Below are 115,343 nucleotides of genomic sequence, written 5' to 3' on the forward strand. Positions count from 1 at the left end.
CTGCTTCACGCAACCGACCACAACACCGACGCATTGGAGTGCCTGGAGAACGCGGTCACACTGAGCCCCAATCACGCGGAATACCTTAGCAACCTTGGCTTGGTATACAGCAGTGTGCAACAGAACGACCGAGCACTGGAAACGCTTCGGCGGGCCGTCGCGATTGCGCCCAAGATGGTTGCGGCGCGAAACAATCTGGGCACGCTGTTGTTGAAAACACAACAGATCGAAGCGGCAGAAACACAATTCCAGGCAGCTCTCCAGATCGATCCGGATTTCACCGTCGCAGCGGTGAACTTAGGGAATACGTGGCAACAACTTGGCCGCGTACAAGATGCCGAAACAATCTACCGACGATGCTTGTCCAGAGAACCTAGCAATACTCTAGCACTGACCAATCTGGGCGAGTCGCTTCGCAGCCAATGCCGCTGGTCCGATGCCGTTGACGCGCTGCAGCAAGCGATCGCAATCAACCCGGACCTTGTCGACACGCGGATCACCTTAGGCCGAACCCTGCTGAATCTGGCCATGCACGATGAAGCCAAACAACAGTTTGCTTTGCTAATTGAGCAATGGCCTGATCATCCCAAAGTGCATCAATACATGGGCACCACGCTGCACGAACTGCACGACAATCAGGCAGCAGCGAAAACACTGAGCACGGCATTGCAGCTGGCTCCCAAGGATCCGTACATCCACGTGGCACTTGGCTTTGTGCATTTGGATGAAGGTCAGCGAGATCTAGCAGCGGACCGTTTCCGCAAAGCGATCGAGCTAAATCCGGCCATTTCGGACGCACACAGTTGCCTGCTCTTCATCATGAGTGGCGATTCAGCAGTGTCGCCTGATCGATTGTTGGACGAAAGTCGACGATGGGGCGAACGCCACGGAAACGTTGAACCCATCATCAACCATTGCGACGCCGCCCGCAAATCTCGAAACGCCAACCGCCGCTTGCGAATTGGCTACGTTTCGCCTGATTTTTGCAGTCATCCGGTGGCCCGATTTATTGAACCGATCCTGCAGGCTCATGATCGCCAGCAAGTCGAAGTGTACTGCTACGCAGAAGTCCCCGTGCCAGACGCGCGGACTGAATCCCTTCGTCAATTGTCCGATCACTGGCAGTTTACAACCGGACGTTCGAACCGACAGGTCGCGCAGCTGATCGCAAACGACAACATCGACATCCTTGTCGATCTTGCCGGACACACGTCGCGAAATCGGCTGGAAGCGTTCGCCTTCAAACCTGCCCCCGTTCAAATGACTTGGATGGGATATCCCAACACCACTGGCCTTGCAGCGATCGACTACCGGCTAACGTGCGAGACACAGAACCCGATTGACGAACCCTCCTATCACGTAGAGGGACTCATTCGCATGCAGGGCGGCGCGATCTGTTTTGCCGCTCCCCGAAAAGCACCCGCGCTACAGCCACCGCCGATGGTAGACAGCGCCTGCGTGACATTTGGATCGTTGCACCGTCCGTTCAAGATCACGCCCGAAGTTCAGCAACTGTGGGCAAAGGTCCTCCATGCGTTTCCGAGATCACGGCTATTGGCGCTCAGCACGTACTTTTCCGACGAAACGAAATCAAACCTGATCCAATCGTTGATCGATTTAGGCATCGACGCAGCCCGCATCGAGATCCGTGACGAATTTGGCGACACAAGTTATCTGAACACCTATCACGAAATTGATATCGCACTGGACGTGTTTCCCTGGGCTGGCGGGACAACGACTCTGGAAGCACTGTGGATGGGCGTCCCCGTGGTTGCCCGATATGGAGACCGCCGCAGTGCTCGAAGCACCGCTGCGATCGTCGATGCCATCGGCCAGCCTAACTGGATCGCTCGCAGCGACGATGAGTACATCAGCATCATCGACACGCTTCTGAAAGAAGCTCCGGGAATGTCCAGCATCAGAGCCAACCTGCGCAGCCAAACACAACGCACGATTGCAAATGCCGATCGATTTACGCGAGAGCTAGAAAACGTCTATCAACAAGCTTGGGATCGCTGGTGCAACTCCATCGATGAAGTCCACTAGGCTTTCTTGTGCAAGAAAGGTTTCTTTCGCCGCGGATACAGTTCGCGGCAGAGCGGGCAAATGGTTCCGTCACAACCTCTCGCCGTGCAGTACTCACGGCCGTAAAAGATGATTTGCAAATGCAGACGGTTCCAGGAATCTTTGGGAAACAACTTCTTTAAGTCGGCTTCGGTTTGGACGACACTCTTGCCATTGGTCAGCCCCCAGCGCTGCGACAAGCGATGAATGTGCGTGTCGACAGGAAAAGCGGGAAAACCAAACGCCTGCGACATCACCACACTAGCTGTTTTGTGGCCCACTCCCGGCAGCGACTCGAGCTCTTCAAACGTCTGCGGAACAACGCTGTCGTAATCATCGACCAAAATCTGCGATAGTTTCGCCAAATGCTTTGCCTTGGTCTTCGATAGACCCAGCGGACGAATGATGCTCAGAATTTCCGACTCGCCCAGTTGACTCATTTTCGATGGAGTCGAACCCCGTTCAAACAACGCGGGCGTAATCTCGTTGACTTTCTTGTCCGTGCATTGCGCGCTGAGCAACACGGCAACAAGCAACGTAAACTCGTCCTGATGATCCAGGGGAATCCGTGTCTGGGGATAAAGATCGTCCAATCGGATCTGGACTCGGTCGGCGCGTTCCTGTTTCTTCACCCTTGGATTATCCTCTCAGCTTGATCCGCCGTTTCGGCCGCTACGATCAGTTTCATTGAACCTTGCTCCGTTAGCCAAAGCGAATCCAATTGATGTTTCGAACGCATTGGTTTCAAACGTTCTGTTTGCTGTCTGTCGTGATGATCATGACGCCTCGCGCCGTCGCCGTCGACTGGTTGGTTTCCCGCGACCGCAACAACGATGTGGTGATTGGTTCATTACCGGCTACGACGCCGGCCACCAGCGAAGTTAACATACGGACAACCGGTTCGGACCCTTTTGTCGTGGGACGATTGTCGGCTCCGATGACTGCTGATGAGCCAGTTTTGCAGTTCGACTATTTTTCGACCTCCGGGATCAGGCATTTCTCCGTAGTGCTGGGTCCACCGCTGAACGAATCCCGCAGAATTGATCTCCCGTCCTTGATAATTGCCGAAGGTTGGCAAACTTACACGGTCGATTTGGCCAGCGTGAAAGGCAGTGCTTTACCGACTGACGTCACAGAGCTTCGATTCGATTTTGGCAGCACGAAAAACTGTGACATCCAACTGCGTGATGTTCAGCTACGTCGACTGACCGAACAAGAGGCTCGTGCCAACGAAGCGGCACTCGCGCGACAAGCTAGCCAACGACGTCAGGTCAACGCCATCGACGACTATCTGAAGGCTCAGCCGCCCAAGATGATCGAGTCCATTGCGGTGCAAAATGATCAAATTGCGATCACTTTGAAACCCGAGTTTGCCAGCTTGCAAGACGACCTTGAATTGCTGGAATATCGCACGTGTGAAAGTGTTGACGATTCAGGCAAGGCAGCCGTTTTTCGGCAGGTCGGACAGCGACTGTTAGTCCCGCGCCGACAAGGAGGGCAAGACCGAATCGGAAGTTCCTGGAGAATTCGATCCACGAAGACCGACCAAGTCACTGCGAGACAGTTTCCGACGACCATTGCAACGCTCCGTCGTGATCACGCTGCATCGCGGCTGATTCCTTCGAATCAGAAAGGACTGACGGGTCTCAGTCAACGCGGACTCGAACAAGACTTCGTCGACTTGGGGGTCAAAAGTGTGACAATCAACTTTCAGCTCAGTCGGTTTGTCTCCGACCGCCCCGGCCCAAATCGTGTCAAAATGGATGTGCCCGGCGAGCCCGTTTTTTTCGATACTGCGGGCTTCAGTGCGTACGATCAACAGATGCATTTTGCTCAAATCCACGAGATGGTCGTCAGCGCGATCATCTTGGTCCCTCAGTCAAAGAAACCCTCCGCTCGTTCCGTACTGGCCCATCCCCAAGCAGACGGAGGCGCCTACGCGATGCCCGATTTGACGACCCCACGCGGCGCTGCCGTCTATCAATTCGTCATCGATAAGATTGCCGGTCGCTATCGCAATCACGAGCGCGACCGAGGCGAGATCACCAACTGGATCGCGCACAATGAAATCGACTTCCACGCGGTCTGGACGAACATGGGAAAGCAACCGCGAGAGTTGGTCGCCGAAACGTATTACCGGAGCATGCGACTGATTGACTGCGTCGCTAAACAACACAATCCGCACGCAAGAGTGTTTGCCTCGCTTACACACCATTGGAACGATGCGTCACCGGATGATTGGCAGCGTTTTTCTGCGCGTTGGTTACTAGAGACGTTGCAGCAATTTTCACGAATCGAAGGCGACTTTGACTGGGGCGTGGCCTACCATCCCTATCCCCAAAGTCTGCTTGCCAAGGTTCCTTGGAACGACAAACGCATTACCGATCAGTTCGACACGCCACTGATGACGATGCAAAATCTGGACGTGCTGGGTCGCTTCCTGCAGCAACCGTCGATGTTGCAGTCCAATGGCCAGATGCGTGGCGTGATACTGAGCGAGCAAGGATTTCATTCGCACTCCTACGAAACGGAAGACCAGGACGCCCAGGCTGCCGCTCTTTATTGGGCGATGCAGCAAGTCCAGAAAATGCCGTGGATCGAATCGTTCATCTACCATCGCTGGATCGATCATCCCCAAGAAGGTGGCCTGCGATTAGGGCTACGTACGCTTCCCGACCAAGCCAACCGGCATGGCAAGAAGAAACGGTCCTGGCAGATTTTCCAAACCATCGGCACGTCCTACGAAACCGAAGCGGCAAAGGGTCTCACCCTTCCAAAGGACTAGCGGAGTCACGTCGAATTCATCGACCAAGCCCATTGTCGCAAACAGGGAAACGACAACGAATTGCCAATCTGCGTACCGATAACCCCGTAATCACCGCCATTTCCCAATTTGATCCTTGCTGGTCATACTGGGGCGATGATGTCAACAAAGCCCAACGATCCCAGTCGCACAATTGAACTACTTTCTCCCGCGGGGGATTGGGAGTGCGCGCACGCGGCAATCGAAAATGGCGCCGATGCGATCTACTTTGGTTTGGACTGTGGATTCAACGCTCGCTATCGCGCCAAGAACTTTGGGCTCGACGAACTCCCGGATTTGATGGCCACACTTCGCCGACGCGGTGTCCGTGGCTACGCGACCATGAACACGTTGGCATTTCCATCGGAGTTACCCAAGCTGATTGACGTCATTGAGCAAGTGGCATCATCAGGCGTCGATGCCGTTCTGGTCCAAGATTTTGGCGTGGCAAGAATCGTGCGTTCGATTTGCAAAGAACTAGAAATCCACGCGTCGACGCAGATGAGCTTGACCAGCGCTGAGACAATCGCAGTTGCACAGGAGTTGGGCTTATCGCGTGCCGTCCTGGCTCGGGAACTCTCAGTCGATGAAATCCGCAAGATCGCTTCAGCGTCTGAAATGCCTCTGGAAGTGTTTATCCACGGCGCGCTGTGTGTGGCGTATTCTGGTCAATGCTTGACAAGCGAGTCGTTGGGCGGTCGAAGCGCCAACCGCGGGCAATGCGCCCAGGCCTGCCGTCTGCCTTACGAACTCATTGTCGATGGTGATGATCGCGACTTGGGCGACATAAAGTACCTGCTCAGTCCTCAGGATCTGGCAGGCTACGCGGCGATCCCGGATTTAATCGATGCAGGTGTTTCGTCGCTCAAAATCGAAGGGCGACTGAAGACTTCCGAGTATGTCGCTAACATCACCTCACACTATCGACGGGCAATCGACCAAGCAATCCGCGATGGAGAGGTCACTGTCAGCGACCAAGCCAAACGCGAAATGGAACTGTCCTTTTCAAGAGGATTTTCTCCCGGCTGGATCGAAGGCAACGATCACAAACGATTGGTGCCCGGAATTCATTCATCCAAACGAGGGATCGAACTGGGAACGGTCATCGAAATCGATGCTCCGCGGGTCAAACTTTGGCTTGATGCCCCCGTGGCTTTGGGCGACGGACTGGCGATTCATTCGTCGGACTCCGCGCCACAGGGAGGACGAATCTACGAGATCAACGATGCCGATGGTCAACCTTGCAAAGAACTGCAGCAAGGCCAAAACGCTTGGATCGGATTCGGACGTGATGAGATCGACTGGAATGATGTGGAACTGGATGCGAAGGTCTTTAAAAATGACGACCCAAAGCTAAACCGCAGACTGCGAAGAAGTTTTAGTGGCGAGGATGCCGAGGCGCGACAAGGGATTCGCATCGAAGCAACGGCCATTGTCGGCGAACCGCTAAAATTGGTTGGCCGTGTGGGAAACACAATCATCGAGACAGTCGTAGCAGGCCAGACGCTTGAGGTAGCCCGCAAGCATCCCGCATCGATCGACGATCTACGAGACAAACTTTCGCGACTTGGCAGCACTCCGTTTGAATTAGAGGTTCTGACTGCTGACATCCAAGGCGGCCCCATGGTGCCAGCCAGCATGTTGAATCAGTTGCGGCGTGATTTAACAGACGCGTTGCTCAATCGGTTGCAAAAACCGCCGCAGCGAATGATCGATGCATCCGCCGGCCGCGAACTGTTGAACGTCATTCGCAACGAATCGACTGAAACCACGCAGCCAAAGCTGAGCGTTCTTTGCCGCCAGATGCCCCATTTAGAAGCAGCGTGCGAAACGGATGCGGATTTAATCTACGTCGATTTTCATGACGTGCGGCTGTATAGCGATGCCGTCAAACTGGCTCATGCGGCAGGCAAGAAGATTGGCGTTGCGACCGTGCGAATGCAAAAACCCGGTGAGATGGGCCTTTGCCGAGTGCTACGCCGCAACCCGATGGACTTTGTTTTGGCCAGAAACCTTGCCGCCCTTCGCTACTTCCGTGACAACGACATACCGACGATCGCTGATTTCTCGCTCAACGTCGCTAACCATCGCTCGGCAGAGTGGGTTCGTTCGCTTGGTGCACAGCGAATCACAGCGTCGTACGATTTGAATCGCGAACAGTTGTCGGAATTGATCGGGAGCGTTCCATCACAATGGATGGAGGTCGTAATTCACCAACACATGCCCATGTTCCACATGGAGCACTGCGTGTTCTGCGCAGTCATTTCGTCTGGCACTAACAAAACCAATTGCGGACGTCCTTGCGACACGCACGTGGTCCAACTGAAAGATCGCGTGGGCGCGGAGCATCCGCTGCACGCTGACGTGGCTTGCCGCAATACTCTTTACAACCAGACGCCCCAAAGCGGAGCCGAAACCGTTGGTGAACTTCGCCATGCAGGCGTGGAGTGGTTTCGCATTGAGCTGCTGGAGCAAGCACCTGCGGAATGCCGTTCGACGATCAATCTGTACCGTCAACTGCTTCAGGACGAATGCACGGCTCAGGAAGTATGGCAGCAACTGCGAGCGACGAACCGTGTCGGTGTGACGCGTGGGACCCTGGAATCCAAACGCAATCCCCTGGCGATTCTGTAGGCTGCAGAGCGAGCACCACGCCGTCAAATGCGTTGGCTTCTATGTCAGCTGAATCGATATGCCCTGCGTTGCTGGAAGGTTTAACATCGGCATAGGCGTTTTCTTGATCAAACGGACGCCTTCGCAATCGACGGCACTTCGCAAATACCCATTCAACTCTTCTAAACTCAGGGCGGGCGCGAACAAGTATCCTTGCGCCGCGTCACACCCCCATCGCCGCAACAGTTCCAGTTGGCACTCTGATTCGACGCCTTCGCAAACGATCTTTGCCCCCAGTTGATGAGCCAGTTGCACGATCGCTTGCGTGATCACGGCGTGACCGTGGTCGGTCGCGATCGAAGCCGTAAAGCTGCGATCAATCTTGACGGTTTCAATGGGATAGGCATTGAAACACATCAGCGATGACTTGCCTTTGCCAAAATCGTCAATGTGCAGCCCCACACCTGAATCATGTAGATGCAACATTGTATCGAGCGAACGATTATCGTGACGCGGATCGCCGGCCTCGTTCATTTCGATTTTGACCAGATGACGAGGAAAGCTAGTGCGTTCAATAATCGCGTTGAGCCGTTCTAAAAAGAACGGATCGCCTAGTTGCCGGCGTGAAGTGTTGACGCCCAAGTACATTTCACGATCGATCCCCTCGGGTAGCGACCGTACCATTTCTCCGAACTCTCTCATGGCCGTCTCGAACACCCACTCGCCCAGGTGTGTAATCAAACCAATTTCTTCGGCAACGGGAATGAACTCCATTGGCGAGACAAAAGTCCCGTCAGAACGTTGCCAACGCAACAAAGCTTCGACGCCTTTGACGGTTCCCTCATTCAGGTCGACGATGGGTTGGTAGTAGATGTCAAACGAATCATTGTCCAACGCATTGCGGAGATCGTTTTCCATTTCGTGACGTGCAACCATGGCTTGGTGCATGGTTTGATCAAAGACCGAGATCTGGCCTTTTCCCGAATTCTTGGCGCGGTACATCGCCGTATCGGCGTTTCGCAGCGCCTCGTGCCCATCCCGGACATGTTCGTCAATGAATGCGACACCGACACTGGTGCCGACATTCACTAGCCGCCCACCGAGATCAAACGGTTCGGCGATCCGCTGAACAATTCGGCGGGCCACGACAAACGCATCTTCTTTCTGGGCCATTTTTTCCAGTACTACCACAAACTCATCGCCACCCAAGCGAACGGTTTTGTCACGCGAACTCGCGACTCCGTCTTCGTCGCGGTACCGGACGCATTCCTTCAGACGCCTCGCGACCTGGTTTAACAGTTCGTCACCCGCGTCATGCCCCAATGAATCATTGATGATTTTGAAGTTGTCCAGATCCAGGAACAGCAACGCGTTGTGTTTGTCGCAAGCGCCGACACTGGCCAGCAACCGTTCTAAGTGGTCCAGCAAGAAAGGGCGATTCGGTAGTGATGTCAGTGCATCTCGATGCGCCATCACACGCAGTTCGTTTTCCGCATGTCGGCGCAGTCCGACTTCGCTTTCCAGGGAAGTGACTTGGGTTCGCTGCGCTTGAGCGAGACGACTTTTCTCGCTCATCGTCATTGCCATCTGCCTAGCTTCGTCACGCTCAAATGGCTTCTTCAACAGCAAAAGTCGATCGTTGCAGCCCAAACGCTGCAATACATCATCCCAAGTGTGGTCGCTGTACGCGGTGCAGATGATAACCTGCAAATCGGGGTCAATCTTCCAGATCTGCTCTGTAGTTTCTAGTCCATCCAAACCATTGGGCATGCGCATATCGACGAATGCCACCGAGTAGCGTTTGTCTTCAGCGATCGCATCGCGAACAGCCGTCAGTGCCGATTCACCATCGTTGACATGAGTCAAACAATACGCAGGTGGCTGAACTGCTGCTGCTGGCTTGTCGCTGTCATCCGCATCAAGAAACATCGCTTCAAATTCACTTAGCGCACCATCTTTGCTAGGCGTGCGATCGGCGAATACACGGCCGAAGGTATCGTGAATATGCTGTTGATCGTCGACGATCAAAATGCGGCGGGCTTTCTTTTGTTCGTTGCTCATGTGTTCGACTGAGTAATAGCGTTATCGAAATGGGCGTTGGTTGTGATCGTGGGAAAACTGATGCTTGCGTCGCTTTGACGATCCGTTTTGCGATGGGATTCGGGCTGCATCAACGGAAACTCAACCGAGAACGTCGATCCTTTGCCGAGCCCTTCGCTTTGAGCACTGATAGTTCCACCGAGTCGCTTGAGGGTGATCGCACAGAAATGCAGGCCGAGCCCTGTGCCCGATTCACGAGTTGTGAAATGAGCATCAAAGACTTTTGCGATTGTCTCCGCTGTCATACCGCAACCATGATCACGCACATAGAGGCGGACATACGCAGCATTTCCCGCCAATTCGATTTCCAAAAGTGGATTGACGCAGGCGTTCTCTGACATCGCATTGCCTGCGTTGCCAATCAAGTTGATGATGATTTGCAGCAAGAGCGATCGATCCGAAAACACTTCATAGTCATCACCGCTTGAAAACTGAACTTGTATTTGATCTTGGCTCAGCTTGGCTTGGCAACAACCGATCGCTTCGTCAACGATCCCACGCATCATCAAACGTTTCTTGTCAAGCGACTTCACAGTGTGTCGCCGCTGGTCGCGAATGATCGAGTGGATGTGTTGGACATTGTCATTGAGCGTTGCCAATAATTCGGACAACTTGACTTGGTCATTCCCCAGCTCAGCAGCTAGTCGCTGGAGGTAGTCCGGCGTTGCTTCGAAGAGTGCTTCGCGGTTTTTGTCTTGTCGTAGTCGCGTGGCAAGTTTGTCCAACGGAGTGATGCGAAGTCCGTTGACTCGGTCGACCGACGTTTCGATCAAACTGTTGACGTTAGTCAAGACGTTTCCAACGTTATGAATGACGGTGTCAGCGACTTGGCTCATGCCAGCCGCGTGCGAAGCGTCGGCCAGTCGATTTTGCGTGTCGGTCAATCGCAGTTTCATGTGATCAAACGCGTTTGCCAAAGCACCAATTTCGTCGTTGCCGGTTACTTCCAAAGGCGCGGCGTCCAAACCATTTTCTGCTATCCGCTCGGTGTATTCACGAATCCGCGTCAAAGGCCCAACAACAATTCGTTGCAGTTGCAACAGCATCAGGACTAGGGCGGCAGCAGCACCGCACACAAACACGTTCCGTGCCAACGAAGTCGTATGGGCTGCTTGTTGAACAACGTCGCGTGGCACCTGCACAAATAGGTTTGCCAACGTTTGTTTGTCGCTTTGAACCAAAGGAACCTCCACTACCAGTGTGGACTGGTCGGCTTCCCAAGTGCGAATCGTCTGACCGGCTTTTCGATCGTGATAGACCTGAATGGAGAAAGTGACTTGAGTTCGTCGACGCAGTTCAGCGATCAAAGCATCATCAAGCTCTTTGCCGACAACAATCCGATATTCAATCGAACGCTCTGGCAGTCCCAACCCAATTCCTGCCGACGATCCATCGAACTTGATCGGCGCCGTGGCGAAGGCGTGAATGACGCGGTCGGTCGCACAAATCAGTCCATCGGTCGATGTTGATGTCGCCGCTGAGATGCGGTCCAAAACGGCTTCGGAAATTCCATCGTTTCCGCCTGGACTTTCCTGGGAAGGAAGATCGACATTTTTTAGGCGGACCCATCGCCACGAGTTGTCAGATCCCGTGATCGCTGCCCATTGGACGCCTTCGAGGTGCCAGGATTGCTCTCTCCAGAGTGTTTCCTGAATCGTGGATTGTGTGATCCTGTCGATGTCATTGGGCTTCAGTCGCGACGCCCCTTGCTCGGCAATGGTTTGTAAGTGCTCTGATTCAACCTTAATCGCAGACATCACACGATTGGTGTCACGTAGCGCGCTGGCGTGCTCCAGATCTTTGAAAGCAGGCTGAATTACGATTCGTCGAACGGCTTCGTCGATGACCAAAAACACAGCGCACATCGCGGCTAGCGAAAGCACCAACTTGCTTCGCAGCGATCGTTGGTGGCCTTCGGCAGTCCCCGCCCATGGCGCAGCGGAATCCCATGAACCCTTGCGGGGCGTTGATTCGCTTGCTTGTGAGACGGACATAAATTTGTCGTTTCAGGAACTGTCGAGAATGATTCGTCAAACACTAGGTTCCGGCCATCTGAGCGCAGGCAATGGCGCATCAGAAGTCGGTTTTCCCACATTCGATCTCCCATCTGGCCCCGAATACGATGACTGTCCCGCTTGTATCGGTTACGTCGTGATGTGCCGCGTCTATCGACTAGACGTTTGCTCACCCAGTGATTCACTGAGTTTGATTGCGTTGGAAGTAGCGACGAGCAACAGGATGAAACGACAGACCTTGCCATTCAGCAGCGTTGGATCGCGAGATCAACGAAGGAAACAGAGTCGGTTGTTCGTACAGAACTTTCAGCGCAGCGCTGACAAGATCGCCAGGCGTGTCTTGGCGAGCAGCCAAGAACGCCGTGGTTCCGATCGTGGCGATGCCAGCGGCAGGCAAATTTGCATCAGGATATTCATCAGCGTGAATGCTCATTGGTCGCAGCGTCGGATGCTGCAAAGAAATCTGGATCGCATCGGGAATCGGCACCAGTTTCCAATCACCGCTGGTCAACAAATTCGACACCAACGTGCTGCGTTTGCCGATACAAATCACAGCCGCACGCGGTGCATTGGGTTGATACATTTCCGACCATCCGCTGACTTCGCGGGGTCGAATCGCAGGTTCCAGCTGAATTGAATCAAACACCAGCTCAGCAGTCCGTCGCGATCCGCTTAACGGCGGGCCGACGGCAACATCGTATCCGGCAAGATCCTCAATCGATTCCACAGGCAGCTCATGATGAACGACAACGTGAACCGCTTCGTAGAAAAGCGGCGCAACGACGCACAATTGATCGCCACTAATCGCCGACGCTTGCATGGGCGCCAAATGAACGTCTCCGGCCAACAGGCGGGCGCGATTGTCAAATGATCCCGCGGTGGGAATCAACTGAACTTGCACGCCATAGTCGTCAACCAATCGATCAGAGATGCGTTTGGTTACATCGTTGTAGACGCCGCCATCCAAGCCGCCGGCAAGTTGAATCGATTGCGGCAGCACGTTGTTGTAGTGGTGCCAAACCTGCAGCAGCGCAACACCTGCCAGGGGCGTCAGCAAGAATAAAAACAAGATGCATGCTTGAAAACGGCGATGACTTACCGACGTCTCGACGACATGACGTCCTGTCAGCGCTCCGACCACCGGCACGCGTTCCAACCAATGCCAGGTCTTCATCATCGCCGATCGGGGTCTCGCAGCGATCGGTCGGCCTTGCAAAAACGCATCCAATTCGTCAGCCAACTCTTCGGCTGACTGATAGCGTTTTAGTGGATTCTTTTCTAAACATTTCGCGACGATGGTATCCAAGTCGACCGGCGTCTCCGGCCGGACACTCCGCAAAGGCGGTGCCGGTTCGTGGACCACTTGCAGCAGCGTCTGCATCACTGTGTCACCGACCAACGGTGGTCGGCCCGCGACACAAGCAAACAGAATTGCGCCCAGCGAGTAGACGTCGCTTTGTTTGCTGGCCCGATCGCTGTGACCACCGGCTTGCTCGGGAGCCATGTAATGAGGTGTCCCGACCGCCGCTCCGCTGCCTGTGACACTGCTATCGGCGTCTAGATTTTTTGCCAACCCAAAGTCGGTAACATGAACTCGGTCGCTCTTGTCGATCAATACATTGGCGGGTTTCAGATCACGATGAAGGACTTCGTTTTGGTGAGCGTGCTGAATCGCGTTGGCAACATCTCGGACATAGCGAGCAGCAACACGCGGTTCCAAAATCGAACCATTGATTCTCTTTTGCAAATCGGTGCCGGCGACGTACTCCATCGAGAAGAAATGGTGCCCCGCGCGATGCCCAAATTGGTGAACCGACACGATGCCGGGATGATGCAAGCGAGCCGCAGCTTGAGCTTCTGTATAGAAACGACGAACCTCATCGGCGCCCGCCAACATTCCACTGCGAATCATTTTCACTGCGACCATGCGGTCCAGATGATTTTGTTTGGCTAGATAAACGACCCCCATGCCGCCACGACCGAGGACTTCCAGCAGTTGGTAGTCGCCTAGGTCAAATGGTAGCGTCGGACCGGGATCACCCTTGGGGCGATTGGCCATGGGCAACGTCGCGGCGGGATCCAATCCCGAATCATCCGCTCCGGCAGCCGCAGAAACCGAGATGGTTTCCGCCCCAGTGTCCGTTGGCGCGGGTGTATCAATCGATGCTTCGGCCTGAGTCAATCCGCCGATCATGTCGGCGGCATCCATCAGCTCCTTCAGATCATCCGCCAAATCAGGAAACTGAGCTAAGAATTCTTCCCGACTACCGACTTCTCCCGTGTCACAACTGTGCAGGTACGCCGCAAATGCTTCGTCCAGTTGATCGTCTGGAGCGGGTAAATCGGCCATCAAATATCCATGCGCCCAGTTCAGGAATTGCACAACAGTAAGAGCGAATGTTCATGTTCGCTGTACTCTTCAGGCACAACACACGCCCGAAGGGGGCGCGATTGTACCGAGAATCGACTGGCGGAACTTGAAACCTCCCGCTTGTTCTTAACCAGAAAGCCAGGGGCTGCGCTGGGTGTCCATAATTGTTCGCAATTTTTGCAGTCCTCGCTTCAGCAGACCGGCGACCGCCGTATCGCTCTTGCCCATGCGGTCGACGATATCTGCCAATGGCAATCCTTCCATGTATCGCAGCCGGATCGCTTCGGCCTGCGTTTCGGGCAACTCGTGCAGGGCCGCCATCAAAGCCACGACCGCTTCCCCGCGTATTGCCACTCCGCTGGGACTGGTTGTGCTGCCAGGAAGTTGCTGGATCCAGCCACCAGGATTGGTGTCATTTTGATTTCCGCCGCCCGCATTAACTTCGCGTTTGATCGAACGTTTCTGTGTCGTCACGTGCCGCGTCACAGCGGTGGCCACGTTGTTTTTCAGAATCCCTCGCAACCAACCGGCAAATTCTGCTGGCGTCGCGCCGCGAAAACCGTTTAAGTCACGCTTGGCCTCTAAAAACGTCAGCTGGACAATATCCGCAGGATCAACACGCCGACGAAGCGGTTCGGATAGGTACCGGTGGGCCAACATCAACAGGTAGCCGCGATACTGTTCTAACAGTCGACCAAACGCTTCGTTGTCGCCTTCTTTCGAGGCGATTACCAATTGGGCTGTCGACATGTCGCCGTCCACGATTTTTTTAACCCGCTCTATTTTTGGAAACGTCACTCTGCCGACCCACTGTCGATCACGATACAATCCTACTTGATCGTCTGGCGACGCGATCCAGCCAAGCGGTCAAAGAAGAGAAAATGCAGGTAAAAACAGACACTTTTCCTGCGATTCACCAGCCGAGTGAATCACTCCAACTCTCGCCACAGGGAATTGCCTTGACCATTCGACAATCCATCTGCCCTCGGGCTCTAAACGTGAACAAATTCACGCTCGTTTTTCTAACCGGATGTCTCTCGTTCAGCCTGGTTGGCTGCCAGAGCAAAACGGACGAGTCCACCGCCACTGCGACCTCTACAGATCAAGCGATCGATGCATCTGATCAGTCGTCGGACATCGCTACCACCGATTCGACGACCGAATCAGCGTCTGACTCTGAAACCGTAAAAATGCCCGCCGCCGATTCGCAGTCAGTTACAGTTGCACTGACAAGCTGGGAAGACGTTCAGAAAACGGCCGCTTCGACCAACAAGATTACCGTGCTGGATGTTTGGTCAACCGTTTGCATGCCTTGCATCAAAGAGCTTCCCGGTCTGGTCGATCTGCACAAAGAACTCGGCGACAAAGTTCAGTGCATGACAATCGACGTTGATTTTGATGGACGCAAATCCAAACCGCCTACCACCTACGAAAAAGACGTGATGGCGATTCTGAAATCTATCGACGCAAAATTCCCCAACTACATTTGCACCACACCCAGCGACGACGTTTACGCGGCCGCAGACATCGACTCGATTCCCGCCGTCTTGATTTTTGACGCAAGTGGTAAACTGGTAAAGAAGTTCGTCGACGCGGGCGAAGGAGTGGGATTCGGGTACCACAAAGACGTGATACCCTACGTCAAATCACTGTTGGAAAAATAGCGTTGCTTGCTGCGAGATCGTTTGACATTGGTAGCCGCAACTAGCCGTCGCCAGCTCACTGTTGGTCGTGAACTTCACCCCGTTTTGATTCCGCGTTTAATAGTTCACGGCATCGTGCTGCGATTTCGCCCATCGCAAGCTTGGCGTCGTCAAACGGCTTGGAAAAATGCACGAAACCGTGCAGCATTCCGTCGTACTGCTTGGTCGTCAGCTCGACGCCCGCAGCAGCCAAACGAAGTGCAAAGCCGTCCGCCTCGGACTTCAAAACATCGTATTCCGCTGCGACCAGATGAGTCGGTGGCAGACCGGAGAGGTCTGTTTCACGTGTCGGCGATGCCAAGGGATTGCCTCGGACGGCGGTGGTTTCGTCACCGGTATACATCTGCCAAAACCACCCCATTGTCCTGGCTGTCAGCCCAACGCCCGACGCAAAATCGCTGTAACTTTGGCCAGACATCGTGCCATCCAAGACCGGGTAGATCAGGACTTGGCCGGCTATCTGGGGACCGCCACGGTCCCGTGCCATCAAGCAAACTGCGGCGGCAAGGTTTCCGCCGGCACTGTCGCCTGCAACCAGCATGGGACCGCCGATACCCAGCGCCGGATGGTCCATGGCAATCACATCACATACTGTGAAGCAGTCTTCGATCGCAGCGGGAAACGGATCCTCGGGTGGACGGCGATAGTCGACGCTCACCACGGCGGCACCTGACTGGAGTGCCAATCGCCGACACAACACATCGTGACTTTTGATGCTGCCAAGCACCCAACCACCCCCGTGAAAAAAAACGATCATGCCCGCGGACTGACAATCATCGACAGGTTTATAAATCCGAACCGGCACACCTGCGACGGTGTGATCAGAAACTTCCGCTACGTCGGGCGGATCGCCGTAAAAAGGCAACGTGTCAAAAACCGTCCGAGCCTCGGACAACTCTCGTTCGTACCATTCTGGCCCGTTGGCTTCAGCGACCGCATCGAGAAAAGTCTGGGCTTGAGGATGAAGCGTCATGAGCGGGAATCAAAGGTGGAGCTTGATTGGACTGGGGCGGTCTGTGTCGAGCGTTTGTTATTAAGTGCGTTCGGCCAAAACGATTGTGTTTATTCAAACAGGCGTTCGATTCGCCTAATCGTTAATCGCACATCGTGGTGTTCTTGGATCAACCGGGTCGCCGCCTTAGCATAGTTGGTCATGCTCTCGCGATCGGTCGCGAATTTTAAAATCGCGTCAGCCAGTGACAATGAGTTCATCGGATCGGCCCACAAGACCGTCTGCTCGTCACGCTGGAGTTCCACCGTGCCACCGGATCGAGTCGCGATCACCGGCGTTCCAATTGCCATTGATTCCAAAACGACGTTGGGCATGCCTTCAAAATGCGAAGGCAAAATCAACGCATCGGCCGTCACTATGTACGGCGCTGGGTTTGCAACAGCCCCTAGAAACTGAACTTCGTGCAACTGCAAAACCGCGGAAGCATGGGCCTGCAATTCCGATCGCAACGGACCGTCACCCACCAAACCGACGCGCAGCGGATCGACGTTGGCCGGCCATCGGGACTGAGTCAATGCGAGTGCATCGATCAAATCACGATGGCCTTTTTCTGCTGTCATCCGTCCGACGCAAATCAACGATCTCTTAGCGTCGTTCTGATCAGGAACGTATTGTTTAGCAGCTCGCTGTATCGCTTGAATGTCGACCGGGTTGACGATCACTTCGATTGAACTGGCTGGCAAACCGTAGTAGCTCTCCGCCGATTTTCCCGCTTGCTGGCTAACGGCAACGATGTGCTTGGATTGCCGGTACGCTTTGGCCAACCGACGACGTTTCAACCCAACAAATCGTGATTCCACCAGCGGTACCGCTCGGTGTGGCGGGCTGACGATGGTTGATACTCGCGGAACACCTTCAGCAGCCGCGGCCGCCCCCGCGATCATCGACATGTGAAATGTTCGATCGTAGATCACATCGATCTGCGCGACTGAGAGTGCCTTGCGAAGATGCGCGACTTGCTGAGCCAAAATGCGCCCCGGAAAATAAAACCCACTCGCCGGGTCCTGGTCGTCAAAGGCATGGATGACCACGTCTTCGGGGATTTCCTGAAGTAGATCGCCGGCCCGCTGGCTTAAGTACAAATGCGGCGTGAAACGCGCGCGATCCAGGTGTTTTAGCAACAACAATGTTTGCCGCTCGCTCCCGCCGCCGCGCATCGAACTGATCATGAAGAGCACGCGACGGGGCATCAAGTTGGCCGAATGGGATAACGGGGAGTGAGCAACGATCGATGGCAACAGCTGAACACTGATAGAATAACAGGCAACGGCCAGTGAAGTACCGCAGGCGATTTGATCCCAAGCCCGCCTTCGTCGCATCCATTGTTTCCTGCATTCCTCCCTGATTTCCTTGCATCAACTTACTAATGAATCGAATTGCAATCATCGCGATCGCGTTGCTGACTGTCACCCATCACGCTGACGCACAAGTCCGCGTGTTCATTCTCGCGGGCCAATCGAATATGCAAGGCAAAGGTTCGATCAAACATTTGGAACAGCTCGCCAGCGACGAAGCAACTAAAGCACAGTACCAACATCTTCGCGATGGCGACCAATGGGCCGAGCGGGACGACGTTTTCATTCGCTACCTAGATCGACATGGCAGACTCACCACTGGATACGCATCACCAACTGATCGGTTCGGACCGGAATTGCAGTTCGGCAATGCGATGGGAGACCGGTTCGACGAACCGGTGCTGATCATCAAATGCGCGTGGGGTGGTAGAGCCTTGGCGGTGCGGTTTCGTCCACCCAGTCGCGGTTTGGGAGACTACACACAGCGAAATCGCGAAACGAAAGAACTGGAACCGCTGGCCAAGGAGGTCTACGGCGAAGCGTACCGTGACACGATCAGGATTGTAAAAGAAACGCTGGCAGACATCGCTCAATATGTTCCCGAGAGCGATGGAACCTATCAGTTGGAAGGCTTCGTTTTCTTTCAAGGTTTTAACGACGTGATCGATGACAAAAAGGTTTCTGAATACGGTGAAAACCTGGCCCACTTGATCCGTGACGTGCGAAAAGACCTCGATGCTCCCAAACTACCTTTCGTCATCGGCGAACTGGGGCAGCAAGGTGCCGTGCCGGAAAAACGCTACGCTGAAAAACACTTCGGCTTTCGCAAGATCCAATCGGACGTTGCCAAGCGACCTGAATTTGTCGGCAATGTGGCCTACGCGGAAACAGCCGTTCACGTCGTCCCCAAAGGCGATAGCTTTGACGGCGGCTACCACTACTACGGACGGGCCGACACGTTCTTTCACATCGGGCAATCATTCGCTGACGCTTTTAACCGACTCAGCCCCTAGGCTTTGCCGGATCTATTCGCGACCACAACAGCGCGTCGCGTGGTCACTGCAATTCAACGTCGACCCATACCATTCGGTGGTCGCTAGCGGTGATCATTTCGTAGTCGGGATCCGTTTTCTCAGGCCAAACCACCCCTGCGTCTTTGCGTTTGAGCGTGCGACTGGGCAAGACATAGTCGACTCGCAAATTCCCGCCGAACTTGGCCGTGTCCAACGCTGGGTCGGCTTTTTGCCGTGCCGCAGATTTCTTGCCTGCTGAGTCCGCGACCGCGCCTTTGCTTTTGGGCTGCGGATCGTACAAACGATCGTTCGCCAGCAGATCGACGATTGCCTGACGTTTACCGTCTCCATCAACGCTATCCGAATTTAGATCGCCCATGATCACAAATGATTCGCCAACGGCCAATCCACCCGAGTTGCCTTGGTCATCGACCAACCAGTCGGCTGCCGGATTACTCAAGTAGTGATCCCAAAACTTGATCTCGTCATGATTGCGACATCCGTTGCGATCTTCGGGGCCATCGAACACGGGCGGCGTGGGGTGACAGGCCAGAACGTGCAAAACGGTTTCGCCAATTTGGATCGCCACGTCGACGTGATTTTTGCTGGAGAGCCGAAGCTGATTCCAAAGTTCGTCATCGTGGTATGGCAGTGCAGTTTTTGGATCCACCGGCCGTTTCGCGTCTGGCAAGTCTTTCCAAAGTAGTTTTTGAAAACTCCGAATTGACGAGTAATTGATCGGATAGCGACTGTAAATCGCCATCGAGTATTGGCCGGGATAGACACCAAAACCCCAGGCATCAGCAGGTCCATTGGTGCGACCGTTTTGATCTAAGTCCAACTGAGAATCGACACCGGTATTGCTGGAAACGGAATAGACGTACGGGTAGTCGATTGGAGAAAGCTTTCGCTGCGGTTTTGCAAAATACAACTCGGCAAGCGTCTTGGCTGTCGCACCGTCCGCGTCGTAGTCAATTTCGTTGATCAACAACACGTCAGGTCGGATCGTCTGTACGACGCGAGCGACTTTTTCGGCCTGCTGATCTCGCCCATCACGCAGTCGCTCCAGAATCTGCCCTGACTTTTTGCCGTACAGAGAAGCGTTATAGGTTGCGATGCGGATCGTTGATGGTGATTGCGCCGCCACAAATGAATTCAGCAAAACAGTTCCAATTAGGACAAGAACAAGTCTCAAGGTTGTATTCCGTAGAAAGAAAGTGAGTGCGAAACAGCGACCATCAGTCTAGCAAGTCGCCCGAGTCCATCGTCGGGGCAAATCCCGTGGGGGGAAGCCGCTCAGGAAGCACTGTTCACGTAAAGTCGTTGATCGTTTCAACTAGCAAACAGTAATCCACTAACAAACAGTCAACCTCGGCCCTGCGACTCCGCTCGCAGGACATTCCACGGCGACACCGCGAATCCAGCTTGTTTTCTTGCGATGCGAGAAACGTCCTGCAAGCGGCGTCTCAGGACTACAGAGCCATGATCCCTGAAACCATCCGTCAAACAGAACTGCACCGAGTGCTTGGTGCTGCCCCGTTAGCAGACTGCCAGACAAGGTTTGTCGTCTGGTCACCAGACCATGCGCAAGTCACCGTCGTGCTGCCGCGCGGAAAACGTGAAATTTCGCTCGAAAAGACACCGGGCGGTTATCACGTCGGCGTGGTCGATGATTGTGTTGCCGGCGAACACTATTTCTACCGAGTTGATGGTGGCCCACCGCGTCCGGATCCAGCGTCCCGCTTTCAGCCTCAGGGTGTGCACGGACCGAGCGAAGTGGTCGCGCGCGATTTCGATTGGACAGACGGTGCATGGCAAGGCGTCGATCGCAAAGATTTAGTCGTGTACGAATTGCACATCGGCACGTTCACTCAAGCCGGCACTTTTGCTTCGGCAATCGATCGGCTGGATGAATTGGCCCAACTGGGCGTGACCGCGATCGAGTTGATGCCCGTATCGGCATCAGCTGGCCGCTGGAACTGGGGCTACGACGGCGTGAACTGGTTTGCGCCGCTTTCGGCCTATGGAACGCCCGATGATCTACGACGCCTGATCGATGCAGCACATGCCAAAGGTTTGGCTGTGATTTTGGACGTTGTCTACAACCACTTGGGCCCCGAAGGAAACTACCTAAGCGAGTTCGGGCCGTATCTTTCGGACCGGCACAACACGGTTTGGGGCGCGGCGCCTAATTTTGACCACCCGACGTTTGGAACCGAAGTCCGTCGATTCGTGATTGCCAATGCCCTGTATTGGTACGACGAATTTCATTTCGATGGTCTGCGCGTCGACGCGATTCATTGCATGCGTGATGACAGCGAAACGCACATTGCCGCCGACATCAGCCGTGCTGCCAAAGACTGGTCCGCCGCAGCAGGGCGACCTGCGATGCTGATTGCCGAATCCAATGTCTACGATCCAGAGATGATCACGCCGCTTGGCGATGGCGGCATCGGGTTCGACGCCCAGTGGTGCGACGATTTTTTGCACAGCTTGTTTGCATTCGTTCGGCCCGGAGATCATTTGTGCCACCGGACCTACGAAACATCGGATCTAAAGCAAACGTTGGAGATGGGCTACGTCTACGAAGGCACACTGCGAAACGAACGAGGGCGGTGTGCACCGGGCGACCGAGTCAGCACAGAAGGCTTGGTCTATTCGATCCAACACCATGATTTCATCGGCAATCATCCTTTAGGAAAACGGCTGCATCAATTGACCAGCAAGAAAGTGCAACGCGCCGCAGCGGCACTCCTGCTATTGTCGCCGGGAATTCCGATGCTATTCATGGGGGAAGAGTTTTGCTGCGAACGTCCGTTTCAGTTCTTTGTTGATTTCGGCGACGAACACCTTCGCACCGCTGTCGTCGAAGGTCGCAAACGGGAGTACCCGCAGCATGACTGGGAACACGGAGTTTTACCGACCGACCCTGCGGCATTTCACACTTCACAGATCGGCACGTTGGAAGATCACGACGTCGAAATGCGAGACTGGTACGCGTCGCTGATCAAGCTTCGCAAGCAATGGAAAGCTAGTGGCCTCCTGTGCGACGCTAACTTACGTGTAAACACAGATCAGGATCGCGGACTGTTCGTCTTATCGTATCAGTCGCCCCATGAAAGCGTCGATATCGCGGTGCGATTAAGCGAGACCACCGATGCTTCAATCGAGACGCCGTTCATTGATCAACCCATATCGGCCAAGGGCAAATTAGTTCTCGATTCACTGGGTCAAATCGACGGCGATACGTTGGCCCCCAATCACGCCAAGGTGTTTCATCGGTCATCGCAATGACCAGTGAATTACCACCTGCGCGCAATGAATGACCACTTCACTCTCGGGAGCAAAATCGCCTACCGAGCCGAAAGTCGTTTGGCAACTATTCCAAAAAAATCCGAAAAACGCCCCATCAAAACGCTCTCTGAGTCGTCGTGACTAGTAGAGATCTAATTTCGATTCAATTGGGAGAAAGCGTGATGAGTGACTTTGCAAAGGGTGTCTTCTTGATCGTGTGCTTCGCCGTGGCTGGCTGCGGTCCCCATGAGTACCAGGACGCGACAGCTTCGATCAGCTCCGACGAGAGCTTTGCAACGCATGAGTTTCGATCATCGACCGAGACCGCAGCTGACTCCGCTGTGATGGCTGAACTGGTCACACTCTCCGAATCAGACGCGCCGCAAGTTCGGTTCGCGACTGCCCAAAATCGCAAGATCATCTACAACACTTCCATTGGCTTGGTCGTTACCAGCTATCGCGATTTTGAGTCTCGGCTCCCGATTCTTGTTGCTGAATTTGGTGGTTATGTTGCTAACAACCAGACCAACCGAACGTTTCGCGACCAGCAAGCGGGAACTTGGACGGTGCGCGTTCCGGTCGATCGATACACTGCATTTCTAAACGGCGTCAGTGCTCTGGGGTTTGCCGAACAGCGAAACGAAAACGCTCAAGACGTGACCGAAGAGTTCGTCGACATTGAAGCGAGAATCAAGAACAAGAAACAACTGGAAGAAAGAGTCCTATCGATCCTAAATGATCGCGCCGGCAAGTTAGCGGACATCTTGGAAGTAGAACGCGAACTATCACGTGTTCGCGAAGCAATTGAACGCATGGAGGGACGCATGCGATATTTGGCCGATCGAACTTCGCTGGCAACGGTAACGATCAATTGCCGCGAAGAACAAGAGTATCAGCCCGCGTCCGCCCCCACTTTGGCAAAACGTATCTCGCAAGCCTGGAGCGAATCGATCGGAGCCATGCAACTGGCGGGATCGAATTTGCTGGTCGCGTTGATCGCGTTGTTTCCATGGGCGGTTCTGTTCCTAATTGGCGGGTGGATGCTGCTGCGTATCGGCAAACGATGGTGGCCGTGGCTTGAAATTCGGCGGGCTGTCTAGGCTGCGTGAACTCGCTTCAGCGTGGGGTTTGAGCAACGAACTTGCCAACTGACTCTGTTAGCTCGGTCATTCCCGGACTTTGCCTAGAGTTATCCGCATCCGCGGCTCCCAGATGCTTGATTGGGATGATGGGTATAATTCGCCGTTGATTTGCGAGACAATAAAAACCTGCTGCCTTCTTCTCCTGCGCTGACATTTACGAGTGGCCGTCTTTTGAACTCTCCCAACGCTGTCCACACGCCCGAACTATTACGTTTAGGGAACCGCATTTCGGTACTGCCCATCATTCACGGCAGCGGTCAGTTTGCATTGACGGTGCGTCGTTGGATGCTGGAACAATCGTTCGATTGCGTCGCCGTGCCACTACCAGAATCGTTTCGTGAGGAAGTCGAAGCTGGCGTTGTGCAATTGCCACGGCCTTCCATTGTGATCCAACGTCCTACGCCTACTTTTGAACAAACGCCCGACTGGCAAGCGAGCGAGTGGACACCCGATCGCGACGAATTGGACGGAGCCGGCGAAGACGATGATGATGCCCAGCTGCATAGTTACGTGCCGATCGATCCGTGCCAGGGTGTGATCATGGCGATCCGAGCTGCGATGGGCGAACACATTCCCCGAGCTTACGTGGATTTGGAAACGGATACGTTCCTACCGTTTTCGACCGTGATGCCCGATCCTTTTGCCGTTCGCCAAGTCGCCCCGGACAAGTTTGCTGCCGCGGTGCTGCCCAGTATTCCACGGCCACCCGACGAACAGACTCGCAGTCGGATAGTCCACACCGCGTGGCGATTGTCACAACTGGAGAAGCGTCATGAACACGTCCTGTTTGTCTGTAGCGTGCTGCACTGGCCGTGGGTCCGCGAAGCGTACAGCGAGTTGTTTCATGACGACGAAAGTACTCGCAGCGAATCGGCGGCAGAGATTGATCTTCCGCTGCACGACGAAACGCTCGCGCCAACTCGCTACGCCATCGAAAATCGAACGGCGATGTTCTTGTTCGGCGAACTGCCTTTCATCACAGGACTGTACGAACGAGCGCGGAGCGAACTGGAAGAAGACGAGAACTTGCAGATCGATGGCGTCAAAGAGCTTCTAATTGCGTCGCGAGAGTCGTACCGAAAAGAATTTCGCCGACGCGCACGACGGGTCACGCCACTGCACTTGGCGAAGTGCTTGCAGTACGTTCGCAATCTTTCCTTGATTCATCGCCGGATGACTCCGGATTTGATCACGATCATCACGGCTGCAAAACAGATTCTGGGGGATCAGTTCGCGCTGCATGTCGCCGAACGCGCTAACGAGTATCCGCATCGCAGCGGTGACGTGAAACAAGTCGATCTGGAGACTGTCTCACTGGGGATCGACCAGGCTCGACTCCCAGGTGGTGGTGTCGTGCCGCTGGTTAGCCGGTTGCCGGGACCGCCGATGACGTGGAGCACTTTGAAACTTCAGCGTCGACCAAGTGAGAGCGAAAAGACGCAGTGGGAGTATCGCTGGAATCCGCACACCCAGTGCAGTTATCCGCCGGAAGACGACCGAATTGAAAATTTCCGGACGCGTGTGTTTGATCGAGCCAAAGCGATCATGGGCAACGATTTGGCGCGCACGGAAAAGTTCACCACCAGCGTCAAAGACGGCATCGATATTCGAGATACGCTGCGACATTGGTACGAAAAACAGATCTACGTCAAAGTCGTTCCGCCCAGTCGTGGCAAACTGGATGCGTGCGTAATGCTGTTTGATTCGCCGGCGGACCCTCGCGAGTATCCTTGGCGAACGACTTGGTTTGCTGAGCACAAAGATGAATCGACGCTGGCGTTTTTTGCGACCAATTACGAAAAAGAAATGGTCGGTCCTGGAATCGGCATGGGCGTCTATGGCGGCGCGATGTTTTTGTTTCCGCCGGTACCGATTCGTGACGTTTGGACCGATCGACGATTGGATTTTACAACGACGCTGGAAGAACGTTTGATCGCGGGCGCTTGCGTGCACGCCAAGGGACGGCAAATCGCGATTTTGTCAGCACTGCCACCCGGCAGCGGACTGAAACGACTGGCGCGGCGGCACAAGAAGCAGTTGGTGCACGTGCCGCTGGGTTCGTTTAGCGATGAACAGGTGCAACAACTAAGAATGGTGCACGTGCTGAACGGACAAGAAGTGCGAAGCTATGCCGAAGAGTTCATTCGCAAGGTGTAAATTTTGTACGGCGCTGGATAAGTGCCCGTGGCTAGCGCCAGCGGCTAACTTTAGTGGTACTGCTAGGGCAGTTCTCTTAGGGCTTCGGTGGTGTGTTCGATGGATTCCGGAGCGATGGTGTGCGGCCCGCGGAAGGAATGGAACGTCGCGTCTACCTCTCCTTCTTCGAGCAGCGCGTGCAACCGCTGAGCACTCGTGAATGGCAGAATCGGATCTTCGGTGCCGTGTGCCTGATAGACATGCGTATTGGCCAAGCGATTCATGGCGGCTTGCCACTGGGGTTCGCAGATGACGGTCCCCGAAAACTGCATCAAAAACTGCGGTGGATCAATCGTGCCGCGCAGCGCCGTATCCATCGTCAACATTGCTCCTTGCGAAAAACCGCCCAAGGCTAGCGGTGTTGCATCGCCGCCAAGCTCTTTCTTAGCCAACTTGATCGTTTCGCAAAGTTGACTGCGCGCCTCTTCGATCCCCGGCGGTTCGTGCGCGTGTAGTTCATCGAATGCGTTCGCTTCGATGGCCTCCATAAGTCGAGCCATGTTCAATGGCCACCACGCTCGGCCGTCAGGCATTCCTAGCTCGGCAAGTGTGCCCGGCGCGGCAGGAAAAATGAAACGGAATCGATCGGCGTCGTCACCAAGGCCTTCGATCCACGGCTGGCAAAGGCCCGCCAAATCGTGGCCGGGTGCGCCATATCCGTGGCAAACGACCACAGCGACGGATGGGCTATCACCGCCATCGACGACGATGCAATCGAGCGAACCGTAGCGAATGTGTTGGGGTTGGATCATGGTTTGTTGTGACCTAGCGTGAAATTTTTCGCTTTGTGTTGATGTCCCGCGACGACTTGCCTATCTCATTCTTCGTCGGCGTTCATGTCTAGCTGACGCATTTTGCGATAGAGATTGGATCGGTGTAAGCCCAAGCTGGCGGCGGCGTCGGTCATGTTGCCACCTGAGCGTGCAATCGCATTTTCGATGTGCGTGACTTGAAAGACCCTAGTCGCGTCGGTCAATTCGTCCGGAAATTGGCTGGCGTCCACGGACGTAGACGCCGCATTGATACGACTCGCCGCGGAGGTATTCAACGTCAAATCGGCTGCCGTGATCACGTCTTCGCTGGTCAAATAGCACAGGCGTTCGATTGTGTTTCGCAACTCGCGAACATTTCCCGGCCACGGATGCGACAGCATGGCTTTGCGAGCCGATGCGTCCAATGTTGGCACTTGCCGGCCAATGTGATAGCAGAAATGCTGCATGAAATGCTCGGCTAGCAACAACACGTCGTCGCCGCGCTGGTGCAGCGACGGCAGTGTGAGTGACACGACGTTCAGCCGAAAGAAAAGATCTTCGCGAAAACGGCGTTCGGCGATCAGCTGTTCCAGCGGTTGATTCGTCGCCGCAATCACCCGCACGTCGACGGGGATCGTTTGCGAACCGCCGACACGTACCACCACCTTTTCTTCCAAGACACGCAGCAGCTTGGCTTGCCCGCCAGGACTCATGTCGCCGACTTCATCCAGAAACAGCGTGCCGCCGTTGGCCAGTTCGAACTTGCCGACACGAGTTTGATTGGCGTCCGTGAAAGCGCCTTTTTCGTGCCCGAACAATTCGCTTTCCAACAGCGATTCGACCAAAGCGGCGCAGTTCACCGCGATAAACGGTCCATTGCGGCGATTGCTTTCGTAGTGAACGTGCTGTGCCAAGACTTCCTTGCCGGTTCCGTTTCGGCCCAGGATCAGCAGCGACAAATCCGTCTTGGCGACTTTGCCTGCGCTGGTGCGAACCGATTGAATCGACGGATGATCGCCGATCAATTTGGTTGCCGACGCCGCGTCATCGACAAGACGGTCACGCGATTGCGCAAGCGTACGACGAGCCCGCAGCCCTTCGATTGCGACCGATGCGTGCGTTGCCAAATCGGACAACACGGCGGCGTCAAACGCACCAAAGGATCCGTTGTTGTGATTGATGGCCTCAAACACGCCGATCACATCGCCGCGATGGCCACCTTGCATCGGGACAGCAAGCAGTGAATCGGTTTGAAATTCGGTCTTCTTGTCGACTTTGCGGTTGATGCGTGCTTCATCGTCGGCGTCGGCACTCCAGAGCTTGGGTTCACCGCTGAGAAGCACTTCGCCGACAATGCCCACGCTGTCGGCGACTTCGAGTACTCCGCCATCGATTCCCAAAGCCGGACGACCGATCAATTTTTTGCGGCGTTTGTCCCAAAGAAAGATGCTGGCTCGCTGGCAGTCCAGCAACTCCGTCGCGGTATCGGCGATGGCATGAAGTAGCTTTTCGTCGTCATCGAGACGCTGCCAATCGATGGAAGCATTTAAGACAGCGGTCAATTGTTCGATGCGAAGTTTGCGTCGGTCGCGTTGATCGATTCGCGACAAGACGCTGGACGTAATCTGTGTGGTCCGCTGGATGTGTGACTGGGCGGCTGGCTGACCATCTAGGCGAACGACCAAAGCGGAAGCGGTTGCAATCGAAAGCGGAAGATCGTCGTCAGTGGTTAGACTTGGTAACGGCGCAACGCACCACTGGTCGGTCAGCGAAATGGCAGAACGATCGATCGCGTCGCTAATTTCATCTTCGGGCAGCGTCGTCGATTTGCCGACCCACAGGTCGGTCTGCCACTGCGACTGGACTTGGCGGACGATCCCGCCGCAGGGAGTCGCTCCGTCGCCGGGCGTTTGACCAGTGATTTGGCTCAGCAGGAGGGGCAGGGCAGTGGCACGAAACTGCTCGCGTGAGAGTTCCTGCTGCAAGATTTCAAATATTTCGGCTGTCACGGCAGAGTTAACGTCATTTGCTTCGGCCATCACTTTGTAAGTTCCACTTAGAACTTATCCCAGAATCGCCCCCTACTAGAACCGCCCAACAATCGCGTCCGTTCGATTCCCAGCCCCACTGATCAGACGCGTCGACCTTCGTACGTCCGGCAGGTTGTTGGGATTCGTCCGGCAGGTTGTTAGGCAAATAGACGCGGCGGGCAGTTTGGCGGTATGTTGTCCGACCGACAGTGTGACACGAATCTTGATGCCATGATCCCGCGAGGAATTAGTTCAGATGCAATTTGAAGGAAAAAAAGGGCTTATCCTAGGAGTAGCCAACGATCACTCGATCGCTTGGGCCATCGCCAAACAGATCATGGATGCCGGTGGTGAGTGCGGATTCACCCACCTTCCCGATCGCCCCGATGACGAACGCCAACGCAATCGTCGCCGCGTTTCACAACTGACAGACAAATACGAAAACGCCAAGTTCTTGATCCCGATGGACGCGTCCAAGGACGAAGACATCAAGTCGGCGTTTGACCATACCGCAAAAGAATTCGGCAAGATCGATTTCATGCTGCATTCGATGGCTTTCGCTGACCGCGAAGACCTCAAAGGCGACACCGTCGACACCAGCCGCGACGGTTTCAAACTGGCCATGGATATCAGTGTCTACACGCTACTGGCCTGCACGGCGGCGGCCAAACCGCTGATGAATCCGGGCGGAGCGATCGCCACGATGACGTACTTTGGCGGCGAAAAATGCGTTCCTGGCTACAACGTGATGGGGATTTGCAAAGCTGCTTTGGACGCAACGGTTAGGTACCTGGCATACGACATGGGTCCGCACGGAGTCCGCGTCAACGCCTTGTCCGCTGGTCCTATCCGGACACTTGCTGGTCGCGCCGCGGGCGTCGAAGAAATGCTGTCGATGTACGAACACATGGCTCCGATGGGTCGCAATGTGACCCACGAAGAAGTGGGCCGCACAGGCGCGTTCTTGTTGAGCTCGATGAGTGACGGCATCAGCGGCGACATTTTGCACGTCGATGGTGGCTACCACGCAATGGGCAGCCCCGGCCGCTTGTTGGATCAGTTGAAAAAGTAGTCCGAACGTTCTCGCATTTGATACTCGCTTAGGTTTTTTGATTCGATGGTTCGCACTGTAAGTACGATGTTGCCGCTTGGCACCCAAGCTCCCGATTTTTCGCTGCCCAACCCGGAAGGCAAAACCGTTGCATTAAGCGACTATGCCGGCAAGAAAGCAGTCTTGGTGATGTTTGTTTGCAACCACTGTCCGTACGTCAAACATGTTGCCGATCAGCTAAAAGTTTTGGCAGACGACTACATGGCGCAGGGCGTCGGCGTGGTCGCGATCAGCAGCAATGACGCGGACAAGTATCCAGACGATTCGCCCGAAGCAATGGCGAAGGAAAAAGCTGAACGAGGCTATGCGTTTGAGTACTTGTTCGATGGCGACCAGAGCGTCGCGCAAGCCTACGCGGCCGCCTGTACTCCGGACTTCTTTTTGTTCGACGGCGATATGAAACTGGCTTACCGAGGACAATTAGATTCAAGCCGCCCGAAGATGGACCCGCCCAAACCGGTTACCGGTGAAGACTTGCGTGCCGCAATCGATGCCGTATTAGCCGGTGATTCGCCCACCGAAAATCAAATCGCATCGCTAGGCTGCAACATCAAGTGGAAAGAAGGCAACGAGCCGAAGTACTTCAATCCTAACGGCACTGCGTAGTCGGGCTGATCGATTACTTGTGAGCCGCTGGCGCTAGCCAGCGGGCCTTTAGCCGGCATCCCAATTAAATACGACACCCTACCGGAATCTCTGCACCAAAAAAGCAGTCACCGTAATAGTGCCCGTGGCTAGCGCCAGCGGCTGACAAAACGAACAGCCACCATCATCGGACCACCATCATCGGACCACCATGCCCTACCTTCAAGATCTCACTTTGCGACTTGCGATGGGTGCTTCGCAAATCGATCGCGAAGTCCGGGATCGGCATGCGAACTGGTTGCTTTCGCAACAACGGGACGACGGTGGGTTTGCGGGCCGAGAAGGCGACAGCGATCCGTACTACACGGCGTTTGGTCTGCGAGCACTTTGGATTTTGGACGCGTTGGACCAATCGATCGGTGATCGCGCGGCAGCGTTTTTGCGTTCGCGGCTGACAGCAAAAGAATCCATCATCGACATGATCTCGTTGATCTTTGGGGCGGCGATTTGCGAACTATCCGTCGGCAGCGTTGTGATCGACGATGACGATCTGGTTTGGCGACAAAACATTGCCAATCTGTTGGGCACGCTGCGAACCGATGACGGTGGATTTGCAAAAACCCCCGAAGGTCGCGCGGGCAGCACGTACCAAACGTTTCTGTCGTTGCTTTGCCACGAACTGATCGAGATCGAACCTGCCGAACCAAACAGGTTAATTGATTTCATCGGTTCGCAGGCGCATCCCGATGGCGGCTACTTGGAAATTCGCGCGGCCAAACGCGCGGGCGTGAACCCGACGGCCGCCGCGATTGGGACGTTGAAAACGCTAGGTCAATTAAATCGCGTCGACCACACTGACACCATCGACTTCCTTGGCGAAATGCAGAGCGATGAAGGTGGATTGTCAGCCAACACGCGGATCCCCTTCGCCGATTTGCTAAGCACTTGCACCGGACTGATCACGCTGACGGACTTGGACGCTGCGGGCGAAGTCGACGTGCGTGCTGCGGAGCGTTACGCGATGTCGATGCAGTCACCTGATGGCGGGTTTGTTGGTTTTGCGTTAGACCAAACGGCCGATGTGGAGTATTCGTTTTATGGCGTGGCGACGCTTGCGTTGTGTAAATTGGCGACGTCGTAAATCCTGCAAACTCAAACACGTTTTTGAATCATGGCCACACTAAAAGTCGATCATCTGGCAAAGTCGTATCCCATGGCGGGCGAGAGTTTGCATGTTCTGACCGACGTTTCGATGGAACTGAGCGGCGGCGATTCACTGGCGATCGTCGGCCCAAGTGGATGCGGCAAGAGCACGTTGCTGCAAATCTTGGGGACTTTGGATCAGCCCGACAGCGGCAGTGTGTTGATCGACAACGCGAATCCGTTTGAGCTGAACGAATCGCAGCTGGCAGCTTTTCGTGGCAAACAGATCGGATTCATTTTCCAGGATCATCATTTGCTGCCCCAGCTGAGTGTCATGGAAAATGTCCTGGTGCCGACTTTAGCGGTAGGAAAACCGTCCGCCGAAGACCTTTCGCGGGCCGGCGAATTGCTCGAAGCGGTTGGATTGGCCAGTCGAACCGGGCACTTGCCAAGCGAATTGTCCGGCGGCGAACGGGAGCGGGTCGCGATTGCTCGGGCGCTCCTGATGCAGCCGACTTTGATTTTGGCGGACGAACCGACCGGAAACCTGGACCGCACAACGGCTGATTCGGTGACTCAGCTGCTGCTGGAACTGCAGAAATCCTCGGGAGCGATTCTGATTACGGTGACTCACAGCGACACTCTGGCCGCTGCAATGGACAGCCAACGTGTGCTGGAGGACGGAAAACTAGTGTAGCCAGCGAGTGTGGCCAGTCCGCAGCTTGCTCCCGCAGATCAGCCCGGGCATCGGTGAAAGACGCTGAAACCCGACAAAACCGCCTATTTCCCCTTGTCGCGATCGCCTCTCTGGGCCACACTCTGGCCCTGTTGAAAATCCCTGAGCGGGACCGGTCTGCTTTGATTGTCAAAGCGGGCCTGCATTGCGTTTGCGATGCACTGGATCTCGCCGGCTGTGGTCGCCAAATCTTGGCGTCGACGCCCACCCCCATCACGCCGAATTGGCGTTGCAAAGGAATACTTGAATGGCACGTTACACAGGCCCTAAAGCTCGCGTTAACCGCCGTCTAGGCACGCTCATTTACGAAACAGCTGGTGCCGCTCGCGCCCTGGATCGCCGCAACACGCCTCCTGGTATGCACGTCCGCGGACGTCGCCCGAGCAACTACGGCATGGCGTTGATGGAAAAGCAAAAGATCAAACACTATTACGGGTTGGGCGAACGTCAATTGCGTCGTTATTTTGACGCAGTGGGCCGCAAAGCTGGTAACACCGGTGAACTGTTGCTTTTGATGTGTGAGCGTCGATTGGACAACGTGGTTCGCCGAGTGGGATTCACAAAGACTCGTCCTCAAGCACGTCAGGGTGTGGCTCATGGTCACTTCCGCGTCAACGGCGTCAAAGTCACCAAGCCAAGCTACATGCTTCGCCCAGGCGACATCGTCGAAGTTCGCGATCGTGAAAACCTGAAAAACGTCTACCGCGGTGTGATCGCCAACGCGGCTCCAGACGCCTTGGATTGGGTCACTTTCGACAGCGAAAACCTGAAAGCCACCATCCTGGGCCTGCCAGGACCAAGCGACATCAGCTTGCCAGTGGACGCGAACGCTGTGGTCGAATTCTTGTCGCGATAATTTTCGCGGCACGCAAGACAAAACACTCAATGGCAAGCGATATTCTCGCTTGCCATTTTTTTTGGTCTGCAACACTTCACGCTGCCCCCGGGGAGAGTCGGGTCTGAGACACACCGGTGCAAAAAAAACGCCGCCGAATTAAGATGCACTCTTCAAATCAGCGCGGCCAATCGCTTCGCGGTCGTAAGACGACAAACTCGCTTGCGACAGCGAAGCATTTGGCCACGATTTAATCAACGAACTATCAGACAAAACCAATCCTGCGAAGGCAAACAATTCGATGCATTCTTCCGTTGTCGTTCTTGGTGGTGGTCCCGGCGGATACGCCGCAGCTTTTCTGGCCGCCGACGAAGGTCTTGAGGTCACAATCGTCGAAGCCGAACCGCGTCTGGGTGGAACCTGCCTGCTGCGTGGCTGCATCCCCAGCAAAGCACTGCTGCACGTCGCCAAAGTGATTCACGAAGTCGACGAATTGGGCAAGGAATGGGGCGTCGAATATTCCGGCAAACCCAAGATTGACATCGATAAAGTACGTGCCCGCAAAGACAAAGTGATCGACACGCTGACTGGCGGGCTGGGCAACTTGGCCAAACGTCGCAAAGTAAAGGTCATTCGAGCACGCGGTTCATTCGTTAATTCGACGACGCTGAAACTAGAAGGCGATCACGAGTCGATCCCCGAAGGCGGCCAGATCACCTTCGATCACTGCGTCTTGGCGACGGGCAGTGTGCCTGCGATGCCGCCTGTTTTTGACATCGGCAGTGACCGTGTGATGGACAGCACCGGAGCGCTGAACCTGGTCGACATTCCCGAAACCATGCTGGTCATCGGCGGCGGCTACATCGGCTTGGAAATGGGCAGCGTCTACGCCCAACTTGGGTCCAAAGTCACGGTCGTCGAATTGGCCGAAAACTTGTTGCCAGGCGCCGACAAGGACTTGGTCAAACCGCTCGCCAAACGCATCAAAGCACTCTGCGAAGATCGCGTGCTGCTGAACACTAAAGTCGGCTCGCTGGCCGAAAACGGCAACAAAGTCGACGTCACATTCGAAGGCCCCGGCAAATTCGGCACCGAGTCCTTTGACCGCGTACTGGTCAGTATCGGCCGCCGCCCGGTGACACGCGGACTGGGTTTAGAAAACACACAAGTCGAAGTCAACGATCGTGGTTTTGTGGTTTGCGACAAGCAACAGAAAACTGCCGACCCGCATATCTTGGCAATCGGCGATGTTGCGGGCGACCCAATGCTCGCACACAAAGCGACTCACGAAGGCCGCGTCGCTGCCGAAGTGATCGCGGGCAAGAACTCCGCATTCGACGCCGTCGCGATTCCTGCGGTTGTCTTTACTGACCCCGAAATCGCATGGGCCGGACTGACCGAAGAAGAAGCCAAGCAGGCTGGACGCAAGGTCGACGTCGAAGTTTACCCGTGGGCCGCTAGCGGTCGCGCTCAAGCACTGGGCATCACCGACGGGCTGACAAAATGGTTGGTCGATCCTGAAACGCATCGCGTCTTGGGCTGCGGCATCGTCGGCAGTGGGGCAGGGGAGTTGATCGCCGAAGCCGTGCTAGCGATCGAAATGGGCTGCGAAGTCCACGACATCACCGACAGCGTCCACCCGCATCCTACGCTGAGCGAAACGCTGATGAACGCCGGTGAAGTTCACTTTGGAACCGCAACCGAAATCTACAAGCCAAAGAAAAAGTAAGCAGCTCGCAAAGCAACTCGCACGCGTCAGCCGCTGGCGCTTGCCACGGGCATTCACCAACCGACGCAATCCGCTCCAGCGAAAGAAAAGCGAATTTCCCAGCGCAAATCGCTGCGGACTGCGAGCCCGAACGAGTGATACCGCAAACGGCCCGTGGCTAGCGCCAGCGGCTCATATTGCTCGGGCGCATCATGGCCAGTAATGCTGGCCAGCCAGTCCCCGAGACGGACGTGGCGATCAAGATCAGCAGCGAAGTTCACTTCAAAACAGCAACGTCACTCGCACGCGTCAGCCGCTGGCGCTAGCCACGGGCATTCACCAACAGACGCAATCCGCTCCAGCGAAAGAAAAGCGAATTTCACAGACCAAATCGCTGCGAACTGCGAGCCCGATCGAGTGATACCGCAAACGGCCCGTGGCTAGCGCCAGCGGCTCATATTGCTCGGGCATCATGGCCAGTAGTGCTGGCCAGCCAATCCCGAAGCGGACGTGGCAATCAAGATCAGCAGCGAAGTTCACTTCAAAACAGCAACGTCACTCGCACGCGTCAGCCGCTGGCGCTAGCCACGGGCATTCACCAACAGACGCAATCCGCTCCAGCGAAAAAAAAGGCGAGTTTCACAGCGCAAATCGCTGCGGACTGCGAGCCCGATCGAGTGATACCGCAAACGGCCCGTGGCTAGCGCCAGCGGCTCATATTGCTCGGGCATCATGGCCAGTAGTGCTGGCCAGCCAGTCCCCGAGACGGACGTGGCAATCAAGATCAGCAGCGAAGTGCACTTCAAAACAGCAACGTCACTCGCACGCGTCAACCGCTGGCGCTAGCCACGGGCATTCACCAACAGACGCAATCCGCTCCAGCGAAAAAAAAGCGAATTTCACAGACCAAATCGCTGCGAACTGCGAGCCCGATCGAGTGATACCGCAAACGGCCGTGGCTAGCGCCAGCGGCTCATATTGCTCGGGCGCATCATGGCCAGTAGTGCTGGCCAGCCAGTCCCCGAGACGGACGTGGCAATCAAGATCAGCAGCGAAGTTCACTTCAAAACAGCAACGTCACTCGCACGCGTCAGCCGCTGGCGCTGGCGCTAGCCACGGGCATTCACCAGCAGGCGCAATCCGCTCCAGCGAAAAAAAGCGAATTTCACAGACCAAATCGCTGCGAACTGCGAGCCCGATCGAGTGATACCGCAAACGGCCGTGGCTAGCGCCAGCGGCTCACGTTGCTCGGGCAGCGTTATTGACTACGCGACGTCCATGCCCCAACGTTTGACTTGGCTGTGCCAGTCTTTGCATAGCGCCTTGACCAGGAACCAAGCGTTTGACGCGTAACGGGGAATCATGCGGCCGGGATCGTTCACCATGCGGTAGAACCATTCCATGCCGATTTTTTGCCACATCTTGGGCGCTCGAATCGCGGTTCCCGCGACGAAGTCGAACGACGCGCCTAGCTGAATGCTAACGGGCACGCCCAGACGCTGGTAATTGTCATAGATCCACCGCTCGCCTTTGGGTTGACCAAAGGCGACCAGCAGAATGTCGGCACCCGACTCCTGGATACGAGCGTCTTGCGCGGCTTGCTCTTGATCATTCAGATTGCGAAACGGCGGTGATTCGACACCGGCAATTTGTAGCCCTGGATACTTTGCGACCAGCCGTTTGGCACATTCCGCCGCGACGCCTTCTTCGCCACCGAGGAAGTAAATCTTCCAACCCTTTTGACTTGCTGCTTCTGCCAAGTCGTAGATCATCTCACTACCGGCGACTCGTTCGGGCAATTGCGTTTCGGCCAAACGGCTACGCCAAACAATCGGCTGACCATCTGCGACTATCAAATCCGCCTGCTCGGTGATCGGGCGCATGCTGGGGTCGTTTGCATGCAGCATGACGTAGTTCAGATTCGCAGTGATCGCGTAACTTGGCTGCCGACGTTCGATCAACTCGCCAATTCGCTGGATCGACTGCGTCAAAGAGACGACGTCAAACGGAACATCCCACACGACGACTTGATCACGATTGATCGATGGCGCTGTCGTAGGTGACGCGGAATCCGACGTGGGTGCTGGATGAACCACTGGTACGACGACAGGCGTCGACGGGCCGACAACGGCCTCACTTGAAAATTGATTCGGAGGAAAAGGTTGCATGTTGCTGAATTGGATTGCGTTGATTTTGGCTGAACCGAACTTTCGCGGTAAACACTCCGTCTCGGCACAATCTCGGGGGAGAAGTCCATGGAGTGACTACTGCGTTGAAACCTAGCTCGCTGATAGACTGGGTGTTCACCAATGAAGAGGTCGGCGTCCGCCGACCCGCGCAGGATTGACGATACGACCGAATTTGACGGTCATGACGAGCTTGGGAGCCGCATGAGCAAAACAAACCAGAGCAAAACCAAACTAATCGTGCTGACCCTCGATGCATTTGCACCATCTGCACTGGGGTGCTACGGATCGTCCTGGAACTCCACACCGGCGATCGATGCTCTGGCCGCGGGCGGTTGCGTTTGGGACCGGCTGATTACCAACAACACCGATGCGACCGCCACGCTTGAGCAGTGGATGCAGCAAGACGATTGGATGGAGTCATGGAAACCCATGGGCAGCATCGAACTGCTAAGTGATTCGCAAAAGGCAATCTCGCTCGCCGCAAAAACGAACTTTGACCAGCTATTTCTGATCGATCCGGTGGATCAGTCACAGGAAAACGGAGTGGCCGAAGATCTGGAATCGACGCAATTCGCACAGCTGATTGCCGCCGCCGTCGAACGTTTGGGCGAAGACGATGACTGGAGCGTTCTGTGGTTGCACAGTGATTTTCTGCGAACTTGCTGGGACGCACCTCGATGGCTGGTGGACGCCGAACCACTTGCTGAATGGGACGATGAACCACTTGATGCCGCCGAAACCTTAGAAGCAGAAATGCTGGAATCGAACCAGGAGTCGACAGACTCTCTGGATGACCTTCCTTACGTTTTCGATCAAACGTCACCGCCCGAAATCCAGCTCAAGGCTGACGAACACCCTGACCTGATCGCCACGTGGATGAGGACGTATGGCTGTCAGGTTCGGCTGGTTGATGAACTACTCAGAGTGCTGGTGACCGCCACGGCGGACGATGACGTCACGATCGTCTTGGCCGGCACCAGTGGAATCAGCTTGGGACAAAACGGCTGGATCGGTTATCAAGCCGGACCGCTGCGCAGTTGTCATATCGGAGTGCCAATGATCGTCGCTGGCGTCGGGCCGACTCGGATTCCGCAAGTCCGCGATGCCAGCATCGTTCCGGATACGATTGCCAAACTGAGCCAAGCGGAGTGCCAATTGACGGACGTGGATCAATGGAGCCACCACGAAGATGTTTACCAGCCGCGTGTCGTAAGCCGTCGCGGAAGCACGGAGCATGCGATTACGACACCGAAGTGGTTCTTCGTTGAACAAAAGAACGACAGCCACCGCCTGTATCTGAAACCCGATGACATCAACGATTTCAACGACATCAGCCGTCTTCGCAGCGATGTGGTCGACGAACTAAGCCAAAACGCCGACTCGGATGGCGCATAAAAAAACCTCGTCGATCAGTGATGATCGACGAGGCAAAGTTCTTTCTTAAGCTGAGCGACAGAATCGCTCAATCAAGATTAGATGTCAGTGTTGGCATCTGGTTTTGGAGCTGGAGGAGCATCGGTTGCTTCTGCAGCAGGTGCTTCAGCAGCTTCGGCAGGAGCAGCAGCGTCGCTGCTGCTGGTTGCTTCGCCAGTGCTGATTGTTTGAACGCTACCAGGAACCAAAGTTTCGCCGGGCTGAAGGTCGTAGCCAGCGTCGCTGGAAACAACAGCCGACTCGTAGCTCACAGGAGCAACTTCGTTGTACACAGGTGCAGCTTCAACACTTGTTGCAACTTCACCGTAGCTGATGCTTTGCTCGCCAGCACAGCTGCTGCAAGCTGGAGCAGCTTCAACGAAGCTGACTGGTGCAGCAACAGGTGCGCTGCAACCACAAGGCTCAGCAACAGGAGCTTCACAGCCACAAGCGACAGGCTCAGGAGCACAGCAAGGCTCTGGTGCAGGAGCACAACAAGGCTCTGGTGCAGGAGCACAGCAAGGCTCTGGTGCAGGAGCACAGCAAGGCTCTGGTGCAGGAGCACAGCAAGGCTCTGGTGCAGGAGCACAGCAAGGCTCTGGTGCAGGAGCACAACAAGGCTCTGGTGCAGGAGCACAACAAGGCTCTGGCTCAGGAGCACAGCAAGGCTCTGGCTCAGGAGTGCAACATACTGGCTCTGGAGCACAGCAAGCTGACTTGCGTGCTTTCAGTTTGCTCAGCAGTCCACCGCCGCAGCCTTTTGACTTCAGCTTGGCGAGCAATCCACCACCACCACAAGTTGGTGCTGGAGCGCTGCAACCACGGGACTTCAAGCTTGCGAACAACCCACCGCCACCACAACCACGTGGCTCAGGAGCGCTGCAACCGCGAGCTTTCAGCTTGGCGAACAATCCGCCACCGCTGCAAGTCGCTGGTTCTGGAGTGCTGCATCCGCGTGCTTTTAGCTTGGCGAACAGTCCGCCACCGCTACAAGTCGTTGGTTCTGGAGCACAGCAACCGCCGCCCTGCAACTTGGCGAAAAGCCCAGCTTCAGCAGTCGTAGGGTTCATTGTAAGTGACGCACTGATCAAAAGTGCGAATGCGGCGATGCCGCTAACCACAGTCCGATTCATCGATTTCTCCCAAGAATATTCGGAGTCTGAGTGCGATCCAATTTCGCACATCTTCAAATGTCGAGGGCAATTTCCGGTTCCCTCCTTAGATCAAGCGTCGATGACACCACCGACTACTGCTCGATCAACTCAACGTGTCTCGCATGTGCCGCATTGGATATAGCGGCACTGGGCGAAAGCCAACAAACAAGCAGAATAGGAAACCTGCATCAAGTTTGCGGCTCACGCAATTTCGTCGCTAAAGTAACGTTACCGTTTGCCCTGTCAATCGGCCCGACATGGAATTCAACGAATCCGCCGACCCGGGATGCACGGAGAACTCGCTGAGGGAATATTCCCGAGCACTGGCAATACCTAACGGCAAATTGGTGATCGATGCACTAAACGCAAAAAACCCCGTCAAAGACGGGGTTTTTCGGTTCTATTCGGTGCAGCACACCCGCTTCGAGGCGGCCATGTATGAGTCGCCAACTAGCGATTCAGCCCATCAGAGGGGGCAGCAGCCTGCGACTGATTGTCCGTGCCCGCTGCAGGCTCGTCGGACAATAGCTGCGCCATGAGGGTACCATTCTCGAAATCGACGACTTCGGGTGCTTCGCTGCCTTCCTGCAGAATCGCTAGGCCCGAAATGCGCCAGTCCGTCGATTCTTTTTCGACTGACCAGACGACCTGAAATTTCAGCTTCGTGCCATCTGCGTTGGGTTCGGTCCAAAGGCTTTCGACCAGCATCGCGTTTTCTTCGTCGGGGACTTCCACTGCCTGGATGACGTCAAAATGAGCGTCAGGCGAACCAATCGGCTGAACCGAGCGACCAATTCGCTGCAGCTCGGATTGAGCTTTCTTGGTCAAAAACTGGCCAGCATTGGAGTTGGCTCCTCCGCGGCGAACTTGATCAAGGAACTGGCTGACCACATCCGTCGGCGAAGTCGTCGTGACCCCAGCGGAAACCAAACCGGAGCTGCCGGACGTCGTAGCGGCCGGTGTCTGAGCCACTTCAGCTTTGCCACAGCCCATCACGAACAGGCAAAACGTCGCCAACACGGGTGTTTTCCAGGCTTTGATGACTGCCGATAGACCCGTTGCCGAGCTGAATCGTGATGTTGAACCAGTGGAAATTGCGGGACGGGCCATCATTTTTGCCATGTTTGAAGTGTGAGAATGCATCAGTTGATCGGGAGGGAACGCTAGCTCGTCCGATGAGAGAGCGACGGCAACGGCCGCCCGCGAGCCCCTGGATTATTCTTGGTTTAGAAAATCTGCGGCCGGCAAGTCAAGAGAAAACCACTGTAAACCACAGAAGGCCGAGCCGGCCGGCGCAATGGAAATCACGACGCGATGGGGCCAAAAAGATGAAAATCGCAGCGTCTGTATCTCACCCGTTGCCTCCCGTTTTCCCCCTCAACATCTCTGCCACGCCAAGATTCCAATTCGCAAATCGAATAGCCCAACCTGCCGCTGCCGTACCGCCGAAATACTCGTTCCAGCTTCGCCATCATCCGCGGTGATGAAGTCCGTGTTCAGTACTCAAAACAATTCGGACTCGCTTTTTCACGTGCTGATCCGGCTATCATCGCAAACTGCTTTGTTTCACAATGGTCGCTTAGCAGTCTTGACGTTTTCGCTACCAAATCGTTCCCCAGCGGCTCATGCAACTCGAAGATAATTTCATTGAAGTCGACAACATCGAGATCGATTTGCGCAACCGCAAACTCGCTGCCTTGCTAGCGTGGCTGATTCCCGGTGCCGGTCACTTTTACCAGGGGCGACATACCAAGGGCAGCTTTTTCTTAGTTTGCATCCTGACGACGTGGATCATCGGTTTTGCCTTGGGCGGCGGACATGTCGTGTACGCTTCGTGGCAACCAGGCGATCGCCGCTGGCATTATGCATTGCAGGCCGGCGTCGGCGCCGTCGCACTGCCGGCGTTGGTGCAAGGCCAGCGAATGAAACACAAAACTGACGCCGATGGTCGGACGATGCCAAGCTATCGACCACTTTGGGGCGGGTTCATGGCTCCACCGTATCGCCCGGTTTTCGAGGACCGCGCCGACGAAGTTTCCGCCTGGTATGCCGTTCACGGTGCCGGCTACGAGATGGGGACTTGGTACACCATGATCGCAGGTCTCTTAAATATTCTCGTCATCTACGACGCCTTTGCCGGTCCGTTGGCCATTCCTATTAGTGGTCGCAAAAAAGAAGACGCCGATGCCAAACCAAGTGCATCGGACGATGACACAAACGCAGAATCGTCTGCTCAAACCAGCGACGACCCAAACTAGATCGGCACCGAGTTTCTGCTCCCTGCCAGCCGCACCTACCCGTTTCGATACCTAGCCAACGTGATGCCAAGCCAGCTAATCAACATGCCAATCGCTGACATGCTTTCGATATCGCCGACGTACTTGCTGCACTACTTGCCGCTGATCGTGGCGATTTCGTTGGTGTTTGGCGCCACTCGTCACGAGGACACCGCGCTGATTCTGAAACACTCGTTCCACACGGCACGATGGATCACAGGATTCATGGCGTTCATCTTTGTTGTACTCGCATTCATCAGCTGGCTGATTTAATGCGAGTCCTAATGCTTGGCGGAGGCACGGTGGGTCATTGGCTGGCCGACATGCTGTGCCGCAAACGCCACGATGTTACGGTGATCGACATCGACCCCAATATTGTTCGGCGCATCAACAGCGAATTAGACGTCAAAGCCATCGTCGGCAGCGCCGCACAGAGCACCGTGCTCTTCCAAGGCGACGTGCTTAGCACCGACATCTGTTTGGCAGTCACCGGTGTCGACGAAGTCAATATCGTTGCCGCCAGCATGGCCAAGGCTCTGGGTGCGCGCCGCAGCATCGCTCGTGTCTACGCGCCGGCCTTTAGCGATCTCAGCACGTTTGACTATCGACAGCACTTCAACATCGACAGCCTACTGAGTTTGGAACAGCTGTCCGCCGTGACTTTGGCTCGCGCGATTCGCAACCCTGACGCCATACCGCTAGAACACTTCGCGCGCGGCCAATTGGAAGTCTACGAAATGGACGTTTGCCCTAGCAGCGATGCGGTGGGCAAAAAGCTGCGCGAGCTCAAATTGAGCGGCGGCATGCGAGTCGGATCGATTCAGCGCGAAGGTCGCAAATGGCTGGCCAGCGCCGAAGACGAACTTCACGTCGGCGATCGCATCAGCTTGATCGGCATGCCCGAAGCCGTCGAAGCTGCACGGTCCAACTTTTCGACCACTTCGGATCGGCGCAAGCAGCAACGCATCATGATCGCTGGCGGTGGTGAGACCGGCTTTCACCTGGCGCGTTTGCTTTCTTCGCCCGATTACCGACTGACCTTGCTGGAACGTGATCTGGATCGCTGCGAACTGCTTGCCAAACTCTTGCCCGATGCCACCATCGTTCATGCCAATGCCAATCGCCGCAGTGTTTTGGAAGACGAAGGTGGCGGGACGGCCGACTTTTTCGTTGCCTGCACCGGCAGCGACGAAAGCAACATCATGGCGGGCGTCGAAGCACGCGAACTAGGTGCTTCGCGAGTCATGGCTGTTGTCGAACGCCCCGACTATGCCAATGTGGTTGGCAAACTGGGCATCGACCGTGTCGTCAGCGAACGCGAAGTCGTCGCCCGACAGATCCTGGGGTTCCTCAATGAAGGTGCCGTCATCAGCCAGACTCGGCTGCCCAATGGCAAGATTGGCGTTTACGAACTGGAAGTCAGCGATCGAACCAAAGTCACTTGCGCCACATTGGCGGATCTGCCTCTGTCAGGACGTTGTTTGATCATGGGCATTCAACGCGAAGGATTCATTCGCGTGCCCAATGCCGACGACATTCTGCACGCGGGAGACATCATCGTCGCCCTGATCGACTTGGATCACGTCGACGAAATCCTGTCGCTGTTTAACTCGAAGTCGTCTTAGCAAATTTGAAATGAAACCGCCGCAAGAATCCTCTCTGGCCAGCCGCCGTCCTGCCGACAGCGAATTCACCGAACCGTACCATCGTGACTTGGTCAATCGCCTCGACGGCCCATGTGCGACCACTGTCTTAACCGACCAAATGTACTGGCTTTGCGAATTGGCCAGCAGCATCAGCACACTGCAAATCGACACCGTCCATGCACCGTACAGCTGGACGGTGCGACAAGTATTTGAACACTGCGCCGATGCCGAACGCGTATTCGGATACCGCATGCTGCGGATCGCAGCGGGTGATCAAACCAATCTGCCTAGTTGGGACGAAAACGCGTACGCGGAAAGCCGTTTCGGCCTTGGCAATTTCACCCACATCGTTACCGAGCTTGGCGCATTGCGCAAGGCAAACGTGATGCTCCTGCGCCGCATCATTCCCGGCTGCTGGGACAAAACCGGATTCGTCGATGAGAAAGAAATTTCGCTCCGCGCCATCGCCTGGATCACCGCCGGTCACTTGCATCATCATCTAGAGATCGTCGAAAAACGCTGCGAGATCACAGTTGATCGCAAAATGCCGGTTGAGAAGCCGACCGGCCAACCTGCCGGCTAGCCGGCAGGAATGGTCCAGCATCGAATTGGTGAATTCGATGCGGCAGTGCTGTGCTGACAAGTCGTTCAGCTAAACTGGTACGACTGAAACGCCGCCGCCGTGCTGACACGACAACATGATCCGCTCTCCAAGTCACCCTTGATCTGTCCGTCGCTCGCGCTGCGCACGACGTACACGACGCGAATCTCGCCGGTCGATGCATCAAGCACTTCATCGGCCCATCCGTCTTGAACGGCTCGAAACACGCGATCTACTAGCCGGCCCCGACAGCGGCTTTGATTCCTCCCTGGCCGTTCCACTGCCGTTCGAACAAGCCATCGAAGGACGCGATTTTGCCATCGCGACATTGCAGTCCAATGCCAGTCACCAAGGACCGCTACTCTATTCGTTTTCCACCGATCCCAACACGTCGATTGGGATACTGGACGACGCACCGGATGATGGAATTGACTTTCGATTCCTCAATAGCAACGGGGATCCCCTCTACGGTTCAGCCTATTCCCGAAACATCAGTTTTGAATCATTCACAGAGTATGTCTTTGCCGACGCAGGAGACTACTACCTGCAAATCGATAACGCGGCAGACCAAACGGACGTCGATGGCAAAGTACAACTGATCAACCACGCTGGTTTTCCCGTCGCGGTGGACCCGATCGTCACCGATGGAGCCATCGCGCCCATATTCGCTGTGGCCCGCGACTACGCTGGCAACTATTCCGCATTGGATTTGCCCACCAACACCCTTGCCGATGTCACGTTCGATTCGGCGACCTTGGGACTAGCGGCCGGGCTGGAGATAAACGACATCGCTTTGCCCGACCAAATCGATGTCGACTCAGCTGGTTCACTGCACTGGGCCGGCGACTGGATTGTCCTGCCGTCAATTCAGCGCGATCAAAATCAGCTGCGACGAATTCAAACCGGCGACCAAACGATCGAACTAATCGGTGGCCACCCCGACCAGAATCCGATCGACCGTTACGACGTTGACGGCAGCGGGCAAGTCACACCGGCCGATGCGCTGCGCGTAATCAATCACTTGGCTCAATACGGTGACCAAGAACTGAGCCTTATTGTGGAGTCGGCAGCCTACTTTGTAGACGTCTCTGGCGACGATGTAGCGACACCACTGGATATCCTGAAAGTACTAGGGCGACTGAGCGAACAAACTGCATTTTCAGCCAGTGGTGAATCCTTGCAAATTGAAGCCGACAATCTTGAAGCGTCCCCTACCGCATCAGCGCTGAGCCAACTTCCCAGAACGGTTGCCGTCGGCGGAGATCGTTCGCCAGAATTCACGGAACCCGATGAACCAAAGTTCGACGACCTCTCCTGGAAATCTCGCGCATCTGATTCCGCGTTTGCAGGGTCTCCCAATCCTTCATCGACAACACGCTCGCGGCAAGATTCAATTCGCGATGCGGAAAGCGAAGGTTACATCGAATCAATCGGGACGGCGGCCGTCGACGAAGTTTTGCGAAACGATGGTTTTGAACCGCTGGGTTTCCAGTTTCGGCCGAACGGTATTCCGCCTACACAGGGTCCTGGTTGAGCACGAAAAAACGGCGACAAGCTTAACGCTCGCCGCCGTTGGACGTCTTTTCAGTCTTCGCGTGGACCTCGCCAGGCCCTACTGATTCAGCTGCTCGGAGATGACTTCGCCGGAGGCTCGTGTTGCCATGGCTCCCCACAGGCCATAGGGACTTTGTGAACCGGGTGCACTGTGCCCCGTGCCACCGAGCCAAACGTTTTCGTGGTGAATGTCGCCCGCTTCGATCGAATCGGTTATGAAGATCACCGCGCCATCACCCATCAAAATGTGGGCTCCGCCTTGGTGGCGACTGCCAACCGATACGGTGCCGGGACCCGCAGCGGAATCGCCCATGCATAGTTCGCGGTTGGGTGGCAAAATGTTATTCACGCTACTGTAGACCGATCCGGCGTCCGCCCATCGAAAACCGCGACCTTCATCGGCTCCGGCCAGCGTTGGTGCATTTCCACCATCGGATCCATTGGACCAAAATCTCGGTCGTTCGGGGCTGACTAGCCCATCGTGCTGGCAGTGATCCGATTCTTCGCGAATGTTGTCGGACCCGTTGTTGATCGACGCAGCGGATCGATTATCGTTGTCGCCCAAATCAGTAACGATTTCACCTGCGATCATAGTGTTGGACAACCCATCCAGGATGTCGCGAAATCGCATGTCTTGTCGAGCAACAAAAGCGCCGCGGCACCCTGCACGAGCGCGACTAGCCAAGGTCGCGTTGTTACGAACCAATTGATTATTCGCATCGATCCCAACAGCACCGCTGCTCATCAACTCCGTCGAATCACCCAAGCTGGCTGCGTAGTTGGTTCGCCCAAACGCTGGCAATCCAACGCCTGGATCGCTGGGGCATCGCAGCGTTGGCACTTCCGTCATCCAAGGCACATATTCGTCTTGCCAAGGCTCCGGCCCCATCGACGGCCATTGGCCTGTTGGCGTGGGGATCGCCGCGCCAGAATTGACGACGGAAACGCTAGGATTTTTGATCTGCTCCCACAGGCCTTGCTGTTCCATAAACGGTGACAGCCCAACGAAAATTGACAAACGCATCGCGTTGTGCTGGTTGGCCGGTGCACCATCGACCCACGTTCCAGCGTGATGGCGTGGCAATCGTTTGTACGCAGAGTGGTAGTTGTGGATCGCCAATCCGATCTGCTTAAAATTGTTACTGCAGCTCATTCGACGAGCGGCTTCGCGCGCGGCTTGAACGGCTGGCAATAGCAAGCCGACCAGGATACCGATGATCGCAATGACCACCAACAATTCAACCAAAGTAAAACCGCTTTGACGGCGTGGGGGTGATTTCCAGTTCATATGATTTTCAGATTCAATAATAGGGGCGTCAATAAAGGAAGCGTGGTGAAACGACGACACCATGCAGTGATCACTGCTGGGTCGATCTTCAAAAACAATCATTCGCAATGAAAGCCAGACGTGAGCGGGAACACACACTTGCTTTCAAGAGAAACTCGCTGCCAGAAGGCGAGCAAATTCCCTTAGCCGATTGCTGGAGGACCACGCGGACCATTGCCGCACGAAAGAACTGAAAGTGGACTCGCTACTGAAGCAAGTCGCGGCAGGAAAACAACACAATCCGAGAATGCTGAATGCGGCGCCGAGGCTGGGTTGGACGAACTAAGCGTCCGAGCCACACACAACGCACACAGACCCTGCGTAGGCGACGATGCACCCTCGCGAAGGACTTGTTTACCGCCAGCGGCACGCAAAATCTTGATGATCGATTCGGCAGACGCACACGGATGCGAATGATCGTGAGAACACCCGTGATGGGTGTGCGAATCGCCGCTCGGAGAGCTGTCCGGGGCATGTTGATGCCCAGCAAGGTGCCACGCCTGCGTGGCAGTAATTTCAGCGAACCAATGACCAGCATGGCCGCATCCATCGCCATGTTGATGAGTCATTGGCAAGAGCCAACCACCCATCAAATAGGCAATCAAAGCGATACGAGCTGTCAAACGATTCAACGATGCGTCCCATAAAAGAGAGTGTTTCGAGCTATCCTGATCATCCACTTAACCGCACTCAGGACAATGTTTCAAGGCGAAAATACACAAAAGCCCATCAACGCCCCGTACCTCATTACGCGTCAACCATGGATCTGTTCCGCCTGAAATCGCTGGGACGATGGTTTCAGCCTGTGAACGGCCCGTCAGCGTCCGTTGCAGAAAAAGCCAGCATCGATTGCCATTTCCACCACAATAGAATGCCAGAGACTTAGCGGTGACCCCCAATATTGTGTGAAAAACGTCGATGCCCGAAGGACACAAAACGCACTTCTTTGCCCGCGAACACTCGCAACTGCTGGCCGGGCAAGTCCTGAAAGTGACCAGCCCCCAAGGTCGATTTCGCGGCGATGCACGCAAAGTCAGCGGCAAAATCCTGGCTCAGGTCACGGCGTTGGGCAAACACATGTTCTATGAATTTGACAGCGGACAAATCATTCACATCCACCTGGGACGCTACGGCAAATTTCGCAACCTGGCCTGCCCGCCCCCCGCACCGGTCGGGCAAGTTCGCCTGCGAATGATCGGCGACGAAAACACAATTGATCTCAATGGCCCGACCACGTGCCGCGTCATCGACGACGAACTGCGTCAGCAAGTGGCAAACAAACTGGGGCCCGATCCTCTCGCGGGAGGACGCAAAGCCGACGCTTGGGAAAAGATCCAGAAGAGCAAAAAACCGATCGGCGCGATCCTGTTGGATCAAAGTGTGATCGCCGGCATCGGCAACATTTTTCGGGCCGAAATCTTGCACGACGTTGGACTGTCGCCTGACATACGTGGCTGCGACTTACCGCGTGCCAAGTTTGACCAGCTTTGGCGATCGACTCGACGGTTGATGAAAGTCGGCCTGAAGTACGGCAAGATTGTCACGGTGACGGCCAAGCAAGCAGGCATGCCGATTGCCAAAGTCCAAGGCAAGGAACGCTTCTGTGTCTACGGGCGAAAAAACTGTGCCGTGTGCGATCACCCGGTCGATACGATCGAGCTCGCCTCGCGAAAGCTCTATCGATGCCCGAGTTGCCAAAAAGTCCGTTGAAATTTCCGGACGTCTCTCGGTTCGCATTCGACCGCACCAGAAATCTCGTTATCATCGGCGACTTACTCCCCGGGCAACGCGGTTACCCGTTACTTCACTTCGCTTTTTGATCAGCACACAGCGTGAACGTCTCGCAATTCTTGGAACGCCATTTCCGTCACTTCAACGCACGCGAAACACTAGCAGCCGCCAAGGCCTACAAAGACTTTTTCGAAGGCGACAACCCTGGCACGATGATGGTGACCCTGGCGGGAGCAATGAGTACTGGCGAACTTGGATTGTCGCTGGCCGAAATGATTCGCCAAGGCAAGGTCCACGCGATCACGTGCACCGCTGCCAATCTGGAAGAAGACATTTTTAACTTGATCGCGCACGACGAATATCGGATCGTCGAAAATTGGCGTGCCCTATCAGCCGACGACGAACAGTCATTGCTAGATGCCGGTTTCAACCGCGTGACCGACACGTGCATTCCCGAAACGGTGATGCGTCACATCGAAAGCAAACTGCTGGGCTACTGGCAAACGCACGCTGCATCGGGCGACTCGCTGATGCCGTGCGAGTACATGTTCATGCTGTTAGATGACGAAGAACTGAAACAACACTATCAGATTCCTCGCGAAGACAGCTGGGTCGCGGCGGCCAAAGACGTGGGCATTCCAATCTTCACTCCCGGTTTTGAAGATTCAACCTTGGGCAACATTTTTGCTGCCCGCGTTTACGAAGGTGTCGTCGACAATCATGGCGCGGTCGTGACCGGCACCGCTCAGATGGAACGGTTGATCGGCTGGTACCTCGAGCAATCCGCAATCGGGCCGATCGGTTTCTTTCAAATCGGTGGCGGCATCGCAGGCGATTTTCCGATCTGTGTTGTCCCGCTGATTCGGCAAGACTTGCAAAAAGACATTCCGCTGTGGGCTTATTTTTGCCAAATCAGCGATGCCGTGACCAGCTACGGTGGCTATAGCGGCGCCGTTCCCAATGAAAAGATCACCTGGGAAAAACTGTCGGTCGAATGCCCGAAGTTCATGATCCAAAGCGACGCATCGATCGTCGCGCCACTGGTATTTGCCTACGTCCTGGGCTGGTAAATCGCCCTGCAATCCCAGGCTGCGGGATCTTGGCGCTGGCACCTACTTGGCACTGCCCCTCCTCGGCACGCCGTCCTCGGGCGCGATTCATGGGCAATCTTCATGGGCAAAACGCGCGGTCATGACGGCTGTGCCAGCCGTGCGAGTTATCCTGCCAGCGTGACGCTGTCTTTCGGTTCAGTTCCGTCCCGCACGAAGGGCTTCCGAGACCTAGATTTGCAGTAATAGACGCCGTCGTTGTCCATGGCGTTGCCTGCGATTCCCTAGGTCTGACTCAGTTGGCCGCCACCCCCTGCGTGCGTCATGCGCCACCATCGCTCCGCCGTCACGCTCTTGGAAGTGTCGATCGTTCTGTTGATCGTTGGCCTGACCGCTGCCGTCGCCGTGCCACGATTCAACCTGACCATGCGCGGCATCCACAGCCGCGCGGCCGCGATTCAGATTGCCGCTGACATCGACTACGTACGACGAACCGCCATCAATCGAGGACGCAGCGCAACACTGACATTCAGCCCCAACGGGCAGGGCTACGCAAGCGATGACGTCGATTTTCCCGACCGCGTGGGAAGGAAGCTCCGTGTCGATCTTGCCGAAACCTTCGATTCAGCCGTATTCGCCAACGCTCAGTTTGACGGCATCGTCGTGCTCGATTCGCAAAGCATCACGTTCGACTTGGAAGGCACTCCCCATGTCGGGTCATCCAAGCTGCAAACCGGTTTGATCGTGATCAGTTCCGCTGGGACTGCCACTGAGTACATCCAGATCGATGCGGGTACGGGCACCGTTCACATCTACTCCGAAGGCGACGATTTGGCCAATGCCACCGGCGGAGGAGCAGGCAGTTGAATCGCACCCACCGCCCCATCCGACGCGCCTACACACTGATCGAATTGATCGCGGCGATGATCGCAACGACTGTGCTGCTCAGTTCGCTGGCTGCAACAATCGTCCTATCCACCAACATGCTGGAAACACCAACGGCACAAAGTGAGGCTTGGCATGATCGCGAGATCGCCGACCGGATCGTCGCCGACTTGCGTTATAGCCATTCCGTCGATGAAACATCCCTGGCGGGCTTCACCGTCACCAAACCCAGTGTCACCACCGCCGCGACGGAATCAGTCAGCTACCAGTTTGGGCAGGATGGTTTGACCCGAAACATTGACTCCCAGTCGCCTTACGTTTTGGACCAGCAATCGCCCAGTCACACGTTTACCGTTGACGGCTTTACCGCCCCCACTTACATCGCTGCCAACACACCCGTTCGTGTTCGATCCAGTGCCACGGCAGTGACGACCAACTGGGCCAACAGCATTTCGGTTGACCTACCCGCCGGCTGCCAAGACGGCGACGTGCTGTTCATGGCAATCTCGGCGCGATCGCCCAACAGCATCTCGATTTCACCCTGGGGATGGAATCTGCTGTACTTTCTGGGCAGCAACAACTTGCGATTGATTGTCGCGTACCGCCTGCACGACGCGTCACAAAGCAGCACCACTCAAATCAACTTCAACAGTGGTGCAGCAACAGCGGCGGTCACGATCCTGGCCATCGAAAACGCATCGCTGAACAATCCCGACAACTGGTCCAGTTCCGACAGCGGATACGCATGGAGCTTCTTATCCGGGACGCACCCTGGCGTCTTGGAACCGAGCACGGGCACCCTGCCGCAGCACTTGAACCTGCAGATTTATGCCGCCGACGGTGATCCTTGGTCGTTGTACGGAGACACCCTCGGCGTGGCTTCTTACGCTGACGTGGCACAATCCACGACCGGCAGCAGTTCCATCGGAATCGTGGTCAGAAACGGAACGCAGCCCAATCTTGCCAACCCGCCGTCTGCTTGGCAACGCTCGTCGGGAAGATGGCTGCAAGCAGGCATTCGACTGGGAGGCCCAACCGAATGAGCACGTTATTTCCTCGCGGTATTGATAGAGATCGGTCCACTGCCCGAGCCCACCGCATCGACCGAGCAGGGCTTTCGCTAATCGAAGTGGCGGTGTCGTTGATTCTTGTTTCGACGATTCTGCTGGTGTCGATCACCGCATCGGCCAACCTGATGCGAAATTCAAATGCCAGCCAGTCGGCATTGCGAGCCCATGAACTGGCCGGAATCTTGCTGGATGAAATTTCGACTCGCGCTCTCTCGGACGGCGACTCGGACGCTGTCTTCGGCGTCGAAAGCGACGAAGACGCGGCCAACCGCCAGACGTTTGACGACGTCGACGACTACAGCGGGTACACCCAGACTTCGCCGACGTACCTGAACGGACAGTCGATCGACGGATTCGATACGTGGACCATCCAAATCAATGTGTCCCCCGCCATTACGACCGCCAGCGGCATCACGACGACCAATGACCCCGATGATCCACTAAGACTTGTCACCGTGGTTTGTTCATCGCCAGGTCACCAACAAACAGGAATGCCATTGGTCACCCGTCAATCCATCCTGCTCTCCGCAGCGGGCGACAGCCACCCAGCCGATCTCTCTTACGAAAAATCGCGACAACTGGAACTGACTTTCTCACCCGACCGCAAAATCACCGTCGTCTCGCCGCTTCGCAACCATCCTTCACCAACGACCAACTAGTGCGACAACGAACAGTATTGAATCGTTTGTACCGCCCGAAAGCTGCCGGCAATGTTGCGCGCCGTTCGAATCGCCGCGCTGGACGCAGAGCTGCCCGGAGGGCTGGCTACCTGTATGTCGCTGTGTTATTCACCAGTTTGATCATTGTCGCCGTCGTCACCGCTAGCCTGTCGCTATCGACCAGCAGCACGCGCAGCGAACTTGATCGCATCAATCGCCAGAGCGCCCTCCGATTGGCCGAAAGCGAACTGCATCGGATTGCAACCGTCTTGTCCACCGATGATCAGTGGCGTGACAGCCATTCCAACAGCGTCTATTCGGACTGGCTGTCGTTGGCAACGCTATCCGGCAGCACCGACACAGGTGTCGTCAGCAGTGATCGCGGCAATGCCCGAGTGCGCTACCAGCTATTCGATGTCGACGGCGACTTGGCCAACGACGCACAGGACGAAGTAGTGGTGACCGCTCACGCGCGTGTAGGACGATCGCACGTTGCGGTCACGGCAACCTTGCAGAACGCGTACCCTCCGCTGCCGATCCTGGACTACAGCGTCACCACAACGGACGATCTGGAAATCGATTCGCCGGGCACGCTATCGACCAACGGCATTGTGCAAGTAGCCGACGATTGCAAAACCGGTACGGTGGGCGTATTGGTCGCACCCGAACTGCAGTGTTCGGGACTCAACTTGCTATCCGTCCGCGGCGACATCGCCAGCGCTGACGTTCAACTGCCGTCGCACGACGTTGTCGACGTGTACGCACAAGCCGCCACAACGATCCCCACCAACGCGATTCCGCAAAACGCGGGCGTCCTACAACTGCAGGACATTTTGCTCTCGTCGAACACCAATCCGTACGGAGCAGTCGACGCCACGGGCCTTTACCGAATCAATGCTCAAGGCAACGTTCTCCGCATTTCTCACTGCCGAATCGATGCCACGCTGGTGGTCGAAGATTGCCCGCGAATCGATCTGTCCGGCGGACTGACATGGAGTTTTCCTCAGCAAGCCGACGCGATCTTGGTCACCGATGGAACAATTCGACTTCAAAATGTCGAACCCGTATTGGATGAATCCGCTCGCGGCATCAACTTCAATCCGGCATCAACCCCTTACCGCGGTACATCATCCAACTCGAATCAAACCGATAGTTTTCCCTCGGAACTTCGTGGCATCATTTACGCGCAGAACCACATCGAATGTGATGCCTTGACCGACAACTCGCGGCTGAATATTACAGGTGCTCTGATTTGTCGCGACCTGCGCATCTACGGCAACGTCAGCATTACGAGCCTACCCGAGTTGATCGACTGGCCGCCCGTTGCCTTTGCGGACTGGCGACCCAAGCGATTCGTTCGCGGCAGTTTTCGACGCGTCGCGACTCCCTAGCGCAATCGATCAAACATTTGCGTTATCCTGCTGCGATGCACGTTACGAAACAAATCTGGCAACAAATCGCGGACGGCCGCCAACCCTATCACGGCGATGTCTCGGAGCAACCGATTCTGTTTCCAGGCAGTTTCAATCCCGTTCACCAAGGCCATCGGCAGATGGCAGCGATCGCCAGCGAATTGTTCGATCGCCCTGTCTATCCGGAAATTTCCCTGGTGAATGTCGACAAGCCTGATCTGGATTTCGAATCGCTCGGGGACCGGGTTCGCCAAACTCAGCCGCTGGGCCGCGTACTGGTCACTCGCGCGCCGCGGTTTATCGACAAAGCCAAACTATTCCCAGGATCGACCTTCGTCATCGGTGCGGACACCGCCATTCGGCTTGATCAGCCGGGCTACTACGACAATAGCCTATCGTCGCGGGATGACGCGATCGATCAGCTGGCATCGCTGGGATCGACATTCCTGGTGTTCGGCCGCAAAGTCGAACAGACCCTCCACGATGCCGGTGAACTGAACCTGTCGGCTTCGCTGACCCGCCTGTGCCGATGTGTTCCCAAGACCAGATTTCGCAATGACATCAGCAGCACCCAAATACGCGGCGCGCAACAGCGCCACGCCCAAATACGCAACACTCAAATTTAGTGCCCCGAAAGGACAGCGACTAGTCTTGCGACATCACCTCAGCCAGCTGCTCGTAGGTTCGTTGACTGTCGACCTTGCTGCCTCGATTGTCCAACGCAATTTGGTACAGATGCTGTCCGATGTCAGTGGGATACTTTCCAGTCACGCACGCACGACAAAGATGATCAGCCGGTTTTCCAATGGCACGCGCGATTGCTTCGACGGGCAAATACCTTAGCGTATCGGCCCCTAAGTCATCGGCCAATTTTTGCTGCGATTCGTCCGTTAATTCGCCATCAATCCCGAAATACTTCGGGGCAATCAGCTGATCAATTGTACTCATGTCGATGCCGTAAAAACACGGCGCCACAATCGGCGGACATGCGACCCGAACATGGATCTCTTTGGCGCCGCCCACATCACGAATTCGATCCAACAAGACATTCATCGTCGTGCTGCGGACGATCGAATCTTCGACCAAGATGATGCGTTTGCCTTCCAGCACTTCGCGCAAAGGCGTGTACTTGGTCGCGGCCTTGGCTTTTCGTGCGCGACCGCCTTCGATAAAGGTTCGGCCTGCGTAACGATTGCGAATCAATCCTTCGCGACAGGGGATCGATAATTCGTAGGCCATCGCATCGGCAGCCGCTTTACTGGTATCCGGAACCGGCACGATGATTGTGTCGGGATCGTCGAGCGGCACCATATCCAGCTTTCTTTCCGCCCGCGCCAATTCTTCGCCCAAGTGCGTACGGCTCATGTACACACTGCGATCATCAAGCGTACTGGCCACATTGGCGAAATAAATCCACTCAAAGAAACAGTGTGCCGGGGTCCGTTCAGGCGCAAAACGCTCCATCCGAAAACCCGTCTTCGGGTCGATGATGATCGCATGTCCGGGCGGCAGTGATTTGATCTGTTCGTTTTCAAAGCCCAGATTCAGCAGCGCCACACTTTCGCTGGCTGCGGCAAACAATGGTCCTTCATGCACGTAGCACATCGGTTTGACGCCCAACGGATCGCGAGCGACGATCATCTCGCCTTCGGCCGTCAGTAAAGCCAGCGAATACGCGCCGTCGAAACCTTCGGTCGTTTGCTTCAACACATCGATCCAGTCCATGCGTCCATCCGCGTTGGACAGAATGCGACCAAATTCGTGCAACATGATTTCGGTGTCGGTGTCCAACGACAAGTGATGGTCGCCGTCAGCCAGTAGCCGCTCGCGCAACAATCCATAATTGGACAGTTGACCGTTAAAACAAAAACTAAACCACTTGCGTTTGTGGATGTGCTTTCGTTCGAACGGCTGAGCATAGTTGCGATCATCTTGGCCGCACGTCGCATAACGCACGTGCCCGATCGCCGCCGAACCGGCGTAGGTTTTCATCAACGCTTCTACCTTGGCGCGATGATTCAGACGAAAAACTTCCGTCACCGTACCGACATCTTTGCGAGTCCGGAGCAAATTAGGCCGGTCGCTGCTGTAAGTGGTCATGCCAGCGGCCAGCTGACCGCGATTTTGGATATCCAGCAGCATTCGAGGCAGGAGACGCGAAATTTGCCGCGGGCCTTCGTCGGTACACATCGGACTGCGGCCGCAGCCAGACATGTGATAAATGGCTGCCACACCACACTCGTGATGGATTTCACTCATATTGAGAGATTCGTCCGATTTGGATGAACGCATTGAATCAACACGACAGGCAGATGTGCGTATCGCGTTTCGGTTAGCCTCGAATGTAAGACGCCCTTCCAAGGCCGTCGATTCCCCCTGACAATGACGCCAAACGAAAGGGAACTCGAAGCAGCGACATCGTACCATCGCTGCCTCGAAAAACTATCGCTTGCTCGTCCTTTTGTGACCCAATTTTGATAACGTTCGTACTGTGCCCGCTCCCAACACACATGTTTCTCGCACTCAAGTGATTCAAAACGCTCAGAGCGTGATTGTAAAAGTCGGCACGCGCGTGCTGACAACTGCTGAAGGAAAACTGGATCGAAACCGAGTCAACCTGCTGGCCGCCGGTCTTTGCCGCATCGCCCAAACGGGCCGGCAAACCATCATGGTCAGCAGCGGTGCGGTGGGCGCTGGAATCGGAAAACTCGGGCTCGATGCACGCCCCAGCGGGTTATCACAGCTGCAAGCCGTCGCGGCAGTCGGCCAAACCGACCTGATCCAAGCCTACGAATCAGCGATTTCGGCAAGCGGTCGCCATGCCGCCCAGGTCCTGCTGACACGCGCGGACCTGCGTCGCCGGACGGGCTATTTGCACGTTCGTAATGCCCTATCCCAAATCCACAGCTTCGGCGCGATCGCTGTCGTCAACGAAAACGACTCGGTCGCGGTGGGGGAGTTGATGACCACGTTTGGCGACAATGATCGTTTGGCGGCCGAGCTTTCGGGACTGCTCAACAACGCGTTGTTGATCATCCTTTCGGATATCGACGGGCTCTATGACGGTTCGCCCAGTGATCCCGACAGCAAGTGCATCGATGTTGTCGACTCGCTCGACGACAGCATTTTTGCTCTCGCACAGGATCGCACCAGCACGGTTAGCAAAGGAGGGATGGCAAGCAAACTGGCTGCCGCCCAGATCGCGACCTCGTACGGACACTCCGCCATCATCGGTCCCGGACGCGACGACACAGTGCTGGACAAAATCATGGCCGGCGAAAAGATCGGCACTTTGTTTGTCGCCAATGACAAATCGATCCGCGGACGGCGCCGCTGGATCGGAAATGCCGCCGCGGTGGCAGGTACGCTGCACTTGGACGCAGGCGCCGCGCGTGCAGTCAGGCAAACCGGCAGCAGCCTGCTGGCCATCGGCATCAAGCAAGTCGACGGCACGTTCAAACGAGGAAGTGTCGTCGCCATCGTCGATGACCAAGGCAACGAATTGGCACGCGGTCTGTGCAACTACCCGTCCGACGAAGTCGAAAAGATCCTAGGACAAGCAAGCGATCAGATCGCCGAAATCCTAGGACACTGCCCCTACGAAAATGTCGTTCACCGAGACAACTTAACGCTCAACCCCTAATCACCCAGCCGAACTGACAAACGACCAGGATTTAGACTCAACAACGGTCGCTCCAACGAGGCCGCGTTCGGATGAACGCGGAAAGCCAATGATTCTGGCTGGCTTCTTGCACTGGACTCATGGCTTCAATGAGGCCGCGTTCGGATGAACGCGGAAAGCCAGGCGTGACGCTGATCACTTCGCGAGGGATTTGCAGCTTCAATGAGGCCGCGTTCGGATGAACGCGGAAAGCTGCACTCCTGTTGCGATGCTCACACGCCGGGACCACGCTTCAATGAGGCCGCGTTCGGATGAACGCGGAAAGGCCGCCGCGATTGTCTTGATTCACTTCGCCAAACGTGCTTCAATGAGGCCGCGTTCGGATGAACGCGGAAAGCGTATCATGATCAAATCCAACGAAGCCGCAGTGGGTAGGCTTCAATGAGGCCGCGTTCGGATGAACGCGGAAAGATGGCCCTTCGTAGCCTGATACACCGTTGCTGATGATGCTTCAATGAGGCCGCGTTCGGATGAACGCGGAAAGACTTGGGACACTGGATCAATCACGCTTGACGCCGCCGCTTCAATGAGGCCGCGTTCGGATGAACGCGGAAAGGCCTCTGGCGATCCGTTTGCATCGACGCACTTGCCGACGCTTCAATGAGGCCGCGTTCGGATGAACGCGGAAAGCTGTGTGGTAGTAGCCGCAACAGACTTGCTTTGTGTTGCTTCAATGAGGCCGCGTTCGGATGAACGCGGAAAGCCGCGGCTTTCCGTTTTGATTCGCTGACGGCCTCTGGCTTCAATGAGGCCGCGTTCGGATGAACGCGGAAAGAGAAGGGCTGTTGATGCACCCGAAAGGCATACCACGGCTTCAATGAGGCCGCGTTCGGATGAACGCGGAAAGATCACCACCACCGCGGGCGAACCGGTCAAAGGCGTAGCTTCAATGAGGCCGCGTTCGGATGAACGCGGAAAGAAGAAGGGCGGCTGGGACTTGATTTTATGTGACGTGCTTCAATGAGGCCGCGTTCGGATGAACGCGGAAAGTTGTCGTTGGTTTGTACTGCTCGCGATCGAAAGTCAAATCGCTTCAATGAGGCCGCGTTCGGATGAACGCGGAAAGAGCTCTTGCGAGCGGCGCGGCAATTTACTGGTTTTTTCACTGATTTGCGAGTGGGTCCGTTTTGGTTCATGTCCCTGCCTGCCGAATCCCCGCTTCAACGTGCGTTTCGGATCGTCTTTCGCTGGACTTCGAGCGGTGGCGGGAAATACGACGCCACCCAGCCGCTCGCAGGATTGATTCGGCAAAGAAAGCTATCGCGTTTCGAATACAGGATACGTCGGAATTTCGCCCGTCAGTAGTCTGGCAACCAACCTTGTTTGAATCTCCAGCAAGCGGCGATAGCTGACCCGGTAGTCAAACAAGGGATGCGTCACCAACTGGTCCATCCGTTGTTCGTATGCCAACAAAAAATGCTTGCGGCCTGTCTTGCTTAGCACCACCGATTCACCGGCGACTAGAAAATGCTCTGGCGTGACCATTCGGTTGTTGATCGCCGTCAAAACGACCGAGTCGGCGATCAACGGTCGAAACGGCTCCATCAAGTCCAGGGCGAGTGCTGGCTTGCCCGGCTTGATTTGATGATAAAAACCAAGGTAGGGATCCAGCCCCACCGCGGTCGCTGCAACAACGCAGTCTTTGGTCAACAAACTGTAAGCCAAGGACAACAACGCATTGACCGGGTCTCGCGGAGGACGTCGATTGCGACCAAGAAAATTGAAGGCCGGGCGACGTTTTGACAACGCAGATCCAGGCGATGACTCTAAGCTGCAATCGACTTTCAACATCCCTGCAAACGATTGAAAGTAGGCTCGTCCAGCAGCCCCTTCGACACCCAACAACGATGCAAGACTAGCCGCGTCCAAGGCGTGATCGGACAAACGTTTCAACTCACGCAGTGTCACGGACGATGGTTCACGGTGATTACGCATCAACAATGTACGTTGGTTGCGAATTTTCCCTCGCACGATTTGCCGGGCCAAATCCAAACAAGAAGTTGGTTGATCGGCGAATCGGAATTGTTCACGACGCACCTGAATATTCTTAACACCCAATGAGTGAGTGATGCCGTAAAAGTAGCCTTTTTGAGTGAAGTAGACGACCGGGATGTCCAAGTTCAGCATCGTCTGGATGGCTTGAGTGGAAAGCTGCACATTGCCGAACAAATTGACCTGGTTGATTTCCTGAAGTCGAATCTGCTGCACGATCTTGCCTTCGACTTTAGCTTGTAGCACTTCGCTTTGCTTGCCGATCCACATGCCTTGCGTGTTGAAATACACCGGCCGGCGTTCGTCCCGAGCCGTCAACATGGGCCGGACACTGATGGTGTCGCTGGCGGGCGAATCGGATGCTTCACCAGTAGGCAGTCCCAATCGTCGTGTTTCATCTGGCAGACAAATCCCCACCAAACTACAGCGTGGGCACTTAGGGCTATCGGACAACGGAGGCGGAATCGTACCACTCCGTCGCAACGCTCGCGCAGCATCGACAGCATGCCGAGTCTGTGTGAGCAATTCATCGGTTAATGCAATGGAAACGCGTTGGCGAGTTTCGTTGAAGTACAACACGCCACCGTCACAGCGATAGCCGTTGTCTTGCAGCACCAAAGCTTGCAGCGCCACTTGAACGCGTTCAGGCAACCAAGCTCCGGCCGTTCCATCGGCATTTTGGCGCGGCCGGCCACGTTTGTAGTCCACCGGCGTGGCGGCATCCCCCGACGCTTCGATCAAGTCCATTTTGGCAATCACACCCAGCGTATCACTGCTAAGCATGACGCTGCGACGATGAATGATTTTAGCTGCAGCGGCGGCAACACTTGCGTCACGTGCATTTTCTTCGGTCAAATCAGGTTGCGAAGGTTCACACGCATTGGAACGGTCCAGCAGTTCTAACGCTTCGGAATCCACTCCCGCGAATTCGACGTCGGCGGGTTCGCAGTCCGTTTCCGATGCCATGTCGTTGTCAGTAGAATCAGCGTGATCGTCGCCGAACAGTGACTCCGGCTGAACGTGCTTGCTCCGGCGACGCGTTTTGGGGGCGTGGTCTTGTTCCGTTTCGCCATCGGTGCGATCTTGCGCGTCGCGTGGAATCGTTTCGGCCATCAGATCGTGCAGAACCCCGCCTGGGGCCAGAGTGGTTGCGGCAGCGTCCAGGCCACCCGTACCAGAATCAACGCGGCGGTGTACGAATTGCCCGTCAACCGTATCGACGCTGTTGGCGAATTGTCCTTCGACGTGCATCAGATAAAACAGCCGTGGGCAATAGACAAATTCGTTTACCATCCGCGCCGGCAGGTAATCGATCTCGGATGCTTGCTCTGAGGCAAAATCATCCGAGTGTGGCTGCTTGTCAGGCTGGTTGTGAATCATGGCACTTCTTTATCGAGGATCGAACAGGTTCAAATTTCGTCACACCACCAAACACGGAGCCGCCATCGCGGAGTAAGGTTTGCCAATTGCCTGGACCAGGCTTTCGCTTCGAGTCGCTGCGGCCCCCAGATCGATCACCAACACTTGGTCTTCGTCGTGATGAATGATGTCTGCCAGTTGCCCGCGTAGCCGAATCAAATCCGACGCGGTGAGATGGCATTCAAAAACGCTGTACTGAAGATGGTCGCCCCAATTGCGTAGACACTTAAACGTCTGCCGAAGCCGCCGAGCTTCGCAAATGTCATAAGTCACCAGATAGATTCGCCGCATGGGTAAGCCTCTTTCTTTCAGAATCGATTCTTCGTTGATTTCATCGGTCAATGGAACAGAGGAAGTCAAGCGTTCAGCGAGACCACTCGTTTCAAAAAGTAGCAGGCACGCTCCGCCGTGCCGCCCGCATCGAACTGCCAAAATTGCGACGGCACGGCCGAGCGAGCCTGCGAGCACTTCATCGCGATCGGGGATCTTTCGACATGCAGTCAGCGAATCCATCGCCCAGCCTGAGATTCGGGCCGGGCGATGAGTTGATGACTTCGCAAACAACCTGATTGAGAAAGAACGATTCTTTGGACTTCGACTGCTTACACGGACTCAACGTGACTAAAGTTGAAGTACTTGTCGTTTCGCACTCGCCGGACACGTTTCACGATCGCCACACCATGTTGGCTGAGTCGAAAATCGTTGGGGTCCGCGAAGTGGTTTTCGCTACTATGCAGCAAAGATTTCACCGCATCTATAGTCATGGGAATCGTCCATACTGGCCAGGAAAAACAGGTCTCGCGGACGATGCGTTTGAAGGCGGTGGTTTGTAAGCTCAGGGCACCTGTTCGCGACCCGACCAGTGCGGTTGGAAAAAACGACAGGGCTTCAATCGCCAGATAATTGGCACCCAACATGGTCATCGCGGGATCACTGCTGGGATTCTTCCACCGATGAGCATAGGGACGATCTTCGGCGGGGTCCCATCGCAGACTTCGGCCACGCCCAACATCGTCGTATGCCCATGGACTGAAAAGAGTTTTTTCGATGTGTTCCCAAGTCGTCTGTTCACGAATGACTCGCATCAAATCCAGCATGCGTTGGTGCCCGGAACCTTTGGTCATGTAGAGCTCGGAGTGTTCGATCACTCGCTCTTTCGCCGATCGTTTCTGCGAACACTCGTTGCCCAACGCCGCAGCTATGTCGCAGTCCAAACGATTTTGTCGCGGATCGATCAGGTACTTGCCGAGAAGTTCGTTCGCAACCGCATGGAACCTCTTAGGACAGGCTGTAATTTTGCCTGCACCTTTGGCGTCTGGTTCTAGTTCATCGAACTTATTTAGTGCCGCTGCAATGTCTGTAGTGATGTGGTCGCAGGCGATTTTTTCAATCTGCTGGGCGTTGATGGGTTCTGGGCCGATCAGGAATGGACGCCAAGCACCGTCGTGGACATCCCAGTACAGCTGCACCGGCATCTCAAACGCATCGTTGATGATGCGGAAGAGTCCCAGTGTGGCAAGAAAGCCCAGCGGGTTATCCGCTTCGATCCCGGTGAGGCACAAACCACCAGCGTCAGCTTTGGTGCTTGTGCTACCCGCTTTGATCACAAAAGCGGGACCATCGTTTTGGTCGTGACGCCCCTCTGATTCCTCGCGGCTGATTTGCTGATCGGCGATTCGCAGAACAGATTCCAAATAGGCCGTTCCCCACGCACCATATTGTTGTTGAATTCTCCAGAACCGTGACGCAATCGCAGCACGGCTAAGTGCATCGACGGCTTCGTTGCGATCGTCTATCACCTGTTCGATCCCAATTGAATGAAGATCTACCGGTGGCGGATCATCATCTTGGCAGGGCGGCATCCAAGGACGACCGTGTCCGTGGTGCGCAGCGATCAAATGCAGTAGCAGCGGGTCGTTTGAAAGGTTCAAGTGATCCACAAGCTGGAAACTCAATAGTTCGTGCCGAAAGTTCGTTGGTAGTCCTGCTCGCTGATGGTCACGCCGGCGATCGTACTGCGTTCTGGCGGCCCGACTAGATTTGGCCAATAGACTCCGCCGCAGCCAAGCCTCACGCGTGGAACCCCCGAACAATACCGACTGGAATCGCGGATCGGCTTTTCCAAGGTCATGTAGTTCACCAGCGCGACCCATTGTCGTCGCCAAGTCACCTAACCCGATGGTTTCGCCCAGCCGCTTTGCACGATTACGCACCCGGCAAAGGTGATCTCGCAACAAGATAGGAACATCCGACGAAGCAGAGTTTGCATCGTCAAAATCCAAATTGGCGGACTCAACCGATTCCCTATCAGTCAATTTAAGCACATCGCGTCGGACGAGACGCTTCTTTGCTGAAATGATGACACTGTGTTGTCCTACCTGTGGCGTTTGGCCACTGTCGACCAGCCAATTTGCAATGCGTTTCAGTTCACCCACAAATTGAAAACCTATCGATGATGATTCCTCGGACGTTTCCCTGTCACGCATTCGCTTGATCGTGCCCGACGGCAGCAGTCCTGCGTTTTCTTGTAGCGGATACAGGCGGACTTGAGGTTTCCAGCTTGACCGAAGCGCGGCTTGATCGGCGACATCGACTTGCAGCAGACTCACGATTTGCTCGCTGTTGTCTGCGTCAATTCGGGTCACCGCAGGATCGGGAATGTTGCTGGGAACATGCCCCAGTTGGGACCATCCGCCAGCAGAAACCGGCATCACCAACGTGTCGCCGGGACGAATTTGGCTGGTGTTGGTGCAAACCACCGACTCATCGGGTCCACGCCAAATAACGGGCCGACTACCTAGTGCAATGAAGTCATCCTCCTGTTTGACATCAGCTACGAAAGCTTGATCGGCATCGCCAAGCGATAGCGACTGCCCCGACAGAAATTCTTTGACCGTACGAATCGAAATGGCCATACACTCGGGCGAAGTCGGAGGCGCTTCGCTGACGGTTGCGGTCAGATGTCTTTGATCGATCGTGACAAACTGTTTCGATCCATCGACCGTTTTTACTTCGGCAAGATCGGCTCGCCAACAGATCAGCACGTCGGTTTCGCGTGATTGGCGTCCATGCAAAAAAACGCCCACGTCGGGATCGGGATGAACCGTGATGGCGTGTTTGCGATCAGATTGAGCGTCGTCGCTGGGAACAAAAAACTGATAAGTCTGCGAAAGGAGGTCAACGTGTGACGGGAGCAACGTCGTGGTTTCTGGTTCATCGATCAGCAGGTTCTTGGCTACCTGTGTATTCAACGCAAGCAGTTGGTCCCACTGCTGGTCCATCGCTGAACCACCGAAATCGACTCGATCGTCGTCACCGATCGATTGCAGCCATCGAAATGTACGAATCAGCGCCGCACCGTAGACCGGATCGACATCGTTAGATCTGATTCGTTTATCAAGTTGTGCTTCGGTCAGGTCATAGTCGCCGCGGATGACGACCTCGCCTTGGCAATCGACTGCGCGTCCGCCTCGGTTCAGCCGTCCAAACCGTTGTCGCAGGGCATCCAAACTGGCGGCTTCGCTAATCATTCGATCAAAATCCAAGTCCGCGCCAACTTCCAGACACTGCGTCGAAACGACCACGATCGGCTTTGAGTTTTCCGTTTCGCTATTGGTGCCCAGCGATCCTTGGAGTTTTCGCGCGGTCTGATCCCGGTCAATCGGTCTCATTCGCCCAATCATCAAGTGCAGGTCGATGTCAAACCTCTTCGTGTTCAGCAACTCGTGAAGCGCCCGCGCGGTGGCGATCCGGTTCACGACGATGGCGATCGAACCGATGCCGTCTTCCAAATGCCTTTGCACACGGACTGAAAGGTCTTTTGCCAATTGCTTCAGAACTTTCTTTCCTTTGGCCGATTTCGCGACGCTTAGATGCACGGGCTTCTTCGTTTGATACCGCGTGACCAAAGGCGATTCATTATCAGCCAAATCGGTTTTCTTGCAGAGCCGAAAGATTCGATCCTCGGCCACACGGTTGGCTCGTGCTGGCAAGGTGGCCGTCATTTGAACGATCGACATGGGCTTAGCGATCGGTGTCGAATCGGCCGTTTGACGAAGCTGATACTTGCGAATCGTTTCCACGGTTTCCCCCATCGCGGTCGCGGTATGGGCTTCATCCAAAATCAGCAGGCTGTCGGTTGCCGTCAGTGCAGCCTGTAGCGGCCGCGCCATCGGCGAAATTCCATAGCCACGAAACAACATTCGGGAACCAACTTGGTCGACTGTACTGGTCACAATCATGGGTTGCACCAATGAACCGGCCCATTGGTTGGTACGGTAAAAACCGCCCCGTAGCGAGTGAACTTCCAGCGGGCAACGATTCTTTTCGTCCATCACGCGGCCGTCACTATCCGCCAATTTTCGCAATTGTAAGGCGACCTGTATCGATGCCGAATCATCGCTACGGAAAAGACTCTGCTGAAGATGGTCTGCCATTTTTCGCGCCGATCGATCGGCTTCGTCGACCACAATCCGGCGATCGATGACAAAAAAGATCCGCGTAGCCGCAGTTCGTTCTGCCGGAGGTAAATCGGCTTGCGCGGCCAGCGAAAAAACGGCGATGTCCAACACCGATGTCTTGCCACTGCCGGTGGGAAGTTGAATGAAATCCCGCCAACCGGTTTGGAGCACCTCTTGGCACATACGAACCTGCCAAGGATATGGTGCATGGCCATGCACTTCGCGAAAGAACGCTTGGAAGGTTTCGATATTCAATTTTGAATCGCTCATGATTTGACCTGACCTTTCACATTGACAGGTTTGCAAAAACCGTAACCGCGGAACCGGCCAGACCCAAGGATGACGGGACCTTGGACTGGCGATGCGAATTCAATCAACGCGTGCGTTTGCATCCGCCGTGTCTTTCCGTCGGAGTGTTTCATTAGCGGAAATCCGGTGCGCGATGGACTAGCTGATGGGACACCGGGCAGAAATCCGTGCTTTTCGACGCGAATCGATTTAGGCTGCGGAAGCCCAATGTGTCGGCAAGATCGTCCAATGATGTCGCCCACTTCCTGACGCCAGCCACCTGGATCTTTTTGACGATCGGTTTTCGGATGCCGATCCAGAACGATCGGAGTAGCCGTTGCCCAAACGTGACTTGATCGCGACCAGGTTTCTGGCGTCAACGCTTTCGGTGGACGCATGCGGTCTTCCCGGCGAATGCTCCAAACACCATTTCGCCCAAGGGTAAGTTGTTGATCGATCGAATTGCCAAACTCGTCGACCAAGAATTCGCCAAGACCGGTTGCTTTGTCTCGGTCGGTAAGATCGCGTGGCAAGACAATCCCCACGCCCAGTAAGTGACCATCGGCGTACTCTCGTTCTTTGCAACCTCGCAAATCGACGCTGCCACCGATGAAAGGTAGCGGAACCAATGCGAGATGAACTTTCTCGGTTGACGAACCGTCGGCATCGTGTCCGGTGATCCAACTAGGCGCAGACGAACCAACTTTGCTCAAGACCGCATTGCGAAGCATACCGCAAACTTCCAGCGTTGATTCCAGTCCCAAAGCTGGTCCGTCAATCCGGGTCATCGCGATCAACACTGGGTCGAACAGCGTCGTCAGTGTTTGATCAGTTTCGTCTGATACGCTTTCGCGTTGGTAAACAGCGGTAGTACCAACGAATGGGCGGCGACTGTCTGGCAGTCCGCCTGGAAATCGCTCTTTGAGTTCCTTCTTCGCGGCATTCTTTTCTTTGGTCGTTTCTGCATCGCGTGCAGTAAGCGTCAGTTCGGCGAATTGGTCGATCGCCTCGCCATTGAATGACCGGTCCAGCGATTTCAACAAGCCAGCCGACGGCACGCGAACGCTTTCTGATGATCCGTTTGCGCGATGGACGTGGTTCCAGCGTTCCATCGACGCATCGTCCGTCTCGGCTGGTTCTGCTTCGATCCAACAATGCACAAGCGAAGACGAATGTCCAATGCGGACCAACTTGCCAGCCAACGAACGAAGACTATCGAGATGTTCCTTAGGAATCTCCACCTCCCAGGTAAACCTGGCGGGGTGGTCGCCAACAAAAGCCGAAGGAAACTGACGTGGTTGCTTGGACCGTTGCGACAAACCGGTGAGTTTATCGTTGATCGGTACGAATACCGTTTGCGTTTCGCGAATTGACGCGACCGGCGCAACGATCGACGGTGGCGGAAGGGCTTCGAGCCATTCGAGAGTTTTGCGCTCCGGTGGCGTCGGGTCATTTTCGTAGTGCGCTGCGGCAAGCGACATGAACAACCTAGCCGGATGAATCGGCCATTCCACGCTGGAGTGCTTCGACGCATTGGCCGCGACCACGCGCTGCGTCAAAAATTGGATTGCGATTGTAAACACAGGAAACCTCTGGTTTGTGAATTCAATGACTGTTCGTAGTCCCGCGACGCCGTTCGCGGGGCCAAGGCGACATCAGTCGTTTTGCCTGCCAGTGTTTGATGACTAAGAGTCATCATGCCCTGCGAACGGCGTCGCAGGACTACGGGATTCGCCTCCAGCGATTAAGCATCCACCGCTTCTGGATCATTCGTCGCCTTCTCTTGGCTGGCACGAACCAGTTTGACAAGCTTCTGCGACGGTTTCAGAACCACGCGCTCGGTTCGCCAGGGCAGCCCCGCTTTTTGTACCGCCGCGACAGCATCGTTGTAGATTGCGATCGCGGTCTCCGAATCCAAGTCAAATGGCTTCGGATCGGACCCCGGTTGATCAAGCAAATCCATCGTGACCTTCGTTTCAGGCCACAACAAACAACGACTTCGCAGATCAAATCCTTGCTCGGTCGCCAGGGCGACCGACAATACGCCGATCGCAGCCACCAATGATTGACCGGCTTGATCACGCTCTCTGGTGTACTCGCCATCGATTGGAAAACGCAAACGCCGAATCGCTGGAAGCGAAATCACCACGCTGTGCTCGGCGTACGCCATCGTCACCCCGCCCTCTTCGATCGTTGGCGGAATGTTGCCGTGGTTGATCGCCGATGGCTTGATCGCGCCTTTCTCTTTTTCCTTCGCCAAATCCCAGTCGTTGTCCTTGGTTTCCTTGACGGGGACCGCCGACACAATTTGCAATGGGTCGATCCGACTAGCAGTCTTTTTGCCAACACTGATGTCGTACCCAATGATCTCGCCGACGAGCGAACGTTGAAACTTCACCCCTAGTCCTCCACGCGGGCCAGTCGAATCCCAAATCCCAAACAGCAGCGAGTGCGGAGAAAGATCCAATAGCGGTGTCGCGTTTTTCAGCGACGCGTAGTCCATCCGCCGACCCAAATCGGACTTGCGAAACGCGGTGCCATCCAATTCACTGTCACGCAAAATCGCATCCGAAATTCGGTGGGGTGCTTCCAATGCAGTGATCCGTGCAACCGGGTTGATCAAATCCGCGTCACTAAAATCGACTTCGACCAGCGGCATTTCAATTTGCTCGCGATCGATCGCCAATTGCAGTGCTTCTTCGCAGCGATTGGCGTGTGACTGCACACTATCGAGCAAGACGCAATCAATCGGTGCATCGCGACCTTCGACGACGCGTTTTTCGATTGCGTAAGCACCGTTCAAATGTGTTGGCGGAAAGACTTTCCCTCCAACGCCATCAGCCGGTTGCAGCCGAGTGCGTCCGCGAAAGGCGCAAGCCGATCCAGAAACGGCCACAGAAAGGTCTTTGTAATTCATTTTTGACACAGTGATGTCCTTTGATGTAGTTGTATTGTTCGAATTTTGAGCGAAGTGCTACTTCGTTTTGCGTGGCAATCCGCCTTTGTCAGCTCCCCGCTTTCGTAGACGCACGAGATGCTGGAGTACCTCGTCTTCGGTCGCACCAGCAACCAAATGCTGAACAGATCGAACGAAGTCTTCCCGCAAAACACGGGAAGTGAGAATTGGCTCCACCGCTGCGGGATGGTCCACGTAAATCTGGCGGATCGCCTGTTCGATGGCAGGACTAGACATTTGCACAATTCCTCAAAATATGAGTTTGGAATTGCGAAGGCAAAAGACGCTGGCACAATAGAAGCATCGTGCTTGGCCTTATTGGCTTCGCGTGATCACAGCACTTCACTTCGCCATTGATCCTGCAAGATGATCGCGAGGTGGGAGTGCTCTCTTTTTGCAAACAGACTTGACGATCTACCTGATGTCAAGGCATTAATGCATAATTCTTGTTTTTTTGTATTTACTAAGACCAATAATGTTTTTGTAAGTGCTATGAAGTAGATTCGTGGAACCCGATTTGATTGAGGTTATGCTTTACGAGTGGTTCGAGATGCTTGCCAAGGCTCTCCAGCTCGAATTCGTTGAAGAATTGCCCTTACAAACACCTGATTTGTACGGCCAGCCCTTTCCGCGCTCACCCGAGTGCGGCTTCGTTGATATTTGATTTTCTGTCGCCCGCTGTTAACATTTATGTAAACACCATGCCGCTTTACTTTTTCCATTGGACGGAAGACATCATTGAGCACCTGACTTTGAACGGAGTCTCTCCAGACGACTTTGAAACAGTCGTGATGGACGAAGCGAGCGAGGTGACGACTAGCCGTTCGACTGGAAGACCCGTTCGTATTGGGTTTACCGATGACGGGCGTTTGCTGCTTTGCGTCTTCGATTGGATCGATGATCAGGAGACGGAAATCGAACCACGAACGGCTTACGAAATTCATGCGTGACCTGTAACCAGGACTGACAAATGCTGAAACGCGATCGCGAAAACATTTATCCCAGAATGACTCCCCAGGAACGCTCTGCGATGGAGCTTGCCATCGCGGAGGAAACCGCTGGCATGGCGCAAAACATTGCGGCCATTGGGCCAGCGGTGGCTCGACTGGAAAGTGAACGGCGAACCTTTGCTGCGTTGGTCGCCGAACTGCGTGCTGCCCGCGAGGCCGCTGGAATCTCTTTGAGCGAAATGGCGACGCGGACCGGCATCCAAAAGTCGGCGCTTTCGCGTCTGGAGAACAGCAAAGCACCCAACCCGACGCTTTCGACTTTGCAGCGCTATGCGGCAGCGATCGACATGACACTGAACGTGTCACTGCAACCGTCGCGGAACTAGCTTGGTTTTCATTTGCCGTCATCATCAGTCACCTCCATGTTGGCAGCCTGATACTGGCGAGCTATCTGAAGGGATTGCGTCCTGATCTCGTCAGCCAAAGATGGTGGTGAAAGCACTTTGGCATCAGCTCCGAACGATAGAATCCATCCGTGCAGTTCGGGGTTGATGGCGATGCGATACATAGCGGTCACGCTGCCATCGGCGTTGGTCGCTAGCTGTTGGCTGTCGTGCCACTTGGATTCCTGCACGGCCCTGGCCGCACCGGGTGAGAAGCGAATCTGAACAACAACCGGATTGCCACCAAAAATGCCGATCGAATCTTTGAAATGGTCTTCGATCTCGGCGTGGGAGGGCATCACGAACGGAAACTCGCTGATCGATGCATCACTGATGCGATCAAGTTTGAAGAGCCGTACTTCGCTGTGTTGTTCGCTGTAGCCGATCACGTACAACGCATTTTGATAGCGACGAAATGCATACGGCGAGATCGGATAAGTGAGCGATTCGGTGCTGCTGCGCGAATGGTACGCTATGAAAACGTTCTTTCGTTCTTCGTGACCGCGAATCAGTTCGTCAATCAGATCCGACTTGTCGCTGTAGTCGACGGAGCGCGGATGCATCAGCGACATCATTTGCCCATAACGGTCACAGTACCGGATTACGTTCTCGCTCAATCCGCTGCGCAGTTTCTTGACCGCCGACTGCGCCGCTTGGCCAATGGGCGTGTTCGCGAGTGAACCAAGCGAACCAGCAAGCAACACCAGCGCATAGGCTTCGTCAAAGGCCAAAGCAGCACCGGTGATGCTGTCGCCATCGAGTTTCCAGCGCTGACGGTTATGATCCTCGATCGATACCGACAGAGGGAAACCAACTTCTTGAAGCCGCACCAGATCGCGGCGGACTGTTTTCAAGCTGACCGCCAGCTCCGACTTCAATTCATCCGCCGTCACTCCCAACCGCCGCGACGAAAGAAGCCGCAAGAGTGAGAGTTGTCGTTGGATCGTGCCGATGCTGCCCGCACTTTCACTCATTGCCGCGTTCCCTGGCCCGCATGTGTGATGGAAGTCTGATGGACCAGACTCTATCAAACATGGTGGGCAACTAGTGTCCAACCAGGGGGGCAGTCGGCGGTTGGAAAGAGATTTCTTGATTGCGAAAGCGGCTGCGGCTACTTGGGCGATGGCTGACCGTGAGTTGTGATGAACTGGATCACGGTGTTGGGTTCGGGGTGGGTGAAGTGATGGCCGTTTGATTTTTCGGTGCCTTCGGGCACGACGATCAATTTCATTTCATGACCGAGATCTTTCAGCCGATCTCGTAGCACGTAAGTGTTTTCGATCGGCGGCACGACGCGATCGTTTTCGCTGACGATGTGCATCACGGGAATGTTGGCTTTGGCGATGATTGCCGCGTGATGAATGGGGAGCTTGTCGTAGGTCGCCGCTTGCGCATCGGTCAGACCGTAGACTTTCAAACATTGCTGCCAGCTGGCCGAATGTCCGACGCCGGTGTATTTGCCGACGGGGCCCTTACCACGAGGCCAAGAATTGAAATCCAACACTGGCGTGTCACAGTAAATGGCTGCGACATGATCGGGATGCATGGCGGCGTAGTTGTAAACAAACAGCCCACCGCGACTGACGCCTTCGAGAACGACTTTGCGATTCAAATCATGCTCGCTGACCAAGCGATCGTAAAACGTTTCGGCTCGCTTGATCACGTTGGGGCAGCCGAACTGATTGGCGACATCCATGTAAGCCAAATGGAATCCTTGGCCGACCAATTCCACGTCCATTTCGGCGTGAAATCCTGGAAAACGGACTCGCCAGATCCAAGGGTTCCCCGGCAGTGCTTTGGTCGGTTTGATCAAGTAGCAATCCGCGTCAGCGTGCCGAAAATGCAACTGATCGTGTCCGTGCCAGTCGGTCTTTTTGGTGTACCACAAATCATCCGCGGGTACCGCGTCTTGTGCAGCGAGTGAACCGGCCGACACAAACAAACAGGTCAACAGCACGAAAAGCAAACGTTTGATCAGGTTCATTGGGATGGGCTGACAAGAAATCATTTTGCTAACCAGCGGCTAACCGCTTGGGCATCGGGAAAATCACATTGACGGAACTTCATGATGCGACCATCCGAATCGTCGTACAACAGCATGGTCGCCGCCGACAATTCGGACGCAATGGGACTGTCGATCAACACTGACGAATCGGACGCATTCATGCGGCCAAGCAATCGTAATTCCAAATCGTGCTGCGATGCACGCGGCAACCATCGTGAAAGGGTTTCGGCACCACCGCAGATCAAAAAGACAAAGACATTTGCCGCGGGACCATCGCGAAGCACTTCACGCATCGCGGTCGGACCGTTTTCGTCCGCGGCTGCGGAGTCGAGCGAAAAGCTAAACGAATCGTCTTGCCGAAATTCGCGAAAACGATCCAGCGGATCGATGATTGCGATGATCGGCGGAGCATCTTCGCTGTCGTCGCCGCGTTGTTTGACAATCTTGTTCAAAGCCACCATTTCGGCTTCGCTATCGCGCGGTTTGATCTGCTTGGCACTGATACCGGCTTCTTCCAGCCACGGCATCATCGACGGCGCGTCATCGGCGCGAGTGCCATCGAAGTACAAGACCTGCAGCTTGGGATGGCTGCGAATGAACGAGGAGACGGTCGATGCAATCAGTGCGCTGCGTGATTCGGGAGGCGTGATCAACAGCACGTTGCGGCCGGCGTTTCGAGTCAACTCCAACGTCGCGGGCGGACCGATTTCGACCGACTCACCCAAGAACCCACGCAGACCATTAGTTTTGGATTCGCCTTTGATGGCCGTATCGGCCAGAGGCCCCGACCAAGCGCACGGTCGATTGCCTTCAAAGACGACCGGCGGTGCATAGTCGGCAATGAATTTGTCATCCCGCTTGGAGATTCTGGCCAGTAGTTTCTTGTGTTCATCCGACGACAACCAAGCCACTTGAAAAGGATGATTGCCTTCGACCAGACCGCCAGCATCGTTGTAGATCGCTTCGCCGGGACGGCTGATCAGTCGCGCCGCGGTATTGTCGTCTGACAAAATCAACGCCGCATCGGATTCGCTGCACTGCATCGCGATTCGCACAGCCATCTGACCTAAGGTCGCCCGCGGCAATGAAAACGCACCCGCCAGCGACTGACTGCTCAGCACAACATGCATTCCAAAGGAACGGCCTTGCCGCACCAATCGGTCCAACAGCATCGCGCAGTCACCAGCCAACCGATCGTCGCGGACAAACAGCTCTTGAAATTCGTCGATGACCAACATAATGCGAGGCAATTCGTCGCCGCGCACGCCGCGATATTCGCTCAGTTCTTGAACGCCATAAGAGCGAAACTTCTCGCCTCGTTCTTGCAGTTCCGCATCCAACCGCTGCAGAACGCTGCGTCCAAATTCGCGTTCGCTTTCGATCCCGATCACACGTGCGTGTGGCATCCCATGGTCGGCGTAAGGTTTAAATTCGACGCCTTTCTTGAAATCCAGCAAGTAGAAATGCAGCTGATCGGGTCGGTAGTGAAATGCTCCGGACGTAATGATCGAATGCAGCAGCGTACTTTTTCCGGAGCCGGTTTTGCCCGCGATCAAAACGTGTTGCCGCACTCCTTCGCCAAGATTCAGACTGAGGCTTCGGTTCGCACCCTGGGTTCCGACCACGATGTCGATTCCGTCGTCGGTGGACGCTTCGCCTTCGTTGTCTTGTTCCAAGAGTGACCGCAGTGGAATTTCGACACGAGACGCCGCCACGGCGGCCGTACCGATTTTTTCGACCAGGGCATTGCGTAGCTGTGACGGCGGTGACGCGTACGGCTGGAACGGCAATTCACCTAGCAGTTGCGAATCGACGTGCCACGAACCGCTTTCGTCCACTTTCAACTTCAGCAGTTTGTCACTGGTCGGCATCGGCATGTCGCCCGGCCACGGTTTGCTGCTGTCGGTGACGATGACCGTAAACACCCCACACCGGATGCCGCTTTCGATCAGGGCCAACAGATGTTTGTAGCTGCTACGCGTCAGTCCTTCGGGCAATCCCACTCCGGCGACAATTCGGTAGGGTTCGGCCATGGAACCGGCGACGTCGTTGTAGTCTTCGATCCGCTGAAACCGATCGCGCAGACTTGACTGCAGGACGTCTTCGACATGGTGCGCGATTTCGCCCAGCCGTTGGTCGATATTGCTTTCGCTGGTCCAGACGCGGTGGCCGACCAGCGAGGGATCGTGATCCGCCAACGCCATGAAACTGGTGAAATGTTGCCCTCGGCCAAGCGGATCGATCAAAGTCAGTTTGACGCGTGATGGCGATACGCCCGTCAAGGTTCGCCAAAGAATCTGGTGCGCCAATTCGATCGCGTTTTCCATTTGCGCCGGTGCCGCTTCGACCACGACCGCGCTGTGCAAACGCCGATGCAACACCACAGGCAACGATGCAGGAATTTCTTCATTGGGAACAATCTGCGGCGTGTCAACGTCGCTGATCACACCGTTGGCGTCCGCCTGATCAGCCGGTGACAGCGACTGACGCAGATTGTCGGCGACCGCCAAGGCTCCCAACGGCAAGTAGTCCAGCTTGGCGATCTTGGTCGCTTCGTTGTCGACAATCGATTGCCAGGGAGCGAACCGTTCTTGAACGGCGGCATCCGTCAAAGCAATCTTTTGCATTCCTTTGTTGACGCCTTGTTTCAGCCGATGCGCCAGTCGCTCTAATTGCCTGCGCCGAAACTCTTGACTGGCTTCACGTTGCGATTGCAAATTTTGGTCGGTTTGCGACAAAGCATCGGTGATTTCGATGGCCAGCGATTCGGCGCGCGTGTGCATCTGGCTACTGACATTGGCATAGTCCGCCAGATATTTTTCGTCCACGGCTGCCAGCGACGCGGTCAGTTTTTCGCGTGCTTCGCGCTGCTCTTCCTTGAGACCACTTTCCAGTTCCGCCAGTTGTTCCAGTTTCCAGCGATCGGCCGCGGCGAGGTGTGATTTGCGGCGATCGATCAATTCTTGCGAAAGTTCGTCGGCCGTCTTCTTGGCGATGTCACGTCCGGTCTGCGCGGCTTCTTCTGCCGCGACCACAATTCGTTCGACGCGCGGATAAAGCTGCCGCGTCATTTTCTTTAGTGGCCACAACAAAATCGCATAGATGACAAACCCCAATACGCCGCCTGTGACAATTCCAATCACCATGGGGATCCAGGGCGGATCGAATTTCATCAGCAGGACGCCGATGATCCAGACCACAATGAAGACGGCCACACCGGCGGGCAGATAAAACGAGTCAACGATTTTGGACGCCGCTCCGGTCTGCATCTCAGTGACGGTCGATTTCAGTTTTCGCGTCAATCGATATACCGTGTCGACCGATTCGGTAACCGATTTGGGCGGAACTTCGGCCATGTTTTCTTCGGGCGACTGCGCCGGCGGAACCGCGGGCAATCCATCCAGTCGCCGCACTGTCAGAGCTCGCGCCCATTCGATGTCTTCTTGCATCGGATCAAGCGAATCGTCGATCGAAGCGATCTCGGCTCGCATCTGATCGATCGGCTGCGACTTTCTGATTTCGTACTGATGGACGACGGCTTCGCGACGGGCGTCGACTTTGCGACCGATATCGCTTTGCCCATCGGCTAGCTTCTTTCGAAAGATCGCGGACAGCCGATTGACTTGCTGACGTGTTTTGATCGCATTCGCTTCGTAAGTCGCCGTCAGCTTTTCTTCTGTTGCGTCCCATTCGTCCAACATTTGTCGCCGCTGACGACGACACTCGTCAGTTTGCTCGCCGCGGCTGGACGCAAGCGATTGTTCTTCTTGGTCTTTTTCGGCGCTGTGACGCTGCATCAGCTCCCGCTGTTTTTCGGCGGAGGATCGACAGCGTTGTGCCAGTCCACTTAGCAATCGTATTTGACGACGGGGATCGAACAGTCCCGGTGGATCGACAGCGGAGTCTTTCATGGTGATGAATCAGTCGTCAACGATCGTACGAACAAGCTTGCTACCAGCTAACACTATAGCTGATCCGGCGACGGACCTTCGTCTGCGAGTGCACGATCCGCTTGACGAATTTTATTGGTAAGTTCGTTTAGCCCAGCCGTAAATCGATTGAGGCTAGGTCCCAGTGAAGCGAGATGCTCTTGTTCAAACCGCCGGCAACGATCATCCCGCCAATCTTCTTTGACATCGGCCCAAAGTTTCGCAAACTCGATAAAGTCTCTTTTGAACCGACTCTCAGCGTCGGTTAGCGTGCCCAATTGAAACGACATGTCGTAGTCTCTTTGGTGGCGGGAGGAAGCGTTAAGAGTTAAACGTCCGCAACATTTTGCGACCTTTGTACAAGTTAAAGATATCGCTTGGACCCAAGGGACGCTGACGGCCAGCGATGGGTTGATCGATTGTTTCTAACCCGTCGGTCACGACGACGCACTGTGTGTTGTCTCGCGTGCCGGTAAAAATGGCGGCCTGTTCGTCCAGCAAAAAACCCAGCATTTCCGGCTTGATGTCATCATAACCGAGATGCTGGAGATGCTGAGCAAACGGCTCAATTGCACGCTTCTGAGCTTCATTGAATTGATCGACACTGATCGTAAAGATGTCGGAATGCTCGGCGTGCCAGCCTGCGTAGATTGCGTAAATATCGTCGATCGACATATCGGCCACGTCAGCGGCCAGCGAATGGGTCGTTGGCCCAGCGATTCCAACATTGCTGAAAACGCGGTCGCCAAAATTGTATTCGAACCGCACTAGAAACACGTCGATCGGATTTTCGAAGCTAGGCCAAAGCATGCGACGTGTGTCGACCACTTCGATATGGGTCGGCGGAACACCCATTTGTTGTGGTTGGCTAAGCCAAAGGGCCAACTCAGCTTCGGCGTTGGCGTTGTCGGTGCGATACTCCTCTTCGATCTCATCGCCGAAACCCAATTCGTCGGCATACTGAATGGCGCGCAATCGGGCCGCCGGATCACCGGCCAATTCGATCAAACGTTCTTGGCCAACGTCATCGCCTAGTTTCGCCAGAGCGCCAGCTGCTTCACATTGAACGCGGCGGTGTCGAAGTTCGACCGTTTGATTCAGTTTGCCAATCGATGACTCGTCACCGATCAATCCCACTGCATCGCACAGGGACACTGCCAGTGCGACGGCTTCGCCCAAAGTGTTTTGCACCGTTTCGACATCGGTTCCAAACGCCCGGGGATTATCCTCGAAACTGCCCAGTCGACCGCTGACTTCGCCCAACAGATGGTTCAGCGCTTGCAACTGTTCGACGGCGGGATGTTCGTCGACGCGACCTTTGCGAGTCAGGTAGTTTGCCAAATCCAACAATGACGCTGCCAGCGAAGGATGGATCAGACACTGCAACACGTCGGGATACAACGCATCGACGGGCCAATCATCGTTTTGCATCAATGGACTTAGAATCTGAGCGGCCTGCATCCATTCTTTGGGAGGACGATCGATCAGGATCGCTTTCAAGATTCCCAGCGATGCAGCCGTTCGCATCATCGCCAGGACTTGCAGCAGCAGGTGCCGGTTGGACGTTTGGTCGGGCAGCGTGGATTCCACCTGATAGATCACTTGCGGATCAATCTTGGCCAACACCACGGCGACTTCATCGATAGGCGCTTGCAACAACTGGGTATGCACGACGCTCAGCAGACCGCCAATGATCGCCGGATCCGACTGATTGATGGCACCGGATTGTTCCACCATGGCTGCCAATGTCGCAAGACCGGCGGCGGGTCCCGTGGCTTCAGCAATTTTTCTGAGATGGTAGCCGGCATTCACCGGATCAGCGGACGGGCCAAGGAGAGGAGAAAGGTCAGGTAGATTCAAGACGTTCACACAGCGCGGTCAGAGGCAAGAAATCGACACGAGTATTCTTGCCGCGAATCGGGTTTTGTGAAACGTGGGGCGATTTTCGGCGTGTCACACCACCAGCCGAATATCGCGTCATCAGCCGGGCTCGTGGAATCAGCAGGATACCGGTCACCAACAAAAACGCGGTTGCCGACGCCATGACTTGGGCCGATCCACCCAGCTATGCCAAGATTTCTTGGATCACTCGGCTATCTTCGACACCGGTCAACTTTTGATCGAGACCTTGGAAAGGGTACGTAAACCGTTCGTGATCGATCCCCATTTGATTCAGGATCGTGGCGTTGAGATCGCGTATGTGAACCGGATCTTTGGTGACGTTGTAGCTGAAATCATCCGTTTCACCATGAACGACGCCGCCTTTCATGCCCGCACCTGCCATCCAAATGGTGAAGCATTTTGGGTGATGATCGCGGCCGTAGGTGTCTTTGGTCAATTTGCCTTGGCAATAAATGGTCCGGCCAAATTCGCCGCCCCAGACGACCAACGTGTCGTCCAACATGCCACGCTGTCGCAAATCGGTTAATAGTCCTGCGGATGGCTGATCAACGTCGCGGCATTGGTTGGGCAAGTCTTTTGGCAAAGCACCGTGCTGATCCCAACCGCGATGAAAAATCTGCGTGAACCGAACGCCACGTTCGGCCATCCGCCGCGACATCAAACAGCAATTGGCAAACGTTCCTGGTATCAGCACATCGGGACCATACAAATCCAGCACATGCTGCGGTTCGTCGCTGATGTCTGCCAAATCAGGCACACTGGTTTGCATCCGAAACGCCATTTCGTACTGCGCGATACGCGCCAGTGTTTCGGGATCGCCGGTTCGTTCCGAGTTGATGCTGTTGAGTCGTCCCAGTGAATCGAGCATCCGGCGGCGAACGCGCGAATCGATCCCGCCCGGATTGGACAGATACAACACGGGGTCACCGGCGCTGCGCAGAGCAACACCTTGATACTTGCTAGGCAAAAACCCACTTCCCCAAAGCCGGTTGTACAGCGCCTGGGCTTCTTTGCGACCGGTCCAAGTTGCCGTCATCACCATGAACGCAGGCAAGTTTTCGTTTTCGGTACCTAGTCCGTAATTCAGCCAAGCGCCCAGGCTTGCTTTGCCCGGCAATTGGTCGCCGGTGCAAATGTACGTGATCGCGGGATCGTGATTGATTGCTTCGGTGTACATCGATTTGACCAAAGCGATCTCGTCGACTTTGCCAGCCATGTGCGGCAGCAACTCGCTGACCATCGTGCCGTTTTGACCATGCGGTTTAAAATCGTAGACACTCGGCGCAATGGGAAACCGCGACTGGCCACTGGTCATCGTGGTCAGTCGTTGACCTTGGCGAATTGATTCGGGCAAATCCTTGTCAAAGAAATCGGCCATCTTGGGTTTGTGATCCCACATGTCCATCTGACTGGGCGCACCCGACATGAACAAATAGATCGCCCGTTTGGCCTTGGCCGGGTGATGCGGCAAATCCGGCCGACCACCGGCGCGTGGCTGCGTGGCAGCCTGCGTATCGAGCGACGCCAACGCCGCGGCTCCTAGACCAGCCGAAGTCCGCGAGAAAAACGCACGGCGCGTCAGGTCATTTGCAAAGTGGTTTTGGTTTTCAGCACTCATTTCGATACTACCTCATCCAAGTTCAATAAAGTGCTGGCCAACACGGTCCAAGCAGCCAGATCCGCCGACCTCTTTCCGACCAATTTTTTGGCTTCGGACAGATCAACGGCATAGCTCCGTTTTAAATCCACCAGCAGCCCTTGCAGTTCATCGGTTTCGATCGACGTAGGCGGACGAATTGTGATCTTCTGGAACAACCATTCGATTCGTTGTTGGTCCGAATCCACTTCCGTTTGTGACTGCGCCATCACGGCCAGCGATTTGGCGGCTTGCAAGTACTGCACTTCGTTCATCAACAGCAGTGCCTGCAGGGGTGTGTTGGTGCGTTCGCGTCGGGCGGTGCAAGATTCGCGACTGGGCGCGTCAAACGTCGACATCTGCGGCGGCGCACTGGTCCGTTTCCAAAAGATATAGACGCTGCGTCGATAGATTTTGTCGTCCTCTTTGTCAGCCGTAAATTTGGCGGTGTTACTGCGGGAATAGCCCACGGCGTACCACAGACCATCCGGCTGAGGCGGTTTAACGCTGGGGCCGCCCCTGTCTTTTCGAAGCAGGCCAGCCAGCTCCAATGCTTGATCGCGGAGAACTTCGGCGTCCAAGCGATACCGTGGCCCACGTGCAAACAAACGGTTCTCGGGGTCGACCTGCAAAGCAGAATCGCTCGCCTGCGAATCTCGCCCGTAGGCCTCCGTCATCACGAGCGACTTGATCAGCTGTTTGACGTCCCAGCCACTTTCACGAAACTCGACCGCAAGATGATCCAGCAACTGCGGGTGAGTAGGAGCGTCGCCTTGGCTGCCAAAGTCTTCGCTGGTTTTGACTAATCCCATTCCAAAGATCTGCTGCCAAAATCGATTGACCGCCACCCGAGCCGTTAGCGGATGATCCGGCGAACAAAGCCATCTCGCCAATCCAAGACGATCCAATGGAGCGTCCACTGGAAGCGGCGGCAGAAAGCTGGGCGTCGTCCGGGGAACCACATCACCGGGTTGATCATATTGCCCCCGATTCAAGATGTGCGCCTCACGCGGCTTGGCAAGCTCCTTCCAAACCAAAGTCGTTGGCGATTCCGCGATCAACTTTTCCCTGGCCTTTTGCAATCCGTTCCTAAGATCAATCAAGGCCAACCAATCGGGATGCTGGCAGTGCACTGCGCGATAGTATTTTTGGATCGCCGTCTGCTCCGCCGCGCTGCGGTCTTTCGCCGGCACACTTAAGAGTTGCACCAAATGCGACGGTGCTTCGATCGCCGGCGAACGCCAGGCATAACACAATCGCGACTCACCGTTGTGGTTAATGACTTTGACGTAGAGTCGGTTGTCACCCTTTTTAAGATCGACGTCGTACTCATGGTGAAGCGGTTTCAATTCACCGGCTGCACGGTGCATCGCGATACGCTTGCCGTTAAGAAAAATCTGGTGTCCGTCGTCCGTACCGATCAGAAGCGTCGCTTTCTGCGCTTTGGGAGCATGAATTTTCTGATGCAAGACCGTCACCGAAGAACGATCGGATAGTTTTGGCAAAGCATTGACCTGGACAGGCAACAGGTCCGCGCGGTGTTGCCAGCGGTAGGTTCGGTCGTTGTAGTTGAACACTTCACCAGCATCAAACTTCTTTTCCTGCGAAGCAAATTTCCGGCCGTATCCCGGACTGGCACTTTCCACCGCAAACGGTCCCACACTATGAATGTCGCCAAACGTGATGCGTTGGTTTTTCGGTACGGTGGGCCCTGAATCCGACAGCGTGCAACGCATACGACGGAACTGATGTGCCGCATGCACGGACTGAAATTTCAGCTGCACGCGAATCAGAGTGGGTCGTTCTTCGGTCCCACTGACAAGCGTGGGCATCATGAACCAAGCCGTTCGCGGACCGGTTTTGCGATGGCCATCGACCGCCCAGCCCTCGGATCCGTTTACTTTTCCATCGAATGCGTAGCTCACCGCGAACGGCCCGTCGCCTTGCTCGACATCCGCGATCGCGCTGTCGATCGGAACAACATGCCACTCGGGATCGTCGGAGCTGCTCGCTGTTTCGACGACGATCTCGCTTAGAACAACATTGCCGTTGGAGCTTAGCCCCGGGCGGTCGTCGGGTTTGTCGACCAACCCATCCAATCGCAGGGTTTGCCACTGCGCCCCAGCGGGAAGCGCCTCGGATGGCAAGGTCGCAACCAGGGTCAGCGTGTCTTTGGCGGCGGGATCTTTTGTGATCTCAAACGAACCGTCCTTGCGAATGTTGGTTTTCTTATTGGCTGCGGACGTAACTTGTGAAGGCTGCAGGATGTGTTCAACGGGCGCGGCAGATGGCGAATACGTTTGCTCCCATTGCCGCTGAGCTTGATCGACCGTTTCGATTGGATCGGAAAGGCGGGCGATCGCGTGAGGCAATTCCTCATCGATTTCTTTGAGCCGTTGTTTTTGCTCGTCGCTCGGCACGCGAAGCACAGGGGCGGGGTCCTTGACGTTAAGGTCCAGCGCGCGACCGTCCAGCGAATTAAAAAACGCTGACAACGAGTAGTAGTCGGCCTGCGTGATGGGATCGAATTTGTGATCGTGACAAACGGCGCAGCCCGTCGTCAGACTTAAGAAAATGGTGCCAAAAGCATCGGTCCGGTCCATCACGTTGCGGGCAAAGACTTCGTCGTAAATCGACCCACCTTCGTTGGTCGTGACATTCAGCCGATTGAATCCACTGGCGATCTTTTGCGAATCGGTCGCATCGGGGAGCAAGTCGCCGGCCAGCTGTTCGGTGTAAAACTGATCCAACGGCATGTTGTCGTTGAACGCATCGATCACCCAATCACGATACGGCCACATCTCGCGATAGTTGTCCAGATGCAAACCATGCGTGTCGGCGTAACGAACCAAGTCCAGCCAATAGCGGCCCATCTGTTCGCCGAAGCTAGGCGAATCGATCAACCGGTCCACCAGTTTTTCGTACGCATCATCCGAATCGTCACTTAGAAACGTTTCGATCTGCTGCGCATCGGGCGGCAATCCAGTCAGGTCCAAGCACACACGTCGCAAAAGCGTTCGCTTGTCAGCCGGCGCGGTCGCCACCAATCCGGCTGCGGCAATCCGACAGTTCAGAAATCCGTCGATCGGCGTCGCAGCTGACGAGTCCACTTCGGGGCGGGTCGGCGAAATGAATGACCAATGCTGCTGGTACTTGGCACCATCGAGCACCCAGTCCTTCAAAACGTCTTTTTGTTTTTGCGAAAGCGGTTTATGAAAATCCGCCGGCGGCATCACCATGTCGGGATCCGTCGACAAGACACGCAGCACCAACTCACTGGCCGCTCGTTCTACTCGATCCGCTGAGTCGACGTTGACAGCCGCTTGAATTCCGTCCGCCGTGTCCAAACGCAAATCAGCTTGCCGATCATGCTCATCGGGACCATGGCACGCAAAGCAGTGGTCGGACAAAATCGGCCGCACATCACGATTGAAATTGACTTCGGCGGCCAACGCCGGGCCACCAAACACCCCCAAAACGCAAATCAACCCTGCGACTTGAATCCGCTGCGTCCGCCAAAGGTGCATCGATGTAAGTGTCATATCGTTTGGTTTAATAGATAGAAGCTGAGCTGGTTTCACGCTACGCGATCATTTCCTAGTACGCATTTCCTGATACGTTCGAAAATGAAATCATCTGGGCACGTCGGGAAGCTCTAGTAACTTCGGTGCCGGTTGGACAGCAATCGTGCCGATGTCCAATGGTTTGCCAATCTCGCTGGTCAAGTTAAATCGACTGGAACCGGAAGCACCTTGCACCCAAACATTGTATTGCCCGGTCATGACGTCTTGGATGCAAAAACTGCCGTCATCGGCGACCGGGATCGCATCGCGAAAGTACAGCGGTGCGTAGTCTGTTTTTTGCAAAACGACGTACCCGTTGGGAGCTTTTTTGCCAACGGCGTTGTTTCGCAGTCGCGGCATCCGCCAGACATCCGGAGCCGGCGGCCGGATCGAAAGCGTGACTCCCTGGTACGAATCCAGCCCCGACAATTTTCCACACACCTCAATCCCTTCGCCGCCAAATTCGATGACCTTGGTCTGGCCTGGCTTTAGGAAAAGTGACTCTTGGGGATATTCCAAGACCGTGCCGCGCGGGCTGGCCGCTGAATCCACCGGCGGATTCACGACATGACTGACTTGGACTGAACCTGGAGGGACATAGGCAAACACAAAATTGCCCTCGGCGTCCGACGTTGCTTTGGAATACGAAGCCGCCAGACCTGGGTAGGGCTCGCTACGATGCATGGTCAGATTGATCGACGAACCTTGCCCGGGTCGATCTTTCCAGTACACGCGGCCTTGGATGCGGGCCCAGGGTTCAAGCTGCACGATGATCGAATCGCTAGGTGACTGGTCGAGCACTGACGCCCAGTCGACAAATGTTTCCTCCAGATAGCCGCTTTCGTGAACCACGCAGAGCACCGCAGAAGGATCGCTTTCGTAGGGCAACACAAATTCGCCTTGATCGTTTGTCTGGATCGTCAGCGGACGTCGCCACTGATCGCTCAAACGATTGGCGGGTTCTTGATCGTGACTTTCCACCTTGCAGCCATTGAGCCGGATGCCTCGGTTGGGCAATCCGATTGCCAACGTGGCGCCAGCGGCAAGCGAACCATCGGGCGAAACCACGACACCTTCGATACCCTCATCGGGTCGCAGATGAACCTTCATTCTTAGATGCGGTCCGCCTTTGCCAAGCCACGTCGTGGTTGCCGCCCGATACCCATCTGCTTCGATTCGAAAACGCATTTCGTCGTAGCCGCGTGTGCGAGGCCATTGAAAGATTCCGTCTTTCATTTCGCGGATCATGTGCGGCTGCCAAACGGCGACATTGCCCCGCGCCCCGGGAACACTGTTGTAACGTACCCCTGGAATGACGCGAAAAGTTTCAACGCGTTCGTTGGTAATCGAATCGAGAACTTCCCCATCGATCAACAGACGCCGTGATTCGGCTTGAGTGAGCGCGGGTTCTTCGGCGGTAACGGAACCGACCTGCGAAACCAGCAGCGCTGCGGCAACAACAAACCACACCCCAATCTGCACGACGATCGCGCGAACGTTGGAAGAGCGACCGGTGGCCGAAGGGAGGGAAAGGACTAGGTCCATGCGAATTTTAAGGGGAGGGCAGAACAGCGGGGATTGGTTCGGCGGGTACTGGAACGGTGGGGATTGGCTTGGCGGGCATCGGATCGGCCACCGGTCCAAAAAGTCGATGGGGCGAATCGGACGGCAAACTCTGACGGCAGCGTCTAGCGGGAGGGATCGGCAGCTGGTTGATTTGCCACGGGGAACACAAATTCGCTTTCTTGCGTGCCCGTCACACTGTGGTGCCGAAGAGTTAGTTTCGGTTCTTTGTCATCGTCTGGGTAGGTCAACTGGCCAGAAAGAAAGCCGCCTTTGACTCTCAGGAAACGGTGTGTCGGACGTTCGTCACCGACCTTCCATCCTAATTGGTGTTTCTCACTTCCCGGCCCACAACCGAACTCCCAAAGGTTGGTTTTTTCGTCGACCGATGCGTATTGCCAGTGCCGATCGCCACAAAGCACGATCACGTTGTCGATGTCCGACAGTTTTTTGCGAATTTCGTCGCCTTCGTGCTGGAAAACGTCATTGGCGTGATTGTCGCTTTTATTGGGCCGATCGGGTCCGACGATGGGAGTCGGGCTGACGACCACTTTGAATTTCGCTTTCGATTCGGCCAGGGTTTTCCACAACCACGCTTTCTGATCGGCACCCAAGATCGTTTTGCCTGGCCCATCAGGCATGGTGTTGGGGCTACGGTAATCGCGTCCTTCTAAGAACCAGATTTGCAAATCGCGTCCCCACCGAACCGTTTTGTAGCGAGGCGAATGCGAAGGAAACTGTTCTTCATTGAATAGCTGAACTCCTTCATCAAACGACACCGATCCATACATTTGGCCGGGCCAACTATCATTTTTTAAAGTGTCGTGATCATCTTTCAAAAAGTAGCTGGTCGTGCTGCTATAGAACCTTCGATTGTTGGGCAGGGCAAAGATCCGCTGCCATTTGAAACGCATTAGCTCCCGAGTCATCGCCCACGGGTCGGGTTTGTCGTAGTACTCGATGTCGCCAGCGTGAACGACAAAATCAGGCTTCATCGCAGTCATCGCGGGATAGATTTTGTGACCGTGGTTGCCATCGTCGCGCCGGAGAAAATCGTGACAGGTCGTCATGCAAAAACGAAACTCCTTTCGCGACTGCGTTTTCGGAGCCGTACGAAAACTGCCACGGACAACCGCAGTGATTTCGTCGCTGTCGACAGGCTTTGCTTCAACGATGGCGGCGTAGTGTGTCCCAGGCTTTAGACAATCCAGTTTCCACTGCGCTGTAAAATCGCTCTCGGCGCGGGTGGTTTGCCAATCGGTCTGTCGGATCGAATTGACTTTCGCGGTGGGAAAATAGCTCAACCGAACGCGACCAGCATTCCCCGGACACGCTCCAAACATCTCACTCAATTTGGAACCGGCAGGCACCTGCGCCTGCATCAATTTGCCGGCCTCGGTTTTCTTAGCGAGCTTGTTGGCTTGTTTGGTGCTGAGCTGAATGAAGTGCGGCCCGGCGAGGTTCATTTCGCTCTGCGATGTTGTCCGTGTCCACAGTACGATCGAATCCTGATCGGCCCAACTGTTTCGCATTCCATTCCCAAGATAGGGCGGCGACGCAGCGATTACTTTCGCGGTTTGCTTTGGCACTTCGCGAACCGTGAACTGAAAATCTTTAAAGCTGGCCTTTCCGCCATGGTCGGTCAGCATGAAACGGTCGCCGTCCCCAGGACGCCCAAAGTCCTTTGCGCCATAAAACTTGCTCAGTGCGATGGCAGCTTCCCAACCCGGCTGTGCCGTGCTTGCCGATGCAACCAACTGGCCATTGAGGTAATGCTCGATGCGATCACCAATCGCGACAACACGTGCACGATTCCATTCGCCAACAGCGTGCAATGTTTTATTGGCTGATGGCGAAACCAGACCGTAGATCGAAGCCGTGCTCGATTTGGATCGGCTGTCAGCATCGTCGTCGATAATCTGATACTCGATGCCCAGCGGACGGTCATTGAAGATAGCTTTGCCAAGGCGACGAACCCGGTACTTCAGTCCCGTGTTGGTTCGCTTGTCAATTTTCCATTGCCACGAAAGTTCAAAGTTCGGTGGCAACACAGGAGATAGCAAGCTGCCATTCGCGCCGCGCGGTTTGACCAGTCGGATTTCCCCATCGACAAACTCCCAGCCGTCGGTGGCGGGACGGCCGTCGAGGGATTCCCAGAATGGTTCCGACGACCAATCGGTGATTGGCTCGGCAGGCAGGGTGGTGACAATGCCCTGGGCTGGGCAGGAGGCTGGCACTGCAAAAGAGCTGCACAGAACAGTTGCCAGAGAAACTGCAAGAAAAAGGTGAGACTTCATCGCTGAAAAAGGCCATTCTTGGAATGAAAGGACAGAAGGTCAGCGATGAGTTTAGTCGAACCGACAGGGGCACCTTGGTTCAGTGCGGCGGGCCGATGCGGTGTCGGTAAGCGAGACGTCGTTGGTGACGGTTAGCCGCGGAGCGATTTCTTAATCGAACGGCGTGACGAGAATTCATCCAACTGCGTTTCCAGGTCCGACAATTGCTCGCTCATCCATTCGTCAAACGAATCGAGCGATTCAATCGATTTGGGGCTGATAACGGCGATCAGCTCGTTCCAATGTTCACCCTCTAACTTGAGGTCGTTAGGGGTTCGGTTTTCACTTGAAGTTGGCATCGGAGGTCTCTCCGGTTAGGCATTCCATTGCAATTATTTGTCTACAAACCAGCCCCGTGCGTTTGGGTACTCGTCTGTCGCCAAAAATGGCTCTCGGTCATTAAGAGCCTGTTTGGTTAGTTATGGTTCACCGCAATTGATGTGCCGAAACACTCAGTGGCTTACCTAATTCAATCCTAAGTTACAGCTCGGCAAAGACTTAACCCAATTTTGGCTACTTGCCCTCACTTCGCTGGGTGCCTCTTTTTTGCGACACCTGTGTCGCGAAATGCCAACAAGGCAGGCACCTATGTCAACAAATCGTCTCTGCGCCTCCTGTTAGTGTAATTATAAACCACTAAATGTCTATCAAAGTGCAAATAAAGCCCAATAGCCCCTAAAGAGCCTAGCAGCCTGCGTGTCGCATCGACAGGGCAACCTTTGAGGCGGTCTGACAGAAACTTTCTGAAAATCGAACCAAGATTGCTCAACGAGCGGCGAATTGTTGGTTGTGAACCGCCTGCTGCCATTTTTAATGGCTCGGTTCTTGATCAGCCAACTCGAGTTTCAGGAGAAGACCCATGCTGAAGAAAGTCATCGTTACCGGCGGCGCATTGGCGCTACTTTCAAGTGTCACCGTCGGCGTCCCTTTGTTTAGCTACGCACGTTGCGGAGCCAACTGGATTCGTAGCAGTGCCAATGACTCCGTTCCATTGGAATGGGAGTTGAATCGCGCTCGCCAGATGATCACCGATTTGAAACCCGAAATCGAAGTCAATGCGAAGCGAATTGCTCGCGAAAAAATCGAAGTCAACCATTTGACCAAACAGTTGTCCGAATCGGACCAGCGACTGGCCAAAGCCCAAACCGACATCGAGCGACTGACAGAGGACCTAAAAAGCGACAGCAAGTCGTACACCTACGGCACCCGGACTTATACGGTCGCACAAGTAAAAGACGACTTGAGTAATCGATTTAAGCGTTTCAAGACACGCGAGGCGACTGCCGACAAGTTGCAACAGATGCTGTCCGCTCGAAATTCATCGCTCAAAGCAGCCCACGAGCGAATGGATGCAATGCTGAGTGCGAAACGTCAACTGGAAGTCGAAGTCGAAAACTTGCAGGCTCGGCTGGGGGCTTTGCGTGTCGCACAGACCAGTAGCCAACTAAACTTGGACGACAGTCATCTGTCGCAAACACGCGGCCTTTTGGATTCGATCGCCACGCGAATCGACGTCGAAGAAGAAACGATGCAAGTCGACACCGAGTACTTCGGTGAAATCGATTTGGATGAACCCAGCGACGAGAATCTACTGGATGAAATCGCGTCGTACTTTGGCGACCAAGATGTCAAAGGGTCACTGGTTGCGATTCAGTTGGACTGATCCGATAACGGTGAGTGCTTCGCAGTGGATGAGGCGACGAGTCCCGCCGGTGACGGCAACCAGAGGGATTCGTGCCGTTGTCCAAATCGGAATGCTATCGCTGTGACACAGCGATAGCGTATTTTGCAAATCGTTGGTTCGAGACGAAACTTCCTTTTCCCCTGACACCGAAGGCTGATCAGTGTCGGCGCAAACGAGTTCAAACCAGGATTCGCCTTCAGCATCTCGCTGGAGGCTTTGGGTTGACGGTTGCGGAGGGTTTCTCTTGCTTGCTGGCAATCGCTGGACGGTAGGAGGATTTGATCAGCAGTCGCCGCCGGATCTCTGTGTACGGGCTGATTGGCCACGACGCTCAGGCACCATCATCCGGCAAGACGCCGACTATTTTTGGCAATCTTGGCAACAAGATGACACCTCACTGATTCAACCAGGCAACCTTTTACCCACCGGTGGTTCTGCCGCGATGACGCTCGATTGCCCCAGTCCGCTCAGCAACTCGGCCACGCTTTCATTGCGTGGTCCACATCGCTTTGATGGGCACGTCGACGCGGCAATTCTGGTCGATCAAGTTCTGTTGATGGGGCCGACGCCAAATTGTCATATCCGTACGATCGAAAACTCTGATCAAATCGTTTTGGTCGCTCGCGGCCGACAATGGGAAGCCCAATTAAAAGGGCAACAGAACGATCCGCCCGAGAATCTGGATTCTCGCCAACCTCTGGTTCCCGGCGAACGCATTCGCATCGGATCCCTCGCGATGACACTGGAGCCAGCATGAGACTTCTGCGATCCGCCGCAAATAAAGGCCAGTCCGCCATCGGCGCGCCCGATGACAATACCGCCTGTGCCTCTCTCTTGAGCGGAAAAACCGCTCCAGGACGTTCCTGTTGCGGTCTTTCTGAGCGGAAACATCGATTCATGTCCCTTATCCTCGGTAAAATAAAACCTGCGGCAAAGGATCGAAACAACGCGGATCAAGCGGATTCGCAGTCATCGGATCCCAATAACGCCGCGAGTTCAGATCGGCATCTTCGCGAAACGATGCCGATTTTGTCTCCCAACGGTTCGCCCATTGCCAATTCGCCTAGCACCCGACCGATGTCGTTTACCTACGCGCCCGGATCAACGCCCCTACCGCCGTACACGATTCGTCGTGGCGTAGGTGTGGGTGGATTTGGCGAAGTTTACTTTGCGGTCAGCGAAGCCGGTAAAGAGGTCGCGTTGAAACGGATTCAGCGCAATCTGGAAGTGGAATTGCGAGGCGTTTCGCATTGCTTGAATCTGAAACACGCCAATTTGGTTTCGCTGTTTGACATCTGTCACGATTCCGATGACCAAGCCTGGGTCGTGATGGAATACATCGCGGGCCTCAATTTGCGACAAGTTCTCGACCAGTCACCCGATGGTCTATCCGAAAGCGAAGCACGTCGCTGGTTCAGCGCGATCGCCGCGGGCGTCCAGCATCTCCACGCTGCCGGACTCGTTCACCGCGATCTGAAACCCGGCAACGTGTTTGATGATCTAGGCGTCGTTAAAGTTGGCGACTATGGCTTGAGCAAATTTATCTCGGCGTCCCATCGCGGCGGACACACCGAAAGCGTTGGCACGTTTCATTACATGGCACCGGAAATTGGGCGTGGAAAATACGGACGCGAAATCGACATCTATGCGTTGGGCATCATTCTCTATGAATTGCTAACGGGGCAAGTTCCTTTCGACGGCGAAAGCTGCCACGAAATCATTGTCAAACATCTCACGGCGACGCCTGATTTGAGCCAAGTCGCTCAGCCGTATCGCAGCGTGATCGCCCAGTCACTTGCCAAAGATCCCAACGAACGCCCCTCGACAGTCGCCGAAATGTTGGCACCGCTTGGTTTGTCTGATTCCGGTCCAATAGACCCCATTCCGATGGCAACCCTTTGCCATCGCAAGACGACACCCGACACTCATCTTGGTGAACCCGTTGCACGGTTCGGCCAACCGCGAGCGGTCAATCAATCGCCCGCAAACTTCCTCGGCCAAGCTCAGCCAGCGATGGCGTTCGCGGTCAACAAACGCACCGAACCGTTTGCGCGGGCGGTCAGTGAAAGCGCCAAGGATCTTCAGCGATGGTGGGGAACACTCGACCGATCGCCGCGCGCTAAAAAGCTGATCCTGGCTGGCGTCATTGTCGCTTTGGTGTTGAACACCAGTTGGTTGCTACCGGTGCTGTCCATTTTGGGCATCGTTTATGTGCCGTACTACATCGTTCGGCAGATGGTGTTGGGCGTCAGTCAGCAGCCGTCCTATGCACAGGCACAGCGAATCGCCACCGCAGCTGGCGTTCCCAAGAAACCAGCGACCAAGAATCAATGGCGCCAATACATGCGGACCAATCTGCGTGCCAAACGATCGATACACCGGCTGGCAGAACTCAGCACGTCGTGGATCGCTGCGATTCTGACCGTGACCGCGATGACCATCATCGCCGGAGTGATTGGTTTGCGCAGCGGCGATGTTTCCCCCACAGACCTGGCGCCGTTTGGATGGATGGCGATGGTTATCTTGATGGGCTCTCTTTCGATTTTGGCTATGGGCAAACTCTGGGAGCGCGACGAAGGCGAAGCTCTTCCACGCCGGCTAGTGATGGCTGGCATCGGTGCGGGCGTGGGCGTCGCAGCTTATGGAATCGCCGACTACCTGTTGCTACCAATGAATGTCGGTTTGGATCGCGAAATTGATGTCATGACGTTGCCGCAAGCCTTGTATCACAACAATCAATTGCCCCGACCTTCGGCGATGATGGCCCACTTTGCGTTGCTGTTCATTGCCGTCCGATGGTGGAAACCAGTGGATCCCCTACGTCGCACCAGACTGAGCCTGTGGAGTGTCGCAGTCACGGTCGTCGCTGCCTGGGCTGTTCATCAAGTGCTGCCCATTCCACAGCCATACGGCATGTTGATGGCAGGCGGAATCGCCATCGCCGTGCAAATGTCAGCTCCTTGGGTCGATCCACGCGGCACCAAGGTGGGTCGTCCCAAAGCGAGCCCCGCTCCACCAACCACTCCCTCACCAGCGCCCGCTACACAACAGGAGTACATCGCATGAGAGAAATGCTGCACTCCGGAACAGCCTGCCTTGCAATGCTCGCACTGGCATCGACGGTGGCGTTTGCTGCCGAGCAAGAAATGGCACCGGACACATCGCTATCGACTGCCCCCTCCAGTGTTGCGCAATCAGACGCTGCGAAAACAGACGCTGGGCAACCAAGTGACGTCAAAGAACTATCGCGTCCGCCGCTTTCGCATGTCGAATATCCGGCCGATCGCCCCAGTTGGCTGGACCAAGCCCCCAACTTGGGCGAAGCCCCACACACTTGGGTCATCGTAACGGCTCCCGCAGAAACGTTGGACGAATGTCGCGATGAAATCGCCCTGATGCGTCGTGCTGCAGTCGCTTCCTACATCAAACTGAAATCCAATTCGGATCGGTTCGACTTTTACCCCATCAATGACAAGTGGATCAAAGAACGATTGGTATCACGGACCTACCAAGGCAAGGTCACCAAAGGTGGAACCGAACACTACGAAATGGCGGTTGAACTGACATTCCCTCAGGAAGTGCAGAGTGAAATCCTAACCGCCTGGGACCAAATCAACGTTCGCGACCGACTCGCTTCGATGGGCGCCGTGGTCTTCACCGGGCTGACACTTTTGATCTGTGCATCAATGTTGCTGTGCATGTTCAGCCGCCGCGCCACGCGAGAAGACAGCATGCAGTTGGCGGCGTAGGGTCGCCGCCAACATTCGCAAAAGAACGGTCTTAGACTTCACCAAGCTCGAACATTGGTGTCGCGATGCCGCTGGAATCCACCTGCCACGGCGTCCAGACGATCATGACGTCGTCTGCTTTCAGATCGCTTTTGCGTGGTGGAATGTCGATCGGTTCTAACTCCAGATTTTCGACATCGTATTTTTGCGTTAGTTCGTCAATCTCATCGCGCAGTTCGCGTTCCATGTCGGTCATTTGATCTTGCAAGACTTCGAGCGAATCTTCTGCGCGTCCAATGTCGTCTTTTTGCTGCGAAGCACGTCCAAACCCGCGTGCGGCTGTCCCCACGCTTGATCGCCGGCCTCCCAGGAACGCTCCCATAATTGTCGAACCGATATTGATCCATGACGATCGTTTGGCTTGTTCGTACTGAGCGGTTTCGCGAGCTACCCGATCCTGCGCGGTACGCATCTTGCCTTCCAAAGTTCGCATTTTGGATTCGTACTTGTCACGCAGTTTTTCGGTTGCCTCATCTCGCTGTTCGCGAAGCTCCTGCTTGAAATACACACGGGCTTCACCCTGGGTGCATCCACCGGGCGCGTATTCTTTCAGCAAAGGGCTTTTGAAAACTGTCAAATAACAGTGTCGATAAAGGTAATCTTTGTAGCGAGCTCGGTACGTTCGATACTTGCCTTTGCTGCGAAGTTCGTCCGGCAGATCGCTGAACGTAAACCCCTCTTCGGGCTGATCCAGCAGTTCAAAGTCTTCGCCCAACGGTTCGCTGGAATCCCACATGTCGTCGGGAAATTCGGTTCCGCAACGCATCAGTCGTTGCGAATCCAGCCACGTATCAAGATCGGCCGTCGATTTGACAAAATGCATCGACGCTTCTGCAAACAGGGCAGGGCGGTAGACCAATTTTGATCCATCACGTGACGAAACCGTTGTGCCCAAAAACCGTTCTTCGATACCACTGGGCGCGACAGGACGGACGTTGGTTTCGACTTCTTTGACAATCGATTCGCGACGTTGCCCTCGTTTTTGATCAGCGATTTCCTTACGCGGCGCCATCAAGCGGCTGATTTGGTTACGGCCCAATGGCCCCGCCAAGAACGACATGGCCCAACGTGTTTGGAAAGTCGTTGGGTAGCCATCGTGGACATTATTCATCAAGAACACGCGATTGCCCAAACCGGCGAGCGTCTGCTCCATTTTCGATCGGTCAAATGGCTGGCCCGCTTGGCCGGCGGCACCTTCCAGTCCTTCCAACACGCGTGCCTTGTCGCGTTCGGTCTGCAATCGGCCCAAGAACCACGTACCGATATTGGAAAGCCCCTTGTAGTCCAAGTCGACCGGATTCTGCGTCGCCAACGTGATCCCGAGCCCGAATGCGCGAGCCTGTTTCAACAACGTCAACATCGGTGGCTTGGACGGCGGTTTGGCAACCGGCGGAAAGTATCCGGCGACTTCGTCCATGTAAAACATCGCGCGCAGCGAACTGGTGCCATTTTGAGTTCGCACCCAAGCCAAAAGTTCGTTCAGCAAAATCGTGACGAAGAACATTCGTTCGCTGTCATTCAGATGAGCGATCGACAAAATCGTCAGTCGCGGCTTGCCTTCGGGCGTGTACAGCAATCGTTTGATCGATAGCCCTTCGCCTTCTAACCAGGGCGCAAACGCAGGGGATGCCAATAGGTTATTCAACTTCATCGCCAACTTGCCGCGACTGCTGGCCGACATAAATGTGTCGACATCGACGACTCCAATCCGCGAAACGGGTGGCTCTTGGATCAAGCGAATCAGTTGGCCCATGCCGACGTTGCGTCCTTCACGCCACTCGTGGCTCATGATCGACGAAATCAAGATGTGTTCGGTGCTGGTCATCGGATCGGCATCAATGCCCATCAAAGTCAGCAAACCGGACACGCTGCCAGTGACACGATCGCCGATCAATTCGGCATCGTCGCGAGCCTCAGGCGGCGGGGCGTCAAAGCTTTTCAAGACGGTCAGCGGCAATCCGACGTTGCTGCCGGGTGTGTACACCGCCACGTCGACGGATTCTTTGAATTTGCGAACGCGCTCGGGCGTTTGCCCCCAAGACGCCAAGCCATCTTTCCAGGTCGACGCCGTCTTGCTGGCAAGTTCATCCAACGACATGCCTTTCCGGCGTGCTTCGTCTTCTTCCAGCCAGGGTTTGAAGTCCTCGGGTGCCATGTCGGGAAACGACAGCAGCAAGTTGCCCAAGTCGCCTTTGGGGTCGACACAGATCGCAGGGATCCCGTCGATCGCGGCTTCTTCTAATAGCGACAGACACAAACCGGTTTTGCCACTACCGGTCATCCCCACACACATGGCATGCGTGCAAAGATCCTTCGCGTCGTACATCAACAAGTCGTCTTGCAATTCGTCGTTTTCTAAATCGTAGTGCCGACCGAGATAAAACGAAGCGAGCTTTTCAAAGACTTCTGGATCAGGTGTAGACATCTTGGGCTGATAAAACGTTTGCGATGAGAAGGTGTTGGAACTCAATCCGTTTGAAGTTCCATCAAGATCGAATCTTACCAAAATGCGTTGCCTTGGCGGACACCAGTCAAAATGGGGTGTGAATTGCAGGGCGAATTGCCCCCAATCGCGGCGACAAACCAACCTGCTTATCATTTACGCCATCAAACAAAATCTTATGCAGCCGACTGAAAAACGTTTGGGAAATATTCAGCATGCTTGACCTGTACGACAAAATTCAAGACGCGACGAAAAAGATCCAGAGCCAGTTTGGCGCGGTGCCTCGCGTCGGTATCATCCTGGGCACCGGGCTGGGAGGCCTGGTCGACGAAATCGAAATCGAAGCGGCAATCGACTACGCCGATATTCCCCACTTCCCAACTTCGACGGCAACCAGCCATCGAGGACGACTGGTATGCGGCAAACTTGCTGGCGTACCCGTCGTGGCCATGGAGGGCCGCTTTCATATGTATGAAGGCTACCCGCTGAAACAAATCACGTTGCCAGTGCGTGTGTTCAAAGCCCTGGGTGCCGAACTGATGATCGTCAGCAACGCCTGCGGCGGACTGAATCCGTATTTCAGCGGCGGCGACATCATGGTCATCGAAGACCAGATCAACTTAATGGGCGACAATCCGCTTATCGGCATCAACGACGATCGACTGGGCGAACGATTCCCAGACATGTGCGAACCGTACGACCAACAGTGGATCGACCGGACGATCGCCATCGGCCGCGAACAAGGCATCGGTGTTCACAAAGGAGTCTTTGTCGCTGTGGCGGGTCCCAACCTGGAAACGCGTGCCGAATATCGATTCTTGCGAACGATCGGCGCCGACGTCGTCGGCATGAGCACGGTGCCCGAAACGATCGTCGCGATTCACAGTGGACTGAAAGTCGTTGGCCTAAGCGTGATCACAGACATGTGTCTGGCAGACGCTTTAAAACCAGCCAACGTGGACGAGATCATTCGTACTGCTGGCGAAGCGGCTCCGAAATTACAAGCACTGGTACGCGGGATCGTCGCCGAAGCCGATCAAACTCGAATTGCCTAGCCAAAATTTCCACGCCGCAAAATTTCCACGCCGCAAAGTTGCCACGCGCCAAAGCTGCCACGCCTTGGTCGCCGTGCTCCAAAATCATGTTAGACGATTTCCCCACCATCGACGTTGCCGCCAATGTTGCGAGAAGAGATTCGCTGCGTGATCAAGCGGTTGCATCGATTCGTCGTTGTTGCGAAACACGTCCCATCGCCGCGATTATTTTGGGAAGCGGGCTGGGCGGACTTGCGGACAAAATCGACAACGCCGTCTCAATGGCTTACTCGGACATTCCCGGATTTGCAAAATCAACCGCTGGCGGACATCGCGGGCAATTGATTCTGGGGACACTGGCCGATGCGCCCGTCGTCGCGATGGCCGGACGCTTTCACCGATACGAAGGCTGGTCGATCGACGACGTTGCCTTTCCGGTTCACGTCATGCACGCACTGGGTGCATCGCGGTTGATCGTCAGCAACGCGGCGGGTGGTGTGAACCCAAAATTGTCGGTCGGCGACATCATCGTCATTCGCGATCACATTAACTTGATGACGAGTGTGTCGCGGTGCGCTGTGCGTCCTTCAAATTTGCCGCTCTCCCGACGCGGGGAGATCTATGATTCTGCGATGTCGGCGATTGCGATGCAGACCGCGCTGGAGCAGAACTTCACGGCCTACCAGGGCACGTATCTGGCCACGTTTGGTCCGACGTACGAAACACGAGCCGAATACCGAATGCAGCGAAAACTGGGGGCGGATGTCGCCGGCATGAGCACCGTCCCGGAGGTATTGGCGGCCTCAGAATTGGGAATGGCGACTTTGGGGCTCTCCCTGGTCACCAACGTTGCTAACCCGGATATTTCGGTAAAAGCGGCCCATGACGAGGTTCTGGAGGCGGGACGCGATGGAGCGGGTAAAATGGAGTCGATTGTGAGGCGCGTTTTGGTCGATGTTTTACGCATCTAACTGTGACGGGTAGAAGCCATTCGACGTTTCGCGCCCCCATAGACGCATCATTCTGCCTAATCGGTATGTCTCCTCCTAAACCCACTTCCAAACCGAACGCCGCCGGAGCTGATTCGACGGGTGTCGATGCGCTCAGTCCATCGGCACATGAAATTTCGATGGCAGGTCTCTCTCGGGACCAGGTACGAGCGGCAATTCACGAAATCACGCCCTCGGACAATGACGAAGAATTGACCCAGATCAAGCTAACCGGTGCCGAGGGACAACACTCAGCATTGATGCGAATCGATCATCCCGTGCGGCTCCAAATCGAAGGGGCCCTGGGCGATTACGCGTTCGCGTTCAATGCTCAAGCCGATTCGCGGCTGGTCGGCAATGTCGGCAACGGAGTCGGCGAAGGAATGATGAGCGGCGCAGTGCGGATTCGTGGCAATGCAGCCGACGGTGCAGGTGCCGCCATGACCGGCGGGACGCTTGCGATCTACGGGAGTGCCGGTGACCGTTGTGGTGCCGGTATGCGTGGCGGCGGAATCTTTGTTCGCGGAAACGCGGGCAACGAAATCGCTGTCGGTGCCTTGGGGGGAATGATCGTGATCGGCGGCGACGCCGGTGAACGACTCGGCGATGCAATGAGCAACGTCACCATCTTTATTCGCGGCCGTGCAAAAAGCCTAGCCGAAGGTGTCACCGATGCACCGCTACGAAAACGCGAAGAACTTCGGTTGGGATTGCTGCTAATTAACGCATCGATTCGCGGCGACGCACAAGAGTTTCGACGAATCATTCCTGCGTCCGTTTTGGATCAGGAAAACAGTCGTCGCGGCGAGGTCAATCCAAGCTATCGATAACCACATCATGCAAGACCAACTCGCACCGCTCTACCTGCTGCCGCCGCCGGCCAATACGCCTTGGGCGGGCACACCAGGACAAACCATCCAATCGCAAGTCGCGCGAACCGATGCCGATCCGCTGATCGTCAACCTGCCTCTCTTTTGGTACGACCCGCGTTGGTCCAGATTGACGACGCAGCAAGCCGACGATCTGGCCGTTGCGGTCAGCCGCTATGACGTTCTGGTTTCAGCGCTGAGAAGCGATCTTGCCGGAGCCGATACCGAGCCCAGCTTTCACGCCCCGATTAAAAATGAATCCGACGAAGAATCCCCGGGCGAAGTATCCCCCGATAGCGACGCGGCTTTCTTTCCGCGAATCGTCCCGTACCGTCCTGAACGATACGGACTCAACGCCGCGGATTTTGATCAAGCCACGATCATCGATGTGCGATTGATGATGCCACGCGACACGTCAGGTCGTTTTGCGTATTCGCCCGATCAAATTGCTCGCTGGGAATCAAAGACCCAAGTCGAAGATGTCGAAGGCAGCTGGGTACCAGCGGCTACATTTCCCCCGGATGTTGATTCGTTTGAAAACTTGCCGACCAAGCTTCAGCAACTGCGATACCTCGCTCCATCAGCAGCCGTGTTCACTTCAATCGGTCCGTATCGACTGGAAGAAGAAATCCCGCTGGCTGTTGGATCAAAGCCCGATGGTTTGATCGTACGGTTCGACGAAGTTGCCTTGGAGCCGTTGCAACTAGCAGCGCTCACGCGCAGAGCACGGCAACTGATGAACGCAGCCAATGCCAAGCACACACCGCTGTGGATCGTGCCGGGCGAAATCACGGCCGACGATGCGGTCAAGCTTGTTGCCTTGGGTGCCGACGCGATCGGCGTCGACGCTTGGTGCAATCCGTTGATGGATGATTCGCAAATCGATCAATCATCCCACTATTCGTCACGAATCGACTTTGATGAATTGGCCGAAGAAGCACTGTACGATTTGATTGAGCGATTCAGCGGGCTCTACCTTTCGCTCCAGCGTGTGCCACGCAAAGAACGCTTGGGGAGTTTTAGTACTGGCTGGGCCAAAACTCTCAACATCAAAGCGCTCCGGTAATTTGGCTAGCGAAAATTTTTCCAACCGCAGTGATCAGCAGGAATGCCGGCCGGCAACCGTGCTGGTCATTCACGGGTTCACGTGCCATCGCATTTGGCTAACCCCCACTTGTCGTCGACTACAGAGAAAGGGTTACCGCACCGACAACTGGGGGTACAAGAGTTTCTTTCGTTCGATTCAAGTTCACGGCGATGCGTTGCACACTCATCTGGTCAATGACCTCGCAACCGAAGAACGCATCGACATTCTTGCCCACAGCATGGGATCGCTGGTCACCCGCTATGCTCTTTCCAAAGGCGGCATCAGCAATCTGGGCCGAATCGTATTGATTGCTCCTCCGAGTCGCGGGACACCCGTCGCAAGATTTGTCGCACCGCTGATCGGCGGCATCAGCAAATGTGTCAGAGAAATGTCAGACGCCGCTAACAGCTTTGCCAGTCTCTTGCCGACTTCGATTCCAAACGACGTCGGTGTCGTCACTGCCAAGTTCGACCATTTGGTCCCAAACAGGTGCACGCATATCGATTGCGAACGAGACCACACGACGCTTTGGGCCACGCACAATTCACTGCTGTTTTCACCGCAGGTCACTCGGCTAGCCGACCATTTCTTTCGACACGGTCGCTTCTTCGCTTAAAACGCGTCGGCATCCGCATCGCTCGGCATTCGCCAATCACCTCGCGGTGACAAACTGACCGAACCCACTTTGGGGCCGTCCGGTACACAGTTGCGTTTGAACTGGTTGCCAAAGAATCGGCGGATGAATGTATCGAGCGTCTCGGCCACTTCGCCGTTGCTGTAGGACTTTTTGAATTTGGCGTGCTCGGCCAAGTAAAGAATCTTGTCTCGCGAGAATCCATTTCGCACAAAATGATACAAGAAGAAATCGTGCAACTCGTACGCGCCCACCACCGCTTCGGTATCCTGCAAAATGGTTCCATCGGCTGCCGTTGGCATCAGTTCCGGTGAAATCGGCGTGTCGGCAACTCGGTGCAGCAGTTCTTTCAACTCGCCGCCAAAATAGTTGTCCGCCGCGTAACGCACCAGAAAACGCACAAGGGTCTTGGGGATCGAAGTATTGACGTTGTACATCGAGATGTGATCGGCGTTGTAAGTGCACCAACCCAGAGCCTGTTCGCTCATGTCGCCCGTGCCCAGAACAAATCCGCGGCTCATCAATAGCATCGTTCGAACGCGAGCCTGCACGTTCTCGAACGTCAAATCACTGGCTCCCTGGGCGTTGTCTTGTAGCGACTTGTGAAGCGATTCGGCCGTCGTCGTTTCATCAATGTCGATTCCCAGCGGCTTGTGATCGATCCCTCGAAACGTATCCAAACACAACTGGCGGATATCAATGCAATCGCCTGTGATTCCGGTCGCTTCGATCAGTCGATCCGCACTCGTGCGGGTATGTTCGCTGGTCCCGAAACCTGGCATCGTTACACCGTGAATGCACTTGCGATCACGCCCAATCGAATCCACCGCTCGAATCGCCACCAACAAAGCCAGCGTGCTATCCAATCCTCCTGAGACTCCAATTGTCAGCGGCAACGTGTCCGGCAGTCGCGTCAGTCGTTTGATCAACCCTGCCGCCTGCAACGAGAATATTTCGGCGCACCGCGCGTCCAGTTCCGCGGATTCATCCGGCACAAACGGGTGCGCGTCAACACGGCGGGCCAACGCGTTGCGGGGTTTGATGGAGTCCGATTTCATCCGTAGTTCGACTAAGCGAAACTGTCGGTCCAGTCGATCACGGACATCGTCAAACGAACCAACCACGCGTCGATCGTGCGCCAGTCTTTGCAAGTCGACATCACAGGTCACGCTCGATTGATCAAAGTGGGCAGGTTCCAAACCATCTCCCACTCGCCGCGATTCGCCCAAGATGCCTCCGTTTTCGGCGATCATGCAGTGACCACCAAACACTAAATCTGAAGTCGACTCGCCCGCACCTGATGACGCGTAGGCATAAGCGGCGATACACCGCCCTGATTGACTGCGTACCAAATCACGTCGCCAGTTCGCTTTGCCAATCGTTTCGTTGCTGGCCGATAGATTCAACAAAACATTCGCCCCGGCAACCGCTGCGTAACTGCTGGGCTGCAACGGAGTCCACAGGTCTTCGCAGATTTCGATCGCAATGGTCGCATCGCCACTTTGAAACAACAGGTCCGTCCCAAAGGGCAGGTCGTGGCCGAGCACAGTTACAAGTTCGGGTTCGCTGATGCCGGCGCCGCGAAAATGCCGCCCTTCGTAAAACTCTCGATAAGTTGGCAAAAACGTCTTCGGCACAATTCCCATGACCTTGCCGTTCGCGACCAGCGCCGCGACGTTCATCAGGGAACCGGCAACCGCAAGCGGCAATCCGGCGACGACAATTTTGCGATGCGACCGACTGTGGTCCGCCAACTGCGCCAACGCTTCCAGTGCTCCATCAAGTAACGCATCGCTGCCGAACAAGTCTCCGCACGTGTATCCGGTCAGCCCCAACTCAGGAAGCAAGATCAGGTCGGCATCGCTGCTATCGATCACCTGCATTGATGCTTTCGCATTGGCAATCGGGTTGGCGACAGACAGCGACGGAGAAGCAGCCGTGATACGAAAAATGCCGTGGGGATACACCAAGTGAACCTTCAATTTTGAATAGCGAACGCAAGAGAACAGTTTAGCCCAGGACTTTTGCAGCAGTACCAGAGGTGAAAGTTTTCGGGATTCGACCTACGATGGTGGATCACTACAACAGGAAATCACCGAATGCCAAAGTCACCGATTACGCCAAAGCTTTTTAAGTTCCTTCGTGAATTAAAGAAGAATAACAACCGCGACTGGTTCACTGAAAACAAACCTCGCTACCTAAGCGACGTGCTTCATCCCGCCGTCGAACTGGTCGCCGAATTGGAAAAACCGCTTGCCAAAGCCGCTCCGATGCTGGGTGTGACGCCAAAAGCTCACAACGGATCGATCATGCGAATCTACCGCGATACGCGATTCGGCAAAGACAAAACGCCCTACAAAACCAACGTCGGCATCTCTGTCCGACATCAAGCCGCCAAGGACATTCACGCTCCGGGCATCTACTTTCACTTGGACCCGGACGAGTGTTTTGTCGGCGCGGGATGCTGGCGTCCCGAAAGCAGCGTGCTGGCCGCGATTCGCGCCGCCATCGACGAAGACCCCAAAGCGTGGAAACGGGCTCGTGACAACAAGGCGTTCGCCACGGCCTTCGAATTGTCAGGCGAAAGCCTGAAAACTTCCCCGCGAGACTACTCCAAAGATCACCCGATGATCGAAGACCTCCGGCGGATCGACTTCATCGCAGTTGCGCCGCTGAAACCCAAAGATTTTTCCGACGACAAAATCGTCGCGATGCTGATCGACAAAGTCAAAAAAGCAAAACCGTTGATGAAGTTCATTTGCGATGCCATCGATGTGCCATACTAGCGCCACGCCTTGGCATCTTGCGATCCTGGCAGGCATCGTTGCGATCTTGATGGCGCTAACCGCCGCGTTCTATCCCGGCGCTGGATCGCTTCGGCTGGCAACCGGCGGCGAAACTCTCTCAGCATTGGCCTGGATTTTGGCACAATCGGTTCTGGTGATGTTGCCAGGACTGACTGTCGGCCTATTGATCGTCAAATACTGGCCGCGGCTTGCCTTGCGACTGGGCAGCACTTGGTACTTCGGCATCTACTTGATCGTTGTATGCGATAGCGTGACGTACCACTGGATCGCCGAACGACTTATTTCTCGCAAAATGCTTGCCATCGCAATCGAGATTCCGCAAAGCCTGGCGCCACATGTTCCAGCGAGCACTTGGCTGTATCTCTTCGGTCTCGGATTGTCATTTCTTGCTGGCTCATTGGCGACGCTGCGAATCTCGGGTGCGATCGCCAATCGAATCACACGTCGCTTGTCGATTCCATGGTTACTGGCGGGACTTTTGATCGCGACAGCAGGACTGGCCGCACCTGCGTTGTGGAACCCAAGGACGGGTCGCGCGGCGATGCATGATCATTCAGCTCGGTTTCCACTTTGCGCTCTTCGGCTGTACCAATCGCCTATCGCACGCCCTGACTTACCGCATGCGGAAGAAACCCCAACGTCGCGGGCCTCCCTCGATGCGCTCGTCCAAAACTTCCAGCGCCGACGCGAGACGGTTTCGATTACCCAAATGACCGGCGAGTTGCCCGACGTGCTTCTTGTCATCATCGAATCGATGCGCTCCGAACTCATCGACCAACGAACCATGCCGAATCTTTGGCGATACGCCCAAAAGGGGATTCATTGCCGGTATCACTTCAGTGCGGGCAACGCTACTAACCACGGCATGTTCAGCATCCTGCAAGGAATCGACGCCACTTTCTACGGCCACTTCAATCATCAGAAACCGCTTCTGAATCATCTCTTCGGCAAGGCTGGCTACGAAATCGGATTCTTCGCAGGCCACAATGACTGGCAGAATTTCCGAATGGATGGTTTCATTCATGCCGATCACTTCGACCGTTTTCAAGTTGATCCACCTGATTGGCTTGCGACCGATCAACGCGCCGCCGAGCGAACCAGAGCATTTTTGGACGATCGCACCAACACCCGACCGCCACGACTGGCCGTGCTGTATCTGTACAGCACTCACGCCGACTACCACAGCTATCCGAAAGACCAGATCTTTCAACCTGCCGCCGACGACCGGTTTCTGATTCCGTTTTCGGCGGACGCAAAACCCGCGATTTGGAATCGTTACAAAAACAGCGCGCACAGCGTCGATCGTTTTCTCAGCGCGGTCCTGCAAGATGACCGCGTCATTATCGTGACAGGTGATCACGGCGAGTCATTTTTGGAAGATGGTGTCTGTGGTCACGGGACACGCATTTCCAAATACCAAAACATGACGCCGGCGTTGATCTACGTTCCTGGCGGAGTGCCTCGAACCATTGACTCGCCAACTTCGCACGCAGATTTGCTGCCAACACTGCTGTCCGCGGCCAACATTGACGTCAGTGACGCCTCAATTTTTGATGGCGATGACCTAAACCAGATAGGCAACGAACGAATCGAAAATCGAGTCATCTCCACGCGAGACTATCTGAGCAACGAATGCGGCCTGATTACGAATTCCTTCTCGAAACACGTCGACGTGTTTGCCGTTCGCGTTGAACTCCCCACGCAAAATCGTTCTGCCCGACTGCTGGGTGCAATCGATGCAAAGGGCAATCCCACGCAAACCACAAACCGTTTGGGTGCACAGGTGTTATCGACATGGCAAGCAGGCCACACGATCCAAGGTCCGTCAGCAACCAACAAAAAGATTGGCCCCAGCCAGTAACCCCAAAATTGACTTCGCACTACACCAACACTACAACGGGCAGACTAATCGCGAACCAACCGCACCTCCTGCAAAATTATCGGCATGACAATCTATCGTTTGATCGCTTTACTTGTCGTGATGGTGGCGTCTCCCTGCCTTGCTGACGAACCGCAAGATGACGCCATTCAGCATTGGGGCGAAGTGGTTGATCCCGACGGCGATTGCGCGGTCACCGCAACCGGCAAGGAGCTGAACATCCAATTTGGGATCGGGATGCATTCGTTGGATGCCGAAAGCAATGGCATGAATTCACCGCGAGTTGTCCAGTGGATCAAAGGAGACTTCGCGATTGAAACGACCGTGCACGGGGATCTCCCCATGCCCAAGCTCAATTTCCTGCAGACTTGGGGCTACGTCAGTGGCGGGTTGGTACTGATCCAAAACCGTCGAAACTACATTCGCCTGGAACGTGCCGGATTCACCAGCGGCGATGGGACTTGGCACTACGCAAATTTTGAACAACGCATCGACGCTCAACGGACCCGAACCGGTAAATTCGCGGACTTTCCGGTTCACAGCGACAAACCAGTTCAACTTCGACTGGAGGTCAAAGGCGAAGACGTTCGCGCATTGGTCCGACACATCGGCGACGATTGGCACGAACTGGGAACAGCCAAAATGCCAGGCCGCGTCGAACTCTATGCCGGAGTCTCAGGAGTCAAAACGGATTTCTTGAAAGCCTCGGTAAAATTTAGCGACTTCGATCTGACGCGAAATTTCGTACCGGTGAAAGCAAAGTCAGAATCCGACATCAATTTGGAACAACTTCGCATTTTCCTTCGTCAACCTGATGCCAATCCGGATTTGAAGAACGTGTTCCGAAAAGTCGCTGATCTTCAGAGTCGAGGCGTCAAAGTTGGCGAGATGACGGAAGACCAGCAGCTTCAACTGATTGACGACGCCATCTCGCTTGGGACAAACAAACCTGCTGGACTCAAGGGCTACTTGGGTCCATCGATCGCTCGCAAGCTGGCCAAGAATTTCCAAGACGCGCAATTGCCCGAAAAGGCGATTCGCATCTATCAAAAACTCGCTGACGCATTGGAAACAGAGCAAGACGCGTCGCTGAAAGAACCGATTGATTCGCTCCGAAAGTCGGCCCAGGAAATGCTGGACGAACTGGCAACGAAACACGTGCCGTAGTTAGCGGACGACTGCCGCTCCCATCGCAGAGCGAACGTTCCTGGGCGGCTAACACGGACTGGTAACGCGGACGGCATGTCTGCTGGCAAACGACCAGGACGAATCTTTTTTTGCTTTGCTAGCCAGGGGTATTCGGCTATCGGTCGATCCAGCCGATCGCCTAGACTTCGCCCGCCGATGCTCCGTGGTGTTTCAAGCCAACGATTTGCATCGGTACTGACGACGAAGGATCGTGGTCATCCCCACTTCATTTCAGTTTTTGGAGTTCGACGGCATGGAAGCCGGCTACCGCTTGCGATTCGTTTTGATAGCAGCACTCACAGCCATCGCGCTGGGTGCATCTAATAGCTATGCTGCGAACTATCGCACTCAGAATTTTCTGATCCAAGCTCCCAATGGGCAACTTGCCCAAGCCGTTGGAAAAGCAGCAGAAAAATACCGCGCTGAACTGGCCACTCACTGGCTTGGCAAACAGCTTCCACCGTGGCCGCGCCCTTGCCCGATTCGCGTGGTCGCCGGCCAATTGGCGGCTCAAGGCGTGACGACTTACAGTCTTCAGCCCGTTCGTGATTTTCAGATGGAAGTCGTCGGAACTCCCGAACGTATCTTGGACAGTGTGCTGCCGCACGAAATCACCCACACGATTCTGGCAACTCACTTTGGTCGCCCGTTGCCGCGTTGGGCTGACGAAGGCATTTGCACGACGGTCGAACACATCAGCGAACGAACCAAACACGAAGCCAAGCTGCGCGAATTCTTGCGATCGCGTCGCGGGATCGCGATGAACCAACTGTTCCTACTGACCGAATATCCAAACGATGTGCTGCCGATGTACGCCCAAGGCTATTCGGTTTGTCGATTTTTGATCGAACAAAAAGGAGCTCCCGCGTTCATCAGCTTCTTGCACGACTACATGGAACAGCGTTCTTGGACCAAGAATATCCAAAAGTATTACGGTTACAAATCACTGCGTGAACTTCAGGAATACTGGTTGGCTTGGGTCGCAGATGGCAGCGGACCGGTCGAAAAGTTTGCGATGGCCGATCCAGCTGGCTCAAGCGTACGGCTCGCCAACGGCACCGAATCAAAGCCAAACGACATCGCCCTGGCAGCGGCCCGCTCGCCACGCAATCTCCGCTCATCACGCGATACTCTGAACAGCAATACGTCGCCGCGGCAATTCAGCCAGCCAAAGCAACCCAATCAACTAAAGCACGCCAATGGCGCTCCGATCGGTGGCGCATTGGCGGCGTCACTTCAAACGCTTCCCCAGCGCCGAGCAGCTACCAGCAACGATCAAGTGTCTGCTGCCAACGGACTCGGACAATCCAGCGACATTGGCTGGTACACACGAAAACGCGACGAAGCCAAGGCGACGTTAGCCAGTCGATCCGGCACCACCGGCCAAGTCACTTCGCCAAACACGATCACCCCCATCGTTCCGCCTTCGGTTCGGGACAGCGGTCGCTACAGTGTCAGCCAGCCGCAGGAAGAACAGCAGATGTCACGGCAAGGGATGATCCTTCGAAAATCCCCCTCGGCGAGCGATCCGGTGTACATTCTGACGCCTGATTCGATGTCTCGGCGGTACAGATAGTCGTCGCAAAACACTTGAAAATCACGGCGAATCACGCCACTCAATTGGTTTTTCGGCTTCAGCGGCGCCTCCTTCACGCTCCGCCCCAAACAAACGTCACTACCGCAAAGTCGCAAGACCTGCTATTTTCGCACCCCGCGTGCAAACGCGGATTTTCGATTTCAGTTCACTTTTGACCATAGACTGATGGCTAAACCACAACACAAACTCAAAAAAGCTAACCACGGGCGTCGTCCCGCTAGCGCCAAGGCTCGCAAAGCAAAACGCAAGAAAATCAAAACCTGAGCACTTGATACCTGATCGGGTGAGTTTCTAGATCCGTGGCACAAACCGAATTCTATTTTGATCCGTCCTCCCTGGACTTTGACAATCCGATCGCTGATTCAGAAGCGATCCGGAAACTCAATCCCCAGCGGCACGAGATGGAGCATCTCACGGGCGTTCTAGCAGAGAACGTCGCCGAATTGAGCTGCGCTGGCTACAAAGACGTCTCGCACGACGAATTCTGGATCCGCGGTCACATGCCAGGCATGCCTCTGATGCCAGCCGTCATTCAGTTGGAAGCCGTTGCCCAGTTGGCAAGCTTCTTCACGCAGCGAAATGATTTGCTGGGTGCCGAAATGGTGGGTTATGGCGGTGTCGATAACGCACGGTTTCGTGATGTCGTCGTCCCGGGCGACCGATTGTTGATCATGATCAAGCTTAGTAAGGCACGTCGCAATCGAATGATCGTGGCCGACTTTCAAGGCGTCGTCGGCAACAAATTGGTGGTCGATGGCACCATCCGCGGAATCCCCATCCCGGTGGACGCGGTGAAGGCGTATCTGAAAAAACGCGGCGAAGCGAACAAGTAGCTTTTGCTTGTCGCCATCACCGCCCGTTTATTGCCGGCAGCGTCGATTGCCGATGGCTTCCGCCCACAGGCCAACCAGCCTTTTTTGCGCTGGCCCAACCCTCTTTGCTCTTTGATTTCGGCTCGGTACAACCAGTCCGATGTCATCAAAAACAAAATCATCTGCGCAGAAGTTCCTGATCGAAGCGGCGATGAAGCTTCACAAATACGGCACCCCATCGCATCGATTGGAACGTGTTCTCAGCAAAGTCGCCGAGTCGCTAGGGATACACGGCGAGTTCTTCTACACGCCCACTGCGCTTGTCATTTCACTGACCGAACCCTCTGGCGATGAAATGACGGTGGTCCGCCGTGTTACCGCGGGTGCATTTGATGTCGATAAACTGATTCGGTTCGATCAGCTATTGGGCCAAGTCGAAGGTGGCGAAATCGTGCTGGGCAAAGCGATCAACCAACTGGCGGAAATTGACAACGCTTCGCATCTCTACTCCCAACCCGTCTATGCGGTGGCCTGCTCCGTAGCTTGCATGTGCGTGGCAGTTTTCTTTGGCGGTTCAATGGCCGAAGTCTGCATCGCAGGAGTCATCGGTGCGGTTGTCGCCGGACTGGAATTGCTGCACGAACGCCAGCAGTGGGAACACGGTTTACTGGAACCTCTGGCCGGTGTGGTCGCCGCGATCGGTTCGATCCTGGTGGCTAGGTATTTATTTCCTATCGACGATCGCCTGACCACACTGGCGGGCTTGATCGTATTGATCCCAGGCTTGCGACTGACCGTCGCTCTGACGGAATTGGCCGTGGGGCATCTTTCCGCTGGCACGGCACGTCTGGCGGGTGCGATGGTTTGTTTGGCGACATTGTTCGTCGGTGTTGCCCTGGTCTGGCGAATGGCCCGCGTCCTGAGGCCTGTGATTGAACTCCCATCCGACTCAGCAAATCACTGGCGATGGATCGCTCTAGCCGTCGCACCGATCGCGTTCGCCATCGTGTTTCGCGCGGGATACAAACAGTGGCCCATCATCGCGATGGTATCGATCCTGGGAGTGGTCGTCAGCTGGGCGATTGAACCCAAACTGGGCGTCGAAGTCGCGTCATTCTTTGGCGCATTGGCGATTGGCTGCAGCAGCAATCTGTACGCCCGGGTTCGTAATGTGCCTGCGATGGTGCCGCAGACACCCGGGATGTTGATCCTGGTCCCCGGCTCGCTCGGCTACCGTTCGTTCTCCGCTCTGCTGGAACAACATACCGTCCAGGGCGTTCAATACGGATTCACGATGATCCTGATTGCCGTCAGCCTTGTCGGTGGACTACTGGTATCCAACGCAATCGTTTCTCCACGGCGCATCTTGTAGTGCGAATTACTCGCCACCGAAAACAATCGGCTTCAGCGTGACCTCGGCGGCGTCTTTCGTTTTAAACTCGCGAGACTCATGAATTTCGTTGACCGAATCAATCACCCGAATCGTGTGTGACGCCTCAATCGGCAGCCCCTTGAACTGAAACTGCCCTTTGTCATCGGTTCTCATCTGTCGATTTGCGCTGGGGCCAATTTCTCCGCGCGGCGGCCTGGACGAAAGACTGACCCAGGCGTTTTCAATCGGCTGGTTTTGAGCGTCGACAACCGTTCCCACCACAGACGCTGCCGGCACCAGCACCAAATCCGCCCTTTTCTGATCCAAAGAGACTCGTGTGTAACCTACCAATCCTCGTTTTTCAGCCATCGCGAACAACCCCATGTCATCATTCCAGCGTTCGGACTTGAAAAGCCCGGTCGCGTCGGTTCGCGTAGAAAAACCAGCATGCCCACGAGCGTTGGTTGATTCACCAATGACCAGAGCATCGGCGACTGAATTTCCATCCGAATCAGTTATCATGCCTCGCAAGATGCCGCGTGGCAGTCGATCGAGATGCTTGTCAAACAGAAGCTCGTTTTCATCTTCGACCACGACTTGCTTTTTCGGCGAACCGGCCAAGCTTAATGTGTACTGTCCGGGCCCGACGCGAAAACGATAACGTCCCTCGCTATCGGCCGTGCTCCAGCGCACCAGCGATGCCCGATTTTCTCCGGCTTGAATCAGCGTCGCGGTCTGCCCTTCTACGGGTTCCTTGTCTTTGCCACTCGTGATCAATCCTGTGACCAAGGTGCCCGTGATCAGCTCGAAATCGACGTCATCAAGTCGCTTCCCTTCGGGCAAAAGAATGTCCGTCACCGCCGCGGCGGCCAGATCGTCTTCGACAACGCAAATCATCGTATCCTGATCGGGATAGATTCCTAATTCGTAAGTGCCGTCTTCTTTGGTAGAAGTGTGACCACGAAAGTAGTGGTTGGTATCGCCGCGACCTTCACCCTGTAGACGGACGCCCGCCGCAGGCGTGCCATCGGGATAAGTGACCGTGCCAGTGATCCAGCACATCTGCAGCATGTCCATTTCCAAATCGGTGTTGCCGGGTGCGGACGGATCGAATTGCGGGTTGCCCGGCGTAAAGTACTCGGTCGACCGCCCCAGGAACGTGATTCCACGTTCAACATCGTTTGGGATCCAATCGAATCGGCAAACGCCTGTCGCATCCGTTTTCCATTCGCTGGACCCAGACAAATTCACGTACGACAGCTTGCCCTTTTTCTTAATCGACCAAGGTGTCACCGTCACGCCTTCGATCGGCTTTTTGGCTGAATCGAGTGTCGTGACGCTTACCGAAACCGCCCCGTTTAATCGAAGCTGAACGTTATCGGGAACGTCTAGCCGTTCTTGGGAAGGAAACGCATCGTAGTTTTCGTAGTAGTCAAAACCTTGCTTCGATTTGGTTGCGACGATCCAATCAACTTTTGCATCAGCGGGAAACGACAATTCGGCTTCGCCAGACTGATCTGTTGTTGCATTGGCTAGATTCACAAACTGTGACACAAGCTGCAGAGCGGCTCCCTCGACGGGCCGATCCTGTTCGTCGACCACGCGAACCGTCGTCATTCTTGCTTTGCGCAAAACGATCTTGAAAGGCTTCGCGTCACTCAACTCATAGTCATAACCGCTTATGAAACTACTCAGTTCGCCGCTAGGACTTCGGACAGTCATCGGGACACCGTAGTGCCCCACTGCTTTGACTCGATGCACAAACGCTCCCTTGGCATTCGCACTGACGCGTAACATCTGCACCGCCGTGCGTCCATTGCCCTGGACGATGGCACCTGCAACTGGGTTGCCTTGTTCATCAACTACGATTCCGCGGATCAAGGTGGACGCCGCACCTAGTTTGGCTTTGTCCATTTTTTTGCCCCCCTTATCGTCTGCGGCAGACGCACAAAAAGGCATTGTCCATAGCAACACGAGTGCCAACAGATCGCGAGCACTGACACGAGAACGCCTAATGGAAAAATCAAAGCAGTTCATAGCAGACCAACGATCCAGGGACGACAAAGTGACAGGCGCGCAGCAAAAACGGCCAAGCCCGAAGACTTAACCGTTTCGATTTTTCAATTGTGACCGATCAACGGGCGCGATTCAAGTTTTACAGAACTTCAAACGCCGGCAGCGCCACACGTGATGCAATGGTCATGAAATCACGTTCGTGGACTACTCAACCATTCAGGCTGTCGCCGCGAGCGTGTTTGGCCAAGGTCTCTTGGTACTTTTTCTTACCTTGCTCGACACTCTTGCGGATCGCTTTGGTGCTCTCTTCGCTTTCTTTGCGAAGTTCAGCGATCATTTCCAACGACTCGATTTGGAAACCACTGATTGCATCGACCAGTTTTTGTACCGACTCGGGATCGATCGTGCTTCCGTAGCCAGCCTTCAAGGCGGCACGCTCTAGTTCGCGACCAAGTTCGGCAACGTCTTCCAACCCCTTGTTCACACCTTCCTTCATCGCCTCAGTGGCTTGCGTGACTTCGTGCAAACCGTGCTGGCTGGTGTAGACCGTACCGAGAATCGTAAAGACGTGTTCGTTGGTCGTAAAGAAAGTCACTGCCCGGCGGTACACCCGTTCTTTGACGGTGTGTGTCTGGCGCAGTTTGCTGATGAGCGTTTCGCCGACGTCGTAACCGATTTCTAAGTTCTCGGCGATGTCTTTGAGCAACTGGAAATTTTCGTCTTCTTTCTCGTAGCGATGTCGCGACTCGTCACGACGCAGTTCCAACTTACTCTTGCCACCTTGGTCTTCGCCAGCATATTCGTCCAACGCGGTTTGCGCGGCCGACAATTCTTCTTTGGCGGCTTCCAAGATCGGAGCATGGGTGTCCAATAACTCGCGAGCCAACACTTCGGCTTCTTTGAGTGCGAAGCGAAAGTCGATGTAGCCTTCCATAATGGCTTCTTCGCTCTTGAGCGCTTCTTTGGTGTCTTTAGCGACATCACCATACACCTCCACGATTTTTTCGAAGCGATCATTCGGTGAACCACGACGCATCTTCATCCACCAGTTGGACATCTTTTCAGTGCCACTGATTTTGCCATCGTCTAACTGTTGGATCAGACGTTTGCTGTCTTCACGCACCGAGTCGAACATGGTGGTGATGTCCATGTAGCGGTTGCCGACTTTGATGCTTTCGACATTCTCGCGGACCAGTGCATTGAACGAACTCATGTGTTGAATCACGTCTGCGATCGCCAACACTTTGGCTTCGTCCAAATGCTTGACTTCTTCCAGAAGAGCAATCAGCTCTTGAGGCGCCGTATTTTTGCTATCGACTCCGAACTTTTTCAGAACGACGACCGCACGATCCAAGTACTTTCGCATCGACGACATGTCACGTTCTTGGGTCGGCGGTGCGCTTTTCTTGGGCGCGGATGCTTGTGCTTGCTCAGACATGTCCGAGGCTTCTCCACTGAAGAGGTCAAAAATGGCGATTGGTTTGTCAAATTCGCTCGCCCTAAGATTATGTCTTTAGGGCCCAAAGAGCAATCATGCGGGGCGCAACAGCGTGCCAGGTCAGTGCAAATCGATTCCTGCGAAACCCAAGATCTTCGTGGGTCCGCAAACACGGCGGATTGCGTAAGATAGCCTCGCCAGCCCGTTTTGATCGCCACGTCTGTACGTCGACTTTGCCAACCGCGTATCGGTGCATGACAATGGGTGTCCAACCTGATTAGGGTGGGGCAACAGCCGAGTCTTTCCAATAATTTCAACGAAATATCATGTCCAACGCATCTCAAGCCCAGGCTCAGGCCCCCGCGTCTGATCGTGTCGAATTGCCAGGGGAAAGCCTTACGCTGCAAGAGACACTCCGGGTGATGGACGTCGCACGCGAAATGCGGCAGCAGCGTGAAACGGCCGAAGAAATGTTTCGCCGTGATGACATTCGCAAAAATCTGCGAGACAAATTGATGCGGACCGCGCGGATGTCGGGCGACGATGTGACCGAAGCCGAAATCGATGCTGCGATTGGCCAGTACATGGAAAACCTGCACACCTACGAAGACCCCGCACCTGGAATGAGCAACTTTATTGCTCATTGTTGGATTTGGCGAGATCGCATTCTTTTTGGTGCGGCGTCCTTGACTGTAGCGGCTGGCGGGCTGTGGTATCTGTTCGGTTAACAGCATTGTGTTAGTGCGTCAGACGACGTCAAGTTTTTTGGACTGTAGGTACTTTTGAATATGCCCATTTCTGGCCCCGTCGTTCATCAACAACTGATGACCGGTTACACCAACGCTCAATCCGCACTGGAGTCCGCTCGTGCATCGATCGGCGACACCAAGGAACAGCGTGACCGGTTAGACGATACACGTGGTGAAGCCTTGGTTGATTTGGCCGAGCACTATCTGCCTGAGTTGACGCGAGATGCGATCCGTACGACCTGGGTCGAAATTCGTGCGACGGTGGCTCAAATCATTGAACGCAAAGAAGACCATCGGCAGCAAACACGCGAATCGCTCGATCGTCTGAATCTAAAACGCGACCACGAAGAACGTCAGCTAACCGAGATCACCCAGCGACTGGACGCCGCATTGGATGCGCAACAGGCCATCGCCGACGCGGTCGAATCTGATTTGCGACAGGACCGTGAATTTGTCCAACTCTCGGATCGTGCAGCAGTGGCCGAAGCCGCTTTGGAAAGAGCCGAAGCCAACTTAAACGAGATCGAACAAGACGCGGCCAAAAAGATCCCGGCCTATGACCAGAGCAAGCTGTTTCGGTATTTGTACGACCAAGGATTCGGCACTGGCAAGTACACCAAACGCGGATTCACACGGCGGATGGATCGCAGCATCGCAAAACTGATCGATTTCAACAAAGCAAAGCAGGGCTACGAATTTCTAAAGACAACACCGGAGCAGATGCGAAAAATCATCGCGACCGATCGTCAGTCGTTCGACACCGTAATGCTGGAACTGGAGCGACGCCGCGATCAGATTGCCGCAGAAAAGGGATTGCCTGACAAGATTGACGAAGCTCAAAAACGTCAATCCGAACACGCCGATCAGCTCGCACAGTTAAACGAAATCAGAGAGCAGACAGAATCGGCCGAGCATGAATTGACCGATTTGCAAAACACTCGCGGCCCCTACTATCGTGAAGCCATTACGGTCTTTCGCGAGATGCTGGACCGAGCCGATTCACGCGACCTAGCGCGGCGGGCGCGAGCGACCCAAGAAATCACAGATGATCAGATTGTTGCCCAACTTTCGGGAGTTCAATCGGACATCGAAAATCTCGACGCGACTGCGCGTAGCCGGCGTGACGAAATCCGTTCACGCCAGGAATATTTGGACGCATTGGGGCGAATGATCCAGCAGTTTCGCGCTTCGCAATTCGATTCATCCCGATCCCAATTTGTCGGATCGCTGGACATCGTCGAAGCACTCCATCGCGGCCGAGATGCTCGCGATGTGGATTATCTCTGGGACAAAATTCGCCAGTCACAGCGTTGGGGGCCCACGGTGACCGAGCAGCTGACCAAAGTCGCAACCCATCCTCTGACACAAGTATTGATCAATGCGATGGCACACGCGGCCGGCGGAGCGTTGCAAAATCACGCACGACGTGCAGGCCAACGACGATCACGCGGCGGATCATGGAGCAGAGGCTTTGGGTCCGGTTGGGACAGCAGCAGCGGTGACTACCGCCGCCGACGTTGATCACCCAGCTATCAGAACTTAAACGTCATTTGAGCTTGGACTACTTGGCCTTCGGCAGCTTGCTTGGGATCGCGACGGTGAAGTAGCGATGCTGAACCCAATGCGGTTCAATATCCAACCTCCAACAAGCTTGTTCAATCGCTGGCATGTCGTCCGCCAGGATCGGCAACCCGCCCAATTTGGCCAGTTGGTTTGCACGCCCTGGCAGATTGATAAACCGCGTCACGGCAGCTTCCAAATGCACCTGCCGAATCGCGCCGCCGACGCGGACAAAATCGCGAGCCTGAGCCGATGACATCGCATCGGCCGCTTCGATGCTTAAAGGTGGATGGTCATCATTGATCATCAGACTGATCTTTAAATCATCCCACTCGCGTTGCAATGGCATGCCGACGGCAATGTTGGAATAGTGGCGGCCATCAAATTTGACCAACGCGGTCAAGCTTCCTTCGTACAGTCGAAGCGTGTCATTCTCTGACACTCGAAGCCCAATCACAAAAGGCTTTAGGTCGGCGACTTTCCAGCCCGACGAGGGGACAAAGGTCGACGTCATCAGGACACGTTTGCCGGGGTTGCCCGGGCGAAAGATCTTGGGCTGGCTAAACTGAGTGACGTTAAATTCTTGCGAAATCGCAGCGGCCGCGTTCAAGTACCCCTGATCAAGACTCTCCGCACTCAAACGAGCAAAACGCGAACGCCATTTCAACGGCTGTTCGACCGCTCGCTGATAGGCAGCGATCTGAGCCGGAAAACCACTTGCCTTGCTCGCTAGCCTTTGCATCGCCGGTGCGCAATCTTTGCTCACTCCCGATCCCACCATTCGGC

General features: G+C 55.2%; 87 protein-coding genes and 1 CRISPR repeat array (2 of these 88 cut by a window edge). Of the genes, 50 read left to right on the forward strand and 37 right to left on the reverse strand.

Annotation, left to right across the window (positions count from 1 at the left end; all coding sequences use genetic code 11):
* Positions 1 to 2,046, forward strand: the 3' portion of a protein-coding gene (locus tag K239x_RS26360; RefSeq protein WP_419189421.1) for a tetratricopeptide repeat protein. Its footprint begins 198 nt before the window's first position; 2,046 of the gene's 2,244 nt are visible here — the last part of the coding sequence; its start codon lies off the left edge, out of view; it ends in the stop codon at positions 2,044 to 2,046.
* Here K239x_RS26360 and nth read toward each other — a convergent pair.
* A complete protein-coding gene (nth, locus tag K239x_RS26365; RefSeq protein ID WP_145421273.1) occupies positions 2,043 to 2,696 on the reverse strand; it encodes an endonuclease III in 654 nt (217 codons plus the stop codon). The two genes, K239x_RS26360 and nth, sit on opposite strands and share 4 nt — an antisense overlap.
* A 92-nt stretch (positions 2,697 to 2,788) precedes the next feature.
* Between nth and K239x_RS26370 the strand changes: the two genes are divergently transcribed.
* Both K239x_RS26370 and K239x_RS26375 read left to right on the forward strand, forming a co-directional pair.
* Positions 2,789 to 4,849: a DUF5722 domain-containing protein gene (locus tag K239x_RS26370; RefSeq protein WP_145421274.1), complete on the forward strand. Its 2,061-nt coding sequence runs from the start codon at positions 2,789 to 2,791 to the stop codon at positions 4,847 to 4,849.
* A gap of 135 nt (positions 4,850 to 4,984) precedes the next feature.
* Positions 4,985 to 7,501, forward strand: coding sequence for a U32 family peptidase (locus tag K239x_RS26375; protein ID WP_419189422.1), 2,517 nt, complete (start codon positions 4,985 to 4,987; stop codon positions 7,499 to 7,501).
* A 39-nt stretch (positions 7,502 to 7,540) separates the two neighbouring features.
* Here K239x_RS26375 and K239x_RS26380 read toward each other — a convergent pair whose 3' ends face one another.
* The 4 genes from K239x_RS26380 to K239x_RS26395 all read right to left on the reverse strand — a co-directional run bounded on the left by K239x_RS26380 (position 7,541) and on the right by K239x_RS26395 (position 14,716).
* Complete coding sequence (locus tag K239x_RS26380) at positions 7,541 to 9,541, reverse strand: GGDEF/EAL domain-containing response regulator (RefSeq protein WP_145421275.1); 2,001 nt, start codon at positions 9,539 to 9,541, stop codon at positions 7,541 to 7,543.
* On the reverse strand, positions 9,538 to 11,574 hold the full coding sequence (locus K239x_RS26385) for a sensor histidine kinase (protein WP_145421276.1): 2,037 nt from the start codon (positions 11,572 to 11,574) through the stop codon (positions 9,538 to 9,540). The genes K239x_RS26380 and K239x_RS26385 overlap by 4 nt, the downstream gene beginning before the upstream one ends.
* Before the next feature lie 202 nt (positions 11,575 to 11,776).
* On the reverse strand, positions 11,777 to 13,945 hold the full coding sequence (locus tag K239x_RS26390) for a serine/threonine-protein kinase (RefSeq protein ID WP_419189423.1): 2,169 nt from the start codon (positions 13,943 to 13,945) through the stop codon (positions 11,777 to 11,779).
* A gap of 147 nt (positions 13,946 to 14,092) precedes the next feature.
* Complete coding sequence (locus K239x_RS26395; RefSeq protein WP_145421277.1) at positions 14,093 to 14,716, reverse strand: sigma-70 family RNA polymerase sigma factor; 624 nt, start codon at positions 14,714 to 14,716, stop codon at positions 14,093 to 14,095.
* Between the two features lie 35 nt (positions 14,717 to 14,751).
* Here K239x_RS26395 and K239x_RS26400 point away from each other — a divergent pair, with 35 nt between their 5' ends.
* Entirely contained in the window at positions 14,752 to 15,630 is an 879-nt protein-coding gene (locus K239x_RS26400) for a TlpA family protein disulfide reductase (RefSeq protein ID WP_145421278.1), read from the forward strand.
* A 55-nt stretch (positions 15,631 to 15,685) separates the two neighbouring features.
* Here K239x_RS26400 and K239x_RS26405 read toward each other — a convergent pair whose 3' ends face one another.
* Together K239x_RS26405 and K239x_RS26410 are read right to left on the reverse strand one after the other, a co-directional pair.
* Positions 15,686 to 16,642 carry an alpha/beta hydrolase gene (locus tag K239x_RS26405; RefSeq protein ID WP_145421279.1) on the reverse strand — a complete coding sequence of 319 codons (957 nt, stop codon included), beginning with the start codon at positions 16,640 to 16,642 and terminating at the stop codon, positions 15,686 to 15,688.
* Between the two features lie 89 nt (positions 16,643 to 16,731).
* Positions 16,732 to 17,871 carry a glycosyltransferase gene (locus tag K239x_RS26410; protein WP_145421280.1) on the reverse strand — a complete coding sequence of 380 codons (1,140 nt, stop codon included), beginning with the start codon at positions 17,869 to 17,871 and terminating at the stop codon, positions 16,732 to 16,734.
* Between the two features lie 176 nt (positions 17,872 to 18,047).
* On the opposite strand from K239x_RS26410, the gene K239x_RS26415 reads away from it, so the two are divergent.
* Positions 18,048 to 18,989, forward strand: coding sequence for a sialate O-acetylesterase (locus K239x_RS26415; protein WP_145421281.1), 942 nt, complete (start codon positions 18,048 to 18,050; stop codon positions 18,987 to 18,989).
* Between the two features lie 43 nt (positions 18,990 to 19,032).
* On the opposite strand, the gene K239x_RS26420 is transcribed toward K239x_RS26415, so the two are convergent.
* Complete coding sequence (locus tag K239x_RS26420; RefSeq protein WP_145421282.1) at positions 19,033 to 20,184, reverse strand: endonuclease/exonuclease/phosphatase family protein; 1,152 nt, start codon at positions 20,182 to 20,184, stop codon at positions 19,033 to 19,035.
* A gap of 287 nt (positions 20,185 to 20,471) precedes the next feature.
* Here K239x_RS26420 and treZ point away from each other — a divergent pair, with 287 nt between their 5' ends.
* The 3 genes from treZ to K239x_RS26435 all read left to right on the forward strand — a co-directional run bounded on the left by treZ (position 20,472) and on the right by K239x_RS26435 (position 25,582).
* Complete coding sequence (gene treZ, locus K239x_RS26425; RefSeq protein WP_145421283.1) at positions 20,472 to 22,283, forward strand: malto-oligosyltrehalose trehalohydrolase; 1,812 nt, start codon at positions 20,472 to 20,474, stop codon at positions 22,281 to 22,283.
* Positions 22,284 to 22,465: 182 nt separating this feature from the next.
* Positions 22,466 to 23,383, forward strand: coding sequence for a DUF4349 domain-containing protein (locus tag K239x_RS26430; RefSeq protein ID WP_145421284.1), 918 nt, complete (start codon positions 22,466 to 22,468; stop codon positions 23,381 to 23,383).
* A gap of 213 nt (positions 23,384 to 23,596) precedes the next feature.
* A complete protein-coding gene (locus K239x_RS26435; protein ID WP_145421285.1) occupies positions 23,597 to 25,582 on the forward strand; it encodes a hypothetical protein in 1,986 nt (661 codons plus the stop codon).
* A gap of 62 nt (positions 25,583 to 25,644) precedes the next feature.
* On the opposite strand, the gene K239x_RS26440 is transcribed toward K239x_RS26435, so the two are convergent.
* Complete coding sequence (locus K239x_RS26440) at positions 25,645 to 26,373, reverse strand: alpha/beta hydrolase (protein WP_145421286.1); 729 nt, start codon at positions 26,371 to 26,373, stop codon at positions 25,645 to 25,647.
* Positions 26,374 to 26,438: 65 nt separating this feature from the next.
* On the reverse strand, positions 26,439 to 28,412 hold the full coding sequence (locus K239x_RS26445; protein WP_145421287.1) for a sigma-54-dependent Fis family transcriptional regulator: 1,974 nt from the start codon (positions 28,410 to 28,412) through the stop codon (positions 26,439 to 26,441).
* A 247-nt stretch (positions 28,413 to 28,659) separates the two neighbouring features.
* Here K239x_RS26445 and K239x_RS26450 point away from each other — a divergent pair, with 247 nt between their 5' ends.
* The 6 genes from K239x_RS26450 to lpdA all read left to right on the forward strand — a co-directional run bounded on the left by K239x_RS26450 (position 28,660) and on the right by lpdA (position 34,542).
* Positions 28,660 to 29,475, forward strand: coding sequence for an enoyl-ACP reductase FabI (locus K239x_RS26450; protein WP_145421288.1), 816 nt, complete (start codon positions 28,660 to 28,662; stop codon positions 29,473 to 29,475).
* Positions 29,476 to 29,520: 45 nt separating this feature from the next.
* On the forward strand, positions 29,521 to 30,120 hold the full coding sequence (locus K239x_RS26455) for a thioredoxin family protein (protein ID WP_145421289.1): 600 nt from the start codon (positions 29,521 to 29,523) through the stop codon (positions 30,118 to 30,120).
* A gap of 190 nt (positions 30,121 to 30,310) precedes the next feature.
* Positions 30,311 to 31,240: a prenyltransferase/squalene oxidase repeat-containing protein gene (locus tag K239x_RS26460; protein WP_145421290.1), complete on the forward strand. Its 930-nt coding sequence runs from the start codon at positions 30,311 to 30,313 to the stop codon at positions 31,238 to 31,240.
* A gap of 30 nt (positions 31,241 to 31,270) precedes the next feature.
* A complete protein-coding gene (locus K239x_RS26465; RefSeq protein WP_145421291.1) occupies positions 31,271 to 31,939 on the forward strand; it encodes an ABC transporter ATP-binding protein in 669 nt (222 codons plus the stop codon).
* Between the two features lie 286 nt (positions 31,940 to 32,225).
* A complete protein-coding gene (rpsD, locus tag K239x_RS26470) occupies positions 32,226 to 32,834 on the forward strand; it encodes a 30S ribosomal protein S4 (RefSeq protein ID WP_145421292.1) in 609 nt (202 codons plus the stop codon).
* A gap of 280 nt (positions 32,835 to 33,114) precedes the next feature.
* On the forward strand, positions 33,115 to 34,542 hold the full coding sequence (lpdA, locus tag K239x_RS26475; protein ID WP_145421293.1) for a dihydrolipoyl dehydrogenase: 1,428 nt from the start codon (positions 33,115 to 33,117) through the stop codon (positions 34,540 to 34,542).
* Positions 34,543 to 35,786: 1,244 nt separating this feature from the next.
* On the opposite strand, the gene K239x_RS26480 is transcribed toward lpdA, so the two are convergent.
* Entirely contained in the window at positions 35,787 to 36,689 is a 903-nt protein-coding gene (locus K239x_RS26480; RefSeq protein ID WP_145421294.1) for a WecB/TagA/CpsF family glycosyltransferase, read from the reverse strand.
* Between the two features lie 222 nt (positions 36,690 to 36,911).
* Here K239x_RS26480 and K239x_RS26485 point away from each other — a divergent pair, with 222 nt between their 5' ends.
* The gene (locus K239x_RS26485; protein ID WP_145421295.1) at positions 36,912 to 38,105 is read left to right on the forward strand and encodes an alkaline phosphatase family protein; all 1,194 of its coding nucleotides are present in this window, start codon (positions 36,912 to 36,914) and stop codon (positions 38,103 to 38,105) included.
* 77 nt (positions 38,106 to 38,182) lie between these two features.
* Here the strand turns inward: K239x_RS26485 and K239x_RS26490 are convergent, their stop codons facing one another.
* Complete coding sequence (locus tag K239x_RS26490) at positions 38,183 to 38,416, reverse strand: hypothetical protein (protein WP_145421296.1); 234 nt, start codon at positions 38,414 to 38,416, stop codon at positions 38,183 to 38,185.
* 98 nt (positions 38,417 to 38,514) lie between these two features.
* Here K239x_RS26490 and K239x_RS26495 point away from each other — a divergent pair, with 98 nt between their 5' ends.
* On the forward strand, positions 38,515 to 39,186 hold the full coding sequence (locus K239x_RS26495; protein WP_145421297.1) for a hypothetical protein: 672 nt from the start codon (positions 38,515 to 38,517) through the stop codon (positions 39,184 to 39,186).
* A 541-nt stretch (positions 39,187 to 39,727) separates the two neighbouring features.
* Here the strand turns inward: K239x_RS26495 and K239x_RS26500 are convergent.
* Positions 39,728 to 40,420, reverse strand: a complete 693-nt coding sequence (locus tag K239x_RS26500; protein ID WP_145421298.1) for a hypothetical protein — start codon at positions 40,418 to 40,420, stop codon at positions 39,728 to 39,730.
* Between the two features lie 482 nt (positions 40,421 to 40,902).
* On the opposite strand from K239x_RS26500, the gene K239x_RS26505 reads away from it, so the two are divergent.
* The 4 genes from K239x_RS26505 to K239x_RS26520 all read left to right on the forward strand — a co-directional run bounded on the left by K239x_RS26505 (position 40,903) and on the right by K239x_RS26520 (position 43,782).
* Positions 40,903 to 41,535 carry a DUF6677 family protein gene (locus K239x_RS26505; protein WP_419189424.1) on the forward strand — a complete coding sequence of 211 codons (633 nt, stop codon included), beginning with the start codon at positions 40,903 to 40,905 and terminating at the stop codon, positions 41,533 to 41,535.
* A gap of 99 nt (positions 41,536 to 41,634) precedes the next feature.
* A complete protein-coding gene (locus tag K239x_RS26510) occupies positions 41,635 to 41,826 on the forward strand; it encodes a hypothetical protein (protein WP_145422600.1) in 192 nt (63 codons plus the stop codon).
* Positions 41,826 to 43,178, forward strand: coding sequence for a Trk system potassium transporter TrkA (gene trkA, locus K239x_RS26515; protein WP_145421299.1), 1,353 nt, complete (start codon positions 41,826 to 41,828; stop codon positions 43,176 to 43,178). Before K239x_RS26510 ends, trkA begins: the two co-directional genes overlap by 1 nt.
* 10 nt (positions 43,179 to 43,188) lie before the next feature.
* The gene (locus tag K239x_RS26520; RefSeq protein ID WP_145421300.1) at positions 43,189 to 43,782 is read left to right on the forward strand and encodes a DinB family protein; all 594 of its coding nucleotides are present in this window, start codon (positions 43,189 to 43,191) and stop codon (positions 43,780 to 43,782) included.
* Between the two features lie 65 nt (positions 43,783 to 43,847).
* On the opposite strand, the gene K239x_RS28975 is transcribed toward K239x_RS26520, so the two are convergent.
* On the reverse strand, positions 43,848 to 43,991 hold the full coding sequence (locus K239x_RS28975; RefSeq protein ID WP_419189425.1) for a hypothetical protein: 144 nt from the start codon (positions 43,989 to 43,991) through the stop codon (positions 43,848 to 43,850).
* Here K239x_RS28975 and K239x_RS26525 point away from each other — a divergent pair.
* A complete protein-coding gene (locus K239x_RS26525; protein WP_145421301.1) occupies positions 43,979 to 45,334 on the forward strand; it encodes a dockerin type I domain-containing protein in 1,356 nt (451 codons plus the stop codon). The genes K239x_RS28975 and K239x_RS26525 overlap by 13 nt on opposite strands.
* A 78-nt stretch (positions 45,335 to 45,412) precedes the next feature.
* Here K239x_RS26525 and K239x_RS26530 read toward each other — a convergent pair whose 3' ends face one another.
* A complete protein-coding gene (locus tag K239x_RS26530; protein WP_145421302.1) occupies positions 45,413 to 46,642 on the reverse strand; it encodes a DUF1559 domain-containing protein in 1,230 nt (409 codons plus the stop codon).
* 957 nt (positions 46,643 to 47,599) lie between these two features.
* Between K239x_RS26530 and K239x_RS26535 the strand changes: the two genes are divergently transcribed.
* The 7 genes from K239x_RS26535 (at position 47,600) to K239x_RS26565 (ending at position 54,113) form a co-directional block, all read left to right on the forward strand.
* Positions 47,600 to 48,391, forward strand: coding sequence for an Fpg/Nei family DNA glycosylase (locus K239x_RS26535; protein ID WP_145421303.1), 792 nt, complete (start codon positions 47,600 to 47,602; stop codon positions 48,389 to 48,391).
* Between the two features lie 122 nt (positions 48,392 to 48,513).
* Entirely contained in the window at positions 48,514 to 49,482 is a 969-nt protein-coding gene (locus K239x_RS26540) for a deoxyhypusine synthase family protein (protein ID WP_145421304.1), read from the forward strand.
* A 303-nt stretch (positions 49,483 to 49,785) separates the two neighbouring features.
* Positions 49,786 to 50,328, forward strand: coding sequence for a pilus assembly FimT family protein (locus tag K239x_RS26545; protein WP_145421305.1), 543 nt, complete (start codon positions 49,786 to 49,788; stop codon positions 50,326 to 50,328).
* Positions 50,325 to 51,389: a hypothetical protein gene (locus K239x_RS26550; RefSeq protein ID WP_145421306.1), complete on the forward strand. Its 1,065-nt coding sequence runs from the start codon at positions 50,325 to 50,327 to the stop codon at positions 51,387 to 51,389. Before K239x_RS26545 ends, K239x_RS26550 begins: the two co-directional genes overlap by 4 nt.
* Positions 51,386 to 52,075: a hypothetical protein gene (locus K239x_RS26555; protein WP_145421307.1), complete on the forward strand. Its 690-nt coding sequence runs from the start codon at positions 51,386 to 51,388 to the stop codon at positions 52,073 to 52,075. Before K239x_RS26550 ends, K239x_RS26555 begins: the two co-directional genes overlap by 4 nt.
* 122 nt (positions 52,076 to 52,197) lie before the next feature.
* Entirely contained in the window at positions 52,198 to 53,466 is a 1,269-nt protein-coding gene (locus K239x_RS26560) for a hypothetical protein (RefSeq protein WP_145421308.1), read from the forward strand.
* Positions 53,467 to 53,501: 35 nt separating this feature from the next.
* Entirely contained in the window at positions 53,502 to 54,113 is a 612-nt protein-coding gene (locus tag K239x_RS26565) for a nucleotidyl transferase family protein (protein ID WP_145421309.1), read from the forward strand.
* Between the two features lie 19 nt (positions 54,114 to 54,132).
* Here K239x_RS26565 and K239x_RS26570 read toward each other — a convergent pair whose 3' ends face one another.
* A complete protein-coding gene (locus K239x_RS26570; RefSeq protein WP_145422601.1) occupies positions 54,133 to 55,746 on the reverse strand; it encodes an amidophosphoribosyltransferase in 1,614 nt (537 codons plus the stop codon).
* Positions 55,747 to 55,978: 232 nt separating this feature from the next.
* Here K239x_RS26570 and proB point away from each other — a divergent pair, with 232 nt between their 5' ends.
* Positions 55,979 to 57,130 carry a glutamate 5-kinase gene (gene proB / locus K239x_RS26575; protein WP_145421310.1) on the forward strand — a complete coding sequence of 384 codons (1,152 nt, stop codon included), beginning with the start codon at positions 55,979 to 55,981 and terminating at the stop codon, positions 57,128 to 57,130.
* A 49-nt stretch (positions 57,131 to 57,179) separates the two neighbouring features.
* Positions 57,180 to 58,235: a CRISPR direct-repeat array (repeat unit 36 nt; unit sequence GCTTCAATGAGGCCGCGTTCGGATGAACGCGGAAAG).
* A 191-nt stretch (positions 58,236 to 58,426) separates the two neighbouring features.
* Here proB and cas4g/cas1g read toward each other — a convergent pair.
* The 6 genes from cas4g/cas1g to K239x_RS26605 form a co-directional block, all read right to left on the reverse strand.
* Positions 58,427 to 60,541: a CRISPR-associated endonuclease Cas4g/Cas1g gene (gene cas4g/cas1g / locus K239x_RS26580; RefSeq protein ID WP_145421311.1), complete on the reverse strand. Its 2,115-nt coding sequence runs from the start codon at positions 60,539 to 60,541 to the stop codon at positions 58,427 to 58,429.
* Between the two features lie 39 nt (positions 60,542 to 60,580).
* Complete coding sequence (cas2, locus tag K239x_RS28980) at positions 60,581 to 61,093, reverse strand: CRISPR-associated endonuclease Cas2 (RefSeq protein WP_419189426.1); 513 nt, start codon at positions 61,091 to 61,093, stop codon at positions 60,581 to 60,583.
* Between the two features lie 89 nt (positions 61,094 to 61,182).
* A complete protein-coding gene (gene cas3g, locus K239x_RS26590; protein ID WP_145421312.1) occupies positions 61,183 to 65,310 on the reverse strand; it encodes a type I-G CRISPR-associated helicase/endonuclease Cas3g in 4,128 nt (1,375 codons plus the stop codon).
* Positions 65,307 to 66,911 carry a type I-G CRISPR-associated protein Csb2 gene (gene csb2, locus K239x_RS26595; RefSeq protein ID WP_419189427.1) on the reverse strand — a complete coding sequence of 535 codons (1,605 nt, stop codon included), beginning with the start codon at positions 66,909 to 66,911 and terminating at the stop codon, positions 65,307 to 65,309. Before csb2 ends, cas3g begins: the two co-directional genes overlap by 4 nt.
* A gap of 161 nt (positions 66,912 to 67,072) precedes the next feature.
* Positions 67,073 to 68,245 carry a type I-G CRISPR-associated RAMP protein Csb1/Cas7g gene (cas7g, locus tag K239x_RS26600; RefSeq protein ID WP_145422603.1) on the reverse strand — a complete coding sequence of 391 codons (1,173 nt, stop codon included), beginning with the start codon at positions 68,243 to 68,245 and terminating at the stop codon, positions 67,073 to 67,075.
* 57 nt (positions 68,246 to 68,302) lie between these two features.
* Positions 68,303 to 68,521 carry a hypothetical protein gene (locus tag K239x_RS26605; protein ID WP_145421323.1) on the reverse strand — a complete coding sequence of 73 codons (219 nt, stop codon included), beginning with the start codon at positions 68,519 to 68,521 and terminating at the stop codon, positions 68,303 to 68,305.
* Positions 68,522 to 68,789: 268 nt separating this feature from the next.
* Here K239x_RS26605 and K239x_RS28985 point away from each other — a divergent pair, with 268 nt between their 5' ends.
* Genes K239x_RS28985 through K239x_RS26615 form a run of 3 tightly spaced genes read left to right on the forward strand, consistent with a single transcriptional unit; the run spans position 68,790 to position 69,620 of the window.
* Positions 68,790 to 68,948 (forward strand): hypothetical protein, encoded by a 159-nt coding sequence (locus tag K239x_RS28985; RefSeq protein ID WP_419189428.1) that lies wholly within the window; start codon positions 68,790 to 68,792, stop codon positions 68,946 to 68,948.
* 37 nt (positions 68,949 to 68,985) lie between these two features.
* Entirely contained in the window at positions 68,986 to 69,234 is a 249-nt protein-coding gene (locus K239x_RS26610; protein ID WP_145421325.1) for a hypothetical protein, read from the forward strand.
* 20 nt (positions 69,235 to 69,254) lie between these two features.
* Positions 69,255 to 69,620 (forward strand): helix-turn-helix domain-containing protein, encoded by a 366-nt coding sequence (locus tag K239x_RS26615; protein ID WP_145421327.1) that lies wholly within the window; start codon positions 69,255 to 69,257, stop codon positions 69,618 to 69,620.
* Positions 69,621 to 69,628: 8 nt separating this feature from the next.
* Here the strand turns inward: K239x_RS26615 and K239x_RS26620 are convergent, their stop codons facing one another.
* The 10 genes from K239x_RS26620 to K239x_RS26665 all read right to left on the reverse strand — a co-directional run bounded on the left by K239x_RS26620 (position 69,629) and on the right by K239x_RS26665 (position 86,910).
* The gene (locus K239x_RS26620; RefSeq protein ID WP_145421330.1) at positions 69,629 to 70,651 is read right to left on the reverse strand and encodes a helix-turn-helix transcriptional regulator; all 1,023 of its coding nucleotides are present in this window, start codon (positions 70,649 to 70,651) and stop codon (positions 69,629 to 69,631) included.
* A 137-nt stretch (positions 70,652 to 70,788) separates the two neighbouring features.
* Positions 70,789 to 71,661 carry an alpha/beta hydrolase family protein gene (locus K239x_RS26625; protein ID WP_419189429.1) on the reverse strand — a complete coding sequence of 291 codons (873 nt, stop codon included), beginning with the start codon at positions 71,659 to 71,661 and terminating at the stop codon, positions 70,789 to 70,791.
* 20 nt (positions 71,662 to 71,681) lie between these two features.
* Positions 71,682 to 75,593, reverse strand: a complete 3,912-nt coding sequence (locus K239x_RS26630; protein ID WP_145421334.1) for an FtsK/SpoIIIE domain-containing protein — start codon at positions 75,591 to 75,593, stop codon at positions 71,682 to 71,684.
* 53 nt (positions 75,594 to 75,646) lie between these two features.
* Positions 75,647 to 75,901 carry a hypothetical protein gene (locus K239x_RS26635; RefSeq protein WP_145421336.1) on the reverse strand — a complete coding sequence of 85 codons (255 nt, stop codon included), beginning with the start codon at positions 75,899 to 75,901 and terminating at the stop codon, positions 75,647 to 75,649.
* 31 nt (positions 75,902 to 75,932) lie between these two features.
* Positions 75,933 to 77,348, reverse strand: coding sequence for a HEAT repeat domain-containing protein (locus tag K239x_RS26640; RefSeq protein WP_419189430.1), 1,416 nt, complete (start codon positions 77,346 to 77,348; stop codon positions 75,933 to 75,935).
* Between the two features lie 328 nt (positions 77,349 to 77,676).
* On the reverse strand, positions 77,677 to 79,131 hold the full coding sequence (locus K239x_RS26645; protein ID WP_145421340.1) for a DUF1501 domain-containing protein: 1,455 nt from the start codon (positions 79,129 to 79,131) through the stop codon (positions 77,677 to 77,679).
* The gene (locus K239x_RS26650; protein ID WP_145421341.1) at positions 79,128 to 82,691 is read right to left on the reverse strand and encodes a PSD1 and planctomycete cytochrome C domain-containing protein; all 3,564 of its coding nucleotides are present in this window, start codon (positions 82,689 to 82,691) and stop codon (positions 79,128 to 79,130) included. Before K239x_RS26650 ends, K239x_RS26645 begins: the two co-directional genes overlap by 4 nt.
* A gap of 90 nt (positions 82,692 to 82,781) precedes the next feature.
* On the reverse strand, positions 82,782 to 84,257 hold the full coding sequence (locus tag K239x_RS26655; RefSeq protein ID WP_145421343.1) for a hypothetical protein: 1,476 nt from the start codon (positions 84,255 to 84,257) through the stop codon (positions 82,782 to 82,784).
* Positions 84,258 to 84,400: 143 nt separating this feature from the next.
* Positions 84,401 to 86,512, reverse strand: coding sequence for a 3-keto-alpha-glucoside-1,2-lyase-like domain-containing protein (locus tag K239x_RS26660; RefSeq protein ID WP_419189431.1), 2,112 nt, complete (start codon positions 86,510 to 86,512; stop codon positions 84,401 to 84,403).
* Between the two features lie 191 nt (positions 86,513 to 86,703).
* Positions 86,704 to 86,910 (reverse strand): hypothetical protein, encoded by a 207-nt coding sequence (locus K239x_RS26665; RefSeq protein WP_145421347.1) that lies wholly within the window; start codon positions 86,908 to 86,910, stop codon positions 86,704 to 86,706.
* 560 nt (positions 86,911 to 87,470) lie between these two features.
* Here K239x_RS26665 and K239x_RS26670 point away from each other — a divergent pair.
* From K239x_RS26670 to K239x_RS26685, 4 genes are all read left to right on the forward strand, one after another.
* Positions 87,471 to 88,274: a hypothetical protein gene (locus tag K239x_RS26670; protein ID WP_145421349.1), complete on the forward strand. Its 804-nt coding sequence runs from the start codon at positions 87,471 to 87,473 to the stop codon at positions 88,272 to 88,274.
* Positions 88,275 to 88,539: 265 nt separating this feature from the next.
* Positions 88,540 to 89,052: a hypothetical protein gene (locus K239x_RS26675; protein ID WP_145421351.1), complete on the forward strand. Its 513-nt coding sequence runs from the start codon at positions 88,540 to 88,542 to the stop codon at positions 89,050 to 89,052.
* A 140-nt stretch (positions 89,053 to 89,192) separates the two neighbouring features.
* Positions 89,193 to 91,361, forward strand: coding sequence for a serine/threonine-protein kinase (locus K239x_RS26680; protein WP_145421353.1), 2,169 nt, complete (start codon positions 89,193 to 89,195; stop codon positions 91,359 to 91,361).
* A complete protein-coding gene (locus tag K239x_RS26685) occupies positions 91,358 to 92,044 on the forward strand; it encodes a hypothetical protein (protein ID WP_145421355.1) in 687 nt (228 codons plus the stop codon). Before K239x_RS26680 ends, K239x_RS26685 begins: the two co-directional genes overlap by 4 nt.
* 31 nt (positions 92,045 to 92,075) lie before the next feature.
* On the opposite strand, the gene K239x_RS26690 is transcribed toward K239x_RS26685, so the two are convergent.
* A complete protein-coding gene (locus K239x_RS26690) occupies positions 92,076 to 94,508 on the reverse strand; it encodes an ATP-binding protein (protein ID WP_145421357.1) in 2,433 nt (810 codons plus the stop codon).
* Between the two features lie 233 nt (positions 94,509 to 94,741).
* On the opposite strand from K239x_RS26690, the gene K239x_RS26695 reads away from it, so the two are divergent.
* The 5 genes from K239x_RS26695 to K239x_RS26715 all read left to right on the forward strand — a co-directional run bounded on the left by K239x_RS26695 (position 94,742) and on the right by K239x_RS26715 (position 99,121).
* Positions 94,742 to 95,581, forward strand: coding sequence for a purine-nucleoside phosphorylase (locus K239x_RS26695; protein ID WP_145421359.1), 840 nt, complete (start codon positions 94,742 to 94,744; stop codon positions 95,579 to 95,581).
* Positions 95,582 to 95,667: 86 nt separating this feature from the next.
* Positions 95,668 to 96,531 carry a purine-nucleoside phosphorylase gene (locus K239x_RS26700; protein WP_145421361.1) on the forward strand — a complete coding sequence of 288 codons (864 nt, stop codon included), beginning with the start codon at positions 95,668 to 95,670 and terminating at the stop codon, positions 96,529 to 96,531.
* 65 nt (positions 96,532 to 96,596) lie between these two features.
* Positions 96,597 to 97,379 (forward strand): tributyrin esterase, encoded by a 783-nt coding sequence (locus K239x_RS26705; RefSeq protein ID WP_419189432.1) that lies wholly within the window; start codon positions 96,597 to 96,599, stop codon positions 97,377 to 97,379.
* Between the two features lie 7 nt (positions 97,380 to 97,386).
* Entirely contained in the window at positions 97,387 to 98,484 is a 1,098-nt protein-coding gene (locus K239x_RS26710; protein ID WP_145421363.1) for a beta/alpha barrel domain-containing protein, read from the forward strand.
* A gap of 1 nt (position 98,485) precedes the next feature.
* Positions 98,486 to 99,121, forward strand: a complete 636-nt coding sequence (locus K239x_RS26715; RefSeq protein WP_145421365.1) for an esterase/lipase family protein — start codon at positions 98,486 to 98,488, stop codon at positions 99,119 to 99,121.
* Here the strand turns inward: K239x_RS26715 and K239x_RS26720 are convergent.
* A complete protein-coding gene (locus K239x_RS26720) occupies positions 99,118 to 101,106 on the reverse strand; it encodes an NAD(+) synthase (RefSeq protein ID WP_145422605.1) in 1,989 nt (662 codons plus the stop codon). The two genes, K239x_RS26715 and K239x_RS26720, sit on opposite strands and share 4 nt — an antisense overlap.
* A 132-nt stretch (positions 101,107 to 101,238) precedes the next feature.
* Here K239x_RS26720 and K239x_RS26725 point away from each other — a divergent pair, with 132 nt between their 5' ends.
* From K239x_RS26725 to K239x_RS26750, 7 genes are all read left to right on the forward strand, one after another.
* Complete coding sequence (locus K239x_RS26725; RefSeq protein WP_145421367.1) at positions 101,239 to 101,925, forward strand: DUF2461 domain-containing protein; 687 nt, start codon at positions 101,239 to 101,241, stop codon at positions 101,923 to 101,925.
* Positions 101,912 to 103,807, forward strand: a complete 1,896-nt coding sequence (locus tag K239x_RS26730) for a sulfatase-like hydrolase/transferase (protein ID WP_419189433.1) — start codon at positions 101,912 to 101,914, stop codon at positions 103,805 to 103,807. The genes K239x_RS26725 and K239x_RS26730 overlap by 14 nt, the downstream gene beginning before the upstream one ends.
* Positions 103,808 to 103,891: 84 nt before the next feature.
* Positions 103,892 to 104,992, forward strand: a complete 1,101-nt coding sequence (locus K239x_RS26735) for a DUF1349 domain-containing protein (protein ID WP_145421371.1) — start codon at positions 103,892 to 103,894, stop codon at positions 104,990 to 104,992.
* Between the two features lie 232 nt (positions 104,993 to 105,224).
* Positions 105,225 to 106,589, forward strand: a complete 1,365-nt coding sequence (locus K239x_RS26740; protein WP_145421373.1) for a M1 family metallopeptidase — start codon at positions 105,225 to 105,227, stop codon at positions 106,587 to 106,589.
* 186 nt (positions 106,590 to 106,775) lie between these two features.
* Positions 106,776 to 106,874, forward strand: coding sequence for a 50S ribosomal protein bL37 (locus K239x_RS28990; protein WP_390621835.1), 99 nt, complete (start codon positions 106,776 to 106,778; stop codon positions 106,872 to 106,874).
* A gap of 35 nt (positions 106,875 to 106,909) precedes the next feature.
* Positions 106,910 to 107,443 (forward strand): 3-hydroxyacyl-ACP dehydratase FabZ family protein, encoded by a 534-nt coding sequence (locus K239x_RS26745; protein WP_145421375.1) that lies wholly within the window; start codon positions 106,910 to 106,912, stop codon positions 107,441 to 107,443.
* 139 nt (positions 107,444 to 107,582) lie between these two features.
* Positions 107,583 to 108,794 (forward strand): threonine/serine exporter family protein, encoded by a 1,212-nt coding sequence (locus K239x_RS26750; protein WP_145421377.1) that lies wholly within the window; start codon positions 107,583 to 107,585, stop codon positions 108,792 to 108,794.
* 6 nt (positions 108,795 to 108,800) lie between these two features.
* On the opposite strand, the gene K239x_RS26755 is transcribed toward K239x_RS26750, so the two are convergent.
* Complete coding sequence (locus K239x_RS26755) at positions 108,801 to 110,708, reverse strand: carboxypeptidase regulatory-like domain-containing protein (protein WP_419189434.1); 1,908 nt, start codon at positions 110,706 to 110,708, stop codon at positions 108,801 to 108,803.
* Positions 110,709 to 111,018: 310 nt separating this feature from the next.
* The gene (locus K239x_RS26760) at positions 111,019 to 112,248 is read right to left on the reverse strand and encodes a cell surface protein (RefSeq protein WP_145421381.1); all 1,230 of its coding nucleotides are present in this window, start codon (positions 112,246 to 112,248) and stop codon (positions 111,019 to 111,021) included.
* A 326-nt stretch (positions 112,249 to 112,574) separates the two neighbouring features.
* Here K239x_RS26760 and K239x_RS26765 point away from each other — a divergent pair, with 326 nt between their 5' ends.
* Entirely contained in the window at positions 112,575 to 112,976 is a 402-nt protein-coding gene (locus K239x_RS26765) for a DUF6384 family protein (RefSeq protein WP_145421383.1), read from the forward strand.
* Positions 112,977 to 113,036: 60 nt separating this feature from the next.
* Entirely contained in the window at positions 113,037 to 114,518 is a 1,482-nt protein-coding gene (locus K239x_RS26770) for a coiled-coil domain-containing protein (protein ID WP_145421385.1), read from the forward strand.
* Positions 114,519 to 114,558: 40 nt separating this feature from the next.
* Here K239x_RS26770 and K239x_RS26775 read toward each other — a convergent pair whose 3' ends face one another.
* Positions 114,559 to 115,343, reverse strand: partial view of a coiled-coil domain-containing protein gene (locus K239x_RS26775; RefSeq protein WP_145421387.1) — the end only. It continues 1,123 nt past the right edge of the window; the window shows 785 of its 1,908 coding nt (coding positions 1,124–1,908); the start codon falls outside the window, past its right edge — the gene reads right to left on this strand; it ends in the stop codon at positions 114,559 to 114,561.

The sequence above is a fragment of the Stieleria marina genome (assembly GCA_007741555.1).
Taxonomy (GTDB): Bacteria; Planctomycetota; Planctomycetia; order Pirellulales; family Pirellulaceae; genus K23-9.

Coding starts and splice junctions, on each gene's coding strand:
- K239x_RS26635 (WP_145421336.1), bottom strand. CDS start 75,901: ATGTCGTTTCAATTGGGCACGCTAACCGACGCTGAGAGTCGGTTCAAA.
- K239x_RS26755 (WP_419189434.1), bottom strand. CDS start 110,708: ATGGACAAAGCCAAACTAGGTGCGGCGTCCACCTTGATCCGCGGAATC.
- K239x_RS26620 (WP_145421330.1), bottom strand. CDS start 70,651: ATGAGTGAAAGTGCGGGCAGCATCGGCACGATCCAACGACAACTCTCA.
- K239x_RS26455 (WP_145421289.1), top strand. CDS start 29,521: ATGGTTCGCACTGTAAGTACGATGTTGCCGCTTGGCACCCAAGCTCCC.
- cas3g (WP_145421312.1), bottom strand. CDS start 65,310: ATGAGCGATTCAAAATTGAATATCGAAACCTTCCAAGCGTTCTTTCGC.
- K239x_RS26385 (WP_145421276.1), bottom strand. CDS start 11,574: ATGTCCGTCTCACAAGCAAGCGAATCAACGCCCCGCAAGGGTTCATGG.
- K239x_RS26525 (WP_145421301.1), top strand. CDS start 43,979: ATGCATCAAGCACTTCATCGGCCCATCCGTCTTGAACGGCTCGAAACA.
- K239x_RS26750 (WP_145421377.1), top strand. CDS start 107,583: ATGTCATCAAAAACAAAATCATCTGCGCAGAAGTTCCTGATCGAAGCG.
- K239x_RS26430 (WP_145421284.1), top strand. CDS start 22,466: ATGAGTGACTTTGCAAAGGGTGTCTTCTTGATCGTGTGCTTCGCCGTG.
- K239x_RS26695 (WP_145421359.1), top strand. CDS start 94,742: ATGCTTGACCTGTACGACAAAATTCAAGACGCGACGAAAAAGATCCAG.
- K239x_RS26610 (WP_145421325.1), top strand. CDS start 68,986: ATGCCGCTTTACTTTTTCCATTGGACGGAAGACATCATTGAGCACCTG.
- K239x_RS26655 (WP_145421343.1), bottom strand. CDS start 84,257: ATGGACCTAGTCCTTTCCCTCCCTTCGGCCACCGGTCGCTCTTCCAAC.
- K239x_RS26705 (WP_419189432.1), top strand. CDS start 96,597: ATGTCTCCTCCTAAACCCACTTCCAAACCGAACGCCGCCGGAGCTGAT.
- K239x_RS26770 (WP_145421385.1), top strand. CDS start 113,037: ATGCCCATTTCTGGCCCCGTCGTTCATCAACAACTGATGACCGGTTAC.
- K239x_RS26440 (WP_145421286.1), bottom strand. CDS start 26,373: ATGATCCAACCCCAACACATTCGCTACGGTTCGCTCGATTGCATCGTC.
- cas4g/cas1g (WP_145421311.1), bottom strand. CDS start 60,541: ATGATTCACAACCAGCCTGACAAGCAGCCACACTCGGATGATTTTGCC.
- K239x_RS26500 (WP_145421298.1), bottom strand. CDS start 40,420: ATGCATTCTCACACTTCAAACATGGCAAAAATGATGGCCCGTCCCGCA.
- K239x_RS26670 (WP_145421349.1), top strand. CDS start 87,471: ATGCTGAAGAAAGTCATCGTTACCGGCGGCGCATTGGCGCTACTTTCA.
- K239x_RS26680 (WP_145421353.1), top strand. CDS start 89,193: ATGTCCCTTATCCTCGGTAAAATAAAACCTGCGGCAAAGGATCGAAAC.
- K239x_RS26390 (WP_419189423.1), bottom strand. CDS start 13,945: ATGGCCGATTTACCCGCTCCAGACGATCAACTGGACGAAGCATTTGCG.
- lpdA (WP_145421293.1), top strand. CDS start 33,115: ATGCATTCTTCCGTTGTCGTTCTTGGTGGTGGTCCCGGCGGATACGCC.
- rpsD (WP_145421292.1), top strand. CDS start 32,226: ATGGCACGTTACACAGGCCCTAAAGCTCGCGTTAACCGCCGTCTAGGC.
- K239x_RS26565 (WP_145421309.1), top strand. CDS start 53,502: ATGCACGTTACGAAACAAATCTGGCAACAAATCGCGGACGGCCGCCAA.
- K239x_RS26645 (WP_145421340.1), bottom strand. CDS start 79,131: ATGAGTGCTGAAAACCAAAACCACTTTGCAAATGACCTGACGCGCCGT.
- K239x_RS26700 (WP_145421361.1), top strand. CDS start 95,668: ATGTTAGACGATTTCCCCACCATCGACGTTGCCGCCAATGTTGCGAGA.
- K239x_RS26725 (WP_145421367.1), top strand. CDS start 101,239: ATGCCAAAGTCACCGATTACGCCAAAGCTTTTTAAGTTCCTTCGTGAA.
- K239x_RS26625 (WP_419189429.1), bottom strand. CDS start 71,661: ATGAACCTGATCAAACGTTTGCTTTTCGTGCTGTTGACCTGTTTGTTT.
- K239x_RS26445 (WP_145421287.1), bottom strand. CDS start 28,412: ATGGCCGAAGCAAATGACGTTAACTCTGCCGTGACAGCCGAAATATTT.
- K239x_RS26450 (WP_145421288.1), top strand. CDS start 28,660: ATGCAATTTGAAGGAAAAAAAGGGCTTATCCTAGGAGTAGCCAACGAT.
- K239x_RS26485 (WP_145421295.1), top strand. CDS start 36,912: ATGAGCAAAACAAACCAGAGCAAAACCAAACTAATCGTGCTGACCCTC.
- K239x_RS26730 (WP_419189433.1), top strand. CDS start 101,912: ATGTGCCATACTAGCGCCACGCCTTGGCATCTTGCGATCCTGGCAGGC.
- K239x_RS26460 (WP_145421290.1), top strand. CDS start 30,311: ATGCCCTACCTTCAAGATCTCACTTTGCGACTTGCGATGGGTGCTTCG.
- K239x_RS26520 (WP_145421300.1), top strand. CDS start 43,189: ATGAAACCGCCGCAAGAATCCTCTCTGGCCAGCCGCCGTCCTGCCGAC.
- K239x_RS26415 (WP_145421281.1), top strand. CDS start 18,048: ATGAATCGAATTGCAATCATCGCGATCGCGTTGCTGACTGTCACCCAT.
- trkA (WP_145421299.1), top strand. CDS start 41,826: ATGCGAGTCCTAATGCTTGGCGGAGGCACGGTGGGTCATTGGCTGGCC.
- K239x_RS26665 (WP_145421347.1), bottom strand. CDS start 86,910: ATGCCAACTTCAAGTGAAAACCGAACCCCTAACGACCTCAAGTTAGAG.
- K239x_RS26535 (WP_145421303.1), top strand. CDS start 47,600: ATGCCCGAAGGACACAAAACGCACTTCTTTGCCCGCGAACACTCGCAA.
- K239x_RS26615 (WP_145421327.1), top strand. CDS start 69,255: ATGCTGAAACGCGATCGCGAAAACATTTATCCCAGAATGACTCCCCAG.
- K239x_RS26650 (WP_145421341.1), bottom strand. CDS start 82,691: ATGACACTTACATCGATGCACCTTTGGCGGACGCAGCGGATTCAAGTC.
- treZ (WP_145421283.1), top strand. CDS start 20,472: ATGATCCCTGAAACCATCCGTCAAACAGAACTGCACCGAGTGCTTGGT.
- K239x_RS26690 (WP_145421357.1), bottom strand. CDS start 94,508: ATGTCTACACCTGATCCAGAAGTCTTTGAAAAGCTCGCTTCGTTTTAT.
- K239x_RS26410 (WP_145421280.1), bottom strand. CDS start 17,871: ATGCCCCGTCGCGTGCTCTTCATGATCAGTTCGATGCGCGGCGGCGGG.
- K239x_RS26480 (WP_145421294.1), bottom strand. CDS start 36,689: ATGCAACCTTTTCCTCCGAATCAATTTTCAAGTGAGGCCGTTGTCGGC.
- K239x_RS26760 (WP_145421381.1), bottom strand. CDS start 112,248: ATGTCTGAGCAAGCACAAGCATCCGCGCCCAAGAAAAGCGCACCGCCG.
- cas2 (WP_419189426.1), bottom strand. CDS start 61,093: ATGGATTCGCTGACTGCATGTCGAAAGATCCCCGATCGCGATGAAGTG.
- K239x_RS26530 (WP_145421302.1), bottom strand. CDS start 46,642: ATGAACTGGAAATCACCCCCACGCCGTCAAAGCGGTTTTACTTTGGTT.
- K239x_RS26505 (WP_419189424.1), top strand. CDS start 40,903: ATGCAACTCGAAGATAATTTCATTGAAGTCGACAACATCGAGATCGAT.
- K239x_RS28990 (WP_390621835.1), top strand. CDS start 106,776: ATGGCTAAACCACAACACAAACTCAAAAAAGCTAACCACGGGCGTCGT.
- K239x_RS26570 (WP_145422601.1), bottom strand. CDS start 55,746: ATGAGTGAAATCCATCACGAGTGTGGTGTGGCAGCCATTTATCACATG.
- K239x_RS26605 (WP_145421323.1), bottom strand. CDS start 68,521: ATGTCTAGTCCTGCCATCGAACAGGCGATCCGCCAGATTTACGTGGAC.
- K239x_RS26685 (WP_145421355.1), top strand. CDS start 91,358: ATGAGAGAAATGCTGCACTCCGGAACAGCCTGCCTTGCAATGCTCGCA.
- K239x_RS26375 (WP_419189422.1), top strand. CDS start 4,985: ATGATGTCAACAAAGCCCAACGATCCCAGTCGCACAATTGAACTACTT.
- K239x_RS26765 (WP_145421383.1), top strand. CDS start 112,575: ATGTCCAACGCATCTCAAGCCCAGGCTCAGGCCCCCGCGTCTGATCGT.
- cas7g (WP_145422603.1), bottom strand. CDS start 68,245: ATGAATTACAAAGACCTTTCTGTGGCCGTTTCTGGATCGGCTTGCGCC.
- K239x_RS26465 (WP_145421291.1), top strand. CDS start 31,271: ATGGCCACACTAAAAGTCGATCATCTGGCAAAGTCGTATCCCATGGCG.
- K239x_RS26370 (WP_145421274.1), top strand. CDS start 2,789: ATGTTTCGAACGCATTGGTTTCAAACGTTCTGTTTGCTGTCTGTCGTG.
- K239x_RS26735 (WP_145421371.1), top strand. CDS start 103,892: ATGACAATCTATCGTTTGATCGCTTTACTTGTCGTGATGGTGGCGTCT.
- K239x_RS26640 (WP_419189430.1), bottom strand. CDS start 77,348: ATGGTGGAACAATCCGGTGCCATCAATCAGTCGGATCCGGCGATCATT.
- K239x_RS26545 (WP_145421305.1), top strand. CDS start 49,786: ATGCGCCACCATCGCTCCGCCGTCACGCTCTTGGAAGTGTCGATCGTT.
- K239x_RS26710 (WP_145421363.1), top strand. CDS start 97,387: ATGCAAGACCAACTCGCACCGCTCTACCTGCTGCCGCCGCCGGCCAAT.
- K239x_RS26555 (WP_145421307.1), top strand. CDS start 51,386: ATGAGCACGTTATTTCCTCGCGGTATTGATAGAGATCGGTCCACTGCC.
- K239x_RS26395 (WP_145421277.1), bottom strand. CDS start 14,716: ATGTCGACAGCCCAATTGGTAATCGCCTCGAAAGAAGGCGACAACGAA.
- K239x_RS26405 (WP_145421279.1), bottom strand. CDS start 16,642: ATGACGCTTCATCCTCAAGCCCAGACTTTTCTCGATGCGGTCGCTGAA.
- K239x_RS26630 (WP_145421334.1), bottom strand. CDS start 75,593: ATGAAAGACTCCGCTGTCGATCCACCGGGACTGTTCGATCCCCGTCGT.
- K239x_RS26510 (WP_145422600.1), top strand. CDS start 41,635: ATGCTTTCGATATCGCCGACGTACTTGCTGCACTACTTGCCGCTGATC.
- K239x_RS26380 (WP_145421275.1), bottom strand. CDS start 9,541: ATGAGCAACGAACAAAAGAAAGCCCGCCGCATTTTGATCGTCGACGAT.